Below are 93407 nucleotides of genomic sequence, written 5' to 3' on the forward strand. Positions count from 1 at the left end.
GGCGCGCGCACACCGGGATCCACCCCTGAATGTGGGCCGGCGGCAGCGTGAGATGTGTAGAGGGGCCGGGTGCCGGCGCTTGCCGCTCACGGTGGGCCGCGGGGCGCGCCCGCCACGCCGATGGCGCCGATCACGGCGGTGCCGGCCTTGACGGGCACGCCGCCGCCCAGCACCAGGAAGCCCGGGATGTCGGTCAGGGTGGCCGCGGCCGGGTTCTTCTGCACGTTTTCCAGCATGGTCAGTGTCGGGGTCTTGGCCGACGCGGCGGTGAAGGCCTTGGCGCGGCTGGCTTCGATGGTGTGCGGGCCGGCATTGTCCGATCGGGCGAAAGCCTTGAGCAGGCCCGCGCGGTCCACCACCGAGGCGCTGACGTTGTAGCCCTTGGCCTGGCAGGCGGCGACGGTGGCCGTCGCCAGCTTCTGCGCGTCGGCCATGGACAGGTTGCTTTCGGTGAGCACGGCGGCATTGGCGGCGCCGGCGCAGGCGAACAGGGTGGCGAAGGCGATGAGTTTGGGCGACATGTCTGTGTCCTTAGTGGGTCGGTGACAGGAACAGACAGCTTAAGGATGGCGGCCGATCCGCGGTATTCGGTCGGCTACGCTGGGGGCTCCGTAGGGCTACGGAGGCGGACTGCGCAAGGCTGCTTGCAGCGTGCGCGGGCGTTAGCCCAGCAGCCCCGCGTATTCGCGGATCAGCCCGGCCAGGTTTTCCGCTTCCAGCTTGGCGAAGACATTGGCGCGGTAGGTCTCGACGGTGCGCGGCGACAAGTCGAATTCGCGCGCGATCTCCTTGTTGCTGAGGCCCTGGACGACGCGTTCCAGCACGTCGCGCTCGCGCCCCGACAACTTGTCCAGGCGCTCCTGCGCGGCCTGAGTCACCGCGAGCTTCTCGCGGCTGGCGATGTGGGTGCGCACGGCGGCCTGCACGGCGTCGAGGAAGACGTCGTCGTCCACCGGCTTTTGCAGGAACTCCATGGCGCCGCCCTTGAAGGCGCGGCGGCACAGGTCCACGTTGGCGTGACCGGTCAGCATGACCACCGGCAGGTCCGATTGTTCGGCCAGCCGGCTCAGCACGTCCAGGCCGCTGATGCCGGGCATGCGGATGTCCAGCACCACGCAGCCGATGGCCTGCGGATGCAGCTGGGCCAGGAAGACCAGCGGATCGCCGTAACCCTCGCTGCGCAGGCCGACGCTGCGCAAGAGCAGCGCCAGGCCGTCGCGCACGGCGTCGTCGTCGTCGACCAGATATACCAGCGGGGATTGTTCGAGCATGGGAATGTCCTGAGTAGTCATGCGGCGGCGCCGGAGCGCGGCAGGCTTACCGTGAAGCAGGCGCCTGCCGGGCTGAGATTGCGCGCGGCGATGCGGCCGTCCATGGAGCCGGCCAGCGTTTCGCACAGCGCCAGTCCCAGGCCCATGCCTTGCGGCCGCGTGGTGTAGAAGGGGGCGAACAGGCGCGGCAGCGCGTCGGCGGCGATGCCGGGGCCGGTGTCGCTGACGCTGAACAGGTAGTCGTCGCCTTCGACGCGGCCTGCCAGTGAAATCTGGCGCGGACCCACAACGCCAGCCAGGGCATCGGCGGCGTTCTGCACCAGGTTATGCAGGATCTGCTCCAGGGCCACGCGGTCGCCCAGCGGGCGCACGCCGGGACTGGCGTTGTGCCAGCTCAGCCGTATGCCCTGCCGGGCCAGTTCGGCTTCGCGCAGGAAGCGCAGCGATGCCACCAGCGCGTCGGGATCCAGCGCTTCGCGGCGGGCGGGCGAACTGGGCTGCACCAGGGCGCGCATGCGGCTGATGATGTCGGCGGCGCGTTTGGCCTGTTCGGCGCTTGCCAGTAGCGCATGGCGCACGGCCGGCCGTTCTTCTTCGTCGTCCAGCAGGCGCTCGGCGGCGCGGGTCTGGGCCAGGATGGCGGTCAGCGGCTGGTTCAGTTCGTGGGCGATGCCGGCGGCCATTTCGCCCAGCGTGCTCAGGCGCGCCATGGCACCCAGGCGCAGTTGCTCCTGCTGGCGGCGGGCCTGGGCGCGAGAACGCTGCCAGGCGGCGGCGCCGGCCACCAGCAGCGCGCTGGCCAGTCCCCATGCCAGCCAGGTGGCCCAGGGCCATACCCCCGGGGTCAGCTTGCGCGTGCTGCGCATCTGGAAGGGTTGGCTGGCCGCGCCCAGCGGCTTTTGCAGGGCCAGCGGCCAGCCCAGGACGCCGGCGTCGGGCTGCTTGTGCAGGAGCGGTAGCGGCGTCTGGTCCACGGTCAGGGTCAGGTTGGCCAGCCCGGAAGGAAAGTCGGCGGCGGGCACCAGTTGGCGGGCGTCCAACAGCAGGCTCCAGCCTGAAGGCGCCACCAGCCAGTAGCGGGCATTGTCCACCGGCAGCGTCACCGGGCGCGCCAGGCCGCGCGCGCGTTCGACGGCGGCTGCAAGGCCGGCAGGTTCCGCCACGCTGCCGCTCCAGGCGCCGCCAGGCAGGTAGCCCAGCCCCAGCAACTGCGGCATGGCAGGTTGCAGGCTGGGATACAGGCGTTCGGGAGCCGGAGGATGGGAGAGGGCGGCCAGGGTCGCCAGCACGGCTTCATGCTGCACCGTCTTCTGGCTCAGCATGCGCTGTGCCACGCTGGTGCTCTGGGTGAAGCGCTCGTACTGGTCGACGTAATCCTGCCGCCCGATCCACAGGGCGCCGAGGGCGAACAGGACCAGCCAGCAGAAGAAGGCGCGTGCGCGCGATAGGGGATTCACGCCTGAAATTATGCCTTGCGGCCGGCGCGGGCAGGAATCCGTAGGGCTACGGAGGGCTGGCGCTTACGCGGCCAGCCGTTGGGCATGCGGGTCCGGCGCCTGCGAACTGGCCGCGAGCGCGATCTGGTAGAGCGCGGCCACCAGGTCCGATTGCGTCACCAGTCCGACCAGGTTGCGCGCTTCATCCAGCACCGGCACGCAATGCAGGCTGTCCGACATGGGGCGGGCCAGCTCGATGGCGGGCAGGCCGGGGGTGGCGAAGGGGACTTCGCTGCGCATGCAGTCGGCCACCAGCAGGTCGGGCGCGGCGTCCGCGTCCGCGGCCACGGCCGCCAACCGGCTACGGCGCGCAAGCACATCGCCCTGGCTGACCATGCCGGCGTAGCGCCCGGCCGAATCCAGTACCGGCAGCGCCTGCAGGCGGTGCTTGTCGAACAGGCGCACGGCGTAGTCCAGCGGGTCCTGGGCCTGCACCGTCACCACGTCGCGCGACATGATGTCGGCGCAATGCACGTCGCCGAAGCGGCGCACGCTGGCGCGCATTTCCGCGGCCAGCACGATTTCTTCCAGGTCTTCCTTGCTGATGTCCAGCAGCTCGCCGCGCTGCGTGAGCGCGTCGTCCAGGTCGGCCAAGCTGAAGCCCAGGCGGGCGCTGGGCGCCAGGTCGCGCGTGTTGTGGCCCGCGGCTGGGTCGGCGTGGCGGCGCGGATAGTTGCGCTTGAGCGCGCCATTGAAGGCCACGGCGATGCACAGCAGGATGGCGGAGTTCAGCGCCACCGGCCACAGCGCGAAGCCGTAGCCCAGGCTGGCGACGGTGGGGCCGCCCAGCACGGCCGTCAGCGCCACCGCGCCGCTGGGCGGATGCAGGCAGCGCAGCGAGAACATGGCGCCGATGGCCAGGGCCACCGCCGCAGCGGCGGCCACGCCAGGCAGGGGGATGAATTGGGCGCAGAACACGCCGATCAGGGCCGATACCTGGTTGCCGGCCATGATGGACCAAGGCTGGGCGAGCGGGCTGGCGGGGGCGGCGAATAGCAGCACCGCGGAGGCGCCCATGGGGGCGATGAACCAGGGGCTGGCGTCGCCCAGCGCGTGCCGGCCCACCCATTCCGTGCAGAACAGGCCGAGCAGCGCGCCCAGCACGCCGTAAAGTTTCTCGCGTCCGTTGACGCCCACCGGCGCTGGCGCGAACGAGCCCAGCCAGCGCTTTATTGCTACACCCAAAACGATCTCCTCGCGCATCGATATGTCGCGGGGCGACAATTTATCACGCGGGGACTGGCGGCGCTGCATAAGCTTATGCAGCCGGGCGGGGTTTAGGCGTCGCCGGGTTCGTCGCCGATGCGGGTCAGCAGGCGCGTCAGCAGCGGGCGCATGGCGCGCAATTCTTCCAGGTGCGAGGCCGACAGGTCTTCCAGCATGCGCTCGGCGCGGGCGGTCAGCACCACTTCGACGCGGCGGCCGTCCTCGGGGTCGGCTTCGCGGCTGACCAGATCCAGGCGCGCCAGCCGGCCGACCAGTTCGGCGGCGGTGTGGGGACGGATCAGCAGGCGTTCGGCGATTTCTCCCACGTACAGGCCGCGGCGGCTGGGCGTGCTCTTGCGGGTGCCTTTGATGGCGAGCAGGGCTTGATGCTGCTGCGGCATCAGGTCCAGGCCGGCGGCGGCGTTTTCGCTGAAGGCGGCAAAGCGGCGCAGCGCATAGCGGAAGTCGGCCAGCAGTTCGTAGTCCGTGGCGGTCAACTGGGGAGGGGGCGGGGGCTGTTTCACCCGACCGATTCTAATATATGTCGTGATACGATATATATGACATTTCGCAAATCCCTGCGAGATTCTTCCTCCCTTCGAACATGCCTCCCACTTCTTCCTCTGCCCGGGCCGCGCTGCGCCTGGGCGACTTCACCACGGACAAGCGCGTGGTTCTGCTCATGGGCCTGGCCATTCCGGTCGGCCTGGCCAGCGTGGCTGCGGCCTGGGCCTTGCTGCGCCTGATCGCGCTGTGCACCAACCTGGCTTATCACCACCAGTTCTCGTTCGCGGACATGCCGATTACGACGGGGCAGTTGGGGCTGGCCTCGGTCGCCATTCCCGTCGTGGGCTGTCTCATCATTGGCCTGATGGCGCGCTATGGCTCAGAGAAGATCCGCGGCCACGGCATTCCGGAAGCCATGGAGGCCATCCTGATCGGCAAGAGCCGCATCCAGCCCAAGGTGGCGGTGTTGAAGCCGGTGTCTTCCGCCATCTCCATCGGCACGGGCGGCCCGTTTGGCGCCGAGGGCCCCATCATCATGACGGGCGGCGCCATCGGCTCGCTGCTGGCGCAGACCATCCACCTGGACGACGGCGAGCGCAAGACCCTGCTGGTGGCCGGCGCCGCCGCGGGCATGACGGCCATCTTTGCCACGCCGCTGGCGGCGGTGCTGCTGGCGGTCGAGCTGCTGCTGTTCGAATGGAAGCCGCGCAGCTTCCTGCCGGTGGCCATGGCCGCGTTGGTGGCGGCGGCCACGCGCGCCTTCGTGCTGGATGCCGGACCGATCTTCGCCTACGCCGGCGCGCTGTCGTTCACGCCCGCGCATCTGCTGGCCTGCGCCGTCGTAGGCGTGCTGGCGGGCCTGGGGTCGGGCGTGCTGACGTCCATGGTCTACACCGCCGAGGACCTGTTCGAAAAACTGCCTCTGCACTGGATGTGGTGGCCGGCCTTTGGCGGCCTGGTCATCGGCATCGGCGGGCTGATCGAGCCGGCGGCGCTGGGCGTGGGCTATGACAACATCCGCCATCTGCTGGCGGGCGATCTGGCGTTCCAGGCCGTGTTGCTGCTGTTGGCGGTCAAGGTCATCATCTGGTCCGTCGCGCTGGGCTCGGGGACCTCGGGCGGGGTGCTGGCGCCGCTGCTGATATTCGGCGGTGCGTTGGGCGCGCTGGCGACGCCTCTGCTGCCGCAGGCCGATCCGGGCTTTTGGGCGTTGCTGGGCATGGCCGCGATGATGGGCGGCACCATGCGCGCGCCGCTGACCGCGACCTTGTTCGCGGTGGAGCTGACCGGCGACATGGGTGCGCTCTTGCCGGTGCTGGCGGCTTGCGTGTTCGCGTACGGGGTCACCGTGCTGCTGCTGAAGCGATCCATCCTGACCGAGAAAATCGCGCGGCGCGGCCACCATATCAGCCGCGAGTACCGCGTCGATCCATTCGACCTGCTGCGCGTCAGCCAGGTCATGACCACTCCCGTCGAGACCCTGCCGGCCGACTGGACGGTGGCGCAGGCCATCGCGCATTTCACGACGGCGCAGCCGGTGCATACCAGCTACCCGGTGCTGGACGCGCAAGGCGTGGTGGTGGGCGAGGTCACGCGCGCCGACACCCTGGCCTGGGCGATCGACGACGAGCAGACCGGACGTACGCTGGGTGATGCCCTGCAAGGACGCGACCTGGTGTACGGCCATCCCGAGGAGCTGGCCAGCCAGATCGCCGACCGCATGGCGCTGACCGGCGCGGGGCGCGTGCCCATCCTGGACCGGGCCAACGGCCGGCTGGTGGGCATCGTGGGGCGCAAGGACCTGTTCCGCTCGCGCGCGCGCCGGCTGCGCGAGGAAAGCCAGCGCAACGCCTACTTCCGCCGCACGCCTTCAGCGGGCCGCTGAGACCCGCAGTTCCCACAAGACGTCCAGCACGTGCCGGGTGGCTTGCTCCACTTGCCCGGCGCGGTGCGCGATGCCCAGCGGACGCCATAGTGCGGGCCGCAGCGGGCGCATTTCGATGCGCGGATCCGGCTGCGGCGCGGTGGCTTCGTGCGGCAGCAGGGTGGCGCCGTAGCCCGCGGCCACCAGGCTCTTGATCGCGTCGTTGTAGTTCAGCTGGATGCGGGCGCGCGGATTCAGGCCTGCTGCGGCGAACCATTCCCCCGTCAGGCGCGACAGCCGCGTGCTGGCGTCGTTCAGGATCAGCGGCCGTTCGGCCAGCCAGGCCGGCGTCAGGCGCGCGGGCGCCTTCCAGCTTGCGGGCAGGAAGGCCATGACCGGGTCGCGCCGCCACGGGCGCAGCACCAGACCTTCCAGCGGCGGCTGGGGCAGAGCCACCAGGCCCACATCCAGAGAGCCGTCGGCCAGGCGCAACAGGGTCTCCTGGGAAGTCAGCACGGCCACCTGCACGTCGATGCCGGGATGATTGCGCCCCAGCGTTTCCAGGGCCTGCGGCAGCAGATGGGCGATGGCGCCGGTGGAGGCGCCCAGCCGCACGCGCCCGGCCAGCCCCTGTACCTGCCGCTGCACGTCATCCAGCGCTTGGTCGGCGTCGGCCAGCAGGCGGCGCGCGCGCTCCAGCAGGGTTTCGCCAATGGAGGTGGGCCGGACCTGGCCGCGCTTGCGCGTTAGCAGCGGCGCGCCGATGCGGGCCTCCAGGTCGGCCACGTGCAGGCTGATGGTGGGCGGCGCCAGGTGCAGCGCGCGGGCCGCGTCGGCGAACGAGCCCAGGTCGGCGATGGCGACCAGGGTGCGCAGGCGGTCCAGGCTGATTTCACGCATGACGGTCTCGTTCAGGAAAGCTGAATTGGACAGTCATGATATTCGACTTTTGTTATCTAGGATCCGGACCGATGATGAGGTCCTGCGCCCGGAACGTTCCGGCGCCCCCTTTGATCCAGGACGCAAGCGCCATGACCCATCCTCTAGTTTTCATCGACGGCGACCAGGGCACCACCGGCCTGCAGATCCACGAACGCCTTCATGGGCGCACGGACCTGCGGCTGCTGACGCTGCCCGAGGCGGAACGCAAGGACCCGCAACGCCGCGCGCAGGCCATCAACGGCTGCGACATCGCCATCCTGTGCCTGCCCGACGAACCCGCCCGGCAGGCCGCCGCTTCCATCGTCAATCCCGCAGTCCGGGTGATAGACGCCAGTTCCGCCCACCGCACGACGGCAGGCTGGGTCTACGGTTTCCCGGAAATGAATGCGGAGCAGGCCGGGCTGATTGCCGACGCCCGGCGCGTGAGCAATCCCGGCTGCTATCCCACGGGCGCGATTGCCTTGCTGGGTCCGTTGCTGCGGGCGGGGCTGGTGCCGGCCGACTATCCCGTGGTGATCCACGCTGTGTCGGGCTACTCAGGCGGCGGCCGCGCCGCGGTGGACGCCTACGAGGCCGCGGATGGCAGCGGCGGACCGGCGTTCCAGCTCTATGGGCTGGGCCTGGCGCACAAGCACACGCCGGAAATCGAACGCCATGCCGGCCTGACGCAGCGGCCGGTGTTCGTGCCGGCCTACGGCGCCTATCGCCAGGGCATCGTGCTGACGGTGCCGCTGCAGTTGCGCCTGCTGCCTGAGGGCGTGGACATGCAGCGCCTGCACGCCTGCCTGCAACAGCATTACGAGGGCGCGCGGCACATGCAGGTGGTGGCGCCGCAGGAGGCGGCCGCCCATTCCCACCTGGATCCACAGGCCTTGAATGGCACCAACGATCTGCGCCTGGCGGTCTATGGCAATGCCAGGGAAGGGCAGGTGCTGCTGACGGCGGTGTTCGACAACCTGGGCAAGGGCGCGTCGGGCGCGGCGGTGCAGAACCTGGACCTGATGCTGGCCGCGATGAGGTAGTGCGGCGGTAAGAGCCTGCGTGGTCCGCTCTGGCTCACGCAGGGTCCGCCAGCGTCTCCACCACCAGGCGGCGCAGCCAGACCGTGCCGGGGTCGCTTTCGAAGCGCGCGTGCCAATGCACGGTCACGGACAGCGGCGGCAGGGCGATGGGCAATGGACGTATCTGAAAGGCGTCGTCCCGGTTGAACCAGATCGCGGCTCGCAGGGGCAGGGTCATGGTGAGATCGGTGCGTCGCACGATCTCGGCCGCCGCTGAAAAATGCGGCAAGGTCAGATACGGCCGGCGCGGCAGCCCGGCCTCGCTCAGCACGTCGTCCAGCAAGCGGTGGGCGCTGGCGCGCGAGGCCACCAGGATGTGGTCCAGCCGCTTGAACTGGCTGCGCGTCAGGCCGGCCGACAAAACCGGATGGCCGCGCCGGCCCATGCAGGTGTAGCGTTCGCTGAACAGTTCGGCATGGCAGGTTTCGCTGCCCAGCCCGGCCAGGTTGCCGATGGCGAGATCGACCTCGCCTTCCTTGAGCGCCTGCGGCAGCCGTTCCAATGGAATCTCCAATACCTCGACTTGCAGGCGCGGCGCCAAGGCGTGGATGCGTTCCATCAGTGACGGCAGGAACACCATTTCGCCGATATCGGACATGGACAGGCGGAAGCGCCGGGTGCTGCTGGCCGGCTCGAAGCGCTGCCGCAGGCTCACGGCTTCGGCGAAGCTGTTCATGCCGCGTTCGATGGGTTCGGCCAGGGCAAACGCCACCGGCGTGGGCTGCATGCCGGACGCGGTGCGGGCGAACAAGGGATCGTCGAATTTTTCCCGCAGGCGCGCCAGCGCGTAGCTCACGGCGGGCTGCGTCAGGTTCAGGCGCTGCGCCGCCCGGGTGACACTGCGCTCGTGCAGCACGGTCAGGAAAACCCTCATGAGGTTCAGATCGAAGTCCATGCATGCCTCTCATATCAGCCTGATTTATAAGATAAATAATATCCATAAATTTGACATATAAATAGTTGATTCCTAGACTAATTTCAAAGGGCTGGGGCAACGCTTGCCGATGGCCGCAACACAGGGGAAGCACCGCCATGCATGCGTTGACACTGCCGTCGTTGTTGCTGGAGCAGGGCGCCCGTTGGGGCGAACGGACGTGGGTGCAGGCGCCGGGCGGCTCGCTGCGTTATGGCGATGCGCCCGATCATGCGGCGGCGTGGGCGGCGCGCCTGGCCGCGGCCGGCGTCGCCAGGGGCGACCGGGTCGGTTTGATGGCTGGCAACCGGCATGAATTCCTGTCCATCGTGTTGGGCTGCGGCTGGCTGGGCGCGGTGGTGGTGCCCATCAACACGGCGTCGCGCGGAATGCAGTTGCAGCACATCCTGGCCAATAGCGGTTGCCGATTGCTGGTGGCCGACGCCGCGTCCTGTCCTGCGCTGGCGGTACTGGACACGCAGTCCCTGGCCTTGAACCGCATCTGGCTGCTGGATGGGAATGCCGACGCGCTCCCGGTCCCGTCCAGCGCGCCGCCGCCTGTCCCGGACACGCCGCTCCCGCCAGCGGCCGACGTCGGGCCGGGAGATACCCTGGCCATCCTGTACACCTCGGGCACATCCGGCCTGTCCAAGGGCGTGTGCTGTCCGCAAGCGCAGTTCTATTGGTGGGGCAGGATCGCCGCGCGCAATCTGGAAATCACCGACAGCGATGTGCTCTACACGAGCCTGCCGCTGTTTCACACCAATGCCTTGAACGCCTGCTTCCAGGCCCTGGTCACGGGCGCGACCATCGTTTGCGATGAACGCTTTTCGGCCAGCCGCTATTTCGAACGGCTCGAGGCCACGGGCGCCACGGTGACCTATTTGCTGGGCGCCATGGTGCCCATGCTGCTGGCGCAGCCGCCCGCCGCGGCCGAACGCCGCCACCGCGCGCGGATTGCGCTGGCGCCAGGGGTTCCCGAACGCTTCCACGCGGCGTTCGCCGAGCGTACCGGCATCGCGCTGCTGGAAGGCTACGGCTCCACCGAAACCAATTTCGCGCTGGGCGGCACGCTGGCCGGACAACGTCCAGGCACCATGGGCCGCGCCGCGCCTGAATTCGAAGCGATGGCGGCCGACGAGCACGACGCCGCAGTGCCCGACGGCACGCCGGGCGAACTGCTGCTGCGCGCACGCATGCCGTTCGCCATCGCCACCGGCTATTTCGGCATGGACGACAAGACGGTGGACGCATGGCGCAACCTCTGGTTCCACACAGGGGATCGCGTGGTTCGCGAGGCCGACGGCTACTTCCGGTTCCTGGACCGCATGAAGGACGCGATCCGCCGGCGCGGCGAGAACATTTCCTCGTACGAGGTGGAGCAGGTGCTGCTGGCGCATCCGTCGGTTGCCGCCGTGGCGGTCTATGCGGTGCGTTCGGAATTGGCCGAGGACGAGGTCATGGCCGCGCTGGTCTACAAGACCGGGCAGGCTATCACGCCTCAGTCGCTGCTTGATTTCTGCCAGCCCCGCATGCCGTATTTCGCCGTGCCGCGCTATCTGCGCGTGCTGGACGACCTGCCGCGTACCGAGAACGGCAAGATCCGCAAGTTCCAGTTGCGGGATGAGGGCATCACCGGCGACGCCTGGGACCGGGACGCCGCCGGCTATCGCGTGGCGCGCTGAGCGCCACGGTTCCATTCAAATACACAAGGGGCGGCAATGACGATGGCATACAAGGGGGCGGCGGCAGCCGCTGGCGACGATGCGCGCAGAAAACGCACGCGGCGCGTGGTGATGGCCTCCGTCGCGGGCAACGCGATGGAATGGTATGACTTCTTCATCTACGGCACGGCGGCGGCGCTGGTGTTCGGCGAATTGTTCTTTCCCAAGGGCACCGATCCGTTGCTGGGCACCATGGGGGCCTTTGCGGGCTTTGCCGTGGGATTCCTGGCGCGGCCGCTGGGCGGCGTGATCTTCGGCCATATCGGCGACCGCTACGGCCGCAAGCTGGCGCTGGAGTGGACGCTGGGCCTGATGGGCGCGGCCACGTTCCTGATCGGGCTGCTGCCTACCTACGATCAAGTGGGCTTCTGGGCGCCGGTGGCCATGGTGGTGTTGCGCATCCTGCAGGGCGCGGCCGCGGGCGGTGAGTGGGGCGGCGGTGTGCTGTTGATCAGTGAGGCCGTCGGGGGCAAGCGCCGCGGCTACTTCTCGTCCTTCAGCCAATTGGGCGTGGCGGGCGGCTTCGTGCTGTCATCGGGTGTCTTCATGCTGGCACAGCAGCTGCCGCAGGAGGCGTTCATGAGCTGGGGCTGGCGCCTGCCGTTTCTCTTGAGCGTGCTGATCTTCGGCGTGGGCCTGTACATCCGCAAGCACATCCCGGAAAGCGATGAATTCGTGCAGGCCGCCAAGACCGCCAAACGCGGCATGCCGGCGGTGGAGGTGTTCCGCCGCTATCCGCGCCAGGTCTTTACCGCGATGGGATTGCGCGTGGCCGAGAACGGCGGCTCGTACATCTTCCTGGCGTTCGCGCTGGCCTATGGCAAGTTTCTGGGCATACCCAACGACGTCATGCTGGGCGGCGTGCTGGTGTCGATGTTCATCGAACTGGGGACCCTGGTCTGGTTTGGCCACCTGTCCGACCGGATCGGCCGGCGCACGGTGTACTTGATCGGTTCGGCCGGCCTGGTGCTGGTGGCCTTTCCGTTCTTCTGGCTGGTGCAGACCAAGGAGCCGATGTGGATCTTCCTGGCGTTTTTCCTGGGCAACACGGTGTGCCATGCCGCCATGATCGGGACCCAGCCGGCGTACTTCGCCGAACTGTTCCCTGCGGAAGTCCGCTACACGGGATTGGCGCTGGGGCATGAGCTGGCCTCTGTTTTCGCCGGGGGCTTGTCGCCGTTGATCGCCATGGCGCTATTGCGCAAGTATGAATCGGCGACGCCCGTGGCGTGGTTCCTGGTGGGCATGGCCGCGGTTACCGTGCTGACCTTGTTGCTGACGCGCGAACCGCCGCGCGAGGAGTCGGCGTGAGCGCGGCCTGCGGTCCGGGTATCGTCGGCGTGGGTGAAACGCCCGCCTTGCGCCATCCCGGTCCCATGATCAGCACGGCCGGCCTGATGGCCGAGGCGATCGCCCAGGCGCTGCGCAGCGCGGGGTTGGCGCCAGAACGCGTGGACGGATTGGGCGTGGCCTCGTTCACGCTCCGTCCGGACCGCGCCATCGATCTGGCGTGGCAGTTGGGACTGCGGCTCAAGTGGTGCATGCAGGACGAGATGGGCGGCGCCAGCGCCATCAATCTGTTGCGCCAGGCCTGGCTAGCGCTGGAAGCCGGGCAGGCCGAGACGATCGTGCTGGTGGCGGGAGACCATTTCACCGGGGCCGATTTCGCCGGACTGGTGCGCGGCTACAACCGCAGCGCGCGCGACTATCTCAGCCCCTTGGGCTGCGAGGGCCCGAACCCCTTGTTCGCCATGCTTACGCAACGGCAGATGGCGCAGACCGGGCTCACGCGGGAAGACTATGGCGCGCTGTGCGTGGCGCAGCGGCAATGGGCGGCGGCGAATCCGAATGCCGCGTATCGCCAGCCCTTGAGCCTGGAACAGTACCTGGCGGCGCCCATGGTCGCGCCTCCCTTGGGGCGCATGGATTGCGTGCCGGTGGTCAGCGGCGCTTGCGCGCTGGTGCTGAGCGCGCGTCCGGCGGGAATCCGCGTCAGGCTGCTGGCTAGCGATGCCCGCTATAACGGTGACCAGCAGGAAGGAGACGGGCTGCAGACCGGTATCGCCGACTTTGCGCCTGCGCTCTGGCAGCGCGCAGGCCTGGGGCCGGAGCAGATGGACGTGGTCAGTGTCTATGACGACTATCCCGCCATGGCGCTGGCGCAGCTGTGCGATCTGGGCTTCGCGAGGGCGGACGATCTGCCCGGTTTCATCGCGCGCCGCCTGGCCAGCCGCGACTTGCCGGTCAATACCGCGGGCGGTCAGTTGTCCGCGGGGCAAGCCGGCACGGCGGGCGGCATGCATGGCCTGGTCGAGGTGGCTCGTCAACTGCTGGGGCAGGCGGGCGACCGGCAGGTGCGCGGCGCGCGCCATGGCGTAGCCACCGGCTACGGCATGGTGCAGTTGCGCTACGGCATGTGCGCCAACGCCGCGGTGTTGGCCCGGGAGGAAGCATGAGCATCAAGGTCAGCCAATGTTGCAGCTGCGGCCATCTGGTCTATCCCGCCCGCTTGTGGTGCCCGGCTTGCGGCCATGATCAGGCGCGGGCAGCTGCGGTCGAACATGCGGATCTGCAGGCCTGGACCGTGTTGCCGTCCAGGGACGGCGCGCCTGCCACGGTAGTCGCGACGGTCCGGGCGCTGCCTGCGGGACCGGTGCTGGTTGTGCGCCTGGAAGAATCTCCCGTCCAGGCAGGCCAGCGTTTGTCACTGTTCGAACGCGATATGGATGGGCAGGCTTTGCCCTGGGCCCGAGTCCCGGCCGAGCCGCAAACCTGAAGGGTGTTCCCTCAATCGCCGCTGGCCGGCTCCTGGATCGCCTCCAGGCGCTGGGCCAGCGAGGCGGCCGACAGCTCGCCCACGCGCAGGTCCACCAGCCGCCCCTGGGCATCCAGGAACAGTGTGGCGGGCAGGCCCCGGTTGCTCATCTGGCGCGAGGCCGCGCCTGCGGGATCCAGCAGCACGTTGCGCAATGACGGCGCATGCTGCGTCAGGAACTCCGTGACGGCGGGCGGGGCTTCGGCCTGGTTCAGGAAGACGAAGTTCACGCCGGGATGCGCCGCCTGCGCCGCGGCGAAGGCGGGCATTTCGCGGCGGCAGGGCGGGCACCAGCTCGCCCACAGATTGATGACGGTGGGCTTGCCCTGATAGGTCGCCAGTCCGGCCGGCCCGCCGTCCAACTGATGCAGGACCAGCTCGGCCAGTTCGGGTTGCGCCTGGGGCGTGGGCGCGAGCCAGCGTCCGCCGCCTATCCAGACCACGCTCGCCAGCGTCAGCGCGCCCAGCAGGGCGGGCCGGGGCGCCTTGCGGCGCAGCGCTGCGTACAGCGTATAAAGCCAGGCCGCGGCCAGCCCGGCCATGCCGGCCCAGCCTCCGTCGCGCAGGTCCAGGATGCGCAGAGGGTTCTCCAGGAAGTGCGCCGGGTACTGCCACACAAAACCCAGCCGGGCGACGATCAGGCCGATGATGAGCGCGCGCCACAGCACCGCGCCGGTGTCGGGCGGCGCGGAGGTTGCGCCGGCCTGCTTGCGGGTGAACAGCCGGGCGGCGAGCAGCCCGATGGCGGCGGCAACGATAAGGACCAGCAGTTCCGAGGGAAAGACGAGGGGACCGATGCGGATCGCGGGCGTCATGCGTGAACTGGGGAATGGCGTTGAGGATCAGGCCGCATGTTGCAGCTTGGCCGGCGCCTGGGCGATGCGGCGCGTGATTTCCGTGGCGGCGCGGAGTATCAGGCCGGCCAGATAGTCCTCGCGGAACGCCGCGTAGGCGTCCTGCGCGCCGATGATGGTGATGCTGCCCAGTACATGATTTTCTTCATCGAAGATCGGCGCGGCGATGCCGGTCTTGCCGGAATCCAGCTCCCCCGACGATACGCAGTAGCCGGCCTTGCGCACCTGCAGCATGGCGCGGGAAAACGCTTTCCAGTCGGGCCCCAGCCGCTGCATGTCAGGCGACTGCGCATGCTCGTCGTACACCCGCCGCAACTGGCGCGGCCCCAGATTGGCCAGGATCACGCGCGCGGTCGCGCTGCGCAATAGCGGCATGAAGCGGCCGCGGCCGAAATTCAAGGCTTGGGTATTGCGGCCCGGCTGCTGATGCACGTTGATCACTTTGTCGTCATAGCGCGCGCTGAGCAGCACGTCCAGCCCGGTCTGGCCGGACAGTTCCTCGATCAGGTCGCGGCTCACGGTCAGCATGGGGTCGTATTCCCGCATCTGCAGGTCCAGCGCGATGATGCGCGGTCCCAGCGCATAGCCGGCGGGCAGTCGCACCAGCAAACCGCAGGCGCACAGTTCGCGCACGTAGCGGTAGGCGGTGGCCGGCGCGTAGCCGCGCAGTTGGCAGATGGCGTCGACGTCCAGGACCGGCCGGTCGGGCTGAAAGAGGTCCAGGACATCGAGCATGCGGCGAAGACTGTTCATGGGGGCGAGGTGTGGGGAAAGCTGACGTGCTGCGAGGGTGCACCAAGGGGCGCGTATTGGCAAATCGCCGCGCCGCGCGCGGCGCGCATGCGTGCGTATAGAAGATCCGCGCAGAACTATCAAATAGATAATTCTAATAAATTATCAGGCATCAATTCGCCAAAAGAAATTGCACATTTATCAAATTACGATAAAGTAGCAAAAAAAGGAGGCGGTAATCATGAGCGGAGCCAGTGTCTTGCTGGAGGCCTTGCGCAAGCAGGGCGTGGAAGTCTGTTTCGCCAATCCCGGCACGACCGAGCTGGACTTGGTGCGGGCCATGGAGGAGGTGCCCGGCATGCGCTGCATGGTCGGCCTGCAGGAGAACGTCTGCACCGGCGCGGCCGATGGCTATGGCCGCCTGACCGGCAAGCCGGCCGCGACCCTGCTGCATCTGGGGCCGGGATTCGCCAATGGCATCGCCAATCTGCACAACGCGCGCCGCGCCCGTACCCCCATCGTCAACATCATCGGTGACCACGCCAGCTGGCACTTGGAGTGCGACGCGCCGCTGACCTCGGACATCGAGTCGCTGGCCCGTCCGGTATCGGGCTGGGTGGAACGCATCGCGTCCGCCCAGGACGCCGCCAGCGCGGCGCGCGCCGCCGTGCGGGCCAGCCTGGCCGATGGCGGCCAGGGCGCGACGCTGATCTTTCCGGCGGACTTCCAGGCGGAAAGCGTCGTGGACGAGCCCGCGGATGTCGCTGCCGTCGAGGCCGCTTCGGAACCTGCGGCCTTCGACGCCGCCAGCGCATGGCAGCGGCTGAGCCGGGCGCAAAACCCGCTGTTCCTGCTGGGCGGGGGCGGGCCGGCCAGCGGCCTGGGCCGCCGCGCGCAGATTGCCGCCGCCCGCCTGTGCGCGGCGCTGGGTGGCAAGGCTTACGCCGAGACTTTCCCCGCCAGATCGGAGCGCGGCCGGGGCCTGCCGGACTTCGACCGGCTGCCGTACTTCCCGGAACCCGCGCGCGCCGCGCTGGACGCGGCCGATCTGGTGGTGCTGGTGGGGGCGCTGCCGCCGGTGACCTACTTCGGCTATGCCGGCCACCCCAGCCGGCTGGTGCCGGCGGAGCGCCTGCTGGAACTGGCGGCGCCCGGCCAGGACGCCGCGTCGCGCCTGGAAGCGCTGGCCGAGCTGGCGGGCGCGCCGGCTTTCGAGCCCGCCGCCGGGGCGCTCCCCGAACCCGCCCCGGGCGCCTTGACGCCGCAATCGATTGCCGCCGTGGTGGCGCGCGCCTTGCCGGATGACGCCATCGTCTCGGTCGAGGGCGGCACCTGCGGTTATCCGCTGTACGCGGCGTCCGCCGGCGCCGCGCCGCACACGGTGCTGACCAATACCGGCGGCGCCATCGGCCAGGGTCTGCCCGTCGCCATGGGCGCGGCCATCGCCTGCCCGGAGCGCCGCGTGGTGGCCGTGCTGTCGGACGGCAGCACCCAATACACGATCCAGACGCTGTGGTCGCTGGCGCATGAAAACCTGCCGGTCACGGTGCTGATCGCCGCCAACCACCAGTACGCCATCCTGCGCAACGAGCTGCGCCGCGGCAATGCCGTGCTGGGCGAACGCGCCGCCGAGCTGACGTCGCTGGACCGCCCGCGCATCGATTGGGTCGGGCTTGCGTCCAGCTACGGGGTGCAGGCCAGCCGCGCCACCACCTCGGAAGAACTGGCCGCGCAGCTGGCGTCGGCGCTGCGCCAGCCGGGACCGGTCCTGATCGAGATGGCGCTGTAGGCGCCGCTATATATAAGGAGCTTCAAAGCATGGACTTGCAACTCAAGGGGAAAGTCGCCGTGGTTACGGGCGGCAGCCTGGGCATCGGGCGCGCGGTGACGGAAGCGCTGGCGGCCGAGGGCGTGCGCGTGGCCATCGTGGCGCGCCGCCAGGCGCAGCTGGACGAGGTGGCGGCGGAAATCACCAAGGCCACGGGCGTGGAAGTGCTGGGCGTGGCGGCCGACGTGTCGGACACGGCCCAGGTCAACGCCATGATGCAGCGCGTGGCCGAACACTTCGGCCGCATCGACATCCTGGTCAACGGCGCCGCCCATCCCGGCGGCCTGGTGCGCAGCGAGATCGACGAGGCCGATCCCGAAGGCCTGCTGGAAGACATCAACATCAAGGTGGTGGGCTATATGCGCTGCGCCAAGGCCGCGGCGCCGCATATGCGCCAGGGCGGCTTTGGCCGCATCGTCAACATTGGCGGCCTGACCGGGCGCGGCAGCAAGCAGCTCTCGGGCATGCGCAACGTGGCCATCTGCCACATGACCAAGACCCTGTCGGACCAGTTGGGTCCGCATGGCATCACGGTCAATGTGATCCATCCGGGCGTGGTCGAGACGCCCCACATCCACGAACTGTACGAAAAGGAAGCCGCCAAGCAGGGACTGACTGCTGCCCAGGTCGAGGCCAACTATGCCAAGGCCACGCCCATACGCCGGGTGCTGCAGCCGGCGGAGATCGCCGACGCGGTGCTGTTCCTGGCGTCGCCGCGGGCAGGGGCCATTACCGGCGAATCGCTGGGGGTGGACGGCGGCATCACGCGCGGCATCTTTCTTTGAACCGCTGATTCTTGTTCGGGAGTCTGGATATGCAAGGCACGATACTGGTCGGCACGGCCGGCCAAGGAATACTGCGCAGCGTGGACGACGGCGCCACCTGGCACCGCCTGGGGCTGAAGGAAGCGATCGAGTTCGACGGCACGGTGCGCAGCCTGGCCGTGGACCCGGCCGACCCGCGCCGCGTGTTTGCCGGCGCTGACGTTGGCATGTGCGTCAGCACCGACGGCGGCGCGCATTTCACCCGGGTCGACAGCCCGATGAACGGCATGACCGTCTGGGCCATCGCCATCGACCCGAAGGATCCGCGGCGCATGTACGCGGGCACTGGCGCGCCGTCGCGCGCCGCCATGTTCCGTTCGGTGGACGGCGGCGCCAGTTGGCAGCGGCTGTCGCCGGAACTGCCCGAGTTCTGCCGTGGCGTGAACCGCCCGCGCATCCTGTCGGTCTGCGTCGATCCGGACGACGGCCGCGAAGTCTGGTTCGGGGTCGAGGAAGGGGGCCTTTGGCACAGCCGCGATGGCGGCGATAGCTGGTCGCGCCAGGACGAGGAGGGCAATGCGGATGCCATTGCCAACCCCGACATCCATTGCGTCGCGGTGCTGCCGGCCACGGCCAGCGCGCCCAAGACCGCCATGGTGCTGACCGTGAACTCCGTCTACCTCAGCGAGGACGGCCGGCGCTGGGACGGCGTGGCGTCGAAGTCGCGCTTCGATGGCATGTACTACACCCGTACCGTGCAGGCGCTGCCCGACGATCCCGACGCGCTGCTGTTGGCCATCGGCGACGGCACGCCCGGCACCCGCAGCAAGATCTACCGCTCGTCCGACCGGGGCCGCAACTGGCAGCCGGCATTGCTGCACACCGCGCCCAATTCCACCTTCTGGGCCTTCGGCGTGCACGCCGCCGATCCGCGGCTGGCCTTTGCCGGCACCAAGTACGGCCATCTGTTCCGTTCTACCGACGGCGGCCGCAGCTGGTTCAAGGAGTGGCGCGATTTCAGCGAAATCACCGCCGTGGCCTGGACGCCGTACGCCGCGCCCGTGACCGCGCATCCCCAGTCCATCAACTGATACCCAAGCCCGAGACCGCCATGTCCACGAATACCACGCTTGCGCCGGCAGACCGCCGGCCGCGCATCGCGCGCACCCACCTGGCCCTGTTTGTGCGGGACCCCTTCGCTTCGGCGCCCTGGTACGAATCCGTGCTGGGCATGCAGGAGACAGCGCGCGGCGAGCAATGGGTGTTCCTGTCCTTCGGGCGCAAGCACCACGACATCGCCCTGATCCGCGCGGCCGAAGGCGAGCCCGCCCGCGGCCCGGTCAACATGCAGCACTACGGCCTGGAGATCGAGGGCGACGTGGACGAACTGCGCCGCCTGTACGGCATGTTGCTGGCCAAGGGCGTGGAGGTGGTGAAGATCACCGACCACAAGGTGGGCTACGGGCTGTATTTCACCGACCCCGACGGCCACCGCTTCGAATTCTTCTGCGAGACCGTGCACGGCGACGAAGAGGGCAAGCAGGTCCTGCACGACCACAACGCGCCCAGCGTCCCGATGACGCTGGAACCGCTTTGAGCGCCCGCGCGGCGCATCCATTCCCGATCCTACACTTTCTGGAGCATCCATGAGCAACACCAACTTCGGCCCTTACCGCATCCGCAAATGGTATTTGCAGATTGAAGACACCCTGGCCACCGAGACCGGCGAACCGGCCGACGGCGAACCGCTGCGCAAGATTGTCATCGCGGCGGCGCTGCACAACCCCTATGCGGGCCGTTTTGAGCGCGACCTGTCGGCCTACGTCGAACCCTCGGGCATGCTGGGCGAGGAATTCGGCCGGCGCGTCATCGCAGCCGCCGGCGGCCAGCCGCTGGAAAGCTACGGCAAGGCTTGCGTGGTGGGCACGGACGGCGAGTACGAGCACGGCAACGCGCTGCTGACCACCATCTTCGCCGAGCCAGTGCGTGCGGCGCTCGGTGGCGGCAAGGCCTGGGTCCCGTCCACCGGTAAGCGCGGCGGTCCCGGCACCGTCATCGACATACCGTTGGCGCATAAGGACGCGCTTTATGTCCGTTCGCACTACGACAGCGTGAGCGCGCTGTTCGGCGACGCGCCCAACCGCGACGAAGTGCTGATCGCCTTCGCCTTCGCCACCCGCGGCCGCCTGCATGCGCGCCTGGGCGGCATCCCCGCCAGCGAAATCCAGGGCAAAGACGGACTCTGCTGAAGGAACCCGACATGCAACGTCGCGACACCGACATCGCCGTCAACGGCATGACCCTGCATCTGACCGAGTGGGGCCCGCAGGACGGGCGTCCGCTATTCATGCTGCATGGCATCCGCGGCTACGCCGAGACCTTTGCCGGCATCGCGCAGGCCTTGCAGCCGGACTTCCGCGTGCTGGCCTATGACCAGCGCGGCCGCGGCGCCAGCAGCTGGGATCCGGGGCGCAACTACTACACCGACGCCTACGTGGACGACCTGGCGGGCGTGGCCGACGCCCTGGGCCTGGACAGTTTCGACCTGCTGGGCCATTCGATGGGCGGCATTGCCGCCATCGTCTTCGCCGCCCGCTATCCGCAGCGCGTGCGGCGCCTGATCGTCGAGGACGCCGGACCCGCCGCGTTCGAAGGCGGCGCGGGGGCGGCGCGCATCCAGCGCGAACTGCGCGAGACGCCCGCGTCCTTTTCGGACGTCGGCGCGGCCCGCGAGTACCTGCGCGCCTTGCGGCCCAGCGTGACCGAAGCCGCCCGCGAGGAACGGCTGCGCCACATGCTGAAGGAGGATGGATCGGGCGGCTGGACCTGGCGTCATGACCACGCCGGCATCGCCGCCACCCGGCTGGATCCCGATCCGGCGCGCGTGGTGGACCTGTGGCCGCAGGTCCAGGCGCTGGCCTGTCCGACGCTGGTGGTGCGCGGCGGGCGCTCGGACTACCTGCAAGCCCAGACCGCCTGCGACATGGCGGCGTGCAACCCGAACGTGGAGTGGATCGAGATCGCCGGCGCCGGCCATTACATCCACGACGACCAGCCCGAGGTCTTCAATCAGGCCGTGGGCGGGTTCCTGCGGCGCGCCTGACCCGCCGCCCGCAAGGCCAACAACAAGAATCCAAGGGAGAGCCAATATGGCGCATATCGTAGAAGTGCCGGTGCTGGTGGTGGGCGCCGGGCCGGTCGGCGTGACGCTGGCCAACCTGCTGGGCAGCTATGGCGTGGAAACGCTGGTGCTGGAGCGCAACCAGGACGTGCTGGACTATCCGCGCGCGGTGGGCCTGGACGATGAGGCCATGCGCACCTTCCAGAGCGCGGGCCTGGCCGACGAGATGCTGCGCGACATGATCCAGAACGTGCCCATGCGCATGTACACGCGGACCAAGCGCTGCTTCGCCGAGATCCTGCCGGCCACGCGCGAGTACGGCTGGTATCGCCGCAACCTGTTTTCGCAGCCGCTGGGAGAACGCACCTTGCGCGCCGGACTGCGGCGCTTTCCGCATGTGACGCTGGAGCTGGGCAGCGAGCTGTTGTCGCTGGAGCAGGATGAGCGCGGCGTCACGGTGCGGGTGCGCCAGGCCGACGGCGCCGAGCGCGAGATTCGCGCGCAGTACCTGCTGGCCGCCGACGGCGGGCGCAGCACGGTGCGCGAACGCCTCTTGCAGCTGCCGTTCGACGGCAACACCCATCCGCGCAAGTGGGTGGTCATCGAATGCGACCAGGATCCGCTGGACGCCCCCTACACCGCGCTGCATTGCGAGCCGCGCCGCCCCTATGTCTGCCTGCGCCTGCCTTACGGCCTGCGGCGCTGGGAGTTCATGCTGTTCCCCGGCGAGGACGGCGAACAAATGCTGCAACCGGAAAAAGTGCAGGAACTGCTGCGCCACCACGTGGCCGACCCGGGCAAGCTCAATGTCATCCGCGCCCGCGTCTATACCCACAATTCCCGCGTGGCGCGCAGCTTCGTCTCGGGCCGCGTTTGCCTGGCGGGCGACGCCGCGCACCTGACCCCGCCCTGGATCGGGCAGGGCCTGAACGCCGGCCTGCGCGACGCCTTCAACCTGGCCTGGAAGGTGGCCTGGATCGTGCAAGGTCGCCTGGATCCCACAGCCTTGCAGAGCTATCACGACGAACGCCACAGCCACGCGCGCGCCATGATCTCGCTGGCCGACATGTTCGGCGCCATGCTGTCGCAGACCAACCCGGTGCTGGCGGCGTTGCGCGACACGTTCTTCCTGTCGATTCGGAATATTCCGAAGATCCGGGACTATGTGCTGCAAATGAAATTCAAGCCCATGCCGCGCTATAGCCGCGGCGTGGTGGGCGACAGCGCGGACCGCGCGCAACGCGAGTGCATCGGCCGCATGTTCATCCAGCCGCTGGTGGAATGCGAGGACGGCGCCACGCTGCGCCTGGACGAGGCGCTGGGCGCGGGCTTCGCCCTGATAGGCTGGCGCCGCGATCCGCGCGCCGGGCTGCCGCCGGCCCTGCGGGCGCAGCTGGACAAGCTGGGCTGCCGCTACGTGGCGGCGCAGCGCGCGCGCAGCGGCTGCGATCCCGAGGCGTTGCAAGCCGGGGCCTTGCCGGTGTTGCAGGACACGGAAAACGCGCTGCACTTCTGGTTCCAGCGTACGCGCGCCGACTGGGTGCTGGTGCGTCCCGACCGCTACGTGGCGGCGCTGGGCCGCAGCGAGGACGCGGCCGACGCCCTGGGCCGCTTTGCCGCCCGCTTCGTGCCTGGCGCAACTCAGGCGACAGCCCAGCCGGCGGACAACGCCGCACACGTGCCCGGGGCCATCCTGAACGGAGCGCAGCCATGAACGCGTCCGCCCCGGCCACGAACCCCAAGGTCCGCAACGTACTGTTCATCATGTGCGACCAGCTGCGCGCGGATCACCTGTCCTGTTACGGCGGCGCCGGCGCCTTGCGCACGCCCAACATCGACCGGCTGGCGCGCATGGGCGTGCAGTACGACCGCGCCTACGTGACGTCCGCGGTCTGCGGCCCGTCGCGCGCGTCGTATTACACCGGCCGCTATCCGCTGTCGCACCGCGTTACCTGGAACCGCGTGCCGCATCCAGTGGACGAGTGGTGCCTGGGCGAATACCTGGCGCAGGCCGGGCTGCCGCTGCACCTGCTGGGCAAGACGCACTTCGTGCCGGACCGCGCCGGATTGCGCGCCAAGGGCTACGCCGCCGAAGACGAGCAACGCTTTCTGCAGGGCGGATTCGTGCCGATCGAACGCTACGACGGTCATTTCGAACTGGCCAAGGACAGCCCGTACCGCCGCTACCTGCGCGAACGCGGCTACGACAGCGAGCGGCCCTGGGAGGACTATGTGGTGGGCAGCCAGGCCGCCGACGGCAGCCTCGCCAGCGGCTGGCTGATGCGCAACGCGCCGCTGGCGGCCCGGGTCGACGCAGCCGATTCCGAAACGGCCTACCTCACGGACCGTGCTCTGGGTTTCATGCAGGAGCAGGGCGACCAGCCCTGGGCGCTGCATCTGTCGTACATCAAGCCGCACTGGCCCTACAAAGCGCCGGCCCCTTACCACGCCATGTTCGGCGCGGAAGACTGCGCGCCGCCGGTGCGCTCGCAGGCGGAACGGGAACGCCCGCATCCGGTGCACGGCGCCTACCAGCGGCTGGAGGAGTCGGAGTCCTTCGCCCGCGACGAGGTCTGGCGCAGCATCCGGCCGGTCTACATGGGGCTGGTCAAGCAGATCGACGACCAGATCGGCCGGGTGCTGGACTTCCTGGAGCGCAGCGGCCGGCTGCAGGACACGCTGATCCTCTTCACCTCGGACCACGGCGACCACCTGGGCGACCATTGGCTGGGCGAAAAGGAATACTTCTACGACAGCGCCATGCGTGTGCCTTGCCTGGTCTATGACCCGGCGGCCGCGGGGGATGCGACCCGCGGCACTCGTAGCGACGCTTTCGTCGAATGCATAGACATCGTCCCCACGGTGCTGGACGCGCTCGACCTACCACCCCAGGCGCACCGCATCGAGGGCCGGTCGCTGCTGCCCGGGATTCGCGGGGAGTCCGGTTCGGCGCCGCCCGCGCGCGAGTACGTGATCGGCAGCCTGGACTACGCCTACCGCGAGGCCCGATTGTTCCTGGGGCGCGGCGAGCGGGAATGCACCGGCCTGATGGTGCGCGACGAGCGCTACAAGTACCTGCACTGGCAAGGCTATCGCAGCCAGTTGTTCGATCTGCGCGACGATCCAGGCGAACTGCATGATCTGGGCGCCGATCCGGGCATGGCGCCGGTCGCGGCCCGGATGCGCTCGGCGCTGCTGGACTGGCACCAGGGTTTGAAGCGCCGCGCCAGCGAAACCGACGAGGAGGTGCGCGAGCGCACGCATGCGCACGAACGGATGATGGGCATTCTGATCGGCCGCTGGTGAAGCGCGCCGGTCCTGATCTGGGTTTCCAGCCGTCCAGGGCCGTTCTGGCCCCGGGCGGCAATTCAGTCGCCGGCCTCGACCGGAACGACGCATACAAGGGGAAGTACCATGGGATCGCCGTACCGTTGTTGTTTTCAACCTGTATTGTGGGCCGCGCTTGCGCTGCTGCCGGCCGGGCAGGCCGCGGCCCAGGCCTGGCCGTCGGACACCGTGAAGATTGTGGTGCCGTATCCGCCCGGCACCGAGCCCGACGTGCTGGCGCGCGACCTGGGTAACCGCCTCTTCAAGCAAAGCGGCAAGACCGTGGTGGTGGAGAATCGGCCCGGCGCCAACGCCATCATCGGCAGCGACTACGTCGCCAAGGCGGCGGGCGACGGCAACACCCTGCTGATGGTGGACCGGCTGGCGCTGGAGACCAATCCCTTCCTGTACGCCAAGGTGCCGTACCGTTGGCAAGAGGACTTCAAACCCGTCACCGACCTGGGCCAGGTGCAGTTGTACGTCGCGGTCAGCAATGCCTTTCCGGCCAAGACCTACAAGGAATTTATCGATTACGCCCGCGCCAATCCGCAGCGCATCAATGTCGGCACCGGCGGCCAGGGCCACGTGAACCACCTGGGCATGGCCATGCTGGCCAGCGCCGAAGGGGTGCAGTTCACCTACGTGCCGTTCAAGGGCGTGGCGCCGGCGATGACCGCGACCATGGCCGGCGACGTGGACAGTGTCATGGCTGGCGGGCTGGCGGTGTCGGAACAGTACAAGGCCGGCAAGATCCGGGTGCTGGTGGCTGGCGCCACCCAGCGCGCCGCCATGCTGCCCGACGTGCCGACCCTGCAGGAGGCCGGCGGCAAGGCCGGCAGCATTCCGTCCACGGTCTTCACGCTGTTGGCTCCGGGCAAGACGCCCGACGCCCTGGTGGCGCGGATCAACCAGGCGGTGACGGCGGTCACGGCGGATCCTTCCTTCCGCCAGACCTATGAGGCGCGCGGCCTGCTGGTGCGCGGTTCGACGCCCGAGGCCACCCTGGCCGCCATGAAGGAGGAGGCCGGCCGCTATGAAATTCTGATCAAGGCCGCGGGCATCAAGCAGGATTGAGGCGGGTTCCGGGCGGCGGCGGCCCGGGCTTTTCTGCGGTATCTGTCAGGGGGGACGGATCGCGCCCCCGCAAGAGGATAAAATACCGGCTCGCGGCTTTTTGACTGGCCATTCCGGCATTCTTCATTCTTGCGCCCGGCGCATCCATAACGATGAAAAAACTGACAGCTGTACTCCTCGCTTCCGCCACCGCGCTGCTGACCGCTTGCGGTCCCAGCGACAATGCGCCCGCCGCCGGTGCGCAGGCGCCTGCCGCCGCCAAGAAGGTCGTGGTTGGCCTGGATGACAACTTCCCGCCCATGGGTTTCCGCGACTCGAACAACCAGATCGTCGGTTTCGACATCGACATGGCCAAGGAAGCCAGCAAGCGCCTGGGCCTGGAAGTGGAATTCAAGCCCATCGACTGGAGCGCCAAGGAAGCCGAACTCAACGGCAAGCGCGTCGACGTGCTGTGGAACGGCCTGACCATCACCGAAGAGCGCAAGAAGAACATCAGCTTCACCGCGCCCTACATGGCCAACCACCAGATCATCATCGTGGGCAATGCGTCCCCCGTGAAGCTCAAGGCTGACCTGGCCGGCAAGGTCGTGGGCGCCCAGGACGGCAGCAGCGCCACCGACGCCATCGCCAAGGACCCGGTCGCCGCGCAAATCAAGGAAGTCAAGAAGTTCGGCGACAACGTCACCGCGCTGATGGACCTGGCCGCCGGCCGCCTGGACGCCATCGTGGTGGACGAAGTGGTGGGCCGCTACCTGATCAGCAAGCGCGCCGGCGAGTACCGCGTGCTGGACGAGAACTTCGGCACCGAAGACTACGGCGTCGGCGTGCGCAAGGACGACACCGAACTGCTGGGCAAGCTGGACAAGACCCTGGATTCGATGAAGCAGGACGGCACCGCCGGCCGCATCGCCACCCAGTGGTTCGGCGCCAACATCATCAAGTAAGGGGCCAGCGGCGCCCGCGGCCATCGCGCCCGGGCGTCCAGACCCAAGTTCCACAGCCCGCCGCGGCGCCGACGCGCCAGGCGGGCTGATTCATGAATCGATCCAACCTTGGCGTCCACGGACGCTGACGGCGCGAACCCACTGCATGGACTACGTACTCTCCCTATTGGGACCATTGGCGCAAGGCGCGAAAGTCACCTTGACGCTGTTTTTCATCACGCTGGCGCTGGCCGTCCCCCTGGGACTGGTGCTGGCGCTGGTGCGGATCTCGAAATGGCGGCTGGCCAGCAACCTGGTCAATGGCTATATCTGGCTCATGCGCGGCACGCCGCTGATGCTGCAGATGCTGTTCATCTACTTCGCGCTGCCGTTCGTGCCCGTGATCGGCATCCGCCTGCCGGACTTTCCCGCCGCCGTGGTGGCCTTCGCGCTGAACTACGCGGCCTATTTCGCCGAGATCTTCCGCGCCGGCATCCAGTCGGTGGACCGCGGCCAGTACGAGGGCAGCAAGGTCCTGGGCATGACCTATCTGCAGACCCTGCGCCGCATCGTGCTGCCGCAGATGGTGCAGCGGGTGCTGCCGCCCATGAGCAACGAGACCATCACCCTGGTCAAGGACACCTCGCTCATCTACGTGCTGGCGCTCAACGACATCCTGCGCACGGCGCGCGGCATCGTGCAGCGCGATTTCACGACCACGCCGTTCCTGGTCGCCGCCGCCTTCTATCTCATCATGACGCTGATCCTGACGTGGTTCTTCCAGCACATGGAAAAGCGCTATGCCAAATATGACCAGTAATTCTCCGTCCGCGCGTCCCGTCATGATCGAGGCCCGCGAAATCATCAAGTCGTTCGGGCCCAACCGCGTGTTGGATCGGGTTTCGCTGAGCCTGGGCCAGGGCGAGGTCGTCGCGGTGATCGGGCCGTCGGGCTCGGGCAAGAGCACCTTCCTGCGCTGTCTCAACCACCTGGAAACCATCGACGAGGGCAGCATCGAGGTCGAAGGCGAGGCCATGGCCCGCGCCGTGCCGGGCGGGCGCAGCCAGTACGCCAGCGACGCCGACGTGCGCCGCATTTGCCGCAAGATGGGTATGGTGTTCCAGTCGTTCAACCTGTTCCCGCACATGACCGTGCTGCAGAACATCATCGAGGCGCCCATCACCGTCAAGGGCATGACGCGCGCCCAGATCGTTCCCAAGGCGGAAGAACTGCTGCGCAAGGTCGGCCTGCTGAACAAGCGCGACAACTACCCGACGCGCCTGTCCGGCGGCCAGAAGCAGCGCGTGGCGATCGCCCGGGCGCTGGCCATGGAGCCGGACATCATGCTGTTCGACGAACCCACCTCGGCGCTGGACCCGGAACTGACCGGCGAAGTCCTGCGCACCATGAAGCAGCTGGCCGACGAACGCATGACCATGCTGGTTGTGACCCATGAAATGGGCTTCGCGCGCGAAGTCGCGCACCGGGTCATCTTCATGGACGAAGGCCGCATCGTCGAGGAAGCGCCTTCGGCCGACTTCTTCCGCGCGCCGCGCGAAGCGCGCAGCCGCGAATTCCTGGCGCATATGCTCTGAGGATGCGCCGCCGTCGCATGAAGAAAGCCCGCTATGGCGGGCTTTGTTCATTTTTCGAAGGCTTCACTCCCCGTCAGCGGCTGCCGAAAGCGCCGGGGCACGACCATGGGGCTGCCGGTCTCGGGGTCGGGCATGACGCGGCAATCCAGATCGAAGACCTGGCGCATGATGTCCTCGGTCACGACCGGACGGACATCGCCGTGCGTCGCGATCCGCCCATCGCGCATCATCACGATCCTTTCAGCGTAGCGCAAGGCCAGGTTGAGATCGTGCAGCACCACCACCAAGGTGCGTCCGGCGCGGTGCAACCGGGCGCATAGCTCCAGCAGATCGAGCTGGTGGCGGATGTCGAGGAAAGTGGTGGGTTCGTCGAGCAGCATGATGCCGGCTTCCTGGGCCAGCACCAGCGCCAGCCAGGCGCGCTGGCGTTGGCCGCCGGAGAGGGTATGCACGGGATCCCCGGCAATTCCTTCCAGATCCGTGGCCGCCAGGGCGGCGTCGACGGCGCTGGCGTCCGCCGCCGACCATTGCCGCAACAGGGACTGATGCGGATAGCGGCCGCGGGAGACAAGGTCGCGGACGGTGATCATCTCGGGCGCAATCGGCTGCTGCGGCAGGTAGGCCAGGCGGCGTGCTACCGCTTTTCGGCGCAGGCTGGCGAGGTCGGCGCCGTCGAGCAGGGCGCGGCCCCGGCTGGGAGTCAAGGCGCCGCCCAACACGCGCAGGAGCGTGGATTTGCCGCAGCCGTTGGGGCCCAGGATTACGGTGAACGAGGCCGGCGCGATGTCCAGCGTCAAACTGTCCAGTACGCGGCGGGCGCCGTAGGACAGGCTGACGTCCCGGAGTTGGAGGACGGGTGTGGACGTTGTGGCAATCACGTTGAAACCTTGCGCCATTCGAGCATGAGCAGAAATGCGAGATAGAGGCCGCCGATGCCTGCGGTAAGCACGCCTACCGGCAAGCCGTTGGCGCCAGCCGAACGCGACAGCAGATCGGCGCCTGCCAGCAGCACGGCGCCGGTCAATGCCGCCAGCAGGGGTTGCGGGCCGTCGGCAGGCACGCAGCGCCGCGCAATCTGCGGGGCCGCCAGCGCAATGAAGGCGATGGGGCCGGCCACGCTGACGGCGGCGGCCGCGGCTAGCACGGCCAGCAGCGTCGCCGCCAGGCGGTTGGGCCCAGGGGCGACGCCCAAGGCGTGCGCGACGTCGTCGCCCATTTCCAGCAGCCGCAGGCGCGCGCTCAGCCCGAGTGCCAAGGGCAGCAGCAGCGCGCAGGCCGTGGCGACCAGCGCAACATCGTTCCAGGTCTTGCCGGCCAGATTGCCGTTGAGCCAGGTCGCGGCCAGATGCGCCTGTTCGCGGCGCAGATTGGAGAGGCCGTACTGCACGAAGGCGAAGGCGATGGCGGCCACCGCGATGCCCGCGACCACCATGCGCTGGGGCGCGGAGAAACCCGCGCCGGATCCAAACCAGACTCCCGCCGTCGCCAGCAGCGCGCCGCCTGCGGCGCCCCACGCCAGCGGCATCGCCCCCGGCCAGACCATCGTCACCGCCACCGCGCCCGCCGAGGCGCCCGCGGTGAGGCCGATGATGTCGGGGCTGCCCAGCGGGTTGCGGGTAATGCTCTGGAACAGCGCGCCCGACAGGGCCAGCGCGGCGCCGGCGCCCAGCGCGGACAGGGCGCGCGGCAGTCTGACCGTATAGATCAGCCAGTGCTCGATTGCGGTACCGCCGCCCGCCAGGATCCGTCCAAGACGGGGCCAGCCTGGTCCTTGCTCTCCGGTCAACAGGGCGCCCGCAATCGAGGCAAGGGCCAGCGCGGCCAGCAGCAAGGCGTAGGCCAGCGCGCGTGGCGTGTAAGGGAGCGACAGCCAGGCGCCGAGGCGCAGCATGCGCCGCCGGCCGTTCAAGGGCGTCTCCCGGGCTGGCGGCGCAAGGCCGCCAGCAGGAACGGCGCGCCGAGGAACGCGGCTACCACGCCGGTCAGCAGTTCTGCCGGCGCCCGCAGCAGGCGCGCCAGGATGTCGGCCGCGAGCATCAGAAGAGGACCCAGCAGCAGGCAGTAGGCGAGTTGCCAGCGCAGGTCGGGACCGCCGATGCGGCGGGCGATATGCGGAACCGCCAGGCCGACGAAGGCGATAGGGCCCGCGGCCGCGGTGGCGGCGGCGGCCAGGACAGCGACGCCGAGCAGGCCCAGCGCGCGGTACAGCCCAGCGCGCACCCCGAGCGCCTGGGCCAGCGCCTGTCCCAGCGCCAGGACGTTCAAGGGCCGGGCCAGTGCAAGCGCCAGCAGCAGGCCGGCACCGATATAGGGAGCGGCCCGGGCCACTTCGGTGAGGGATCGTCCTGCCAGCGAGCCGACGGCCCAGAATCGATAGGCGTCGAAGATGTCCTCATGCAGCAGGGCCACAGCCTGCACGTAAGCAAACAGCACCGCGTTGACCGCCGCGCCGGCCAGGATCAGGCGCACGGGCTGCAGGCCGCGGCCGCCGGCACCGATCATGTACACGGCCACGGCCGCGGCCAGCGCGCCGGGCAGGGCCGCCCAGAACGGATGGGCGGGCAGGCCGCCGAGCACGAGGGTGGTGGTCACGATGGAGGCAGCGGCGCCGGCGTTGACGCCCAACAGTCCGGGTTCCGCCAGCGGATTGCGGGTCAGGGCCTGGATCAGCGCGCCAGCGACGGCCAGCGCCGCGCCGGTCAGCAAGGCCAGCAAGGTGCGTGGCACACGCGAGGCAACCACCAGCGCGGCGTAACTGTCATCGGCTTGGAACAGGGCATGCCAGACCGAGGCGGGAGACAGATTACGTGAACCGAGCCAGAGGCTGCCCAGGGTGGCGGCGGCGAGCAACAGACAGGTTGCGCCCAGGCCGGCGGCACGGGCGGACTTATTCATTTCGCACGCCGGGCCCGGCTTCGGAGCGCTGGGCAGCAGCGGCCAACGCCGGCGCCAGCCTGCCTAGCATCCAGTCCACGGCCAGCGGCGTGCCCGAGGACGAGGCCATGATCAGCGCCGGGTCGCTCAGCGCCACATAGGCGCCGCGCTTCACGGCGGGGATGGCGGCGAACAGCGGCAGCGCCGCGGTCCGGTCGCGCTCCTGGGGGGTATAGAACCAGGACACCAGCACGTCGGCGTCGCCCAGTGCGTCCGCATGCTCGAAACCCAGATAATGGGCGAAATGGCCGGCGCTAGCGTGCAGGCCTTGCATGGACGGCGCCAGTTTCAGGCCCATGGCGGCAATCGTGTCCACGCGCGGATCTCCCGCCACATAGGCCGCGAAATTGCCCGAACCCAGGTCGGCGCGCACATAGGCAAAGGTCTTGCCGGCCAGCACGGGGTGGTCGCGCGAGGCCTGCGCCAGTGCGCCGCGGATTTGCGCCTTGAGCGCCGCGGCCTGTTCGCGCTGGCCCAGCGCGGCGGCGACCAGGTCGATCTGCGTATCCACCGGGGTCAGGAATGGCTGTTCCGGATAGGCCACCACCGGCACCAGTCGCGACAGTTGCGCATAGGCCTCGGCGCTGACGCCGGAAAAGGGCGCCAGCACCAGGTCCGGCCGCAGCGCGACGATGGCTTCGACGTCCAGTTCCGGAAACATGGCGATGGCCTGCGGCAGCGGCGCGCCGCGGGCCTCGATCGCGGCACGCACCCAGGGCCAGTAGTGGTCGGCGTCGCCGCCCCAGTCGGCCCGGCCCACCCCGACCGGGACCACCCCCAGCGACAGCGCCAGATCGTCGGCGCCCAGGCCTAGCGTGACCACGCGTTTGGGCGGAGCCGCGATGACGGCCCGACCCAGAGCGCTGTCTATCGTGACGGGAAAGCCATCGGCCCGGGCCGTCTGTGGCGCTGGAGCGACCGGCGCATCGGCAGCGCGATCGCAGGCCGCCAGGGCGAGCGAGGCCAGGCAGGCGGCGCCAGCCCGCAGGATCGCACGCTTGAAACTTGCGAAGCCAAGACGCATCGTGGCGGCAAATCCCCCGATCAATATTGAGCCCTGAGCGTCAGCATGACGTTGCGGGGCGCGCCCCACCAGCCCTGGCTGAAAAAGCCGATCTGGTCGTAATACTTCTTGTCGAACAGGTTGTTGACGTTGAGGGTGGCCGAGACTTGCTTGCTGAACTCGTAGCGCGCCATCAGGTTGACCAGCATGTAGCTGCCTTGCTCCACGTCCACGTTGCCGCGCGGGCTGGGGGCGGACTGGTACATGCGGCTTTGCCAGTCCATGCCGCCGCCCACCGTCAGCCGGTTCAGGTCGCCAGGCAGGCGATAGGTTGTGTAGAGCTTGAACAGGCTGCGCGGATGGCTGGTGTTGATGGGCTTGCCGTCGGCGTCCTTGGCGGTGAAGTGCGTGTAGCTGGCCGCGATGTTCCAGTTGGGCATGATCTGCCCGGTGGTTTCCAGCTCGAAACCTTCGACCTTGGCGCCGGATGCCGCGCGATAGGCCTGCGTGCCCGGCAAGCCTATGACCGACTCGCCGGGAATGGCCTGCGCCAGGTTGTTCTGGCGGGTCTGGTACAGCGACACGGCCGCGTCCAGCAGGCCGTCCAGGTAAGACGCCTTCAGACCGATCTCGTAGCTCTTGCCGTCGATCGGCGGCAGGATGGAACCGCTGGGCGTGCGCGCATTCTGTGGCTGGAAGATCTCGGTGTAGCTGGCGTAGGCGGTGTAGGTCTTGTCGATGTCGTAGATCAGGCCCGCGTAGGGCGTGAACTGGTCGTTGATCTTGTACTCGCGCTTGCTGCCGAAGTAGGTCTGGTTCGTCTCCCAGTTGCTCCAGCGTCCGCCCACGATCAGGTGCAGCGGATCGGCCAGCGAAAACCGGCCCACGGCGTAGGTTCCGGTCTGCTTGACCCGCATGTCGTCGGCGGGCGTCTTGCGGCTGGACCATGTCGGTTCGGCGATATGGTCCTGGCGCCAGTCGAAGAAGCTGCCGATGGCGGGCTTGGCCCCCACCATCAGGTACTGGCCGATGTCGCTATGGTCGTCCACGCTCATCCAGCCCAGGGCCAGCTCATGCTTGCGGCCGAACAGCTGGAACGGACCCGACAGCGTCAGGTTGATGTCGTCGCGCGAGCGATCGCCATCGTAGTTGTTGAAGTTGCTGGTCATGCCCGTGCCGCTGGCGCGGTCCGGATAGCCGCCGCGATAGAGCTGCTTCATGCGGTATTCGCCCTCATTGTGGCTATAGGCGGCGCGCGCCTTCCAGTCGTTGGCGAAGCGGTGGCTCAGGTCCACGAAGGTGGTGGTCGATTCGGTGTCGATGCGCGCCCAGCGCGTGTTGTTGGCCACGGACCGGTTGAAATCGGTGCGCGAGCCGTCCGAATAGAACAGCGGGAAACCGCTGCCAAAGCCGTTGCTCTGGTTGCGCTGATATTCCACGCCGACGGTGAGCAGCGTATCGGGAGTGAGGTCGGCGCTGATGACGCCGTACAGCGTGCGATTGCGCGTATCCAGGAAGGTGACATAGTCGTCGCCTTGGCTGTAGGCGGCGACGAAGCGCGAGCGGATGCGTCCGTTCTCCGTCAACGGCACGGACAGGTCGGCGTCGCCGCGCACGTAATCCCAACTGCCGGCGCTGGCGCTGCCGGACAGCGCGAACTCGCGCAGCGGCTTCTTGCGGATGAAGTTCACTGCGGCGGAGGGATTGCCCGAGCCGGTCATCAGGCCGGTGGCGCCGCGCACGATTTCGACGCGGTCGTAGATGGCGGCGTCCATGTCGGTGGAACCGTAGTTCCATTGGCTGAGGATGGGCGCATTCAGGCCGTCGAACTGGAAATTGTCGATCGCGAAGCCGCGCGCGGAGAACGACAGGCGGTTGCTGTCGCTGCGCGTGACGGAGATGCCGGGAGCGCTGGCCAGGATGGAACCGGTGTCCTGCAAACCCTGGTCTTCGATTTGCTGGCGCGTCACTACGCTGACCGATTGCGGCGTCTCCCGCGGCGATAGCGTCAGGCCGGTTGCGGTGCTCATAGCCTCGGTGTTGTAGGCATGGGTGCCTTCGGTGGTGCCGGCGACGCCGGCGCCCCTGACCGTGACGGCGGGGAGTTCGGCGGGATGGTCGGCGCCCGATGACGAGCTGGATTGCGCACTGGCTGCGTGATAGGGCAAGGCAGAGCACAGCAAGGCCGTCCGGACGGCCAGGGTAAGCAGATACGCCCGGCGCGTAGGCGCGTGCGGCGGGGACAGTGCGGGGGACATGAACACAAGCTCCAGCTGAAAGATTTGGTAATGAGAATTATTGTTTTTGCTGGAGACTTGAACGTATGCCGGAGGATGCGATGCGTATGCTGAACGCCGCCGGATCACCCCGATCGGGCGTTTGCCAAAGGCGTGGACTGCCGTTGCAGCCAGGCCCAGCCTGCCGCGCTCGCGGCGACGCAGGCCAGCATCGCAAGCGCCAGGGCCAGGGGCCGACCGTAGATCATGGGTACGCCCCAGCCGCTGGCTACCGAGAAAGCCAGCATCTGGGTGAAGCCGAGCATCGAGGCGGCGGTGCCGGACAGCCCTGGCGCACGGGCGAGAATCTGCAGGGTCATGCCCGGGACGCACATGGCCAGGCCGCAGGTATAAAGGCCGGGCAGGATCACCGCCCAGGGCAGGGCGGGCCGTCCGGCGCCCGCGGCGTATAAGACGCTCGCGAGGCAACTGCCGCCCATCAAGGCATACGCGAGCAAGGTGATGCGGTGGTCGCTCCAGCGCCCGGCCTTGCGCGCCGCGAACAGCGCGCCTGCCATGGCCCCGATCACGAGCGGTACGAACAGATACGCGAAATCCGTTTCGGGCAGGCTGAGGACGTTGGCGATGAAGTCCGGCGCGGCGCCGATGAGGAAACCCTGGGCCGCGAAGATCAGGCTGAAAGCGATGGCAAGTGCAGCGAACCGCCGGTCCGCAAGAACCATGCCGTAGCCGGAAGCCAGTGAGCGCCACGACAGCGGCCTGCGCCGGCTGGCGGGCAGCGTCTCGGGAAGCTTCCAGGCGCACAACGCCCAGGCCGTCGCGGCCAGCGCGGCGAGCATCAGGAAGACGGCACGCCAGCCCAGCTGCGCGGCCAACTGACCGCCGACTATGGGCGCCAACGCCGGCGACAGATTGAACACCAGGATCAGATAGGACATGACGCGCTGCGCCGCCGGTCCTTCGTAGCAGTCGCGCACGATGGCCTGGCCCACCACGATGCCGGCGCCGGCCGAGAGGCCTTGCAGCGCCCGCGCCGCCAACAGCCAGGCGAAGCTCGGCGCTGCAACGGCCAGCGCGCTGCCGCCGATGTAGCAGACCAGCGCCGCGAGGATGACGCGGCGCCGGCCCAGCGAGTCGGACAGCGTGCCATGCAGCAACAGCATCGCCGCGTAGCAGAACATGTAAACGCCCAGGGTCAGCTGCACTGTTTCCTGCGGCACGCCGAACTCCCGCTCCAACGCGGCGAAGGCGGGCAGATAGGCGTCGACCGTGGCCGGGGCCACGCAGGCCAGCAGGCCCAGCATCAACACCATCATGGGAAAGGAAGTCGGGAGGTCGGGGCGAGGCACGTGGGCGTCCGGGGCAGGGGCTTTCCGGGGCGGAAAGCATGGCCCCATGGTCGCGCGCCAGGCGCAGCAGGATGAATGGGCAACGCCGCAAGAGCAATGGGTGCTGCCGAAAGCCGCGGGCGAAGGCGCTCACGGCGGCCCGCTCAGTTCAGTTCGCTGGGGGCAACGCCATAGCGCTCGCGGAACGCCGTGGCAAAGTTGGTGGCGTGCCGGTAGCCCACGCAATGCGCTGCCTGCTGCACGCTGCAGCCCCGCGCCAGTTGCTCGCGGGCGACTTCCAGGCGGCGTTCGCGCAGCCAGGCGAAGACGGAACACTGGTAGGCGGCGCGGAACTTGGCGCGCAGGGTGCTGGGACTCATGCAGGCCAGCTTTGCCAGATCCTCAAGCGTGTGCTCCTCGCCGGGCGCGCTGTGCAGCCGTTCCCGTACCCGCTCCAGCAACTGCCGGTCACGTCGCGACACCGCGCCGACCTCGGGCTCCCGCTGGTCCAGCGACGCCAGCGCATGCGCCAGAAGTTGCGCGCCGACGCCCTCGCGCAGCATGGCGCGCAGCGGATCGTCCCAGCGGCATTCCAGCAGATGTTCGATGGCCTGCATCAGGTGAGCCTGCACTTGCCAGCGCCGCAGCCGGAAGGCGGGGGTGCGCAAGACTTTGCGGATCTGGTCGCTGAACGGGTCGTCGTCCGCGCCGTCCGGTTCGGACAGCGACAGATTGACGCTGCGCAGCCGTTGGCCTGCATGGTGGATGCCGGTCATGGCGACCGTATCGCCGTACGCGGCGCTGACGCCGCTTTGGGCAACGAGCTGCAGGTCGTCATGGCCGCCGACGCGCGCCTGGGCCTGCCCTTGCAGCATGACGATGGCCGAAAAGCGGGGCGTCATGACGGAGGTCGATTCGTAATGGTGATGCACCAGCACGTCGGACATGACCAGGGTCAGGCCGGGCCGGATCGCATGCTCTTCGACGCGGCCCTCGGCGATGCAGACGGTATCCGGATCGGCGCCTGCGGGGTCGATCCCGGGCAACTGGTAGCGGAAACCGTTATGGCCGCCCAGGCGGTTGAAATCTGCGACGGTGAATCGGACAGTGGGGGAGGAAGGATTCAAAGGCGTCACTCGCGCTGCGGGTTGAGTCCTCGGGCGTTGGCACGGGGAGGCGGCGGGGTTCAAATGAGAATAGCATATATTCGCATTGATTCGACGGCATTGCGGAGCCTCTCAGGGCGCGGCGCAATCTCCTAGCTGGTCGCCCATGATGTCGCGGTACCACTCGTGGAAATGCAGCATGCCGTCTTCCATGGGCGATTGGTATGGACCGCTTTCGCTTACCCCGCGTCGCAGGAGCGCCCGCCTGCCGGCATCCATGCGTTCGCCGATTTCGTCGTCTTCGATCGCGGTTTCCATGTAGGCCGCGCGCTGCGCCTCGACGAACTCGCGTTCGAACAGGGCGATTTCCTCGGGATAGTAGAACTCGGCGACGTTGACGGTTTCCTGCGGGCTTTTGGGGTAGAGCGTGGACAGCACCAGGACGTGCGGGTAGAGCTCGATCATGTGGGTGGGAAAGTACGTCACCCAGATCGCGCCGAAGTCCGGCGGCGCGCCGTCCCGGTAGCGCATCAATGTGCCGTGCCAGTCGCGGTATACGTCGGATCCAGGCTTTTCCAGGGAATCGTGCACGCCCACGCGTTGCAGGCTGTGGCGCTCGCCAAACTCCCAGCTCAGGTCATCGCAGGTAACGAAGCGTCCAAGGCCGGGGTGGAACGGCCCGACGTGATAGTCCTCGAGATAGACCTCGATGAAGGTTTTCCAGTTGTAGTTGCACTGGTGCACCTCGACGTGGTCCAAAACATAGTCCGAGAAATCGAATTCCGGCCGGGCGAACAGTCCGTCGAGATCCGCCTGCGGGTCGCCAGGGCCTTCGAACAGCAGGCCGTGGCAGCGCTTCAGGGGAAAACGCGGCAGGTTCAGGCATGGCGTGCTGGGAAATTGCGGTGCGCCCAGAATCTGGCCGCGATTGTCGTAGGTCCAACGGTGCAGCGGGCAGACGATGTTGCCGCCGCTGGCGGACAGGTTGCCTGCTGGTTTGCCCGGCCCGGCGACAGCGCCAGTCTCGCCGCCCAGGATGAGGGCCTGGCGGTGACGGCATACGTTGGATATCAACTCCACGCCGGCGGCGCCGCGCACCAGGACGCGCCCGCCGTCTTCATGCGGCAGCCTGCGCCAGTCGCCGGGTTCGGGTACGGTTTTCTCATGTCCGACATACAGCGGCGTGCGCTTGAATATCACTTCCTGTTCGCGGGCGAACAGGGCTTCGTCGAAATATGCCCGCACGTGCAGCGGGCTGAACGCTTGCTTTACGTGTGCAAGGCGGCCTACATCCGTCATGTCCGACTCCTTGTGCCTTCCGCAAGGCCGCGGCCTGTCAGGCGGCTTCGGCGCTCTCGGCGTCGAGCCGGGCGATGCGTTCGGCGATATCCAGTTTGGGGCAGGTGCTGCAATAGTCGCCGTCGCTTCTGCGGAAGTGGTGACAGCAGACCTGCCGGTCGACTGCGATGGCCGGCAGCGACCGCCGCTGATAGGTCAGATAGCCGCTGCCGCCGGCGATGCCCAAGCGCGCAAGCCAATCGGCCGCGGCTGCGGTTGCCCAGGCGTTGTCCGCCGCGCTCACGCCTGCGCGGGCTGCCAACAGGGCGGACAGGATGCAGTCGGCCTGCATGCAGGCGGTCGCCCGGGGATTGAGGCGCAGCGTCGCGCCCAACTCGCGGTAGAACAAGGCGCCGATCTCGCGCAGCTGCGTGGCGGCCGCATCCAGCCTTCTCTCCAGGCAGCCGTGCACGGGTTCATGGCGTTCCATGGTGTAGCCGGCGATGAAGCCGTTGGCGACCGGCTGGCTGAGCCGGGTCAGGTCCGGGACGATGCCGCTGCGGTGCGCGGCGATCACGCTGAGGTAGACGGGCTGCCAGATCAGCAGGCCCCAGCAGCGCAGCGCCAGGTAATGCGGGCCGGCTTCCGGATGGCGCTCCCGCCACCAGTCGCGCAGCCGTGCAATGGCATCGGCATTGCACGCGCCGGGTCGGATGCCGGGCGCGTCCGGTGGACCCACGCGGCCATCCAGGCCGGGCGCGAGGCGGCCCGCCAGCGCGAGCAGATCGTCAAGTTCGCGGGTCACGCAAGAGCCTGCGCGGCGTCGGCGGTCCGGTCCAGCCATTGCGGCCGGTAAGGCGCCACGGGGTTGATCAGCCTCGGAGCCATCTGGAAGCTGCCGATCGGATCGGCCAGGTTGACCATCTGCAGGTTGTTGGCGAGTTGCAGGCGGTTCAGGCACGAGTGGATCATGTCCGGCGCGTACAGGTCGTAGCGTCGGTATTTTTCCAGCCGTTGCGGATGCGCCTGCTGGTACGCGGCGATGCGGCCTGCCACCAATTCCCAGAAATCGTCCTCCTGCATGAGGCCGGTGTCCGCCAGGATCTGGGAAAGATGGCGGAAGTAGCCTTCGAACACGTCCACGAAGATCGTCAGCAGCTTGTATTCCTCGGGCACGTCCGCCGCCAGCCGGCGCGCGTTCTCGGGCAGGTCAGCCTGTGGATCGAGGATGGAGGATTCCTCGGCAATGTCCTTCATGAAGGCGCGCACGGGCACATGGTCGCGGATCACCAGGATGACGTTCTCGCCATGCGGCATGAACACCAGGTCGTGGGCGTAGAAGCAATGCACCAGCGGCGTCAGGTAGGCGTCCACATAGCGTTCCAGCCATGTCTCGGCGCTCAGTCCCGAGGCGCGGATCAGCGCGGGCAGCAGGGCCTGGCCTTGCGGATCCACGTGCAGCAGCGCGGCCATGGTCATCAGCCGTTCGTCGGGACCGATCAGCGCCTGTGGATTCTCGCGCCATAGCGCGGAGAACATCTTCTTGTAGGGCGTGTCGGCGGCAATCGCCGCTTCGTAGTAATAGTTGCGAAAACCCAGGCTGGCAGCCTCGCGCAGGATGGTAAAGCCGTTGGCGCTCAGCCAGGGGTCGGACGCGATCAGGCCGTGGATGTATTCGTTGATGGCGGGCGTGCCCGACATGTAGTAGGGCGAAAGCCCCCGCATGAAACCCATGTTCAGGATGGACAGCGAGGTCTTCACGTAGTGCTTGCCAGGCTGGCTGATGTTGAAGAAGGTGCGTATCGATTGCTGCGCCAGGTAGTCGTCTGCGCCGTAGCCCAGGCAGACGATCTTGCGTTGGGCGACATAGGGCGCGAATGCCAATGACAGCTTGTTGAACCACTGCCATGGGTGTGCCGGCATCAGGTAGTAGTCGGCGGGGTCCAGACCCTGGTCACGCAAGGTGGCGCTGTGGCGCGCCACGGTGTCCTCGCCCAGTTCGCCACGCAACAAGCTGGCGTAGTCCATCGTGGACAGGCAGGCGAAATGCGCGTTGTCCTTGTGCACTGCCAGCCACATCACGCGGATGGGAGTCGCGGCCTCCGGCGCATAGAGATGGTAGTCCTCGGCGTCGAAGCCCAGGCGGCCGTTGTTGGCGACGAAGCTGGGGTGGCCCTCGATCATCGAGGTTTCTATGGTTTGGTAGTCAGCCAGCGCGAGTTCGGCGGCGGACAGGCAAGGGCGCGTGTGCTTATAGGCGGCGCCGTGCAGCGTGCTGGCGATTTCATCCAGATAAATGGGTAGCCGGTCTTCCGGAATGCGCAGCTTGTCGCGGATCTCGATCACGAACTGCAGGGCGTCCAGGGGCGCGGGCGCGCCGGCCGTGGTCTTGGCGATCGATTCCGCGCGGATGCGCCAGTGGCGCATGGCCATCAGTTGCGCGTCGTAGCGGTATTCGACCCGGCCGTCCGCGAGCGCGAGGCGATAGCGGTCGAAACCCGGCGTATCCGCAGGGCCCAGGCGTTCGGGCTGCAGCAGTCCCTCATGGGTGTATTCGGAGATGGCCTTGCGCACGAGCAGGCGGTTGACCTTGGCCCAGGCTTGCGGTTCCAGATGGCTGGCGACCTGCGCAGGGTGGGGGGCGGCATGTGGGTTCATTGGGGCGGCTCCTGGTATCGGGTCTGTTCGAACTGTGCGCGTGTGCAGAACGCCAGGCTGGCGGTCTTCTCGCGGAAAGGGACCTGGCCGGCATAGGTAAATCCCATGGCCAGATTGAGCGCGTGGATCTTGGCGTTGTTCGCGTCGGGCTCGACCACGATGCGCCTGGCGTTCAGGCGGTCGAACATGAAGCGCATGACGAAGGCGAACACCCGCCGGCTGAAGTTGGGGATCCGCACGCGGGGCGGGCCGATGAAAAGATGCATGCCGAGGTCGCCGGGCCGGACCGCGTAGTGTTCGCCGACTTCGTCGCGGGCCGGGTCGTAGCACTCCACCAGAAAGGCCGGCTGTCCGTCATGGCTGCCTAGCCAGGCGCTGGCGTGCCCGCTGCCGCAAAGGGCCTCATAGAAGTCGCGCACCTGATCCTCGTTGTGCTGCTGCATGGACCAGAAGCGCGCGTAGTCCATGGAAAACCATCGCCGCAGCAGCGCGGCGTCCGCGTCCGGAACCAGGGGGCGCAAGGCGAGCCCCGGGCCTTCGTCGTAGTGGTCGCGCGACTGGCGCACGACCTCGCCCAGAAAGGTGGCTGTCATCGTGAGCATGCTGGCTCCCCTCAAGATCAGATGGTGGCGGCGCGATGGCCGTCCATCATGGGCATCGGTTCCGGCGCGCAGAGGCGATGCGCCAGTACGCCGTTTTCCGGCGGGCGGAAATCCTGCAGTGCGGTGCGGGGCTCGATGGCGTAGTGCTCCACGCCGGTCAGGTCGCGCAGTATCAGCGAGTTGCGGTAGCAGCAGAATCCCAGATCGGGATTGGTGACGCCATGGCTGAGCAATCCCGTGTTCTGCACAAAGATTTCCGCGCCTGCATGGTCCACCGAGTAATTGCGGGCGATGCGGTAGCCGCCGTCTTCGTCCCAGGCGATGCGGTCGCTGATGGGATTGACGCAGGCCGGGATGCGAGGGGCATAGCCCGTGGCCAGCACCAGGCCGTCCGTGACGTGCGTGAACGGCTGGCCGGTATCGACATGCATGAAGTCCAGGTGATAGCGGCCCGTGGAGCGCTCATGGCGGCTGGCGCGCAGCTCCGCGCTCGTTAGAAGGGTATAGCGGCGGTCGCCTGCGCGGATCTTTTCGTCCAGCAGGTCATATATCTGATTGATCAGGGACGCGTTGATGCCTTTGTATAGGCTGCTTTGCTGGCGCAGCATCTCGCGCCGCCGGGCTTCGGGCAGGTCGTGGAAATAGTCCGTGTAGTCGGGAGAGATCAGTTCCAGCGTGAGCTTGGTGTTCTCCATCTGGAAGAAGCGCGGAGAGCGGGTGATCCAAGCCAGGCTGTAAGCGTGCTTGTCGCTGTCTCGCAGCAGGTCATGGAACACCTCCGCCGCGCTCTGCCCGCTGCCGACAATGGTGATGCCGCGCTTGCGCTGCAACTGCGTCTTGTGGCGGAGGTAGTCGGCGCTGTGGATGTAGGGCGCGGCGCGCCGGTCGCAGCAGTCCGGCAATTGGGGCTGCGTGCCCAGGCCCAACACCAGCTTGCGGCAGCGGATCATGAAGCGCTCGCCGTTGACGCCATGCTGGCCGGTCACGAGGTAGCTGCGGCTGTCCGGATCGTGGAGCACGCTCTGGACGTCGTGATTGAAGCGCAGGTTCGGCAGGCGGGCCGCCACCCATTTGCAATAGCGGTTGTACTCGGCGCGATTCAAGTAGTGGTTCTCGCGCATGTAGTAGGAATAGATGCGGCCGCTTTGCTTGCAGTAGTTCAGGTAGCTGTACTCGCTGCGCGGATCGGCCAGGCTCACAAGATCGGCCAGGAAGGGGTTCTGCAAAGTCGAGTCCTCGATCAGCATGCCGGGGTGCCAATCGAACCCTGGCCTCTGGTCGAGAAACACGGCGCGTACACCGGATAGCGGCGCCGCCAGGCAGGCAAGACTCAGGTTGAACGGGCCTAAGCCTATGGCGGCGAAGTCATGGATTTCACGGTTCATGTGGGATCTGCCTTTTGCCGGGGCGGCATTGCGTGAACATGATTCTCGTCTGGGGATGATTATCATTTTCAATATGGGCACTCTAGCAAATCGCGATTTGTTGCGGTGTCTTGCAAGTGAGTTGCAGGCAGCGCCCATATGCAGCGTGGCGTATCGCATAGGCGCAATCACCGGATTGGGATTCTTGGAATAAGTGTAGCTATTTTCAAGTGTTGGCAGGATCAGATGAAAAAGCTGTTCTATGATTGTTATCTACCCGCGGATAGTCGCGATATAGAAGATAGTTTTTCTAAATTAAGGATGTTTATGGGCGCCGTGCTGCCACTGCTTGCGCTGCGAGCGTTCACCGAAACCGGCCGTCTCGGCAGCCTGAAAGCCGCCGCCGAAGTGCTGGGCGTGACCCCGGGGGCGGTCAGTCAGCAGATACGCCTGCTGGAAGACCGGTTGGGGCTGGCGCTGTTCGTGCGCGAGCGTCACGGCGTGCGGCTGACGGAGGCGGGCGCACGCGCGTATCCGGGGCTGATGCGCGCCTTCGACCAGATCGAAAAATCGCTGGCGCTGCTGGAATCCCAGGCCGCCCAGCGGACCCTGACCGTCAGCACGGTGCCTTCGTTCGCCTCGTCCTGGCTGGTGCCGCGCATAGGCCGGTTTTCGGTTTTGCATCCGGACATCGAGGTGCGGGTGGAAGCCTCCTCGCAATTGGTCGATTTCAAGCGCGACCGCATCGACGTGGCGTTGCGGCACGGGCTGGGGCAGTACCCGGGGCTGTCGGCCTTCCGCTTGATGGCGCCGGTGCTGCTGCCCGTGGCCAGTCCGGCCTTGCTGGCGCAAGGCCCCGCTATCGAGCGGCCCGGGGACTGCCTGAAGTACCCGCTGCTGCAGGATTCCGACCGCGCCGACTGGCCTTTGTGGCTGCAGGCGCACGGCGTGGACGCGGGGCAGGAAGCGCAGCGCGGCCCCAGCTTCGAGGACGATCTGTTGCTGCTGCGGGCGGCTGCCACGGGGCAGGGCATCGCGCTGGTTCAGGACACGCATGCGCGCGAAGATATCGAATCGGGCCGGCTGGCCATTGCCCTGGACCAGCCCTGGCCCGCGCGCTTCGCGTATTACGTGGTCAGCCGGCCGGATGCGCTGCTGCGGCCGGAAGTGCAGGCGTTCATCGATTGGGTGAAGGCGGAAGCGGCAGCGATGGAGCAGGCGCCGCAGGCGCTTGCGGCGCGCTGAGGGAATTGCCGGGCAGCGGCGTCTCCCAACCGCCGCCCAAGGCGCGGATCAGCCTTACGGTGGTCCGCGCCTGATCTCCATCCAACCTGGCCGAGGCCAACTGCTGCTGCAGCAGGCTGCGGTCCGCATCGATGACGTCAAGCTGGGTGTGCGTGCCGGTTTCGTATTGCAGCCGGGACAGTTCGGCCGCACGTTGCGCAGCCAGCCGCGCGCGGTCCTGCGCGGTCTGCTGGGCCGCCATGATGCGCAGATGCATCAGATTGTCCTCGACTTCCCTGAACGCGTTGAGCAGCGTTTCCCGGTAGCGCGCCGTTTCTTCGTCATGCGCGGCCCGGGCGGCATCGAGGTCCGCCTGGCGGGCGCCGCCGTCCAGGATGGGCAGCGATAGCGCGGTACCCAGGAATGGGCCCAGCAGAAAGGTCCGGCTGGACCACTGGAACAGCTGGCTCAGGCTGGAAGACTCGAATCCGGCCGCCCCGGTCAGTTCCAGCCTCGGGAAGAAGGCGGCGCGGGCCGCGCCGATGCGGGCGTTGGCGGCGGCCATGGCGCGTTCGGCCGCGGCAATGTCCGGACGGCGCTCAAGCAGTTCTGAAGGCAAGCCCGGTGGAACGGCCAGCTCGATGCGCCGCAGCGGCTCAGGCGGCAGGGAGAAATCGGCCGGGGCCTTGCCCAGCAGGATTGCCAGCGCGTGTTCGGCGCTGGCGCGCAGGCGTTGCGCGCCCAAGGCATCGGCGCGCGCCGCTTCAAGTTCGCCGCGGGCGCGCTCGAGTTCCAGCTCGCGGCCGTCGCCCGCCTCGAAGCGCATCTGGCTCAGCGCTAAGCCGCGTTCGCGCAAGGCCAGCGTTTGCTGATAGATCTGGTGCTGGGTATCCAGCTCCCGGATCAGGAAGTAGGTGTCGGCGACGTCGGCCTGCAAGGCCAGCAGTGTCAGCCGGTACAGCGCGCCGCTGCGAGCCTGTTCCGCCGACGCCGCGCCTATGGTCGAGGACACGTGGCCGAACAGATCGGCCTCATACGCCACCGCCGCGTCGGCCCGCCACAGCGTCGTGGTGGAAGCCGGTCCGTTGTCGTGTCCGCTGTACGAAGCTGGAGACTCCCGCTGGCGGGTCGGCCCGAAGCCCGCGTCCAGCCGGGGAAACAGCGCCGACCGTGCCTGCCGATGCTGGGCGCGTGACTGCTGCAATCGCGCGTAGGCGGCGTGCAGCGTCGGATTGGCGTCCTGCGCGGCGGCCTGCAATGCGTTCAGGGCCGGATCCTGGAACAGGGTCCACCAGGCGCCGCGCAGGGCGTCGTCTGCGGGCCGGGCGGTGGACCAGGGTCCCGCCGGTTCTGCCTGCGCCTGCTTGTAGGCGGGCGGGATGGACCCGGAGTCGGGCGCGTGGGGCGGGCGTAACGCACATCCGGCCAGCGCCAGCGTCAGCAGCGTCAGCCCGAAGCGCAGGGCGCGATGATTCAATGCGTAGGTCATGTTATGGGTTTCCCTGCAAGGCGGAGGCTTGAGCCGCGCCGCGGACCGGTCCGGCCGGCGCGCGGTCCGCGACCAGATGGCGTCCAAACCGCGCGTAGACGGCAGGCAGCACGAATAGCGTGAACAGCGTGCCCACCAGCAAGCCCGCCACCAGCACCGTGGCGATCGCGCGCTGGCTGCCCGCGCCGGCGCCGCTGGAGAACAGCAGCGGCATCAGGCCGCCGACCATGGCGGCCGTGGTCATCAGGATGGGGCGGATGCGGGTGGCGGCAGCCGCGCGCACGGCCTGGACGCGGTCCAGCCCCCTGTGCCGCTGCTCAAGGTTGGCGAACTCCACGATCAGGATGCCGTGCTTGGTGATCAGGCCGATCAGCGTCACCAGCCCGATCTGGGTGTAGATGTTGAGCGTGGCGTAGCCGAAGAACATGGCGGCCAGCGCGCCGCAGGCGGCAAGCGGCACCGTGGTGAGGATCAGCAGCGGGTCGCGGGCGCTCTCGAACTGGGCCGCCAGCACCAGAAATATGAAGGCCAGCGCAAAGGCGAACGTCAGGGCAAAGCCGCCTTGTTCCTGCAGATACTGCCGCGATTCGCCCAGGAAGCTGGTCTGGAATCCCGCCGGCAGACTGGCGGCTTCGGCCTGCAGGAAGGCGACCGCCTGGCCCAGTGGAACACCGGGCGCGGGGATCGCGACCAGCGTGGCGCTGTTCAGCTGATTGAACTGCGTGAGGGCATTGGCCTCGACGCCTTTCTCCAGCGAGACCACGGTGGACAGCGGCACCTGTCCGCCGGTGGCGGTCCTGACATGGAACAGGTCCAGGGACTCGGCGTTCAGGCGCAGGTTGCGCGGCGCCTGGGGGATCACGTCGTAGGAGCGGCCCTGGGCGCCGAAGCGATTGACATAGGACTCGCCGACCAGACGCGCCAGGGTGTCGCCGATCTCTTTCATGCTCAGGCCCAGGTCGTGCGCCTTGGCGCGGTCGATCCGCACCAGCGTGGTCGGGTTGCTGAAGGTCAGGTCGGAATCCACGAAGGCGAACTGGCCGCTGGCGCGCGCCGCGGTTTTCAACTTGTCCATCGCGTCGTGGACCGCCCGATGGTCGGCCGGGGAAGACAGCACGAATTGCACGGGAAAGCCGCCAACCGAGCCGGGCAGGGGCGGCGGCAGGAAGGCGGAGCCCGCAATGCCCTCGATGCCCGGCAAGGCCGCCTGCAGATCGGCCATGATGGCTTCGGCGCTGCGGTCCCGCGTTTCCCACGGGCTCAGCATGACGCCAGCCCAGCCTTTGTTGAGCGCGCCGCCCGCGCCGGAGACCATATAGACGGTAGCGGCTTCCGGCAGGGCGAGCAGCGCGGCCTCGACCCGTTTGGCCTCGGCCTCCAGGAATTCCAGGCTGCTGGCTTGGGGGCCTTTCATGTCGACGATGATTTCCCCCTGGTCTTCCGCGGGGGCGAGTTCCGACTGCAAGCCGTTGAACAGGACGGGGAGGCTGAGCAGCACGCCAGCGCCGGCCAGCAGCACCGGCCGCGTGTCGCGCAGCATGCGCGCCAGCGCGCGCTCATAGGCGCCCACCAGCTTGGCGGTTGCATGTTCCACCGACCGCGCGTAGCGGCTGGGCGCCTGCTGGCGCATCAGCCTGGAGGCCACCATGGGAGACACGGTCAGCGCTACCATGGCGGACACCATCACAGCCGCAGCCAGCGTGAAGGCGAATTCGCTGAACAGCGCGCCCGTCAGGCCGCCGATCAATCCCAGCGGGGCGTAGACCGCAACCAGCACCGCGGCCATCGTCAGCACGGGGCCGACGATTTCACGCGCGCCGTTCAGTGCGGCATCCAGCGGCGATTCGCCTTCTTCCATGCGGCGATGGACGTTTTCCACCACGACGATCGCGTCGTCCACCACCAGGCCGATAGCCAGGACCATGGCCAGCAGGGTCAGCAGGTTCAGGCTGAAGCCGAGCGCCAGCATGGCCGCCGCCGCGCCCAGCAGCGACAGCGGAATGCTCAGCACCGGCACGGCCACCGCGCGCAGCGAGCCGAGGAAGATGAAGATCACGAGCACCACTTCCAGGCTGGCAATGCCGAACTTGCCCAGCACATTGCCGATCGCGGCGTCGATGAAGACGGTGACGTCATACGGAATCGCCATTTTTGCGCCGTCGGGCAGGTCCAATCCGGCCAGAATCCGGCGGACGTCGCGGGAAATATCTAGCGGATTGCCGCCGGGCGTCGCCATCACTTCCAGGTACGCGGCGGGCTCGCCGTTCATGCCGGCGATTTGGTTGCGGCTTTGCGCGCCGATCTCGACGGTGGCGATGTCTTCCATCCGCACCAGGCTGGGGCCGCGCTTGACGACGAGTTCGCGAAAGCCCTGGACGCTATCCAGGCTGGTGTCGGCGCGCACATTCGTCACCACGAGCGCGTCGCGCAATTGGCCTGGCGCCGCCTGGTAATTGTTGTCCCGGATCGCGGATTCGACATCTAAGGCCGTGATGCCGTGGGCGCCCATGCGCAGAGGGTCGAGCCAGATACGCATCGACAGCGCCTGTCCGCCCAGCACATTCACGGCGGCTACGCCGTCGACCGTGCTCAGCATGGGCTTGGCCACGCGCATCAGGTAGTCCGTGATGCCCGTCAGGGGCTGGCCGGCGGGCGCGGCGAATCCGGCGTAGACCACCCCGATGGCGCCGGGAGACTGCCGCACGACCACCGGGTCGTAGGCGCCCTCTGGCAGCAGATAGCGCACTTCGTTGACCTTGGTCAGGACCTCGGTCAGCGCGGTGTCGGAGTTCGCGTTCAGGCGCAGGTAGGCGTTGATGGTGCTGCGCCCTTGTTCGGACGATGAGGTCAGGTATTCCACGCCTTGCGTGGTGGCGACGGCCTGCGCCAGCGTGGCGGTGACAAAGCCCTGCATCAGGTCCGCGGACGCACCCGGATATTCGGTGGTGACGGTGACCACGGCGCTTTCGATGCGCGGATACTGGCGCAGCGGCAGGTCCAGCAGCGCGCGCAGGCCCACCAGGGCGATCAGCAGGGCGAACGCGGTGGTGAGGACAGGGCGGCGGATGAAGAAGTCGGTGAATGACATGGCGTCTTACTCTCCCGCCAGGCGCGGACGGACGGCGGCGCCGTCGTGCAGGTTGATCTGGCCGGCGATGACCACCAGATCGCCGTCGCGCAGATCCGTATCCGACAGCGCGACCTGGCCGTCCCGGGTTGCGCCGGTCTGCACGGACACGAGCCGGACGCGCGCTGGGTCGTCATTGCGCATGGCGTAGACAGTCTCGCCAGACAGGGTGCTTTGAACGGCTTCGGCCGGCACGGTGAGCGTGGCGGTGTCGGCGGGCAGCGATAGGCTGACCCGGGCATACGCGCCGGGCCATAGGCGGCCAGCCGCATCCGGCGCCAGCGTGGCGCGGACCCGCAGCGCGCGGTTGCCGGCGTCGATCTGTGGATCGATCGCGGAGACCTTGCCCGCCAGCGGAGCCTGTCCGCCGCCGTCGCTGGCGACAGACACGTCCAGTCCCAGCCGCAATGCGGCGGCGTGCCGGTCCGGCAGGGTGAAATCCACATGCAGCAGGCGGGTGTCGGTCAGAGTGGCGATGGGGGTGCCCGCCTCGACGTACTGGCCCAGATTGATCAGCCGCAGCCCCAGCGTGCCCGCGAACGGCGCGCGCACCAGGCGCTGGGCCAGGCCTTCTTCTCCCTGTGCGACCAGGGCTTTGGTTTCGGCGTGCTGCGCCGCGTGCTGTTCGTACTCGGCACGCGACAGGGTTTGTCCGAGCAGGCGCTTGGCGCGGTCCAGGTTGGCCTGGGCCAGCGCGGCCGATGCGCGGTGCCGCTCGAGTTCGCGGCGCACCGGGCCGTCGTTGATCTGCACCAGCGGCAGTCCGGCCGCAACCTGCTGGCCGCTGGCGAAATGGATGGCGGTGACGCGCCCCGCGACCTCGGGCGCCACCAGCACTTGCTGGTCCGCCACGACGGTGCCGATGGCCTGCAAGGTGGCGGGCAGCGTTCCGACCCGGGCGGGCGCCACCAGCACAGGAACGGGTGCGGCGTCATCTGCCGACGCGGCTTGGGCGGCGGCTGCGGCCTTGCGTTGCGTGTCGTAGAGGTAGAGGCCGCCAATGGCGGCAAGAACGAGCGTGGCGGTCAGGGCCAGTTTGCGGCGGGCAGTGCGCGGCGGCGCTGGGTTCGGGATCTGAGACATGAGGCCCATACGTAGAGTCAATGTAGCTGCGCTAAATGCGCAGATGGCAAGACTCGCCATGGTAGGGAGGCAGTCTCCCTTGGGGAAACGATAAGTTCTCCGTTATGGATTTAGTTTTTCTCATCTCTTTGCGGAATGGCGGGCGAGCCTGCATGCCGGCGTTTGCGCAGTTGCGGTCTAAGATCCGTACCCATGCCGATCCGTAACTCCGAACCGCGGCCGCTGCTCACGCTGCGCGGCCTGTATAGCGAACGCCTTTCCCCCGTAAGCCTGGACCTGGTCCCGGGCGAATGCGCAGCGATCATGGGCCCCTCGGGCTCGGGCAAATCCCTGCTGCTGCGCCAGGTGGCCGATCTCGATCCCGGGCATGGCGTAGCCTTGCTCGACGGCAGGCCGCGCTCGGGCATGCGGGGCCACGAATGGCGCCGCCAGGTCATCTATTGCCAGGCCGAGGCCGGCTGGTGGGACGACCGGGTCGCGCCGCATTTCACGGACCGCGGGCGGGCCTTGGCCATCATGGAGCGCCTGGGACTGTCGGCGGACAAGCTGGACGCGCTGGTGCACGAGCTGTCCACGGGCGAACGCCAGCGCCTGGGCCTGGTCCGCGCCTTGGCCCAGGAGCCGCGCGTGCTGCTGCTGGACGAGCCCACGGCGGCGTTGGACCAGGCGGCCACGGACCGGGTCGAAGAGGAATTGCGGCGTTACCTGGGCAGTGGGGCCGCGGTATTGATGGTGACCCACAGTCCGGCCCAGGCCGAGCGCATGGCGCGCCGTTCCTGGCGCATGGAGCAAGGCAGGATGGAGCCGCTATGGACGTGATCAAGCTGCAGGCCACGGATCTGGCCATCGCTTCCTTGCTGGTGCTGCTGAGCGCTGGTATTTCCTTCGCCTTGCGCTTGAACCTGCAGCGCCAGGTGCTGTGGGCGGCGCTGCGCACGGTGGTGCAGCTGCTGCTGGTCGGCCATATCCTGCGCATCGTGTTCGCGCACGCGGCGCCCTGGCTGACGGCGTTGGTGGTGGCGGTGATGATGGCGCTGGCGGCCAGGGAGGTCGCCGCGCGACCCAAGGCCCGGCTGACGCAGCGCGGCAACGGCTGGGTGGGCGCGATGGCGGTGGCGGGGACAACGGTTATCACGGTGCTGTTCATCCTGAATACGGCGCTGCGCCCGGAGCCCTGGTACGACCCGCGCTACACCATAGCCCTGATCGGCATCGTGCTGGGCAGCGTGCTCAACGCCGCCAGCCTGGCGCTGGACGGCGTGTTGTCGGGCGCGCGGCGGGAGAAGCTGGCGATCGAGGCGCGGCTGGCCCTGGGGGCGACCGCGCACGAGGCGTTTTCGTCCCTGCTGCGCGAATCCGTGCGGCGCGGCATCGTACCCAGCATCAACCAGATGTCGGCGGCCGGCATCATCACGCTGCCGGGCATCATGACCGGGCAGATCATTGCCGGCATGGATCCGATAGAGGCCGCGAAGTACCAGATCCTGCTGATGTTCCTGCTATGCGGCGCCAGCGCCATGGCGGCGATGGCGGCGGCTTACGGCGCGATGCGCCGGCTGACGGATGAGCGCGGGCGGCTCAGGCTGGACCGGCTGCATCCGGGATAGCCATTCCAGGCGCTTTTTTCCGGAAATTTCATGAAAGCTTGACGCGCGCTTGGCGATACTGCGCGCAATCTTGCATTTTCCTGAACTCTTTCCGGACTTCCATGCCGCCTGTGCCCAGTGCCGCAGTACCCCCGCAGCGCCTTGCCTCCTTTCCGCGCCGCCTCACGACGCCTGCCATGGGGGAGCGCCGGGCATGAGCGCGTCCATGGCAACTTCCATGAGCCTGCCGGCGCGGCGCGCGGCCTGGCCTGGGTGGCTGGTGCTGGCAGTCCTGGCCTTGTGGCTGGGCGCGCTGGCCTGGGCGCGCTGGCTGACCTTGCCCGACGAGGGCCGCTATGCCGGCGTCGCCTGGGAAATGCTGCGCAGCGGCTCGCCCATGGTGCCGCTGCTTGACGGCATGCCGTACTTCCACAAGCCGCCGCTGTACTACTGGCTGGCCCAGATCAGCTACGTGCTGTTCGGCGTGAATGAATTCAGTGCGCGGCTGCCGTCGCTGCTGGGCGCCTGGAGCGCGGGCGCGGGACTTTATGCCTTCGTCTCGCGCTACCGCAATGCCGCGCAGGCGCGCTGGGCGGTAGTTATCCTGGGCTTGATGCCGTTGTTCTTCGGCGCGGCCCAGTTCGCCAACATGGATATGCTGGTGGCCAGCATGATCACGCTGTGCGTGCTGGCCGCGGCCGATACCGCCTTGCGGCGTGCCGCCGGACGGCCGTTCCGCGCCATGTCGGTGGCCACGGGCGTGCTGGCGGCGCTGGCGGTGCTGGCCAAGGGGCTGATCGGGCTGGCCTTGCCGGGCGCCATCGTGCTGGCGTGGCTGCTGTTGCGCCGCGATTGGCCGGGCGTGCGCGCCTTGCTGTGGGCGCCGGCCTTGCTGGCCTTCGCGGCGGTTGCGGTGCCGTGGTTCTGGCTGATGGAACTGCGCTATCCGGGCTTCTATCAGTACTTCTTCGTCTACCAGCAGTTCGAACGCTTTTCGCAGGGCGGCTTCAACAACGCGCAGCCGGTCTGGTTCTACCTGCCTATCGTGGCGGGGCTGGCGCTGCCGTGGTCGATCTGGGCGGTATCGGTCTTCAAGCCGGCGTACTGGCGCGAGTCCGACCCGCAGGGCCTGCGGCGCCTGGCGGCGATCTGGATCGCGGTCGTGATCGTGTTCTTTTCGATTCCGCATTCCAAGCTCATCGGCTACGTGTTGCCAGTGTTCCCGCCGTTGGCTTTTTTGATCAGCGAACGGCTGGCGCCCGCCTGGGCAGCCGGCAAGCGGCGCGGCGCCTGGATCGCCGCCGGGGTGGCCGTCGTCATCTGTCTGGCCGCGATCATCGTCGCCGCGTCGAATCCGCGCGGCAGCGCGGGGCCGCTAGCGGCGGATCTGCGTAAGGAAATGCAGCCGCAGGACATCCACATGGCGCTGCATACCTTGCCCTTCGACCTGGGTTTCTATACCCAGGCCCGGGAGCCCGCCTGGATGGTCGACGACTGGAACAATCCCGAGATTCCCAAGCGGGACAACTGGCGCAAGGAGTTGTACGACGCGGCGAAATTCGATCCCGTCATGGGCAAGCGCGTGCTGATCGGCGCCGACGACATGCCTGTGCGCATGTGCGCGGCGGCCGACGGGTCGCGTTTCTGGATCTGGGGCCGGGACGATGATGCCGCCAGATACCCCGTGCTCAATGGCGTGACACCGCGGCTCCTCCGCGACAGGCGGGCGATTTGGCGCATTGATATCGACGCGGCGTTCCGCCAGCGCATGTGCGGCGGCCTGCCGGCCACGGGCCAGGCCGCTCCGCTTCCAGCCAAACCCTGATGCCATGCGGGGCCGCGACGCGCGCGCCCCGCAATGGCTGCAAACCATCAAGCATCGTGGATCCGATCATGAGCATTCCCGAACTATTTTCCTGGCTGACCAGCGAGCATGGCCTGATGGCCTTGCTGGCGCAGAACTGGGTCCTGGGCACCGCAATCATCGCTGCCGTCATCTTCGTGGAGACGGGCTTGGTGGTGATGCCGTTCCTGCCTGGCGACTCGCTGCTGTTCGCCGCGGGGGCGTTCCTCGGGCTGGCCGGCATCGATCCCGCCATATCGCTGGCGGCGATCACCGCCGCAGCCATTGCCGGCGATGCGTTGAACTACACGATAGGGTCGTCTTCGTGGGGGCAGCGGCTTGCCCGCAGCCGCTGGGTCAAGCCTGAACATATGGTGCGCGCCCGGGCGTACTTCGTCCGCTACGGCGCCATGACGATCACCGTGGCGCGCTTCGTGCCCATCGTGCGTACCCTGGCGCCGTTTGTCGCCGGCCTGTCGCAGATGCCGCGCCGCACGTTCTATGCCTACAACGTCATCGGCGGCGTCCTGTGGTGCTCGTCGATGCTGCTGGCCGGCTTTTGGCTGGGCTCGATCTCCTGGGTGCGCGCTAACCTGCACTGGGTGTCGCTCATCATCATCGGCCTGTCGCTGATTCCGGTCGCGCTGCAGTTCCTGCAGGTGCGTCAACTGCGCCATGGGGAATCGCAGCAGTAAGAGCCCGGCCAATTAAAAAGGCCGGCAGCCCCTTGGGGTTGCCGGCCTTTTCGTTGCCGCCGTGTTGCGCGGCAGGCGTTTAGCCGATCGAGGCCAGGGCCTGGTTCAGCGTGGCGCTGGGGCGCATGGCCTGGCTGGCCAGGGCTTCGTTGGGCTGGTAGTAGCCGCCGATGTCGACGGGCTTGCCCTGGGCAGCCTTCAGTTCGGCCAGGATCTTGTCCTCGCCGTCGGCCAGCGCGCGGGCCGGGGCCGCGAACAGGGTGGCCAGTGCGCGGTCGTCGGTCTGCGCGGCCACGGCCTGGGCCCAGTACAGGGCCAGGTAGTAGTGGCTGCCGCGGTTGTCCAGGCCGCCGACCTTGCGTTCGGGCGACTTGTTCTCGTCCAGGAACTTGGCGGTGGCCAGGTCCAGGGTCTTGGCCAGCACTTGGGCGCGGGCATTGTCGTAGCTGCGGCCCAGGTGTTCCAGCGACGCGGCCAGGGCCATGAACTCGCCCAGCGAGTCCCAGCGCAGGAAGCCTTCTTCCACGAACTGCTGCACGTGCTTGGGCGCGGAGCCACCGGCGCCGGTTTCAAACAGGCCGCCGCCAGCGACCAGCGGCACGATCGACAGCATCTTGGCGCTGGTGCCCAGTTCCATGATGGGGAACAGGTCGGTCAGGTAGTCGCGCAGCACGTTGCCGGTCACCGAGATGGTGTCCAGGCCTTCGCGGATGCGCTTGAGCGAGAACTTGGTGGCCTCGACCGGGCTCAGAATGCGCAGATCCAGGCCGCTGGTGTCGTGGTCCTTCAGGTAGTGTTTGACCTTGGCGATGATCTGCGCGTCGTGGGCGCGGTTCTCGTCCAGCCAGAACACGGCGGGCGTCTTGGTGGCGCGGGCGCGGGCCACGGCCAGCTTGACCCAGTCCTGCACCGCGGCGTCCTTGGTCTGGCACATGCGCCAGAGGTCGCCGGCTTCGACGGCCTGCTCCAGCAGCACCTTGCCCGAGGCGTCGGTGACGCGCACGGTGCCGGCGGCGGGAATGACGAAGGTCTTGTTGTGCGAGCCGTATTCCTCGGCGGCCTGGGCCATCAGGCCGACGTTGGGCACGCTGCCCATCGTGACCGGGTTGAAGGCGCCGTTGCGCTTGCAGTCTTCGATCACGGCCTGGTAGACGCCGGCGTAGCTGCGGTCGGGGATCACGGCCTTGGTGTCTTGCAGATTGCCTTCGGCGTTCCACATCTTGCCCGAGTCGCGGATCATGGCGGGCATGGAGGCGTCGACGATGACGTCGCTGGGCACGTGCAGGTTGGTGATGCCGCGGTCGGAATTGACCATGGCCAGCTGCGGCAGGACCTTGTAGGCGGCGTCGATGTCGGCGCTGATCTCGGCCTGCTTGTCGGCGGGCAGGGATTGGATCTTGGCGTACAGGTCGCCGATGCCGTTGTTGGGATCGAAGCCGGCTTGCGCGAGCGCGTCGGCGTGCTTGGCCAGCACGTCCTTGTAGAACACGGACACAACGTGGCCGAAGATGACCGGGTCGGAGACCTTCATCATCGTGGCCTTCAGGTGCACCGAGAACAGCACGCCGTTGGCACGGGCATCGTCGATCTGCGCCTGCAGGAAGGACTTGAGCTTGGCGGTCGACAGCACGGCGGCGTCGATGATCTCGCCGGCCTTGACCGGGGTCTTTTCCTTCAGGACGGTCTTGGCGCCGTCGGCGGCGGTCAGTTCGATCTTGACGTCGCCGGCCTCGGCGATCAGGGCCGACTTTTCGGTGCCGTAGAAGTCGCCTTCGCTCATGTGGGCCACGTGCGACTTGGAATCAGCCGACCAGGCGCCCATCTTGTGCGGGTGCTTGCGGGCGTAGTTCTTGACCGACAGCGGGGCGCGGCGGTCGGAGTTGCCTTCGCGCAGGACCGGGTTCACGGCGCTGCCCTTGACCTTGTCGTAGCGCGCCTTGATGTCGCGTTCGGTGTCGTTGGCGGGGGCGTCCGGGTAGTCGGGCAGCTTGTAGCCCTGGTCCTGGAGTTCCTTGATGGCGGCTTTCAGCTGCGGCATGGACGCGCTGATGTTGGGCAGCTTGATGATGTTGGCTTCGGGCTGGACGGCCAGCGCGCCGAGTTCCGACAGGGCATCGCCCAGCTTCTGGCTGTCTTCTAGGTAGTCGGGGAAGACCGAGATGATGCGGCCGGCCAGCGAGATGTCGCGGGTCTCGACCGTGATGCCTGCGGGCTTGGCGAAAGCCTGGACGATGGGCAGCAGCGAACGGGTTGCAAGCGCCGGAGCTTCATCGGTGAGGGTATAGATAATCTTCGGAGTAAGAGACATGATCCTTGAATCTGTTCGGCAGGCGCTAGGCGCAAACCCGAACATGCTATGCGGCCGGAAGCCGGTAGATGTTGTCGGAGAGTGGGTTCGTTTGGGCACGCGTATGCCCAACATGGCTGACGCCTGCCCCTTTTTTGATCTGGGGAAGTGCGATCGCCACTAACCTTCCATTGTAATACCGCGCTAAGCCTGCTGCGCAGCAAAATCCCGCGGATTCGATCGGGATATGGCCATAATGGCGCCAAATTAAACGGGGACGCATTAAATCGGACGCGCCGCGTTTGACAAAGCGCCGCGCAAGGAGGAAGCTACGTCCCCATGAATTTCCGCGCCGTCCGCATTTCGCTGATTATTACCATCATTCCTGGAATGGTGGGTTAGCGCGCGACCGCAACAGTCACAGCCACCCGCCCCAAGAGGCGGGTTTTTTGTGGCCGCCTCTGCCGGGCAAGACACCGAAGCAGAGAGCCAGATGCACCACGCCCCGCAAGCCAGCCAGCAAACCGTCACGCCGACCGCATTCCAGGACGGCCGTGCCTCGCCGATGGAATACCTGAGGCAGATCCTGACCGCGCGGATCTATGACATTGCCCGCGAGACCGAGCTGGATCGCGCCCGCGGCCTGTCGGCGCGGCTGGGCAACCCGGTCTACTTCAAGCGCGAAGACAACCAGCCGGTCTTTTCCTTCAAGGTGCGCGGCGCCTACAACAAGATGCGCAACACGCCGCAGGCGGCGCTGGAGCGGGGCGTGATCACGGCGTCCGCCGGCAACCATGCGCAAGGCGTCGCGATCTCGGCCGCCAGGATGGGCGTGCGCGCCATCATCGTGGTGCCGCAGACGACCCCGCAGGTGAAGGTGGATGCGGTCAAGGCGCACGGCGGCCCGACGGTGACGGTGGTACAGGCGGGCGATTCCTATAGCGACGCCTTTGGCCATGCCCAGAAACTGGCCAGCGCGCAGGACCTGACCTTCATCCCGGCATTCGACGATCCCTATGTGATCGCCGGCCAGGGCACGGTGGGCATGGAGATCCTGCGCCAGCATGCCGGCCCCTTGCACGCCGTCTTCGTGCCGATCGGCGGCGGCGGGCTGGCGGCGGGGGTGGCGACTTACATCAAGGCGGTGGATCCTGGCGTCAAGGTCATCGGCGTGCAGACCGAGGATTCCTGCGCCATGTCCCTGTCCATGCAGGTGGGGGAGCGGGTCAATCTGCCCGAGGTGGGCCTGTTTTCGGACGGCACGGCGGTCAAGCTGGTGGGCGAGGAAACCTTCCGCCTGTGCCGGGAGTACCTGGACGAGATCATCCTGGTGGACACGGACGCGGTCTGCGCGGCGATCAAGGACGTATTCCTGGACACCCGCAGCGTGTTGGAACCGGCGGGCGCGCTGGCGGTGGCGGGGCTGAAAAAGTACGTGGAACGCGAAGGCGTGCAAGGCCAGCCCATGGTGGCAGTGACCTCGGGCGCCAATATGAACTTCGACCGCCTGCGCTTCGTCGCGGACCGGGCCGAAGTGGGCGAGGCGCGCGAGGCGGTCTTCGCCGTGACGGTGCCCGAGGAGCGCGGCAGCTTCCGCCGCTTCTGCAGCGTGATCGGCCAGCGCAGCGTGACGGAATTCAACTACCGCATCGCGGATGCGCACACTGCCCACATCTTTGTCAGCATGCAGATTTCCCGGCGCGGCGATGCGGCGGACATCATGGCGGCGTTGCAGCAGCAGGGTTTCTCCGTCGGTGATCTGAGCAACAACGAGGTGTCCAAGCAGCACATCCGCTACATGGTGGGCGGACGCTCGCCGCTGGCGGCCGGCGAGCGCCTGTTCCGCTTCGAGTTTCCGGAGCGTCCCGGCGCGCTGATGAAGTTCCTGTCCGAGATGGCGCCCAACTGGAACATCAGCCTGTTCCACTATCGCAACCAGGGTACGGAGTTCAGCTCGGCGCTGGTCGGCATCCAGGCGCCGCTGGCGGACAGCGCGGCGCTGGACGCGTTCCTGCGGCAACTGGGCTACGCCCATACCGAGGAAACCGGCAACGAGGCCTACCGCCAGTTCCTGATCTGAGCGCGCCTGGATTCAGCCCGGCGCGCAGCCGGGTTTGCGCGGCAAGGTCACGCCTGGTTGCAGGCGCAAGGTGGCGCGTCCTTGCGCCGGCTGTGTCAGCTGCAAGGTGCTGGCGCGCCAGGCCGGCACGTCGTCGAAGGCCACGTCGGGCGCAGCCGTGGACTTGGACTGCGCGTCCGGCCGGTCGAACTGGATGGCCGGCAGGCGCAGGCAGACGTCCTTGAAATCCAGCCGCGCAAGTTCGCGGCCGTCGCTCATGCGCACCGCGCGGAATGCCATCGGCGTGTCCACGAACTTGGTGATGGCGGGGACGATCTGCAAGTAGCCGTCGGCGTCCTTGACCCGTTTGGTAGGCTCGATCTCGACCGCGTCCCTGCCCGGAGGCAGGGCCAGATAGGCCACGCCATCGGCCACGTCCAGCAGCTTGCCCGGGCCCAGGTTCAAGGCGGCAAGCGGTGCGTGGCGGATCATCACGGTTTCGTTCCAGGACGTCTGGATGCGCGTCCAGCCCGGCAGGCGGGCGTCCTCGAAGCGGGTGGTGGATATGCGGTCGCGGTCCGGCTTGGCCGACAAGACCAGGCGCTGGATCCGCAGCGCGTTGTTGACCACGCGCAGTTGCGCCAGCACGGTATTGGCGCTGGAGCTGGTGAAGTAGGCCAGCACGGCGTCCGTTTCCAGCGCCTTGGCGGTGGATGCGCAGAAGAAGGCGCGGGCCTCGACGCTCTGGCCATCGGGATAGAGCAGGGCGCCGACGTCCTTGCCGCACAGCGGCTTGCCCTGGTACGTGATGGTGGTGGCGCGGGTGGTTTGCCGCTGCCCGGTGTTCCAGTCGCTGCGGCTGCCGGTGGCGGCTTCGACCACCAGGCCATGGTTGTCGTAGACCACTGCCGCGCCCGCGGGCGCGGCAAGCATGCTGAGCAGAAACGCGAGACTGCGTCGACGCGCCATCGGCGGGCTCCCTGGGGTGGCTGGAGGGGTCTATATATACCACCGCCAGGGTGCGGCCCTTACTGCGGGCCGAGCTTGCGGATCAGGGCGTCCAGCATGTCCAGTTCATCGGGCCGCAGGTCCGTCAGCGGCGCGCGCACCGGGCCGGCGTCGTGGCCGACCAATTTGGCGCCGGCCTTGACGATGCTGACCGCATAGCCGGGTACGCGGTTGCGGATGTCGAGGTAAGGCAGGAAGAAATCGTCCAGCAGGCGGTTGGTGGTGTCGTCGTCGCCGGCGGCGATGGCGCGGTAGAACGCCATGGCCGTCCTGGGCACGAAGTTGAACACCGCCGACGAATAGACCGGCACGCCCAGCGCGCGGTAGGCGGCGGCATAGACCTCGGCCGTGGGCAGGCCGCCCAGGTAGGAAAAGCGGTCGCCCAGCTTGCGGCGGATGCGCACCATGGCTTCGATGTCGCCCACGCCGTCCTTGAAGCCCACCAGGTTGGGACAGCGTTCGGCCAATTGCGCCAGGCTGTCGGCCGACAGGCGCGATTGCGCGCGGTTGTAGACGATGACGCCGATCTTGACGGACTTGCAGACCTGTTCGACGTGCGCGGCGATGCCTTGCTGCGAGGCCTCGGTCAGGTAATGGGGCAGCAGCAATATGCCCTTGGCGCCCAGGCGTTCGGCCTCCTGCGCATAGGCGATGGCCGTGCGGGTCGGGCCGCCGGCTCCGGCCAGGATGGGGACCTTGCCCGCGCAGGTCTGCACCGCGGTGCGGATGACGTCGGCGTACTCTTCAGCCGCCAGCGAGAAGAACTCTCCCGTACCGCCAGCGGCGAACAACGCGGTTGCGCCGTAGGGCGCCAGCCATTCCAGGCGTTGCGCGTAGGACCTGGCGTTGAAGTCGCCGTTCTGGTCGAAGTCGGTGACGGGGAAAGACAGCAAGCCTTCCGAAACGATCTGCTTGAGTTCCTGCGGGGTGGTCATGTCGCGTTGATCCGTGTGGGGCGCCATCGAGGGTAGGAGTCGGCCGGCTGCCTGGTGAAAAAGGTAAGTCATCGTACAACATCAAATATGTCGATTCAAGGTGGAATTTCCTATGGAATAGGTACTTTATAGGTGCATACCCGATGGCAATAGATTCTGCTTTTCAAAAATATTTTCTTAGTTGTACGATGACTAACGCAGAGTTGGACGCAGTTCGAAGGGGGCGTGTCGGGTCAGTTCGAAGAATTGGCGCGGACGCCGGCGCTCGCGGCCGCCCACCAGACCATCCAGAGGAGACTCCATGAACCCGAGCAAGAGACAGTTCCTGGGCGGCGCAGCGGCGCTTTGCCTGTCGCCGTGGCTCCCGGCCTGGGCCCAGTCCGGCGACTGGCCGACGCGCGCGGTGCGCATCATCGTGCCTTACCCGCCTGGCGGCTCATCCGACATCATTGCCCGCATCCTGGCGCCGCGCCTGGCCGATGCCCTGAAGCAGACCGTGGTGGTCGAGAACAAGCCCGGGGCCAACGGCAACCTGGGCGCCGGCCTGGTGGTGCAGGCCGCGCAGGAAGGCCATACCGTGCTGTTGTGCGACGTGGGGGCGCTGGCGATCAGCCCGTCCGTGTACACCAAGCTGTCCTTCGACCCGTCCAAGGACCTGCGCGCGGTCGGCATGCTGGCCTATTCGCCCCACGTGTTGGCGGTCCATCCCGACGTGCCCGCAAAGACGGTGCAGGAACTGGTGGCCTTGTCCAAGCAGCAGCGCCTGAACTTCGCCGTGACCGCCATCGGCAGCGCGCCGCACCTGGCCGCCGTGGCCGTGCAGCAGGCCACCGGCGCGAAATGGGAATACGTGCCGTACAAGGGCGGCTCGCAGGCGGTGACGGACACGATAGGCGGGCAGACCCAGGTCATCATGAACGGTCTGCTGGCCACGCTGCCCCACATCAAGGCCGGCAAGCTGCGGCCGATCGCGATCTCCAAGCGCGAACGCATGCAGTTGGTGCCCGACATTCCGACCATCTCCGAGCAGGGCGTGGCCGGTTTCGAGTCCGGCACTTGGCAAGGGGTGATGGCGCCCGTGACAACGACTGATCCTGTTGCCATCCGCTTGTCGGAACTGATGGCGCAGATCGTCAACCAACCGGACGTGAAGGCGCAACTGAACGAACAGGGCGCGGAAATCGTCACCCGCAATCCCGCCGAACTGGCGCAGTTCTTCAACAGCGAACGGGCGCGTTGGGCCTCGGTGGTGAAAAGCGCGGACATTCGGCTGGATTGAGGTCGGGGCCGCCTGGACAGGTTGCAAGGCGCGGGAGCACACTGGAACCGTCCCGCGCCCGCTCAGGCCCCGGTGCGACGCGGGGCCAGGCCGCGTGCGGTCGCGTCTCAGGGGCAGGGCATGCAGCCATGAAAATCCTTTGGGCAGCCGCGCTGCTGGCAGCCTTCTGGGGATCCGTCGCCGCGCAAGGCGGCGGCCCCTCCGTTCCCCAGCCCCCGCCTTCAGCCCGCGTCATCCCCGATGCCTGCGTCGGTACATCATGCCCCCGGCTCGTCAATCCGGGCGCCAGTCAGGAACCCTGCCTGGGCACTGGCTGCGCCACCGCCGGCCGGCCGCCCGGCCCGCCCGCGCCGCCCTCCAGCGGCCCCAGCCGCCAGCCGGGCTGGATGAGCCCGGCGCCATCCCGTTTGCCGCCGATGCCGGCGCAGCGCGGCGTGCCGGCAGGGCCGCTGACACCGGCGCCGCCGCTGCCGGTGCCTAGGTGAAGGGGGTCTTCGATAGGAGGCGGCAAAAAGACCGGAAAAAAAACCGGAAAAATTAAGCAGATAAATCCACCCGGACGGTGGATTTATTTTTTTGATATCAACAACGTAGGTCGAGTCGAGAGTCCGAAAGACAACCGGCAGGCAGGCTCCCGATCAGCAAGCTCATGGTAGTCCCGAACGCCCCCCCGCCATCCGCATATACGACCGATAAGGCTCCGCCTGAACCATCCCCTCCAGCAACTCCCGCAGGACGTCCTGCACGATCTTCACCGCCTGCGTCAGCGGCCGGTTGGATGCGGTGGCCAGCATCAGGCGCGTGGACAGGGCGGGATTGACGATCCTGCGGGCGACCAGCTGGCCGCTGTGCAACTCGCCCACCACCGCGGGCAGGGCCAGGACCGTGTGGGCCAGTCCGTTCAGCACGATTTCCTTCATCAGTTCCAGCGCGTCCATTTCGAACACGACGTTCAAGGGCGCGTCCGCCTGCGCTGCCGCCTGTTCCAGCGTGCGGCGCAGGCCGTGGCTGCGCGTGGGCAGCGCCAACGGCAGATCAGCCAGCTGCGAGAAGTCGATGGAGGACAAGGCCCGCGCGGCGGGCGACAGGTTCTGCGCCGGCGATACCAGCGCCAGGTCCAGCTCGGCCAGGGGATCGACCACCACGTGCTGCGAGCGCCGCGCGTCGTGCAGCACGGCGATGTCGACGCGGGCATTGGCCAGCCATTCGTGCACGTAGCCGCTGTAGCCGGTGATGACGTTGAGCTGGATGCGCGGATGGCGCTTCCAGATTTCCGCAACCAGAGGCATGCCGACCATATGGGACAGCGTAGGCGTCAGGCCCAGCGTGACCTGGCCCGAGGGCGATTTCTGCTCGTCGTGGAATTCGGTCACGACCCGCGCCATTTGCGCCAGCAAGGGGCGCAAGCTATCCAGCAGCTTCTCGCCCTCGGGCGTCAGGGACACGCCGCGGCCATTGCGGTAGAGCAGGGCGCAGCCGCATTCGTCTTCGAGCTTCCGGACCTGGCGGCCCAGCGCCGATTGCGCGATGCCGAGCACCGAGGCGGCCTTGGAGAAGCTGCCCGAGTCGGCGACGTGGATCAGGTTCTCGATCTTGCGTAGGTCCATCGCAATGTCTCGCCGCCTGCTTGCGGGCAGGCGCTCCTTGTGTGCGTTTCTTGTATATCTGATAGGCACAGTATGCCTACATGGCATCCCGCCAGCCATCCTAGAATTCCTGCGTATCCGCCCCACGCCTGAGCGCTTGCCCTTGGTTTCCGGCCATCCATGACACCTGTTTCCGAACTGAACACGTCTTCCCATGCCTTGCTCGACATCTTCGCCCGCAACGGCATCGACCGCGTTTTCCTCGTGCCCGGGGAAAGCTATCTGGGGGTGCTCGACGCCTTGCATGATTTCCCGGGCATCGACGTGGTGACCTGCCGGCATGAAGGCGGCGCGAGCTTCATGGCCTGCGCCGACGGCCGGTTGACGGGCCGGCCGGGCGTGGTCATGGTGTCTCGGGGGCCAGGGGCGGCGAACGCGGCCATCGGCGTGCATGCCGCGCAGCAGGATGGCGTGCCCATGATCCTGCTGATCGGACAGGTGCCGCGCAAGGACTTGCGCAAGGAGGCGTTCCAGGAGATCGACTATCAGCAGATGTTCGGTTCCATCGCCAAGTGGGTGCATGAGGTGGCGGCGCCGGAGGACCTGGTCTGGGCCGCCTTCAAGGCGCTGCGGGTGGCGATTGCCGGCACGCCCGGGCCGGTGGTGCTGGTGGTGCCGGAAGACGTGCAACAGGCGCTGGTGCCGCAACCGGATTGGGTGGCCGAGCCTGCCAGCCCGGTGCAGCCGGCGCCCGCCACACTGGCGCGGCTGCAGGCCTTGCTGGACGGCGCCCGCAAGCCGCTGATCATCGCCGGCGGCGCCTACAACTCGCCGGGCGGGCGCGATGCGCTGCGGCAGTTGGCGGAGCGGCACGGCATACCGGTGGCAGTATCGTTCCGCCAGCATGACTTGTTCCCCAACACGCATCCGCTGTACGCCGGCGACCTGGACCTGGCGACGCAGCCCGCTCAAGTGGAGGCGTTCGATTCCAGCGATCTGATCCTGGCCCTGGGCACGCGCCTGGGCGACATCACAACCCAGGGCTACACGTTTCCGGCCTATCCCAGGCCGTCGCAGACGCTGGTGCATTGCCATGCCGACGCGCATTTCGTGAACCAGCACTTTGCGGCGGACGTGGGCATCATCGCGGATCCGGTGGCCACGGCGCAGGCGCTGGCCGCGCTGCCGGCGGCGGACCGTGGCGGGCGCGAGGACTGGGCGGAATCCTTGCGCGCGATCCGCGAGCGCTCCGCCGCCTGGCCCGATCCAAAGGCCGACGATGGCGTGCCCTTCGTGTCGGTGGTGCGAGCGCTGGCCGAACAGGCGCCGCCGGACCTCATGGTTTGTCTGGACGCGGGCACCTTCGCGGCGCCGGTGTATCGCCATTTTCCCTTCGTCTACCCGCAACGGCTGATGGCCTCGCAATCGGGCGCCATGGGCTATGGCACGCCGGCCGCCATCGCCTCGCAGCTGCGTAACCCGCAAAGCAAGGTGGTATGCCTGGTCGGCGACGGCGGCTTCATGATGACGGGCAACGAGATGATGGCCGCGGCCGAGCGCGGACTGCCGGTGTTCTTCATCGTCTCCAACAACAATTGCTATGGCTCCATCCGCCTGCATCAGGCGCGCACCTATCCCGGGCGATACGCAGGCACCAATCTCGCCAGCCCCGATTTCACGATGATGGCGCGCGCCTTCGGCATACAGACAGAGCACGTCACCCGCGCGGACCAGGTGGCCGGCGCCATCGCCCGCGGGCTGGCCTCGCCCGTCCCGTACTTCCTGGAGGTCAAGACCAGCCTCGCCGCGATCCTGCCCGACGGCGCGGACAGCGGCGCAGGCATCGACCTGCTGGGGCGCGGCCAGCCGGCGGCTCATTCGCGGTAGCCGGGATCCTTCCTGTCCATCAGGCGCAGCATGGCCGGCCATTCCAGTTCGCCGAAGGGGCGGCGCGTGGTCGGTTGGTACAGGTGCCAGGTCTTTTCGATCACTTCCGGAGGCGGCAGGCAAAGTTCGCGGTTGGCGGCCAGGGCGTCGACCTGCGCCTTGCACGCCATCTCCAGCCAGTACAGCGTGTTGAACGCTTGCGCGATGCTGGGGCCTGCCGCCAGCAGGCCGTGGTTGCGCAGGATCATCGCCTCGCTCTGGCCCAGGTCCGCCACCAGCCGCGCGCGCTCGTCCAGGTCGATGGCTACGCTTTCGTAGTCGTGGTACGGGATCTTGGCGAAGCGCATGGCGGTCTGGGTCAGCGGCAGCAAGCCGCATTGCAGCGCCGACACCGCCATGCCGGCCCGCGTGTGCGTGTGGATGACGCAGTGCACGTCGTGGCGGGCGCCGTGCACCGCACTGTGGATGACGTAGCCGGCGGCGTTGATGCCGTATTCTCCCGGGTTGCTCAGCACATTCCCGTCCAGGTCGATCTTGACCAGGCTGGACGCGGTGATTTCGTCATACATCATGCCGTAGGGGTTGATCAGCAGATGGCCCTTGGGTCCGGGTATGCGCGCGGTGATGTGGTTGTAGATGAGATCGCTCATGCCAAAGTGGGACACCAGCCGGTAGCAGGCGGCCAGTTGGATGCGGGTGTCGCGTTCGGCGGGGCTCATGGGGCTATGCATGGTTCGGGTCTCCGGTTCAGTCGCTGGCTTTGACGTTGAAATCGCGCACCACCTTGCCCCACGACTCGTACTCGGACTTCATCAGTGCGCCGAATTCCGCCGGCGTGGCGGTGGTGCGGACCTGGGCGCCCAGGTCCGCCAGCTTGTCGCGCACGGCGGGGTCCGCCAGCACGGCATTGACCTCGGCAGCTAGCTTTTGCTGGATCTCGGGGGGGATGCCGGCGGGCGCGATCAGGCCCAGCCAGGCGCCCATGTCGAAGCCGGGGTAGCCCTGTTCGGCGACGGTGGGCACGTCGGGCAGACTGGCGACCCGCTGCGGCGTGCTGACGGCGATCGCTTTCAGGCGGCCGGCCTTCACCAGGGCCAGCGAGGACACCATGGTGTCGAAGGTGGCATAGGTCCGTCCGCCGACGATGTCCGTCTGCGCCTGGCTGCTGCCCTTGTAAGGCACGTGGATCATGCTGGCGCCAGCCTTGGCCAGCAGCACCGAGGTCACCAGATGGCTGGTGGTGCCCACGCCGGTGGTGGCGTAGGTGTACTGGTTCGGCTTGGTCTTCACGGCGGCGAGGAAGTCCTTCAGATTGTTGGCCGGGTTGTCCGGGCTGACCACGAACAGGTAGGGCAACCAGGTCAGCAGGCCGATCGGCGCGAAGTCCTTGCGCGCGTCGTAGTTCAGGTTGGGATAGACGTGCGGGTTGATGGCTTGCGGCGCGGACGCGCCTATCATCAAGGTATAGCCGTCGGGCTTCGCCCGCGCACCCAGTCCGGCGGCGATGGAGCCGCCCGCGCCCGGCTTGTTTTCGACGATGAACTGCTGCCCCAGGCGCTGCGCCAGGCGGTCGCCGACCATGCGGGCGACGGTGTCGGTGGCCGTGCCGGGCGGGAATCCGACCAGGATGGTGACGGGTTTGGAGGGATAGGGGGCTTGCGCCCAAGCCGGCCCGGCCGCGGCCCAGGCCGTGGCGGCCAGCATGGCGGCCAGCGCGGCTCGCCTTGTCGCATTGCGCATCGTCGTCTCCAGTCATTGTTCTGATGGCGGGAGAGCGCCTGCGCCTGCCCGCAACGGAACCGCGGTGGGCAGCCCGTCGCCGTTCAAGGTCGCACAAGGACCCACCGCCTTCAATGACTCCAGCGGCCAAGCAGATAACGCGAAATGGCATGGATGGCGGACGCCGCGCAGGCGTCCGCCGGGGGATCAAACCGTCAGGCTGATCCAGGTCGTCTTCAGATCGCTGTACTTGTCCAGCGCATGCAGCGACTTGTCGCGGCCGAAGCCGGATTGCTTGACGCCGCCGAACGGCACGGTAATGTCGCCGTCGGCGTAGCAGTTGACCCACACCAGGCCCGCGCGCAGGCGGCGCGAGAGACGGTGGGCGCGCGACAGGTTGGCGGTCCAGAGGCCAGCGCCCAGGCCGTAGATCGAATCGTTGGCCAGGCGCAGCGCGTCGTCCTCGGTGGCGAAGCGCTGCGCGGCCAGCACCGGGCCGAAGATCTCCTCGCGCACCAGGCTGCTGTCCTGGCTGGCGCAATCGAAAATCGTCGGTTCGATGTAGTAGCCGCCAGTGGCGCCAAGGGCCTGGCGGCCGCCCATGCGCAGCTGCGCGCCTTCGGCGGAGCCTGCCTCGATGCGGGCCAGCACGCCGCGCATCTGGCGTTCATCGACCATGGCGCCCATGGCGGTGGCGGGGTCCAGCGGATCGCCGGGCTGCAGCGTGGCGGCGTAGTCCGCGACCTTGGCCATGAAGGCGTCGTAGATGCCGTCCTGCACGTACAGGCGCGAGCCGGCGATGCAGACTTCGCCCTGGTTGGAGAAGATGGCCAGCGCCGCGGCCTGGGCGGCGCGGTCCAGGTCGGGGCAGTCCTCGAACACGATGTGCGGCGACTTGCCGCCGCATTCCAGCCAGACGCGCTTCAGGTTCGATTGGCCCGAATACTCCATGAAGCGCTTGCCGGTGGCGGTGGAGCCGGTGAAGGCGATGCAGTCCACGTCGGGATGCAGGCCCAGCGCCTGGCCGGCCTGCGCGCCCAGGCCGGGCACCACGCTGAAGACCCCGGCGGGGATGCCGGCTTCTTCGGCCAGCGCCGCCAGCCGGATGGCCGATAGCGAGGCCTGTTCGGCCGGCTTGAGGATGACGCTGTTGCCGGCCGCCAGTGCGGGCGCGACTTTCCAGGCGGCCATCATCAAGGGGTAGTTCCAAGGCACCACCGCCGCCACCACGCCCAGGGCTTCGCGCGTGATGGTCGCCAGCGCGTCCGGGCCGGTGGGGGCGATCTCGTCGTAGATCTTGTCGATGGCTTCGGCGTACCAGGCGTAGCAGCGCGCGGTCTCCGGCACGTCGAAGGCCAGCGCGTCCCGGATCGGCTTGCCCATGTCCAGGGTTTCCAGCAGCGCCAGTTCCTCGCGGTGCGCGTCGATCAGGGCGGCCAGGCGCAGCAGATGCTGCTTGCGCTGGCGCGGCGCCAGGCCGCTCCAGACGCCGGCCTCGAAGGCGCGGCGGGCGGCCTGCACGGCGCGGTCCACGTCGGCCGCGCCGCAAGACGCGACGTCGGCCAGCTTGCGCCCGTCTATCGGGCTGGTGGCGGGGAAGGTGGCGCCATCGGCCGCGCCGCAGTAGGCGCCATCGATGTAGGCCTGACCGTTGAAGGCAAGCGCGGCGGCGCGGGCGCGCCAGTAGGCGGCGTCCTGGCTCATGACCTGGCCTCCTGGGCGTTGGCGCGCGCCACCATGGCGTCCAGCAGCACGTTGCAGCCGGCTTCCAGGTCGGCGGGTTTAGCGTCCTCGATCTCGTTATGGCTGACGCCGTCCTTGCAAGGCACGAAGATCATGGCGGTGGGCGTGACGGCGGCCATGTAGACCGCGTCGTGGCCGGCGCCGGTGACGATGTCCATGGCGGCCAGGCCGCGGCGGGCGGCGCCGTCGCGCACCTTGCCCACCAGGTCCAGGTCGAACGGCGTGGGCGGGAAATACTGCACATGCTTCACGTCCACGGCCACGTTGTGGCGCTGCGCGATCTCCGCGCAGATCTCGTGCCAGCGCTGGTCCATGCGGGTGAGCGTGGCTTCGTCCTCGTGGCGCAGGTCCACCGTGAAGCGCACCTGGCCCGGGATGACGTTGCGCGAACCGGGGTGCGCATGGATCTCGCCCACGGTGCCGCGGCCATGCGGCTGATTGCCGTTGGCGATCTCCACGACCGCCTGCAGCAGGTAGCTGGCGGCATAAAGCGCGTCGCGCCGGATCGGCATCGGGGTGGGGCCGGCATGCATTTCCATGCCGGTGACGGTCACGTCGTACCAGCGCAGGCCGAGCGATCCGGTCACCACGCCGACCACTTTTTCCTCGTGCTCCAGGATCGGGCCCTGCTCGATGTGGGCCTCGAAGTAGGCCCCCACCGGGCGGCCGCCCACGGGGTCCGTCCCGGCGTAGCCGATAGCGGCCAACTCGTCGGCCACCGACTTGCCGTCGCGGTCGGTGGCGGACAGCGCCACTTCCAGCGGGAACTTGCCGGCGAACACGCCCGAACCCATCATCACGGGCACGAAGCGCGAGCCTTCCTCGTTGGTCCAGATAGCCACTTCCAGCGGCGCTTCCGTAACCACGCCGTGGTCGTTCAGGCTGCGCATGACTTCCAGGCCCGCCAGCACGCCGTAGCAGCCATCGAACTTGCCGCCGGTGGGCTGGGTGTCGATGTGGCTGCCCGTCATGACCGGCGGCAGATCGTTGTTGCGGCCGGCGCGGCGGGCGAAGATGTTGCCCACCTGGTCCACGCGCAGCGTCAGGCCGGCATCGCGCATCCAGCCGGTGACCAGGTCGCGGCCCTGGCCGTCCAGCGCGGTCAGCGCCAGGCGGCAGTTGCCGCCCTTGGCCGTGGCGCCGATCCGCGCCAGGTCCATCAGCGACTGCCACAGCCGCTGTCCGTTGATCGAGATAGTCGTCGTCATATTGGAATCCCTCTGTGTCAGTGGCTGGCGGCGGCATTGCGGGCCAGCGCGGCCTCGCGGATGCCCATCAGGGTTTCGCCCGGCGAAATGCCGTTGGCGTCGTAGCGGATTTCCAGCAGGGCCGGCAGGTTCTCGCGTTCGGCAAAGGCCAGCGCGCGCTCGAAGGCGGGGCCGAAGCTGGCGGTGTCTTCCACGGCCTCGCCATAGCCGCCGTAGCCGCGGATGATCTGGGTGAAGTCCGGATTTTCGAAGGACAGGGCGATGGTGCGGGCCGGGAACTCGCGTTCCTGGTGCGCGCGGATGGTGCCCCAGATGCCGTTGTTGAATACCAGCACCACCACGCCCAGCCGGTACTGCAGCGCGACGCCCAGTTCCTGCATGTTCATCTGGAAGCAGCCGTCGCCGGCGTAGCACACCACCGTGCGCTTGCGGTCTTCCAGCTTGGCCGAGATAGCCGCCGGCAGGCCGTAGCCCATGGAGCCCACGGTGGGCGTGAGGCTGGTGCCCGGCCCGGCATAGCGGCGGTAGCGATGCGGATACAGCGCATAGTTGCCCGCACCCACGGTGATGCAGGCGTCGGCCGGCACATGCGCGTCGACGTAGGCGGCGGCCTGGTCCAGGCTCATCGGGCCGGGCGAGGCCAGCGGTTCCAGGCTGTCGACCAGTTCCTGGTGCGCCGCGCGCACGGCGGCGCTGCGTGCCGTCTTGTGGCCGGGGACCAGTCCGGCCACGCTGGCGGCAAAGCTGGCCACATCGGCCACGATGGCCTGGGTCGGCGAGAACACGCGGCCCAGCTCGGCGGCGTCGGGGTACACGTGGATCAGCTGCTGGCGCGGCAGCGGGCTTTCGATGACGGTATAGCCTTCGGTAGTGGCCTCGCCCATGCGCGTGCCCACGGCCAGCACCAGGTCGGCGTCGCGCAGGCGCTGACGCAGTTCCGGCGTCATGGCCCAGCCGACGTGGCCGGCGGCGTTGGGGTGGCGCTGGTCGAAGCACTCCAGGCGGCGCCAGGCGGTGCCCACCGGCAGCTCGAAGCGCTCGGCAAAGCCGGCGATCTGGTCGATGGCGGTCTGGTGCCAGCCGTTGCCGCCCAGCAGCAGGAAGGGCCGTTGGGCGGCATCCAGCAATTGCGTCATGCGGTCCAGGTCGGCGGCGCCAGGGTGGCTGTGCACGCGCGGGTAGCGCGGCAGGTCGGCCACGCGGGCGCGGCCCCACAGCGTGTCTTCGGGCAAGGCCAGCACCACGGGCCCCGGCCGGCCGCTGGTGGCGACGGCGAAGGCACGCGAGATGTACTCGGGAATGCGGTCGGTGCGGTCGATCTGCGCCACCCACTTGGCCATCTGGCCGAACATGCGGCGGTAGTCGATCTCCTGGAACGCTTCGCGCTCCATGAAATCATTGCCGACCTGGCCCACGAACAGGATCATCGGGGTGGAATCCTGGAAGGCGGTATGCACGCCGATGCTGGCGTTGGTGGCGCCCGGGCCGCGCGTGACGAAGCAGATGCCGGGCTCGCCGGTCAGCTTGCCATAGGCCTCGGCCATGTAGGCCGCGCCGCTTTCCTGGCGGCAGACGATGGCTTCGATGGCATCGGTGTGGTCGTTCAGCGCGTCGATGCAGGGCAGATAGCTTTCGCCGGGGATCATGAACACGCGGCGCGCGCCATGGATGCGCAGCTGCTGCATCAGGATCTGACCGCCATTGCGTTCGGGAATTGCGGCTGACGTCATGCGGAGTCTCCTTGTTGCGGGACGGCCTGCGCGCGGCGCTCGGCGGCCCATCGTTCGAATTGGTGATGGCGCGCCAACAGGCGGCGCGCGGTGTTGTAGACAGGCGGATCGATGCGCTCGGCATCATGGCGGCCGGCGCGCTGGGCTTCGTAGCGGACGACGCAATCTTGCGCTGCCGCGACTTCATCCGGGGCGGGCGTGAACACGGCGTGGATCAGCTTGACCTGGTCGGCCACCGTCGCGCACTTGGACTTCAGCCCCAGGCGGCGGGCCCAGCGCACATCGGCTTCCAGCGCCGGCATGTCGCGGTAGTTGAACGGGCAGTCGATCGGCAGGCAGCCGGCGGCGGTGCAATCCAGCAGGAAGCGGGCGCGCACGTGGTGCAGTTCGATGCCGTCCTTGCCGCGCTCGGCGCCCAGGCTGGCGCTCAGGTCCTCGGCCGCCAGCAGGCAGGCGGACACGCGCGGGCTGGCGGTCAGGATGTCATAGGCGCGGTGCACGCCCAGCGCCGACTCCAGCGTGGGCACGATCTCGGTGCTGCCGGCGGGCAGGCCGAGTTCGGCTTCCAGCGCGGTGATTGCCTGGTCCAGGGCGGCGATCTGCGCCGCGCTTTCGGCGTGCGGCAGGAACACCGCGTCCGGCGCGCCCGGCATCACGCCGCGCAGGTCCGCCAGGCCGTCGTCTTCAAGCTTGTTGATGCGCACCGCGGCCACCACGCCCAGGGCGCGGCAGCGGCCGAACAGCTCTGCAATCAATGGGCGCGCGGCTGGCCGATCCGCCGGGGCGGTGAACTCTTCCAGATCCGCGACCAGGGCATCGGCCCCGCTGGCCAGGCCGTCGGCCTGGGCGTTGGCGTCCAGGCCGGGCACGAACATCCAGCTGCGGCGCAGGAACGGGGGACGGCGGGAGGGAGTGATAGGGGTCATTGCACGTGCCTCGGCAGGAACAGCACCAGTTCGGGTACGAAAGTCAGCAGCAGCATGACCGCGGTCATGGCCAGCATCATCCAGGACAGGGGGCGCAGGGTCTGCATCATGTTGATGCCGCCGATCTTGCAAGCAGCCATCAGGTCGACCCCGACCGGCGGCGTGTTGGCGCCGATGGCCATGTTGATCGACAGCAGGATGCCGAAGTGCACCGGATCGATGTTGTAGTGCGCCAATACCGGCATCACGACCGGAGCCACGATGATGATGACCGGGATCGCTTCCATGAAGGTGCCCAGCAGCAGCAGCACCACGGTCAGCACCAGCAGCACGGCGGTCTTGCTGTCGGTCCATTCGACCAGCAGCGTGGACAGCGCCTGCGGCACCTGCTCGGCCACCAGCACCCAGGCGAACAGCCCCGACGCGCCGATGATGAGCAGGATGGACGCGCTGCTCTCGCCCGTGGATTTCAGGTTGTCCCACAGCGACTTCAGGCTCAGCGTGCGGTACCAGAAAAAGCCGATCAGCAAGGCGTAGATGATGGCGCTGGAGGCGGCCTCGGTGGCGGTGAAGATGCCGAAGCGGATGCCGCCGATGATCAGCACCGGCACCATCAGGGCAGGCAACGCGTCGATCGCCGCGGCGCGCAGCTCGGGCCAGCTGAAGGGCTGGCCGCCGGCCCAGTTGTGTTTGCGCGATTGCCAGATGGCCACGCCGATCAGCGACAGCCCCAGCAGAATGCCCGGAATGATGCCGGCCACGAACAGCTTGCCCACCGAGGTGTCGGTGATGGTGCCGTAGACGATCAGCACGATGCTGGGCGGGATGATGGTGGAGGTGGCGCCGGCGCTGCCGACCAGGGCGCAGGAAAAGCCCTTGTCGTAGCCGCTGCGGGCCATGGCGGGCAGCAGCAGGCTGCCGATGGCGACCACGTCGGCCACGCCCGAGCCGGACAGCGCGCCGAACATCAGGCAGGCCAGCACGGCCACCACGGCCAGGCCGCCCTTGATGTCGCCGACGATGGCGGCGCACAGGCGCACGATGCGCTGGGTCAGGCCGGCGCCGTTCATCAACTGCGCGGCCAGGATGAAGAGCGGAATCGCCAGCAGCGTGAAACTGTCCAGTCCCACCACATATTGCTGCGCCGCCACCATCATGGGGGCGGAATCGTAGACCGCCAGGTAGGCCAGGCAGGACAGCACCAGGCCGAAAGCGATGGGCATGTCGATCAGCACCGTGACCGCGAACACGCCCATCAGGAAGAGAGCACCCGTAGACATCTTGTTAATCCTTTGCAGCGGCGGGAGCGGCGGAGAACAGCTGGGCCAGATGCACCACGATGGTGATGGCGCAGGCGAAGGGCAGCGCCAGATACACCACGCCGGCCGACACATCCAGCGCCGGCAGGGTCTGGTCCATGGTCAGTTCGGCCAGCTGCCAGCCGGCGTAGCCCAGGGCCGCCAGGCCGACGATGATGAGCGCCTGGTTGATGCGTTCAAAGACATTCAGGATGCGGGGATTGCGCACCACGAAGGGCAGCAGCCCCGCCATCAGGTGCGAGCGCTCAAAGCTGCAGACGACACCGCCGATGAAGGCGGACCACACCAGCACCAGGCGCGGCAATTCCTCGGCCCAGTGCGGCGTGGTGTGGGTGACGAAGCGGGCGAACACCACGTAGGAAATCAGGATCGCCAGCAAGGCCACCGCCAGGGCGGCGAAGGCCTTGCTGATGCCCGACAGGATCGCGGACAGTCGGTTGAGCATTACTTGGCCTCGCGGTACTTCTGCACCAGGGCCATCAGCTCGGGGCCGTAGGTGACCGAGTAGGTCTTCCACACCGGCGCGACCGCGGCGGCGAAGGCGGGCTTGTCGACCTCATTGACCTGCATGCCTTTTTCCTTCAACTGGGCGATGAACTGCTGGTCGCCATCCGTGATCATCTGGCGCTGGGCGTCGCGCCACTTGTCGGCGGCTGCCTGCACGATCTTCTTGTCGTCAGCCGAGATGCGGTTCCAGACCGGCTTGGAGATGATCAGATTGGCGGGACCCCAGACGTGGCCGGTCAGCGACAGGTACTTCTGCACTTCGAAGAAAGACGAGGTGTAGATGATGGACAGCGGGTTCTCCTGGGCGTCGAACACCTTCTGCTGCAGCGCCGAGTACAGTTCGCCGAAGGCCAGCGGCGCGGGGTTGGCGCCCAGCGCGGTAAAGGTGTCCAGGCGCATCTTGTCGGGCGTGACGCGGGTCTTCAGGCCTGCCAGGTCGGCAGGCTTGGCGACCGCGCCGCGGTTGTTGGTGACGTGGCGGAAGCCGTTTTCCCACCAGGAAATGATGGTCAGGTTCTTCTTGTCCGCCAGCTTGGCCAGCGCCTCGCCCAACTCGCCGTCGAACGCCTTGTAGGCCTGCTGTGAGGTGGACCAGGTATAGGGCAGCTCCACCACGCCGAACTTGGGCTCGATGGGCTGCAGCGAACCCGAGCCGATGATGGCCGCGCCCTGGCTGCCGATCTGCAGGCCTTCGAGCATGGTCTTTTCATTGCCGAGCTGGCCGCTGGGGAACAGCACGAAATTGACGCGGCCGGCGGTCTTTTCCTTGACCTCGGCGGCGAAGCCTTCGGCGGCCTTGTTCCAGCTGTGGCTGGGCGCCAGCACATGGCCGAGCTTGATGTCCAGGGCATGGGCCGACAGCGGCGCCAGGCCGGCGAGGGCGAGCAGGGCGGCGGCCAGCAAGGTTTGTTTCTTTTGAGGAGCGATGGTCATGGCGGAACTCCGGGAGCAGGGGGAAATGGGTAGGGTCAGTAGGATTGCGCGCGCATCGATGCGGGCCGGCCAGGCAGGGCGATGCGGGTGCCGGTGTCGCTCAGGCCGTGGTCGCCCACGGCGAGGACCTGCATTTCGGCATCCAGGAAATTGCCGACGTACAGATAACGGCTGTCGGGACTGAAGGCCACGCCCTCGGGCAGCGCACCGACCTCGATGGCGCCGGCGCGGGTCACGGACTGGCCGTCGATACGCAGCAATACGATCTGCCCGCGCGGATGGTGGAACCAGGCGCTGGACGGGTTGTTCGAACCTTGCACGATGGCGACCGCCGCGTAGCGGCCGTCGGGACTGATGGCGATTCCTTCCGGGCCGTCTTCGACCATGACGCGGTCGATCACGCGCGGCGGATCGGCGCGCAGATCCACCACGCTGACCGAGTCCGCGTGGCCGTCCGACGCGGTCGGGCTGCCCATGTCCACCACCAGCGCCAGCGCGCCGTCTGGCGACACCACCAGGTTGAACGGCACCAGGCCGGTGGTCAGGTCCTCGGCGGGATCATGGGTCACGATGGGGTTTGCACCGCTCTCGTCTATGCGCAGCAGGCCCAGGCGATGGCTGTCGGTCTTGACCACGAAGGCGCGGCGGCCGTCGGCGGCAAAAGACACCGCCACCACTGGGGTGCCCATGTCCACTTCGCCGCAGACTTCGGCGCGCTTGCCGGCGATGCGCAGCACCGACACGGAGCGGCCGGCCTTGTTGGCCACCAGCGCCAGCGTGCCGGCGCGGTTGATGGCCAGGCCCGAAGGCTGCAGCCCGACCTCCAGCCGCTGCACGATGGCCGGCGGATTGGCTTCCAGGTCGATCACGTACAGTCCGCGGCCAGGCTCGGGCTGCCAGCCGGCGCCATCGGCGCGTGCGCGCCAGTCCATGGAATCCGCGATCAGGCCCAGGCGTTGGTCCGGCGTGACGGCCAGGTTGACCGGCGGGCCGAACAGCGAGTTGGGCAGGGAAAGGGTGGCGACCAGTTCAGGAGCGGCGGGATTCGCGCCGGCGTCGTAGACGCACAGGCTGTCATTGCCCGGCGCCAGGAAACGGATCTGGCCGTCGTCCCAGGTGACCTTCTGGTCGTTGCCGACCAGCAGCAGGTGGCGTGCGTTCTGAGGGCTCATGCCGCCAGCTCCTGCGCCTGCGGCACCGACAGGGTGGCGCCGATGAGCTGCCGCGTGTACGGATGGACCGGCTCGAAGTAGACCTGGCTGGCGGAGCCGCGCTCGACCACGCGGCCGCCTTGCAGCACCACGATCTCATCGGCGATGTGCTGCACCACGGCCAGGTTGTGGCTGATGAACAGATAGCCCAGGCCGCGCTCGCGCTGCAATTCCATCAGCAGGTTCAGGATCTGCGCCTGCACCGACACGTCCAGCGCGGAAGTGGGCTCGTCGCAGATCAGCAGCTGCGGCTCCAGCATCAGCGCACGCGCGATGGCCACGCGCTGGCGCTGGCCGCCCGATAGTTCGCGCGGATAGCGCGCGGCGAAGGCCGGCACCAGGCCCACGGCGTCCATCATCCGGCGCACCGCGGCGGCTTGGGAGGCCGCATTGCCGATGCCATGCGTGCGCAGCGGCGCGGTCAGGATTTCGTTGATGGTGCGGCGCGGGTTGAGCGAGGAGTACGGATCCTGGAACACCATCTGGATGCGGCGGGCGCGGGCGCGCGCCGGCATCGCGGCCAGTGGTTTGCCGTCCAGCAGCGCCTGGCCCTGCGTCGGCGCCAGCAGGCCCAGCATCAGCTTGGCGATGGTGGACTTGCCGCTGCCGGATTCGCCCACCAGGCCGATGGTCTGGCCGGCGGGCACGTGCAGGTCGATGTCATGCAGGATGCGTGGGGCGGGACGACGCGAGAACAGGCTGGCGCGGCCGTACTGGAAGCACAGCGCGTTCAGGCTGATGCTGGCGGATGTGGCGGTCGGGCGGCTCATGCCGTGGCTCCTAGGCGCATTGCGCCGGGTTTGATGCACAGGCAGCGGTGTGCGCCCTGCACGCGCGCCGGGAAGGGCTGGGCGCAGCGGGCTTCGGCCACCGGACAGCGCTCGCGGAAGGCGCAGCCGCGAATAGCGGCGTCCAGCGAGGGCACGGCGCCGGCGATGGTGGGCAGGTCGGCGCGCGGCGCGGTGCGGCCGGGCTGGGGGATGCAGTTCAGCAGCATCGCGGTATAGGGATGGCTGGGTTGCTCCAGCACTTCGCGCACGCTGCCGCCTTCGACGATGTCGCCCGCGTACATGACGATGACGTGGTCGGCGATGCGCGCCACCAGGCCCATGTCGTGGGAAATGAACACCATGCCCAGGCCGAACTCGGCCTGGATGTCGCGCAGCAGGTCCAGCAGCTCGGCCTGCACGGTCACGTCCAGCGCGGTGGTGGGCTCGTCGGCGATCAGCAGTTCGGGGCCGCACATCAGGGCCATCGCGATCATCACGCGCTGGCGCAAGCCGCCCGACAACTCGAAGGGATACTGCCGCATGCGGTCGCGGGGATTGGCGATGCCGACGCGGCGCAGCAGGTATTCGGCGCGCTCCTCGGCCTCGCGGCGGCTGACGCGCTTGTGCCGGCGCAGCACGTCCACCAGCTGGGTGCCGATGGGGAACACCGGGTTCAGTGAAGTCATCGGATCCTGGAAGATCATGGCGATGCGCGCGCCGCGCAGCTGCGCCAGCTCGGAGGGCGTGAGCGCGGCCAGGTCCTGGCCGGCGAACTCCAGCTTGGCCACGCGGCGGCGCGCGGCTGCCGGCAGCAGGTCCAGCAGGGCGAGCGCGGTCAGCGACTTGCCGCAGCCCGATTCGCCGACGATGCACAGGGTCTTGCCGCGTTCCAGGCTGAAGTCCACCGCCCGCACCACGTGCTTGGTGTGCGTGGGTGTGTGGATGTCGATGTGCAGGTTTTCGACCCGCAGCAGGGGTTGGCTGTTTGCGGTCATGGGATCAGCCCTTCTTCATTTGCACGGCGCGCAGCGCTTCGCCGGCGCGGTTCACGCACAGCACCAGCACGAACAGGACCACGCTGGGAATCACCACCAGCGAGGGCTGGAACAGCATGTTTTCCTTGCCCTCGGCGATCATCAGGCCCAGCGACGGCATCGGCGCCGGCACGCCCAGGCCCAGGAACGACAACGACGCCTCCAGCGTGATCGCCATGGCCGCGTCCACGGTGCCGATGATGAGCAGGTTGCCCACCAGATTGGGCAGGATGTCGCGCCAGATGATTTGCAGGTGGGTGCAGCCCTGCAAGCGCGAGGCCGTGACGAACTCGGCGTTGCGCAGGCCGGCCGCCATGGTCCGGGCCACCAGCGCATAGCGTTCCCACAGCAGCAGGCCCAGCACCAGCACCACCACGGTGAGCGAGGCGCCCACCACCGAGACCACCGCCAGCGCCACCAGGATGATGGGCAGGGCCAGGCGCGCGGTGATCAGGAAGGACACGGCGCGATCCACCGCGCCGCCGAAGTAGCCCGCCGCCACGCCCAGCGTGGTGCCTATCAGTCCACCCATCAACGCGACCGACAGGCCGATCAGCGCCGACACGCGCACGCCGTACAGCGCCCGCGCTAGCACGTCGCGGCCCAGCTGGTCCGTGCCGAGGATGTGATTCCAGCTGCCGTCCTCGCTCCAGACGGGCTCCTGCAGACGGGCCAGCAGGTCTTGCGTGTAGGGATCATGCGGGACCAGGTAGGGACCCAGGAGGCCGGCCAGCACCAGCAGCGCCAGCATGGCCAGGCCGAAGTTGCGGCCATAGCGGGCCGCGCGTTCGCCGCGCGAGCGGACGGGAAGAGAGGAGGCGATGACGCTGCTCATGATGAAACTCGCACGCGGGGGTCGAGCCAACCGTTGACCAGATCGGCGACCAGGGTGAGGACGATGTAGATCAAGGCGAAGATCAGGATCAGCGCCTGCATCGTGGGAAAGTCGCCGCGCAGGATCGAGGTCCAGGCCAGCAGGCCCGCGCCATTGATGGCGAACACGGTCTCGATGACGACGGAGCCGGCCAGCAGCGTGCCCATCTGGGCCGCGGCCAGCGACACCAGCGGCCGCAAGGCGTTGCGCAGCGCGTACTTGAGCACCACGCTGGCGCCGCCCAGGCCCATGGCGCGCGCAGTGCGGATGTAGTCGGTGGCCAGCACGGTTTCCATTTCGGACTTCATCAGGCGCAGCATCGCCGGCATAGCGAACAGGCCCAGCGCCGTGACCGGCATGACGTAGTGCTTCCAGCTGTCGAAGCCCGAGGCCGGCAGCCATTGGTTGCGCACGCTGAAGACGATGATGAGCAGGAAGGCCAGGCAGAACGGCGGCATGGCCTGGGCGCAGGCCGACAGCAGCATGGTGCCGCGGTCGATCAGCGAGCCGCGGCGCAATCCTGCCAGCACGCCCAGCGGTATCGCCAGCAGCAGCGCAAACAGCATCGCGGCCAGGCCCAGCTTGGCGGTGGCGGGGAAATGCTGGGTCAGCAGTTCGGCCACGGGGCGGCTGAAGTACAGGCTGTCGCCGAAATCGCCGCGGGCGACGCCGGCCAGCCAGCGGCCGTACTGCACCAGGATCGGGTCGTTGAAGCCGTGCAGCTGCGCCAGGCGGGCCGCGTCGGCGGCGCTGCCTTCGCCAGCCAGGCGCGCCGCCGGATTGCCGGAAGCGAACACCAGCGAGAAGCTGATCAGCGAGACGAACACCACCAGCAGCGCGGACACCACCAGGCGACGGAACAGGAATGCAATCATGGGGCTACCTATGACGGTGTGCGCCGGAGGACCGCCGTTCCCGCCCGCTTGGGCCAGGGAACGGGGCCATGCCGGCGGGGCCGGTCAGTTCCAGCGGGCCTTGTAGAAACGCGGGAACTCGTCGCCGTCGACCGAGAAATTCAGGTCCTTGGCCTGCACGGCGTTGAGCGAGTGGTTCCACAGCGGCACCCAGTAGGCCTGGTCGGCCACGATCTTCTGGGCGGCGGCATAGTTCTTGGCGCGCAGTTCGCGGTCCACGGAGGTGTCGGCGGTTTCCAGGTACTTGATGACTTCCGGATTGCGCGCCTGGTCATCCGGGCCGCCGCGGAAGAAGTTGCTGGTCGACAGCGCCGCGTCGGCGATGCCGTAGGAGCCCCAGTTGGACGACAGCATGGCGATCTTGCCTTCGCGCCAGTTGGTCATGGCGGTGCCGTACTGTTGTTCGACCAGGTTCAGCTTGATGCCGGCCTGCGCCATCTGCGCGGCGGCGGCGTCCAGGATGGCGCGCGGAGGGGCCGAGATCACCAGGTCCAATGTCACGCCGTTGGGGTAGCCGGCCTGGGCCAGCAGCTGCTTGGCGCGGGCCGGGTCGAACTTGTAGGACTCCACCTCGGCGGCGCAGCCGAACTGGGCCGGGTTGCAGGCCGCGTTGATGACCTTGGACGCGCCGCCGACCAAAGCCTTGCGGATGGCTTCGCGGTCGATGGCGTAGTTGATGGCCTGGCGCACTTCCTGCTTGGCCAGCGGCGACTTGCCGCCGTCAAATTGCGGGTTCAGGGAGATGTAGCTGATGCGCATGATGCTGCTGCTCTTGACCGTGACGGCGGACTGCTTTTCCATGCGCTTGGCCACGTCGGGCGGGACGCGCCAGATCCAGTCCAGGCCGCCGGAGAGCAGTTCGGCGTACTGGGTGTTGGCGTCGGGCAACACGCGCACCACCAGCTTCTGCACGGCCGGTTTGGCGCCGAAGTAGTCTTCGAAGCGTTCATATACGTAGCGGCTGCCGGGCTGGCTTTCCACCAGGCGGTAGGGGCCGGTGCCGATGGGCTTGGCGCCCATGTCGGACTGGTTGGCCTCGTAGTACTTGCGCGGATAGATCGGCAGGTTTTCCGACAGCATCTCCAACGCCAGCGGGTAGGGCGTCTTCATCTTGATGCGCACGGTGTCGTCGGAAGCCTTCTCGGCCTTTGCGATCCAGGCGACCTGGTTCTGGAACCGCGCCTTGTAGCCTTCCGAGGACACCAGGTTCAGCGTGTACAGCACGTCGTCGATGGTCAGCAGCGAGCCGTCGTGGAACTTCACGTCCTTGCGGATAGGCAGTTCGATGGTGGTGTCGTCCACGAACTTATAGCCGGTGGCGATGGCCGGACCGAATTCGCCCGTGTCCTGGTTTTTCTGCAGCAGCCCCGAAAACACCATGCGCGCCAGCGCCAGGCCGGGGCGGTCCGATTCCTTGTAGGCGTCCAGCGTGGCGGGCGCCGCATCGAAGGCAATGTTGAGGGAGTTGTCAGCCTTATTGGCCTGGGCGGCATGGGCGCCAAGCGCCAATAGCGCCGCGCTCAAAAGCTTCACGGTACGGGTCAGCTGCATGTTTTCACCTTGATGTGTTTTAGGTATGGGGCCTACGGGTATTGCGGGTGCTGCGGAACTGCTGCGTGCGTATCGGCAGGCAAGCCGCTCCCCTTGCCGCGGGCGGCGCGTTTTGCGCCGGCGGTGCTTGCACGGTCGGTAAGGGAAGGGGCCTGGTTCTCAGGCCGGGGTTCAGGCGTTCATCAAATCATCGGATCCCAGCGCTGCCGAAGTCTTCCCGCAGGCGGGCCAGGATGCCGACCAGGTGGTCGTGCATGGCGTGGCGCGCGCGGATGGGATCGCGGTCGGAAATGGCCGCGAGGATGCGTTCGTGTTCCTGCTGGGCTTCGCTCCACACCTTGGTGGTCACGAAGTGCTCTTCAAGACGGGTGAACACCGGGCTCAAAGTGCTGAGGTGCCAGATATGGGAGATTGCCGCGGCCAGCGCGGCGTTGCCGCAGGCCGCGCCGATCGCGCTGTGGAAGGCGCGGTCGTGCACGCTGGGCGATTCGGTCAGGGACATGCCTTCATGGGCCGCGCGGATCGCCGCGATCTGGGCTGGCGACGCTTTCTGCGCCGCCAGGGCCGCGCATTCGGGCTCCAGCAGCAAGCGGGTTTCGAGCAGGTCGAAGGGGCCGATGTCCGTGGCTTCGACGCCGTTGGCGGCGACCGTGGCTGGCTGCGGCGACTGGTACTGGCCGTCTTCGCGCGCCTGGTTCACGAACACGCCGGTGCCCACGCGGACTTCCACATACCCTTCGATTTCCAGCGCGATCAGCGCTTCGCGCACCGAGGCGCGGCTGACCTGCAACTGCTCGGCCAACTCGCGTTCGGCCGGTAGCCGCCCGCCCGCAGGGAAGTCGCCCGCCTTGATGCGCGCGGCGATCTGGTCGGCAATCATGCGGTAGAGGCGGGTGGAGGCGACGGCCTGGAGAGAGGTCATTGTGGCGTTCGGGTGGATGATCGGGATGTAGAGGGTAAAGGCTCTGCCCAGGCTTGTCTTGCGTCGCACTCCCGGCATGGCTGGGAGTGTCCGGATATCTGGTGGCCCAGTGGTCAGGCCACTGGACGAAATGTACCGGAGGCGGTCCGGCTTGTGAACCGGGCTTTTCCATTTTTAGGGAAAACCACTAGCGTCGCGTTTGCCCGCGGCTGTGGCGCGCGACCGGCGTCCGCGGCGGGACGCCGGCCGGGTACGGGTTCAGGCCGAAGCCAGTCCGCCGAAGAAGCGCGAGGCGTTCGATTCCAGCCCTTCGATGTAGTAGCCGCCTTCCTGCACGACCAGGGTGGGCAGTTTCAGGCCGCCGACTTCCCGGCCCAGGCGTTCGAAGCCGTTCTCGCTGACGGCGACCATGGCTTGCGGGTCTTTTTCGAAGATGTCGAAGCCCAGCGACAGCACCAGGGCGTCGGGCTGGAACAGTTCGATGGCGCGGCGCGCTTCGGCCAGCTTGTCGAAGAACACCAACTCCGGCGAACCGTGCGGCATGGGCAGGTTGATGTTGTAGCCATAGCCTGGGCCAGCGCCGAGCTCGTCCGCATGGCCGGCGACCACGGGATAGAAGTTTTCCGGGTCGCCGTGGATGGATACGTACAGCACGTCGCTGCGTTCGTAGAAGATTTCCTGGATGCCCTGGCCGTGGTGCATGTCGGTATCCAGGATGGCCACGCGCGGATAGCGCGAGGTCAGGCGCTGCGCGGCGATGGCGGCATTGTTCAGGTAGCAGAAGCCGCCGGCGGCGTCGCGTCGCGCATGGTGGCCGGGCGGGCGGCAGATGGCGTAGGCGTGGCGATCGCCGGCCAGCAGCGCGTCGGCGCCGGCGATGGCGCATTGCGCCGACCAGTAGGCCGAATGCCAGGTGTGCGGGCCGACCGGGCAGCTGCCGTCGGCCAGGTAGCGCGCGGCCTGCGCCAGTACGCCGCGCAGGGCGTTGGGCTCGCGCACGAAGACGTTGGAGACGACCTCGTCGCCCCAATCATCGGGCAGCTGTTTCCAGGCGGCGTGCGCGCCCTGGAGGAAGCGCAGGTAATCCAGCGTGTGGACCGCCGAAATCGCGCCGGCGCTCTGGTCGGGCGGGGCTTGAACGTCGAAGCCCAGCTTGCGCGCGGCCTCTGCCAGCGCGTCCAGGCGCGAGGGCACTTCCTGGGGGGTGCGCATCTTGCCGCGCGAGAAATAGGTCTGCGGGTGGTGCAGTTTCTGATCGTCGTGGAAATATGCCTTCATGCTGGATGACACCTGGTTGGGGGTTGACGCCGCGCCGGCCGGGCTTGCTGTCCCGGGCAGACGGCCAAGACGTCGTTATACGGCGGCCGCGACAGGAACGAAAGCAGGATGACGTGGGCAGCAACGGAATGGCCGGCATCGCTGCGACGCAATGCTTCGCGCTGCGATCGGCAAAATAGGACTGGGCTGATTTCGGTTCATGGCGACCGGTGGAACAATGAATTGGCCGGCAACTCACCGCCTCTGCCGCCGGCCTTCTGCGTGCCACGGCCCAGCCGCTGGTCCTCCGTTCATCTGGAACATCATGCTCAAATCCGCCCTGATTGTCGATCAAGACGAAATCCAACGTTGCGCGCTGGTGCGGATGCTGGCCAAGATCGGCGTACCCGAGGTGGCAATGGCGCATGACGGCGAGTCGGCCGTGGCGGCGATCCGGCAGCGGCAGTGGGACCTGGTCATCGTCGATCTCGACATGGCCGACCGCACGGGGCTGCAGATGATCGACGCGCTGGCCGATGCCGGCGGCTGCGGCGGCATCGCCATCGCCAGCAGCCATCCATCCCGCATCCTGCAGGCCGCGGCAAGCTATGCCAGGAACCGCGGGCTGCCCATTATCGCCGCTCTGGGCAAACCCCTGGAAGCGGCCTGCCTGATTTCATTGATCGAGTCGCTGGCCCGTTCGGCGTTGGCCGACGGCGCGGCCACGGTACGCGCCGCGGCCGAGAGCAGCGGCGCGGTCCTGGCCGGCCTGAATCGGGAACGCCTGCTGCGCGCCCTGGCGCAGCGGGAAATCACGGCATATTTTCAGCCGCAGCATTGTGCGGCGAGCGGCGAGTTGCGCGGCGCCGAAACACTGGCCCGCTGGGCCGGGGATGGCGGGGCGATGGTGCCTCCCGCGGCGTTTCTGCCAGCCTTCGAGGCCACCGGCCTGCTCGAACCCCTGACCGGCTACATGCTGGCGCGCGCTTTCGAAGCGCAGCGCGAACTGGGCAGCCGCCCGGATTGCGTCATCGGCATCAATGTGCCGGCGGTTGTCGCCAGCTCCATCAGCTGGGCCCAGGACGTGGCCGACCGCGCGGAACAGGCGGGCGTGGAGCCAGACCGCGTCGTCATCGAAATCACCGAGGACGGCGGCGCGCGCTCCAACGGGGCGCTGGCTGGCGCCATCACGCAATTGCGCCTGCGCGGCTTCAGCTGCGCGATCGACGACTTCGGCACAGGGGATTCGTCGCTCGACCGCCTGCTGTGCGCGCCCTTCGACGAACTGAAGATCGACCGCGACCTGATCGCCCGTGCCGGCCGGCAGGGGCATGCCCAAAGCATCCTGGCCTGCACCATCGAAATGGCGCGGTCGCTGGACATGACGGTGGTGGCCGAGGGCATCGAAACCCATGAAGAGCTCGAGATGGTGCGCGCATTGGGCGTGCAGGTGACGCAAGGCTATTTCCACGGCCGGCCGATGCCGCTGGACGCGTTCCGCCAATACGCGCTCAGCCAGGGCGTGATCGGACACGGAATCCTGAGGATGTACGCGAACGCCTGAGGCGGCAACCTGCGGCCGGCCGCAAGCCGGCCTGGCTCAGGATCCCGCCAGCACCACCAGTACTGCCAGGCCCAACAGCAGGCCGAAGGCCGCCAGCGCGTACGGCAGCAACTGCACATACACGCCGCGCTCTTCCCCGCGGCCATGGGCCAGTCCCGCCGCGATCGACATCCGCACCGGCGAGAAAATCCCCATGGACGTGCCGGACACATGCAACAGCGCGGCCGCCGCTGGCACGCTGAGGCCCGCATTCAATGCCAGCGACAGCTGCGCCGGCATGAACAGGCTGTTGGGCGCGTTGCCGCTATTGGCCAGGATGCCGAATACGCCGGCCAGCACCGGCGTGATCAGGATGGTCCAGTCCTTCAGGCCAGCGAACAGGCCGTCGGCGTAGGCTTGCGAAATACCCGCGCCCGCCAGCACCTCGGCCATCATGGCGAACAGGAATACCGAGTACACGGCGTGGCGTCCGGTGGTCCAGGCCGCGCGCGCCTGGGTAACGAGCAGGCCGCGCTGACGGCATGCGGCCGCGATCAACACGGCGCCGATGATCAGCCAGCTGCCGGCATGCAGCAAGGGCATCCAGCCTGGCAGGTCCACAAACGGCCGGAACGCCGCCAGTCCGCCCAGGCCGCTGTTCAGGCCCGGCAGCAGGCGCGTGGCGACCAACCATGCAATCATCAGGATGTAGGGCAGGGCCTTGCGCGCCGCGGCCTTCATACGGGGCCGGTCCGGCCGGCGGTCCAGCAGGAAGCGCAGCACGATGAGCGGGCCATAGGCCGACAGCAGCGCGGTTTCCGGTCCCAGCAGCGCCGTCGCGGCGCTCAGCGCGGCCAGGCTCGCCATCATCCATGCGGCCTCGCGCACATGCTCGGCGGGCTCGGCCCGCAAGCCCGCGCGCCTTGCGGTGCGCCAGTACAGCAGCATCCACAGCACGGTCAGCAAGGCCACCGGCACCATGCCGTACAACGCCAGCTGTGTGGCCGGGACGCGCGCATAGGCCGAGGCCAGCAGCGTGCCGCTGCCCATGGCGCCCCAGGGAATCAGGGTTTGGCTCAGCAGCGCGAACACCATGGTCTCGCGCGGCTTCAGGTCCAGCGGCCGGATCAGCAGCACCGTGCCCAGCATGCCCACGCCAAAGCCGGTGGCCGACTCGGCGAAGGGGCCGACCAGGAAACAGGCGAAGAACAGCAGCCGGCGGCGCGCCAGGGGATGGGCCAAGGTGGTCTTGCCGCCGTCCGCCGCATCGCGTGTCGCGCGTCCTTGCGCCGCCATGTTCCAGAACAGCAGTCCGCCCAGAATGTATGGGGTGATGATCCAGCCTATCCAGAGACCCCGTTCCAGCGCCAGCCCAAGCTGGCCGACGCCAAAAGACGCGGGCGCCGTGTACAGCGCGATCGGTATGGCGGCAAGCAGGCCGAGGACGGCGGCGGCGGTCGTGTTCACGCGCCCGCTGGCGATGGCGCCGATGACGGCCAGGGCGGGCAAGGACCACAGGAGGTACATCATGGATGGATCGTCTGCATGGCGGAGTCCGGGGTGTGGCGTAGCGCGTAGCAGTGTATGCCGGGAGCGCGACGGCGCCGGCTCATGCCTGCCCGATCGCAGGGTCTTTTGGAAGACGCGGCAACCGTACGCTGCGTCCTGCGTCTGGAACGCGGGACGATGATAAAAATGCCGAGACCTGCGGCGGCAGGTTCAGAAGTCCAGCGTGGCGTGCGGCCAGCGTTTCTGCTCCACCAACTCGCGGGCGACCTGGCGCAGGATCTCGACCACCGCCTTGGTGGCGCGCGAGGCAGGCCGGTCCGACGGGTGGGCCAGCATGCGGCGCAGGCTGAGGCCTTCGATCGGCTGGGAGGACAGGCGGCCTTCCTCGATGTCTTCCAGCACGGTTGCGGCGAAGTGCACGGTGACGCCGACCTTTTCCCTGATGAGGCGTTTGGCGACTTCCATGGTTTCCACTTCCACCACCGGATTCAGATGCACGCCCGCGTGCGCCGCCTGGGCCTCGAGTTCGAGCCGCACGCCGGACTTGGCCAGGCCGGTCATCACCAGGGGCAGTTCGGCCAGGTCCCGCACGCCGATCTTGGCGGGCCGCGTCTTGCGCGGTGTGGCCGGGCCGATGAGACACATGCCTTCGGTCAGGAAGGGATAGGTGAGCAGGTTGGCCAGGGGAACCGGACCATTGAGCACGGCCAGGTCCACCTGGCCCTTGAGCAGCATCTCGTGCAAGGCGGGGGAGAAGGCTTGAACGAAGCGCAGCCGGACTTCGGGCAGTTGTTCATGCACCGCGCGCGTCAGGGGTACGGCAAGGGTCATGGCGAGTCCGGGGGAAAGGCCGATGACGATGGGGCCGCTGGGATGGCGTTGCAGGGCCGACATGTCCTGCTTGAGCTGTTCGGCGTAGCGCAGCAGGAAGGAGGCGCGTTCCAGCAGGAAGGCGGCTTCCTCGGTGGGGGACGCGCCGCGCGAATGGCGCACGAAGAGCTGCACGCCGAGCTCTTCCTCGAGCAGCTGGATCTGGCGCGTGAGCGCGGGCTGCGCCACGTGCAGGACGCTTGCGGCCCGGCCGAAATGCCTCTGATTGGCCAGAACGACAAAGTAGCGGAGTTGCCGCAGATCCATTTCTGTTCGTGCTCCCAGTGCCAGGACGAGTCATAACAAAATTATATGAGAGTGGTAAGAAAAAGGTAGTGGACGCTGTATGGAGCAGGGCTTTAACTTGCATCAGCCGCGAGAAAAGCGCAGCGAAATCTCTGTTTGAAGCTCATCTAAAAAAGGAATGACATGGATATCAACGTCCAGGAAATGGAAGCCACCCGCATCGCGCGCTGGGGCAAGGTCGAGCCCTACCGCGAGACCTTCATCGAAAGCCGCCTGCCGGGCATGAAGAAGAACATCTACAAGATCATGAACCGCGGCGTGCTGGAGAACAAAGGCGTGGAGCCGGCCATTCCCGGCAACCACCGCTTTGGCGTGACCTTCATCGAAATCCCCGTGGGACAGGGCGCCAGCCTGCATGCCCACAAGACCGAGGAAGTCTTCTGCCCGCTGAACGGCCAGATGGAAGTGATCTGGGGCGAGAAGGGCGAACACTCGGTCATGCTGAACCAGTGGGACGTGATTTCCTGCCCCATCGGCGTGATGCGCGGATTCCGCAATCCCAACCCGCACGCCCTGGTGGTGTATTCCGTGGTGGGCGGCACCGATGAGGAATGCGGCCGCATCGCCTGGCATCCGGACGTGGTGCGGGCTGCCGAAAACACCGGCCTGGTCTATGGCACGGACGGCTTCCTGAAGGAAAAAGCGGACAGCTGATGGCCGCGGATGGCGTGCGCCAGTTTTCGGGTGACGCCATCAATCAGAAAAAGAACATCGAGGAGATTATGGAATGAGCGATGCCAACGGCCTGTCCCGGCTGATAGCAAGACGACGCGTGCTGCGGGCTGTCGCCTGTACGGGCGCGCTTTGCGCGGTCCCCGCGCTCGGCCAGGCCAAGCAACTCGTTCCTTTCTTTGGCAGGAGTTCGCGCAAGCCGGTGCGCCTGGTGGTGCCGTTTGCGGCTGGCGGCACTACGGATATCGTCGCGCGCCTGCTGGCCGCGCAGTTGCCGGCCTACCTGGGCCAGACCGTGATGGTGGAGAACCGTCCGGGCGCCGGCGGCAATATCGGGGTGGCCTCGGTCGCCAAGGCGGAGCCCGATGGCGGCACGCTGCTGCTGGTGTCCTCGTCATTCGTCACCAATCCGGCCATCGCCCGGGAGCGGCCCGCCTACGACCCCATGCGCGACTTTGCGCCGGTCAGCCTGGCGGTCAGCTCGCCGGACGTCATCGTGGTGCGCGCCGAAAGCGGTTTGGCCACGCTCAAGGACCTGCTGGACGCTGCGGCCCGCAGCCCCGGCACGCTCACGTACGCCACGCCGGGCAACGGCAACAGCGTGCATCTGGCGGCCGAACTGCTGTGGCGGCGCGCGGGCGTAACGGCTCTGCACGTGCCGTACTCGGGTGCCGCGCCCGCCGTGGTGGCAGCACTGGGGGGCCAGGTCGACTGCGCTTTTTCCGCGCTGCCCGCGGCGCAAGCCTTTCTTGCGGAAGGCAAGCTCAGGGCCTTGGCGGTGGGCGGCGAAGAGCGCTGGCCGGCGCTTTCCGGCGTGCCGACGATTGCGCAAGCCGGGTTTGCGGACTTCCGCTCCGAAACCATCCAGGCCCTGTTCGCGCCGGCGGGCACCCCGGCCGCCACGGTGGAGCGCGTCAACAAGGCTGTGGCCGACGTACTGGGCAAGGAGCCGGTCCGCAAGCAATTGGACGGACTTGGATTCCGTGTGGTGGCCAGTTCCGCCGCGGAACTGCAGGCCCGGGTGGCGCAGGAAGTCCCCAAATGGGCAGCCGTTGCATCCCAGGCCGGCATATCGGCCGACTGAAGCGCGGCCCGCAAATTTCATTAGTCAGACTACAGGATTGAACGTATATGAGTCATGCCAATTCCTCCGCGCAGACGCGCGCCCCCGGCGAGCCGCGCGCCATTCCCGCCACGCCGCAAGCGCTGCTGGCAGCCGTGCTGGCGGCCAACCAGGCGCAGGACCCGCGCACCCGCGTAGTCCTGGATTCTTTGATCCGCCACCTGCACGCGTTCGCGGCGGACGTGAAGCTGAGCTACGAGGAACTGCACCAGGGCCTGGACTTCATGGTGCGGGTGGGGCAGGCCACCAATCCGCTGCGGCACGAAGGCATATTGCTGGCCGACATCCTGGGCGTGGCCACGCTGGTGTTGCTGATGGACGCCGAGGGCGTGCTCGAGGCCGGCGGCACCGAGCCTGCGCTGATCGGGCCATTCTGGCGCGCCAACCAGCCCGTACTCGAAAACGGCGCGACGATCGCCTCCGAAGATACGACGGGGGACCGGCTGCTGGTGTCCGGTCGCATCTGTACGCTTGACGGCAAGCCGCTGGCGGGAGCCCGCCTGGAAACCTGGCAAGCCGCGCCCAGCGGCCTTTACGAGAACCAGGATCCGCACCAGGAAGACATGAACCTGCGGGCCGTGTTCCTGACCGACGAGGACGGCCGGTTCTGGTTCGACAGCGTCAAGCCGGCCGGTTACGGGGTACCCATCGATGGCCCTTGCGGCGACCTGCTGGCCTTGCAGCAGCGCAACCACATGCGGCCCGCGCACCTGCACTTCATCGCGTCGGCCGCCGGCCATAAAGTCCTTACCACCCAGATCTTCGACGCCAATGACGCCTACGCATACAGCGACGCGGCGTTCGGCGCGGTCGGTTCGCTGTTGCGGAAGTTCGAGCCGTCGGGCGACGGCAGCTATCGCCTGGAGGTGGAGCTCAAGCTCGAACCGGGCGAAACCCGCATGCCCAAGCCGCCGCTCTCCTGATTGCGCCTTTCCCATCAGTCCTCAACCCCGGTGCGGCATGCCGCGCCCAGGGCAGCCTTTGCCCGCAACAACCAGAATCCAGAGACAGACATGAGCCAGAAAACCCAAGCCCTGCGCGTGATCGAACGCGTCTCAGCCGTCGCCGACCTGCAGCCGACCCTGGTCGACATCTCCGTACCGCAGGCGCCCGAAGGCCACGCCGTGGTGGAAGTCAGCGCCGCCGGCATCAATCCCAGCGACGTCAAGGCGGCGATGGGCATGATGCCTTACGCCATCTGGCCGCGCACGCCCGGACGCGATTACGCCGGCAAGGTCATCGCCGGCCCCGGGGAATGGATCGGGCAGGAAGTCTGGGGCACGGGCGGTGACCTGGGCATTACGCGCGACGGCACCCACGCGCGCTACCTGCTGCTGCCGGTTGCGGCGCTGGTGCGCAGGCCCGCGCACATACCCGCGGCCAGCGCGGCCATGGCGGGCGTGCCTTTCGTCACCGCCTACGAAGGCTTGCGCCGCGCCGGCCTGTCCGGCGCGGGCCAGACGGTGGTGGTGTTCGGCTCGAACGGCAAGGTCGGGCAGGCCGCCATCCAGCTGGCCAGCCGCGTCGGCGCCAGGGTGATCGGCGTGGAGCGCGGCGGCGAAGGCTATGTCGGCCACGCGATGTCGGGCGTGTCGGTCATCGATGGCAGCCGCGACGGGATCGCCCAGCGCGTCATGGAACTGACCGGCCAGGCGGGCGCCGATATTGCCTACAACACGGTGGGCTCGCCGTACTTCGCCGCGGCGCTGGAATCGCTCAAGGTGGGCGGCCGGCAGATCGTCATTTCCACGCCCGACCGCAACGTGCCTTTCGACATCCAGGCCTTCTACCGCCGCGACCTGCAACTGATCGGCGTGGACAGCCTGAAGCTGGACTCGGCCCGCTGTGCCGCGGTGTTCCGCGAGCTGCTGCCCGGCTTCGAGGACGGCAGCCTGCAGTCCTTTCCGGTGAGCCCGGACGCCGTGGTGCCGCTGGCGCAGGCCCGCGAGGCCTACATCAAGGTGCTGGAGGGCGCGCAGGACAGGCCCGTGCTCGCACCCTGATCCGGCACAAGTCTTATCTGGCCGATCGCCTGTCCGTCTTGGGCGATCGGCTTTTTTTCGCGCAGCAGAAGAACATCAGGAGACAAACCATGACACTGCATCGCAGGCATTTCCTTCAATACGCGACCGCGCTGGCCGGCACGGTGGGGCTGAGCTCCACGCTGTTGGCGCAGCCGGACTATCCGGCGCGCCCCATCAGGATGGTGGTGCCGTTCACGGCGGGGTCGACCACCGACGTCATAGGCAGGACGGTGGCCGAACAGCTGGAGAAAAAACTCGGCCAGCCGGTGGTGGTGGAGAACCGGCCGGGCGCGGGTGGCGTGCTGGGCGCCACCATGGTGGCCAGCGCCGCGGCCGATGGCTACACCGTGCTGGTGCATTCCGCCGCCCATGTGGCGAACCAGTCGCTCTACGCCAACCTCAAGTACGACACCCTCAAGGACTTCGCGCCCGTGACCATGCTGGCGTCGATGCCGAACGTGATCGTCGCGTCGAACGCGCGCAACTTCAAATCGCTGAAGGACCTGGTGGAACGTGCCCGCGCGGAACCCGACCAGTACACCTACGGCTCATCCGGCAGCGGCAGCGGCGCGCACATCGCCGGAGAGAAGTTCCGGGCGGCGACCGGCATCCAGGCGATCCACGTGCCATACCGTGGCACGCCGGAGGCGGTCAACGACGTGATCGCCGGCCGGGTGGACTGGTTCTTCCTGCCGCTGCCGCTGGCGCTGCCCATGGTCAAGGCCGGCAAGCTGACCGCCCTGGCGATCAGCGCCGACAGCCGTACGCCGGCGCTGCCGGACGTGCCTACCACCGCGGAAGCGGGCTACCACGGCGTGGATCAGCAGTTCTGGGTGGCCATGTTCGCGCCGGCCGCGACGCCGCCGGCGGTCCTGGCCAAGCTGCATGCCGGCACCGAACAGGCGCTGCGCTCGGAGACCACGCGCGAGCGCTTCGAGAACCTGGGGGCCGAGCCCGCGCCGATGCCGCAGCAGCAATTCGCCGAGCTGATCAGCCGGGAAATGGAAAGCACCGGCAGCCTGATCGGCGGCGCTGGCATACGCGTAGGCAACTGAGGCGGGGGGTAGGGGGGATATGTCAATACTTAGAAAAATCGGCTTGCTGGGCGCCTGTGCGCTGGCCGGTCCGGCGTTTGCGCAATCGTCGTCGGTGACGCTGTTCGGCCATATCGATCTGAACGTGACCAGCGCCTCGGCGGGCAGCACGTCCAAGATCGGCATGGACCAGGGCGGCTACATGCTGCCCAGCCGCATCGGCATGCGCGGCACGGAGAGCCTGGGCAATGGCAACTCGGTCGGCTTCTGGCTGGAGGCGCCGATCCTACCGGCCTCGGGCGGGCCGCAAGGCTTGAACTGGACCCGGCGCTCGACCATCAGCCTGAGCAACGACCGCTATGGGGAGCTGCGGCTGGGGCGGGACTACACGGCGGCATTCTGGAACGTGTCGTCGTTCTCGCCCTTCGGCACCGTGGGCGTGGGCGGCAGCAGCAACATCATCAAGGGCTGGCCTCTGGGGCTGGAAGGCGCCACCACGCTCTCGCGCGCCAGCAACATGGTGGCGTACTTCCTGCCCAAGAAGCTCGGCGGCATATATGGGCACCTGAACTATGCGCGCGAAGAGGATCTGCGCGGCGCCGATTATGCGGGCGGGCGGCTGGGCTACCAGTCCGGTCCGCTCAACGTCGCGGCGGCTTATGGCAGAACCTCGATGGGCGGCGGCGACCACTACGAAACGGCAACCTTGGGTGCCAGCTATGACTTCAGCGTGGTGAAGCTGTTCGCCAACTATCTGCTGCAGAAGATCGGGCCGGACAAGCAGCACGTGGCCCTGGCGGGCGCGTCGGTGCCCGTGGGCGGTGGCCATGTGAAGCTGTCGTATTCGCGTTCCACCCAGAGCGGCCGATACGAAGGCGACGACGCCCAGCAGTTTGCGCTGGGCTACACCTATGCGCTCAGCAAGCGCACGGTGCTGTACACCGCGGCCTCGTTCATCAAGAACGACGGCAACGCCGCTTTCGTGACCGGTGACGTCGCGCCGGAAGGCGTGCCGGGCGCCAACTCGAAGGGGTTCCAGGTGGGTATCAGCCACTCGTTCTGACCGTGGCGTCGCGCGGCCCCGCGTGTACTG

General features: G+C 67.8%; 80 protein-coding genes. 33 read left to right on the forward strand and 47 right to left on the reverse strand.

The window, feature by feature from the left end; all coding sequences use genetic code 11:
• Positions 1 to 86: 86 nt before the first annotated feature.
• From AC6LKD_RS10325 to AC6LKD_RS10345, 5 genes are all read right to left on the reverse strand, one after another.
• Positions 87 to 521 (reverse strand): GlcG/HbpS family heme-binding protein, encoded by a 435-nt coding sequence (locus AC6LKD_RS10325; RefSeq protein ID WP_498116101.1) that lies wholly within the window; start codon positions 519 to 521, stop codon positions 87 to 89.
• 141 nt (positions 522 to 662) lie between these two features.
• Positions 663 to 1271 carry a response regulator transcription factor gene (locus tag AC6LKD_RS10330; RefSeq protein ID WP_498116102.1) on the reverse strand — a complete coding sequence of 203 codons (609 nt, stop codon included), beginning with the start codon at positions 1269 to 1271 and terminating at the stop codon, positions 663 to 665.
• A gap of 17 nt (positions 1272 to 1288) precedes the next feature.
• The gene (locus AC6LKD_RS10335; protein ID WP_498116103.1) at positions 1289 to 2728 is read right to left on the reverse strand and encodes a sensor histidine kinase; all 1440 of its coding nucleotides are present in this window, start codon (positions 2726 to 2728) and stop codon (positions 1289 to 1291) included.
• Positions 2729 to 2791: 63 nt separating this feature from the next.
• A complete protein-coding gene (locus AC6LKD_RS10340) occupies positions 2792 to 3970 on the reverse strand; it encodes an HPP family protein (protein ID WP_498116104.1) in 1179 nt (392 codons plus the stop codon).
• A 74-nt stretch (positions 3971 to 4044) separates the two neighbouring features.
• Positions 4045 to 4497 (reverse strand): MarR family winged helix-turn-helix transcriptional regulator, encoded by a 453-nt coding sequence (locus tag AC6LKD_RS10345; RefSeq protein WP_498116105.1) that lies wholly within the window; start codon positions 4495 to 4497, stop codon positions 4045 to 4047.
• Between the two features lie 80 nt (positions 4498 to 4577).
• Between AC6LKD_RS10345 and AC6LKD_RS10350 the strand changes: the two genes are divergently transcribed.
• Positions 4578 to 6365: a chloride channel protein gene (locus AC6LKD_RS10350; RefSeq protein WP_498116106.1), complete on the forward strand. Its 1788-nt coding sequence runs from the start codon at positions 4578 to 4580 to the stop codon at positions 6363 to 6365.
• On the opposite strand, the gene AC6LKD_RS10355 is transcribed toward AC6LKD_RS10350, so the two are convergent.
• Positions 6351 to 7244 (reverse strand): LysR family transcriptional regulator, encoded by an 894-nt coding sequence (locus AC6LKD_RS10355; protein WP_498116107.1) that lies wholly within the window; start codon positions 7242 to 7244, stop codon positions 6351 to 6353. The two genes, AC6LKD_RS10350 and AC6LKD_RS10355, sit on opposite strands and share 15 nt — an antisense overlap.
• 131 nt (positions 7245 to 7375) lie before the next feature.
• Between AC6LKD_RS10355 and argC the strand changes: the two genes are divergently transcribed.
• On the forward strand, positions 7376 to 8308 hold the full coding sequence (gene argC, locus AC6LKD_RS10360; protein WP_498116108.1) for an N-acetyl-gamma-glutamyl-phosphate reductase: 933 nt from the start codon (positions 7376 to 7378) through the stop codon (positions 8306 to 8308).
• A 34-nt stretch (positions 8309 to 8342) separates the two neighbouring features.
• Here argC and AC6LKD_RS10365 read toward each other — a convergent pair whose 3' ends face one another.
• The gene (locus AC6LKD_RS10365; protein ID WP_498116109.1) at positions 8343 to 9242 is read right to left on the reverse strand and encodes a LysR family transcriptional regulator; all 900 of its coding nucleotides are present in this window, start codon (positions 9240 to 9242) and stop codon (positions 8343 to 8345) included.
• Between the two features lie 80 nt (positions 9243 to 9322).
• Here AC6LKD_RS10365 and AC6LKD_RS10370 point away from each other — a divergent pair, with 80 nt between their 5' ends.
• From AC6LKD_RS10370 to AC6LKD_RS10385, 4 genes are read left to right on the forward strand one after another with little or no spacing between them, the layout of a single operon-like run.
• Positions 9323 to 10945: an ATP-dependent acyl-CoA ligase gene (locus AC6LKD_RS10370; RefSeq protein WP_498116177.1), complete on the forward strand. Its 1623-nt coding sequence runs from the start codon at positions 9323 to 9325 to the stop codon at positions 10943 to 10945.
• A 36-nt stretch (positions 10946 to 10981) separates the two neighbouring features.
• Positions 10982 to 12295, forward strand: coding sequence for an MFS transporter (locus AC6LKD_RS10375; protein WP_207467785.1), 1314 nt, complete (start codon positions 10982 to 10984; stop codon positions 12293 to 12295).
• On the forward strand, positions 12292 to 13440 hold the full coding sequence (locus AC6LKD_RS10380) for a thiolase family protein (protein WP_498116110.1): 1149 nt from the start codon (positions 12292 to 12294) through the stop codon (positions 13438 to 13440). The genes AC6LKD_RS10375 and AC6LKD_RS10380 overlap by 4 nt, the downstream gene beginning before the upstream one ends.
• The gene (locus AC6LKD_RS10385) at positions 13437 to 13760 is read left to right on the forward strand and encodes a zinc ribbon domain-containing protein (RefSeq protein ID WP_498116111.1); all 324 of its coding nucleotides are present in this window, start codon (positions 13437 to 13439) and stop codon (positions 13758 to 13760) included. Before AC6LKD_RS10380 ends, AC6LKD_RS10385 begins: the two co-directional genes overlap by 4 nt.
• Before the next feature lie 11 nt (positions 13761 to 13771).
• Here AC6LKD_RS10385 and AC6LKD_RS10390 read toward each other — a convergent pair whose 3' ends face one another.
• Entirely contained in the window at positions 13772 to 14614 is an 843-nt protein-coding gene (locus AC6LKD_RS10390; protein ID WP_498116112.1) for a prolipoprotein diacylglyceryl transferase family protein, read from the reverse strand.
• 27 nt (positions 14615 to 14641) lie between these two features.
• The gene (locus tag AC6LKD_RS10395; protein ID WP_207467844.1) at positions 14642 to 15388 is read right to left on the reverse strand and encodes an IclR family transcriptional regulator; all 747 of its coding nucleotides are present in this window, start codon (positions 15386 to 15388) and stop codon (positions 14642 to 14644) included.
• A 238-nt stretch (positions 15389 to 15626) separates the two neighbouring features.
• Here AC6LKD_RS10395 and AC6LKD_RS10400 point away from each other — a divergent pair, with 238 nt between their 5' ends.
• The 12 genes from AC6LKD_RS10400 (at position 15627) to AC6LKD_RS10455 (ending at position 28017) form a co-directional block, all read left to right on the forward strand.
• On the forward strand, positions 15627 to 17174 hold the full coding sequence (locus AC6LKD_RS10400) for an acetolactate synthase large subunit (RefSeq protein ID WP_498116113.1): 1548 nt from the start codon (positions 15627 to 15629) through the stop codon (positions 17172 to 17174).
• 29 nt (positions 17175 to 17203) lie between these two features.
• Complete coding sequence (locus AC6LKD_RS10405; RefSeq protein ID WP_498116114.1) at positions 17204 to 17998, forward strand: SDR family NAD(P)-dependent oxidoreductase; 795 nt, start codon at positions 17204 to 17206, stop codon at positions 17996 to 17998.
• A 29-nt stretch (positions 17999 to 18027) separates the two neighbouring features.
• Positions 18028 to 19068: a WD40/YVTN/BNR-like repeat-containing protein gene (locus AC6LKD_RS10410; RefSeq protein WP_498116115.1), complete on the forward strand. Its 1041-nt coding sequence runs from the start codon at positions 18028 to 18030 to the stop codon at positions 19066 to 19068.
• Positions 19069 to 19088: 20 nt separating this feature from the next.
• Positions 19089 to 19574, forward strand: a complete 486-nt coding sequence (locus tag AC6LKD_RS10415; protein ID WP_013393684.1) for a VOC family protein — start codon at positions 19089 to 19091, stop codon at positions 19572 to 19574.
• A gap of 49 nt (positions 19575 to 19623) precedes the next feature.
• Positions 19624 to 20226, forward strand: a complete 603-nt coding sequence (locus AC6LKD_RS10420; protein ID WP_492275039.1) for an amino acid synthesis family protein — start codon at positions 19624 to 19626, stop codon at positions 20224 to 20226.
• An 11-nt stretch (positions 20227 to 20237) separates the two neighbouring features.
• Positions 20238 to 21080 (forward strand): alpha/beta fold hydrolase, encoded by an 843-nt coding sequence (locus tag AC6LKD_RS10425; RefSeq protein ID WP_498116117.1) that lies wholly within the window; start codon positions 20238 to 20240, stop codon positions 21078 to 21080.
• A gap of 46 nt (positions 21081 to 21126) precedes the next feature.
• A complete protein-coding gene (locus tag AC6LKD_RS10430) occupies positions 21127 to 22812 on the forward strand; it encodes a bifunctional 3-(3-hydroxy-phenyl)propionate/3-hydroxycinnamic acid hydroxylase (RefSeq protein ID WP_498116118.1) in 1686 nt (561 codons plus the stop codon).
• On the forward strand, positions 22809 to 24404 hold the full coding sequence (locus tag AC6LKD_RS10435; RefSeq protein ID WP_498116119.1) for a sulfatase-like hydrolase/transferase: 1596 nt from the start codon (positions 22809 to 22811) through the stop codon (positions 24402 to 24404). The genes AC6LKD_RS10430 and AC6LKD_RS10435 overlap by 4 nt, the downstream gene beginning before the upstream one ends.
• Positions 24405 to 24548: 144 nt before the next feature.
• Positions 24549 to 25499 (forward strand): Bug family tripartite tricarboxylate transporter substrate binding protein, encoded by a 951-nt coding sequence (locus AC6LKD_RS10440; RefSeq protein ID WP_498116120.1) that lies wholly within the window; start codon positions 24549 to 24551, stop codon positions 25497 to 25499.
• 152 nt (positions 25500 to 25651) lie between these two features.
• The gene (locus tag AC6LKD_RS10445; RefSeq protein WP_013393690.1) at positions 25652 to 26443 is read left to right on the forward strand and encodes an amino acid ABC transporter substrate-binding protein; all 792 of its coding nucleotides are present in this window, start codon (positions 25652 to 25654) and stop codon (positions 26441 to 26443) included.
• 145 nt (positions 26444 to 26588) lie between these two features.
• Positions 26589 to 27242, forward strand: a complete 654-nt coding sequence (locus AC6LKD_RS10450) for an amino acid ABC transporter permease (protein WP_013393691.1) — start codon at positions 26589 to 26591, stop codon at positions 27240 to 27242.
• 22 nt (positions 27243 to 27264) lie between these two features.
• Entirely contained in the window at positions 27265 to 28017 is a 753-nt protein-coding gene (locus tag AC6LKD_RS10455; protein WP_492275344.1) for an amino acid ABC transporter ATP-binding protein, read from the forward strand.
• Between the two features lie 47 nt (positions 28018 to 28064).
• Here the strand turns inward: AC6LKD_RS10455 and AC6LKD_RS10460 are convergent, their stop codons facing one another.
• The 12 genes from AC6LKD_RS10460 to AC6LKD_RS10515 all read right to left on the reverse strand — a co-directional run bounded on the left by AC6LKD_RS10460 (position 28065) and on the right by AC6LKD_RS10515 (position 42548).
• Positions 28065 to 28913 carry an ABC transporter ATP-binding protein gene (locus AC6LKD_RS10460; RefSeq protein ID WP_498116122.1) on the reverse strand — a complete coding sequence of 283 codons (849 nt, stop codon included), beginning with the start codon at positions 28911 to 28913 and terminating at the stop codon, positions 28065 to 28067.
• Entirely contained in the window at positions 28892 to 29926 is a 1035-nt protein-coding gene (locus tag AC6LKD_RS10465) for an iron chelate uptake ABC transporter family permease subunit (protein WP_498116123.1), read from the reverse strand. Before AC6LKD_RS10465 ends, AC6LKD_RS10460 begins: the two co-directional genes overlap by 22 nt.
• Complete coding sequence (locus AC6LKD_RS10470; RefSeq protein WP_498116124.1) at positions 29923 to 30912, reverse strand: FecCD family ABC transporter permease; 990 nt, start codon at positions 30910 to 30912, stop codon at positions 29923 to 29925. The genes AC6LKD_RS10465 and AC6LKD_RS10470 overlap by 4 nt, the downstream gene beginning before the upstream one ends.
• Positions 30905 to 31975, reverse strand: a complete 1071-nt coding sequence (locus AC6LKD_RS10475; RefSeq protein WP_498116125.1) for an ABC transporter substrate-binding protein — start codon at positions 31973 to 31975, stop codon at positions 30905 to 30907. The genes AC6LKD_RS10470 and AC6LKD_RS10475 overlap by 8 nt, the downstream gene beginning before the upstream one ends.
• Positions 31976 to 31995: 20 nt before the next feature.
• Positions 31996 to 34212, reverse strand: coding sequence for a TonB-dependent alcaligin siderophore receptor FauA (fauA, locus tag AC6LKD_RS10480; protein WP_498116127.1), 2217 nt, complete (start codon positions 34210 to 34212; stop codon positions 31996 to 31998).
• A 104-nt stretch (positions 34213 to 34316) separates the two neighbouring features.
• Positions 34317 to 35507: a multidrug effflux MFS transporter gene (locus AC6LKD_RS10485; protein ID WP_498116179.1), complete on the reverse strand. Its 1191-nt coding sequence runs from the start codon at positions 35505 to 35507 to the stop codon at positions 34317 to 34319.
• Positions 35508 to 35683: 176 nt separating this feature from the next.
• Positions 35684 to 36655, reverse strand: coding sequence for a helix-turn-helix transcriptional regulator (locus AC6LKD_RS10490; RefSeq protein ID WP_498116128.1), 972 nt, complete (start codon positions 36653 to 36655; stop codon positions 35684 to 35686).
• 102 nt (positions 36656 to 36757) lie between these two features.
• Positions 36758 to 37924 carry an aromatic ring-hydroxylating oxygenase subunit alpha gene (locus AC6LKD_RS10495; RefSeq protein ID WP_498116129.1) on the reverse strand — a complete coding sequence of 389 codons (1167 nt, stop codon included), beginning with the start codon at positions 37922 to 37924 and terminating at the stop codon, positions 36758 to 36760.
• A gap of 37 nt (positions 37925 to 37961) precedes the next feature.
• Positions 37962 to 38747, reverse strand: a complete 786-nt coding sequence (locus AC6LKD_RS10500; RefSeq protein ID WP_498116131.1) for a siderophore ferric iron reductase — start codon at positions 38745 to 38747, stop codon at positions 37962 to 37964.
• Positions 38705 to 40561 carry an IucA/IucC family protein gene (locus tag AC6LKD_RS10505; protein WP_498116133.1) on the reverse strand — a complete coding sequence of 619 codons (1857 nt, stop codon included), beginning with the start codon at positions 40559 to 40561 and terminating at the stop codon, positions 38705 to 38707. Before AC6LKD_RS10505 ends, AC6LKD_RS10500 begins: the two co-directional genes overlap by 43 nt.
• The gene (locus tag AC6LKD_RS10510) at positions 40558 to 41163 is read right to left on the reverse strand and encodes a GNAT family N-acetyltransferase (protein WP_498116135.1); all 606 of its coding nucleotides are present in this window, start codon (positions 41161 to 41163) and stop codon (positions 40558 to 40560) included. The genes AC6LKD_RS10505 and AC6LKD_RS10510 overlap by 4 nt, the downstream gene beginning before the upstream one ends.
• A 17-nt stretch (positions 41164 to 41180) precedes the next feature.
• On the reverse strand, positions 41181 to 42548 hold the full coding sequence (locus AC6LKD_RS10515; RefSeq protein ID WP_498116137.1) for a lysine N(6)-hydroxylase/L-ornithine N(5)-oxygenase family protein: 1368 nt from the start codon (positions 42546 to 42548) through the stop codon (positions 41181 to 41183).
• Between the two features lie 306 nt (positions 42549 to 42854).
• Between AC6LKD_RS10515 and gcvA the strand changes: the two genes are divergently transcribed.
• Positions 42855 to 43772: a transcriptional regulator GcvA gene (gcvA, locus tag AC6LKD_RS10520; RefSeq protein WP_498116138.1), complete on the forward strand. Its 918-nt coding sequence runs from the start codon at positions 42855 to 42857 to the stop codon at positions 43770 to 43772.
• On the opposite strand, the gene AC6LKD_RS10525 is transcribed toward gcvA, so the two are convergent.
• From AC6LKD_RS10525 to AC6LKD_RS10535, 3 genes are read right to left on the reverse strand one after another with little or no spacing between them, the layout of a single operon-like run.
• Positions 43705 to 45240 carry an efflux transporter outer membrane subunit gene (locus AC6LKD_RS10525; RefSeq protein ID WP_498116139.1) on the reverse strand — a complete coding sequence of 512 codons (1536 nt, stop codon included), beginning with the start codon at positions 45238 to 45240 and terminating at the stop codon, positions 43705 to 43707. The genes gcvA and AC6LKD_RS10525 overlap by 68 nt on opposite strands.
• A gap of 1 nt (position 45241) precedes the next feature.
• The gene (locus tag AC6LKD_RS10530; RefSeq protein ID WP_498116140.1) at positions 45242 to 48328 is read right to left on the reverse strand and encodes an efflux RND transporter permease subunit; all 3087 of its coding nucleotides are present in this window, start codon (positions 48326 to 48328) and stop codon (positions 45242 to 45244) included.
• Between the two features lie 6 nt (positions 48329 to 48334).
• The gene (locus AC6LKD_RS10535) at positions 48335 to 49450 is read right to left on the reverse strand and encodes an efflux RND transporter periplasmic adaptor subunit (RefSeq protein WP_498116141.1); all 1116 of its coding nucleotides are present in this window, start codon (positions 49448 to 49450) and stop codon (positions 48335 to 48337) included.
• 192 nt (positions 49451 to 49642) lie between these two features.
• Between AC6LKD_RS10535 and AC6LKD_RS10540 the strand changes: the two genes are divergently transcribed.
• From AC6LKD_RS10540 to AC6LKD_RS10555, 4 genes are all read left to right on the forward strand, one after another.
• Positions 49643 to 50269 (forward strand): ABC transporter ATP-binding protein, encoded by a 627-nt coding sequence (locus AC6LKD_RS10540; protein WP_498116142.1) that lies wholly within the window; start codon positions 49643 to 49645, stop codon positions 50267 to 50269.
• Positions 50260 to 51057: an ABC transporter permease gene (locus tag AC6LKD_RS10545; RefSeq protein WP_013393711.1), complete on the forward strand. Its 798-nt coding sequence runs from the start codon at positions 50260 to 50262 to the stop codon at positions 51055 to 51057. The genes AC6LKD_RS10540 and AC6LKD_RS10545 overlap by 10 nt, the downstream gene beginning before the upstream one ends.
• A gap of 193 nt (positions 51058 to 51250) precedes the next feature.
• Positions 51251 to 52861 (forward strand): ArnT family glycosyltransferase, encoded by a 1611-nt coding sequence (locus AC6LKD_RS10550; protein ID WP_498116143.1) that lies wholly within the window; start codon positions 51251 to 51253, stop codon positions 52859 to 52861.
• 68 nt (positions 52862 to 52929) lie between these two features.
• The gene (locus tag AC6LKD_RS10555; protein ID WP_498116144.1) at positions 52930 to 53574 is read left to right on the forward strand and encodes a VTT domain-containing protein; all 645 of its coding nucleotides are present in this window, start codon (positions 52930 to 52932) and stop codon (positions 53572 to 53574) included.
• A 79-nt stretch (positions 53575 to 53653) separates the two neighbouring features.
• Here the strand turns inward: AC6LKD_RS10555 and AC6LKD_RS10560 are convergent, their stop codons facing one another.
• Complete coding sequence (locus tag AC6LKD_RS10560) at positions 53654 to 55882, reverse strand: NADP-dependent isocitrate dehydrogenase (protein ID WP_498116145.1); 2229 nt, start codon at positions 55880 to 55882, stop codon at positions 53654 to 53656.
• Positions 55883 to 56354: 472 nt separating this feature from the next.
• Between AC6LKD_RS10560 and ilvA the strand changes: the two genes are divergently transcribed.
• Entirely contained in the window at positions 56355 to 57941 is a 1587-nt protein-coding gene (ilvA, locus tag AC6LKD_RS10565; protein WP_498116146.1) for a threonine ammonia-lyase, biosynthetic, read from the forward strand.
• 12 nt (positions 57942 to 57953) lie between these two features.
• Here ilvA and AC6LKD_RS10570 read toward each other — a convergent pair whose 3' ends face one another.
• Entirely contained in the window at positions 57954 to 58889 is a 936-nt protein-coding gene (locus AC6LKD_RS10570) for a hypothetical protein (RefSeq protein WP_498116147.1), read from the reverse strand.
• A gap of 59 nt (positions 58890 to 58948) precedes the next feature.
• Entirely contained in the window at positions 58949 to 59863 is a 915-nt protein-coding gene (kdgD, locus tag AC6LKD_RS10575) for a 5-dehydro-4-deoxyglucarate dehydratase (RefSeq protein WP_498116148.1), read from the reverse strand.
• A gap of 301 nt (positions 59864 to 60164) precedes the next feature.
• On the opposite strand from kdgD, the gene AC6LKD_RS10580 reads away from it, so the two are divergent.
• The gene (locus AC6LKD_RS10580; RefSeq protein WP_013393718.1) at positions 60165 to 61142 is read left to right on the forward strand and encodes a Bug family tripartite tricarboxylate transporter substrate binding protein; all 978 of its coding nucleotides are present in this window, start codon (positions 60165 to 60167) and stop codon (positions 61140 to 61142) included.
• Positions 61143 to 61789: 647 nt separating this feature from the next.
• Here the strand turns inward: AC6LKD_RS10580 and AC6LKD_RS10585 are convergent.
• Positions 61790 to 62749, reverse strand: coding sequence for a LysR family transcriptional regulator (locus tag AC6LKD_RS10585; RefSeq protein ID WP_498116149.1), 960 nt, complete (start codon positions 62747 to 62749; stop codon positions 61790 to 61792).
• 159 nt (positions 62750 to 62908) lie between these two features.
• On the opposite strand from AC6LKD_RS10585, the gene AC6LKD_RS10590 reads away from it, so the two are divergent.
• Positions 62909 to 64615 carry a thiamine pyrophosphate-binding protein gene (locus tag AC6LKD_RS10590; protein ID WP_498116150.1) on the forward strand — a complete coding sequence of 569 codons (1707 nt, stop codon included), beginning with the start codon at positions 62909 to 62911 and terminating at the stop codon, positions 64613 to 64615.
• On the opposite strand, the gene AC6LKD_RS10595 is transcribed toward AC6LKD_RS10590, so the two are convergent.
• From AC6LKD_RS10595 to AC6LKD_RS10675, 17 genes are all read right to left on the reverse strand, one after another.
• Positions 64603 to 65346, reverse strand: a complete 744-nt coding sequence (locus AC6LKD_RS10595) for a class II aldolase/adducin family protein (protein ID WP_498116151.1) — start codon at positions 65344 to 65346, stop codon at positions 64603 to 64605. The genes AC6LKD_RS10590 and AC6LKD_RS10595 overlap by 13 nt on opposite strands.
• Positions 65347 to 65362: 16 nt before the next feature.
• Complete coding sequence (locus AC6LKD_RS10600) at positions 65363 to 66355, reverse strand: Bug family tripartite tricarboxylate transporter substrate binding protein (RefSeq protein ID WP_498116153.1); 993 nt, start codon at positions 66353 to 66355, stop codon at positions 65363 to 65365.
• 186 nt (positions 66356 to 66541) lie between these two features.
• Positions 66542 to 68038: an aldehyde dehydrogenase gene (locus AC6LKD_RS10605; RefSeq protein WP_498116155.1), complete on the reverse strand. Its 1497-nt coding sequence runs from the start codon at positions 68036 to 68038 to the stop codon at positions 66542 to 66544.
• On the reverse strand, positions 68035 to 69285 hold the full coding sequence (locus AC6LKD_RS10610; RefSeq protein ID WP_498116156.1) for a Zn-dependent hydrolase: 1251 nt from the start codon (positions 69283 to 69285) through the stop codon (positions 68035 to 68037). The genes AC6LKD_RS10605 and AC6LKD_RS10610 overlap by 4 nt, the downstream gene beginning before the upstream one ends.
• 17 nt (positions 69286 to 69302) lie before the next feature.
• Positions 69303 to 71015, reverse strand: a complete 1713-nt coding sequence (locus AC6LKD_RS10615; protein WP_498116157.1) for a thiamine pyrophosphate-binding protein — start codon at positions 71013 to 71015, stop codon at positions 69303 to 69305.
• Positions 71012 to 71941 (reverse strand): HpcH/HpaI aldolase/citrate lyase family protein, encoded by a 930-nt coding sequence (locus tag AC6LKD_RS10620; protein ID WP_498116158.1) that lies wholly within the window; start codon positions 71939 to 71941, stop codon positions 71012 to 71014. The genes AC6LKD_RS10615 and AC6LKD_RS10620 overlap by 4 nt, the downstream gene beginning before the upstream one ends.
• Positions 71938 to 73221, reverse strand: coding sequence for a TRAP transporter large permease (locus tag AC6LKD_RS10625; protein WP_498116159.1), 1284 nt, complete (start codon positions 73219 to 73221; stop codon positions 71938 to 71940). The genes AC6LKD_RS10620 and AC6LKD_RS10625 overlap by 4 nt, the downstream gene beginning before the upstream one ends.
• Positions 73222 to 73225: 4 nt before the next feature.
• Complete coding sequence (locus tag AC6LKD_RS10630) at positions 73226 to 73705, reverse strand: TRAP transporter small permease (protein WP_207464680.1); 480 nt, start codon at positions 73703 to 73705, stop codon at positions 73226 to 73228.
• Positions 73705 to 74700, reverse strand: a complete 996-nt coding sequence (locus AC6LKD_RS10635) for a TRAP transporter substrate-binding protein (RefSeq protein ID WP_207464682.1) — start codon at positions 74698 to 74700, stop codon at positions 73705 to 73707. Before AC6LKD_RS10635 ends, AC6LKD_RS10630 begins: the two co-directional genes overlap by 1 nt.
• Before the next feature lie 35 nt (positions 74701 to 74735).
• Entirely contained in the window at positions 74736 to 75872 is a 1137-nt protein-coding gene (locus AC6LKD_RS10640) for a YncE family protein (RefSeq protein ID WP_498116161.1), read from the reverse strand.
• Positions 75869 to 76681 (reverse strand): ATP-binding cassette domain-containing protein, encoded by an 813-nt coding sequence (locus AC6LKD_RS10645; protein ID WP_498116162.1) that lies wholly within the window; start codon positions 76679 to 76681, stop codon positions 75869 to 75871. The genes AC6LKD_RS10640 and AC6LKD_RS10645 overlap by 4 nt, the downstream gene beginning before the upstream one ends.
• Complete coding sequence (locus tag AC6LKD_RS10650; protein ID WP_498116163.1) at positions 76678 to 77676, reverse strand: ABC transporter ATP-binding protein; 999 nt, start codon at positions 77674 to 77676, stop codon at positions 76678 to 76680. Before AC6LKD_RS10650 ends, AC6LKD_RS10645 begins: the two co-directional genes overlap by 4 nt.
• Before the next feature lie 4 nt (positions 77677 to 77680).
• Positions 77681 to 78550 (reverse strand): ABC transporter permease, encoded by an 870-nt coding sequence (locus tag AC6LKD_RS10655; RefSeq protein ID WP_013393735.1) that lies wholly within the window; start codon positions 78548 to 78550, stop codon positions 77681 to 77683.
• Positions 78547 to 79464, reverse strand: coding sequence for an ABC transporter permease (locus tag AC6LKD_RS10660; RefSeq protein WP_498116164.1), 918 nt, complete (start codon positions 79462 to 79464; stop codon positions 78547 to 78549). The genes AC6LKD_RS10655 and AC6LKD_RS10660 overlap by 4 nt, the downstream gene beginning before the upstream one ends.
• Before the next feature lie 84 nt (positions 79465 to 79548).
• Entirely contained in the window at positions 79549 to 81054 is a 1506-nt protein-coding gene (locus AC6LKD_RS10665; RefSeq protein ID WP_498116165.1) for an ABC transporter substrate-binding protein, read from the reverse strand.
• 187 nt (positions 81055 to 81241) lie between these two features.
• Entirely contained in the window at positions 81242 to 81976 is a 735-nt protein-coding gene (locus tag AC6LKD_RS10670) for a FadR/GntR family transcriptional regulator (protein WP_498116166.1), read from the reverse strand.
• A gap of 258 nt (positions 81977 to 82234) precedes the next feature.
• Entirely contained in the window at positions 82235 to 83254 is a 1020-nt protein-coding gene (locus AC6LKD_RS10675) for a histone deacetylase family protein (protein ID WP_498116168.1), read from the reverse strand.
• A gap of 304 nt (positions 83255 to 83558) precedes the next feature.
• Between AC6LKD_RS10675 and AC6LKD_RS10680 the strand changes: the two genes are divergently transcribed.
• Positions 83559 to 84797, forward strand: coding sequence for an EAL domain-containing response regulator (locus AC6LKD_RS10680; protein ID WP_498116169.1), 1239 nt, complete (start codon positions 83559 to 83561; stop codon positions 84795 to 84797).
• 36 nt (positions 84798 to 84833) lie between these two features.
• Here AC6LKD_RS10680 and AC6LKD_RS10685 read toward each other — a convergent pair whose 3' ends face one another.
• Both AC6LKD_RS10685 and AC6LKD_RS10690 read right to left on the reverse strand, forming a co-directional pair.
• A complete protein-coding gene (locus AC6LKD_RS10685) occupies positions 84834 to 86306 on the reverse strand; it encodes a hypothetical protein (RefSeq protein WP_498116170.1) in 1473 nt (490 codons plus the stop codon).
• 189 nt (positions 86307 to 86495) lie between these two features.
• Complete coding sequence (locus AC6LKD_RS10690) at positions 86496 to 87422, reverse strand: LysR family transcriptional regulator (protein ID WP_498116171.1); 927 nt, start codon at positions 87420 to 87422, stop codon at positions 86496 to 86498.
• Between the two features lie 162 nt (positions 87423 to 87584).
• Between AC6LKD_RS10690 and AC6LKD_RS10695 the strand changes: the two genes are divergently transcribed.
• The 6 genes from AC6LKD_RS10695 (at position 87585) to AC6LKD_RS10720 (ending at position 93377) form a co-directional block, all read left to right on the forward strand.
• Positions 87585 to 88115, forward strand: coding sequence for a cupin domain-containing protein (locus AC6LKD_RS10695; RefSeq protein ID WP_013393743.1), 531 nt, complete (start codon positions 87585 to 87587; stop codon positions 88113 to 88115).
• A gap of 73 nt (positions 88116 to 88188) precedes the next feature.
• Positions 88189 to 89217 carry a tripartite tricarboxylate transporter substrate binding protein gene (locus AC6LKD_RS10700; protein ID WP_498116172.1) on the forward strand — a complete coding sequence of 343 codons (1029 nt, stop codon included), beginning with the start codon at positions 88189 to 88191 and terminating at the stop codon, positions 89215 to 89217.
• A gap of 47 nt (positions 89218 to 89264) precedes the next feature.
• Positions 89265 to 90179: a dioxygenase family protein gene (locus AC6LKD_RS10705; protein ID WP_498116173.1), complete on the forward strand. Its 915-nt coding sequence runs from the start codon at positions 89265 to 89267 to the stop codon at positions 90177 to 90179.
• Between the two features lie 90 nt (positions 90180 to 90269).
• Positions 90270 to 91259 (forward strand): quinone oxidoreductase family protein, encoded by a 990-nt coding sequence (locus AC6LKD_RS10710; RefSeq protein ID WP_498116174.1) that lies wholly within the window; start codon positions 90270 to 90272, stop codon positions 91257 to 91259.
• A gap of 89 nt (positions 91260 to 91348) precedes the next feature.
• A complete protein-coding gene (locus AC6LKD_RS10715; RefSeq protein WP_498116175.1) occupies positions 91349 to 92335 on the forward strand; it encodes a Bug family tripartite tricarboxylate transporter substrate binding protein in 987 nt (328 codons plus the stop codon).
• A gap of 19 nt (positions 92336 to 92354) precedes the next feature.
• Positions 92355 to 93377: a porin gene (locus tag AC6LKD_RS10720; protein ID WP_498116176.1), complete on the forward strand. Its 1023-nt coding sequence runs from the start codon at positions 92355 to 92357 to the stop codon at positions 93375 to 93377.
• Positions 93378 to 93407 lie beyond the last annotated feature (30 nt).

Source organism: Achromobacter sp. D7-1 (assembly GCF_059760445.1).

Coding starts and splice junctions, on each gene's coding strand:
- AC6LKD_RS10555 (WP_498116144.1), top strand. CDS start 52,930: ATGAGCATTCCCGAACTATTTTCCTGGCTGACCAGCGAGCATGGCCTG.
- AC6LKD_RS10350 (WP_498116106.1), top strand. CDS start 4,578: ATGCCTCCCACTTCTTCCTCTGCCCGGGCCGCGCTGCGCCTGGGCGAC.
- AC6LKD_RS10410 (WP_498116115.1), top strand. CDS start 18,028: ATGCAAGGCACGATACTGGTCGGCACGGCCGGCCAAGGAATACTGCGC.
- AC6LKD_RS10715 (WP_498116175.1), top strand. CDS start 91,349: ATGACACTGCATCGCAGGCATTTCCTTCAATACGCGACCGCGCTGGCC.
- AC6LKD_RS10355 (WP_498116107.1), bottom strand. CDS start 7,244: ATGCGTGAAATCAGCCTGGACCGCCTGCGCACCCTGGTCGCCATCGCC.
- AC6LKD_RS10525 (WP_498116139.1), bottom strand. CDS start 45,240: ATGACCTACGCATTGAATCATCGCGCCCTGCGCTTCGGGCTGACGCTG.
- AC6LKD_RS10420 (WP_492275039.1), top strand. CDS start 19,624: ATGAGCAACACCAACTTCGGCCCTTACCGCATCCGCAAATGGTATTTG.
- AC6LKD_RS10540 (WP_498116142.1), top strand. CDS start 49,643: ATGCCGATCCGTAACTCCGAACCGCGGCCGCTGCTCACGCTGCGCGGC.
- kdgD (WP_498116148.1), bottom strand. CDS start 59,863: ATGACCACCCCGCAGGAACTCAAGCAGATCGTTTCGGAAGGCTTGCTG.
- fauA (WP_498116127.1), bottom strand. CDS start 34,212: ATGTCCCCCGCACTGTCCCCGCCGCACGCGCCTACGCGCCGGGCGTAT.
- AC6LKD_RS10560 (WP_498116145.1), bottom strand. CDS start 55,882: ATGTCTCTTACTCCGAAGATTATCTATACCCTCACCGATGAAGCTCCG.
- AC6LKD_RS10625 (WP_498116159.1), bottom strand. CDS start 73,221: ATGTCTACGGGTGCTCTCTTCCTGATGGGCGTGTTCGCGGTCACGGTG.
- AC6LKD_RS10690 (WP_498116171.1), bottom strand. CDS start 87,422: ATGGATCTGCGGCAACTCCGCTACTTTGTCGTTCTGGCCAATCAGAGG.
- AC6LKD_RS10450 (WP_013393691.1), top strand. CDS start 26,589: ATGGACTACGTACTCTCCCTATTGGGACCATTGGCGCAAGGCGCGAAA.
- AC6LKD_RS10610 (WP_498116156.1), bottom strand. CDS start 69,285: ATGACGACGACTATCTCGATCAACGGACAGCGGCTGTGGCAGTCGCTG.
- AC6LKD_RS10655 (WP_013393735.1), bottom strand. CDS start 78,550: ATGAGCAGCGTCATCGCCTCCTCTCTTCCCGTCCGCTCGCGCGGCGAA.
- AC6LKD_RS10675 (WP_498116168.1), bottom strand. CDS start 83,254: ATGAAGGCATATTTCCACGACGATCAGAAACTGCACCACCCGCAGACC.
- AC6LKD_RS10375 (WP_207467785.1), top strand. CDS start 10,982: ATGACGATGGCATACAAGGGGGCGGCGGCAGCCGCTGGCGACGATGCG.
- AC6LKD_RS10470 (WP_498116124.1), bottom strand. CDS start 30,912: ATGAATAAGTCCGCCCGTGCCGCCGGCCTGGGCGCAACCTGTCTGTTG.
- AC6LKD_RS10435 (WP_498116119.1), top strand. CDS start 22,809: ATGAACGCGTCCGCCCCGGCCACGAACCCCAAGGTCCGCAACGTACTG.
- AC6LKD_RS10670 (WP_498116166.1), bottom strand. CDS start 81,976: ATGACCTCTCTCCAGGCCGTCGCCTCCACCCGCCTCTACCGCATGATT.
- AC6LKD_RS10405 (WP_498116114.1), top strand. CDS start 17,204: ATGGACTTGCAACTCAAGGGGAAAGTCGCCGTGGTTACGGGCGGCAGC.
- AC6LKD_RS10385 (WP_498116111.1), top strand. CDS start 13,437: ATGAGCATCAAGGTCAGCCAATGTTGCAGCTGCGGCCATCTGGTCTAT.
- AC6LKD_RS10505 (WP_498116133.1), bottom strand. CDS start 40,561: ATGAACCCACATGCCGCCCCCCACCCTGCGCAGGTCGCCAGCCATCTG.
- AC6LKD_RS10325 (WP_498116101.1), bottom strand. CDS start 521: ATGTCGCCCAAACTCATCGCCTTCGCCACCCTGTTCGCCTGCGCCGGC.
- AC6LKD_RS10545 (WP_013393711.1), top strand. CDS start 50,260: ATGGACGTGATCAAGCTGCAGGCCACGGATCTGGCCATCGCTTCCTTG.
- AC6LKD_RS10615 (WP_498116157.1), bottom strand. CDS start 71,015: ATGACGTCAGCCGCAATTCCCGAACGCAATGGCGGTCAGATCCTGATG.
- AC6LKD_RS10695 (WP_013393743.1), top strand. CDS start 87,585: ATGGATATCAACGTCCAGGAAATGGAAGCCACCCGCATCGCGCGCTGG.
- AC6LKD_RS10630 (WP_207464680.1), bottom strand. CDS start 73,705: ATGCTCAACCGACTGTCCGCGATCCTGTCGGGCATCAGCAAGGCCTTC.
- AC6LKD_RS10475 (WP_498116125.1), bottom strand. CDS start 31,975: ATGCGTCTTGGCTTCGCAAGTTTCAAGCGTGCGATCCTGCGGGCTGGC.
- AC6LKD_RS10595 (WP_498116151.1), bottom strand. CDS start 65,346: ATGCATAGCCCCATGAGCCCCGCCGAACGCGACACCCGCATCCAACTG.
- AC6LKD_RS10535 (WP_498116141.1), bottom strand. CDS start 49,450: ATGTCTCAGATCCCGAACCCAGCGCCGCCGCGCACTGCCCGCCGCAAA.
- AC6LKD_RS10600 (WP_498116153.1), bottom strand. CDS start 66,355: ATGCGCAATGCGACAAGGCGAGCCGCGCTGGCCGCCATGCTGGCCGCC.
- AC6LKD_RS10705 (WP_498116173.1), top strand. CDS start 89,265: ATGAGTCATGCCAATTCCTCCGCGCAGACGCGCGCCCCCGGCGAGCCG.
- gcvA (WP_498116138.1), top strand. CDS start 42,855: ATGGGCGCCGTGCTGCCACTGCTTGCGCTGCGAGCGTTCACCGAAACC.
- AC6LKD_RS10340 (WP_498116104.1), bottom strand. CDS start 3,970: ATGCGCGAGGAGATCGTTTTGGGTGTAGCAATAAAGCGCTGGCTGGGC.
- AC6LKD_RS10645 (WP_498116162.1), bottom strand. CDS start 76,681: ATGAGCCGCCCGACCGCCACATCCGCCAGCATCAGCCTGAACGCGCTG.
- ilvA (WP_498116146.1), top strand. CDS start 56,355: ATGCACCACGCCCCGCAAGCCAGCCAGCAAACCGTCACGCCGACCGCA.
- AC6LKD_RS10720 (WP_498116176.1), top strand. CDS start 92,355: ATGTCAATACTTAGAAAAATCGGCTTGCTGGGCGCCTGTGCGCTGGCC.
- AC6LKD_RS10640 (WP_498116161.1), bottom strand. CDS start 75,872: ATGAGCCCTCAGAACGCACGCCACCTGCTGCTGGTCGGCAACGACCAG.
- AC6LKD_RS10710 (WP_498116174.1), top strand. CDS start 90,270: ATGAGCCAGAAAACCCAAGCCCTGCGCGTGATCGAACGCGTCTCAGCC.
- AC6LKD_RS10590 (WP_498116150.1), top strand. CDS start 62,909: ATGACACCTGTTTCCGAACTGAACACGTCTTCCCATGCCTTGCTCGAC.
- AC6LKD_RS10330 (WP_498116102.1), bottom strand. CDS start 1,271: ATGCTCGAACAATCCCCGCTGGTATATCTGGTCGACGACGACGACGCC.
- AC6LKD_RS10430 (WP_498116118.1), top strand. CDS start 21,127: ATGGCGCATATCGTAGAAGTGCCGGTGCTGGTGGTGGGCGCCGGGCCG.
- AC6LKD_RS10515 (WP_498116137.1), bottom strand. CDS start 42,548: ATGAACCGTGAAATCCATGACTTCGCCGCCATAGGCTTAGGCCCGTTC.
- AC6LKD_RS10510 (WP_498116135.1), bottom strand. CDS start 41,163: ATGCTCACGATGACAGCCACCTTTCTGGGCGAGGTCGTGCGCCAGTCG.
- AC6LKD_RS10425 (WP_498116117.1), top strand. CDS start 20,238: ATGCAACGTCGCGACACCGACATCGCCGTCAACGGCATGACCCTGCAT.
- AC6LKD_RS10395 (WP_207467844.1), bottom strand. CDS start 15,388: ATGCTCGATGTCCTGGACCTCTTTCAGCCCGACCGGCCGGTCCTGGAC.
- AC6LKD_RS10685 (WP_498116170.1), bottom strand. CDS start 86,306: ATGATGTACCTCCTGTGGTCCTTGCCCGCCCTGGCCGTCATCGGCGCC.
- AC6LKD_RS10445 (WP_013393690.1), top strand. CDS start 25,652: ATGAAAAAACTGACAGCTGTACTCCTCGCTTCCGCCACCGCGCTGCTG.
- AC6LKD_RS10580 (WP_013393718.1), top strand. CDS start 60,165: ATGAACCCGAGCAAGAGACAGTTCCTGGGCGGCGCAGCGGCGCTTTGC.
- AC6LKD_RS10455 (WP_492275344.1), top strand. CDS start 27,265: ATGATCGAGGCCCGCGAAATCATCAAGTCGTTCGGGCCCAACCGCGTG.
- AC6LKD_RS10495 (WP_498116129.1), bottom strand. CDS start 37,924: ATGACGGATGTAGGCCGCCTTGCACACGTAAAGCAAGCGTTCAGCCCG.
- AC6LKD_RS10585 (WP_498116149.1), bottom strand. CDS start 62,749: ATGGACCTACGCAAGATCGAGAACCTGATCCACGTCGCCGACTCGGGC.
- AC6LKD_RS10460 (WP_498116122.1), bottom strand. CDS start 28,913: ATGGCGCAAGGTTTCAACGTGATTGCCACAACGTCCACACCCGTCCTC.
- AC6LKD_RS10665 (WP_498116165.1), bottom strand. CDS start 81,054: ATGCAGCTGACCCGTACCGTGAAGCTTTTGAGCGCGGCGCTATTGGCG.
- AC6LKD_RS10485 (WP_498116179.1), bottom strand. CDS start 35,507: ATGATGGTGTTGATGCTGGGCCTGCTGGCCTGCGTGGCCCCGGCCACG.
- AC6LKD_RS10680 (WP_498116169.1), top strand. CDS start 83,559: ATGCTCAAATCCGCCCTGATTGTCGATCAAGACGAAATCCAACGTTGC.
- AC6LKD_RS10415 (WP_013393684.1), top strand. CDS start 19,089: ATGTCCACGAATACCACGCTTGCGCCGGCAGACCGCCGGCCGCGCATC.
- AC6LKD_RS10390 (WP_498116112.1), bottom strand. CDS start 14,614: ATGACGCCCGCGATCCGCATCGGTCCCCTCGTCTTTCCCTCGGAACTG.
- AC6LKD_RS10570 (WP_498116147.1), bottom strand. CDS start 58,889: ATGGCGCGTCGACGCAGTCTCGCGTTTCTGCTCAGCATGCTTGCCGCG.
- AC6LKD_RS10365 (WP_498116109.1), bottom strand. CDS start 9,242: ATGGACTTCGATCTGAACCTCATGAGGGTTTTCCTGACCGTGCTGCAC.
- AC6LKD_RS10500 (WP_498116131.1), bottom strand. CDS start 38,747: ATGGCTGGACCGGACCGCCGACGCCGCGCAGGCTCTTGCGTGACCCGC.
- AC6LKD_RS10635 (WP_207464682.1), bottom strand. CDS start 74,700: ATGACCATCGCTCCTCAAAAGAAACAAACCTTGCTGGCCGCCGCCCTG.
- AC6LKD_RS10550 (WP_498116143.1), top strand. CDS start 51,251: ATGAGCGCGTCCATGGCAACTTCCATGAGCCTGCCGGCGCGGCGCGCG.
- AC6LKD_RS10650 (WP_498116163.1), bottom strand. CDS start 77,676: ATGACCGCAAACAGCCAACCCCTGCTGCGGGTCGAAAACCTGCACATC.
- AC6LKD_RS10530 (WP_498116140.1), bottom strand. CDS start 48,328: ATGTCATTCACCGACTTCTTCATCCGCCGCCCTGTCCTCACCACCGCG.
- AC6LKD_RS10660 (WP_498116164.1), bottom strand. CDS start 79,464: ATGATTGCATTCCTGTTCCGTCGCCTGGTGGTGTCCGCGCTGCTGGTG.
- argC (WP_498116108.1), top strand. CDS start 7,376: ATGACCCATCCTCTAGTTTTCATCGACGGCGACCAGGGCACCACCGGC.
- AC6LKD_RS10605 (WP_498116155.1), bottom strand. CDS start 68,038: ATGAGCCAGGACGCCGCCTACTGGCGCGCCCGCGCCGCCGCGCTTGCC.
- AC6LKD_RS10400 (WP_498116113.1), top strand. CDS start 15,627: ATGAGCGGAGCCAGTGTCTTGCTGGAGGCCTTGCGCAAGCAGGGCGTG.
- AC6LKD_RS10620 (WP_498116158.1), bottom strand. CDS start 71,941: ATGACCCCTATCACTCCCTCCCGCCGTCCCCCGTTCCTGCGCCGCAGC.
- AC6LKD_RS10700 (WP_498116172.1), top strand. CDS start 88,189: ATGAGCGATGCCAACGGCCTGTCCCGGCTGATAGCAAGACGACGCGTG.